Here is a 115343-nt window from a genome sequence, read left to right as displayed (position 1 = left end):
GGCACGTCCAGATTTAATAATGCCTAAAAAAGTAATAATCATTAGTGGAGACATGTGTCCAAATACAATAACAGGTTTTTCTTTGTCAGAGTTTAAAGTGTTTAGTAGAAAAGAGCCGAATGCATCAGATTGCCGTTTTAGTTCTTTATAGGAAAGACGTGTCCCAGCATATTCATAGCAAGGGAAATCCGGTGTTTTTTCTGCCCATGCATCAATTCTTTCTATGATACTCGTTGTCATAATTGATATTCCCATTTTTTAACAGTCCTTTCTTTTTTTAGAATTCATTGTAAATAAATTTCGCGCCTTCAGGGTTTTTGAAACCATAAAACCATAGCAACCCAAGCAAAACAGTTAAGTAAAAAATAGTTTTCATAGTAAAAATAGTTGCTGGATGGTGCAAAAATAGTTTTACTTTATTCATAAATCCACCTCTTTATTATTTCAATTGTGTTACAAATATTAAAATTAAACTCTCAATACTTACTTACTGTAATACATTTGTCTTTAAATGTCTAATTACATTTTTGTAAGGTTAGAAAAATAAACTTACTTTCAACTTAAAAATAGGTAGCGTATAATGAAAATATTATTATAGTGTTGCTTTATTGCTTAAGTTGGGAGGAAAAAAATGGTTAACCAAAAGAAAATTGCTGGAGAAAAAGCATGTGAATGGGTGGAAGATGGAATGATTGTCGGGCTTGGAACAGGGAGTACTGTTTACTACACGATTGAAAAATTAGGAGAAATGGTGCAAAAAGGCTTAAATATAACTGGAGTTGCTACTTCTTTGGAAACGGAACGACAAGCTAAAACGTTAGGAATTCCGTTAAAACCTTTAAATGAGATTGTAAAAATTGATGTGACCATTGATGGCGCAGATGAGATTAATCAAGATTTTCAAGGAATAAAAGGAGGTGGCGGGGCACTTTTACGAGAAAAGATGGTTGCTCAAGCAAGTGGGAGGAATATTTGGGTTGTTGGGGAAGAGAAGCTTGTGAGAACATTAGGGAAATTTCCTTTGCCACTTGAAGTGATTCCTTTTGGATGGAAGCAAATTAAAAGGGAGTTGGAAAATGATGGAATTGAAACCATTTTGCGTAAACAGTCATCAGGAGAAATATATGAAACAAATAATGGAAATTATATTTTAGATATTGTAAATCAGACCTTTACTGATCCAAAAGCTTGGCACGAAAAATTAATTGAAATTCCTGGGATAATTGAGCATGGATTATTTCTTCATTATGTAGATATAATTATTTGTGGCAAAGCATCCGGAGAGATAGAAGTAATAAAAAAATAGTTATTTCTTCTATTACAAAGAAATAACTACTTTTATTAAGCTTCATAAATTAAGGTTTTTTGCATTTCTTTATGTTTAATTCCTGCATCTAAGAATATGTCAGAACAAGTTTTATAGCCTAATTTTTCATAAAATGGAATAGCTGTTAACTGGGCACCTAATTTTAGTGTTGTTAAACCGCGCGTTTTTGCTTCCAGTTCAATAGCTTCCATGATTCTTCGGCCGCTGCCGGAGCCACGAGCTATTTTTTGAGTGCAAATGCGTTCAACTTTACCGTAACCATCCTTTACGCGAAATCTGCCTGTCGCAAGTGCTGTGCCATCTTCAGCATAATCTACAAACATATCAACGGAAGCCATTTCATCAAATTCATCCCATTCCAATGCAGGATCTACATTTTGTTCGACAACGAAAACGTCATTTCGAATTTTTAATGCTGCTTGTTTACCTAGTTCATCTGTTACCTTTTTTACTGTCAAGTTGTTACCGTCCCTTCTTATGCGCGCATACTTTCTAAATCAAATGTATTTACTGGAAGCATAAATTGTAAGGATTCTTTAATAAAAGGCTGCCAGTACTTCCAACGATGATCGCCACTGAATACGCGGAAATAATAATCAAACCCCCGAGAGGTTAAAATTTGTTCTAAAGATTTATTTGGTGATAGAAAATCGAGTATTTCATCTCCAGTAGTTTCAACCGAAGTTTCTTGGTCACCAATAATATGGTAGATTTTTATTTTGGCAGGATCCGCTTTTTCTGCTAATGTAAGGATTGCATCGTCAACATAAGGAGAATGTAAAATAACATTACCGAATGTAAACGGAAATAGTAGTGCGGCTTTTAATGAGACAGATGCACCAAGGGAGTCACCCATAAGAAATCTACTCGTTGGCATTTGGAAAGAAGGAAAGCGTTCTTCAAGGTAAGGAACAAGTTCGAATGCTAGGAACCGGATGTATGCTTCATTTTGTTCACCATCTGGATGATACTTTTCTCGGCGATCCATAACAGTTTTGTAAGGAATGCCAATGAAAATGGCTTTTTGAATCTGCTCGTTTACCGCTAATTCTTCAGAGTGACGCGCTAGTTTACCAAACTGAAAATAATCTTTGCCATCTTGTACAATAAATAAAGGATATTTATAAAGTGGTGAAAAATCAGGAGGTAAGCAAATAATTAAATCGAGTTCCTCTCCTAACAATTTACTGTAAAATTTCTCATCTAACATTTTATGAGCTGTCATTTTCATTCTCTCCTTTCTTGAAATCCTTCCTTCTAAGATGATTGTTTTTTGAAAAGTTACTCTATTTTAGCATGAATGACGCTAAAAGAAAGAACATTTTGCCTATTTATTAGAAAAAATTTTCTTTTTCATAGGACTTCACTGCAATATTACCGTTTATTGTGCTATACTGAAACATACAATAATTCTGATTTATCGATAGAAAGTGGGGATTTTGAATGAGTAAAGATATTGACTGGAGTAATCTAGGGTTTAGTTATATTAAAACGGATAAACGTTATATTTCACATTGGAAAGACGGAGCATGGGATGAGGGTACTTTAACAGAGGATAATACGCTTCATATTAGTGAAGGCTCTACGGCACTTCATTATGGACAACAATGTTTTGAAGGTTTGAAAGCATATCGTTGTAAGGATGGTTCCATTAACCTTTTTCGTCCGGATCGTAACGCTGCCCGTATTCAAAAAAGTTGTGAACGTTTATTAATGCCTCATATTCCAACAGAAAAATTTATTGATGCTTGTATGCAAGTTGTTCGTGCAAATGAAGAATTTGTTCCACCTTATGGTACTGGTGCAACTCTTTATTTACGACCGTTTGTAATTGGAGTAGGCGATAATATTGGCGTTCATGCAGCTCCAGAATATATTTTCTCTGTTTTCTGTTCCCCAGTTGGACCTTATTTCAAAGGCGGAATGGCACCAACTAACTTTATCGTTTCTGACTTTGACCGTGCCGCTCCAAATGGAACAGGTGCAGCAAAAGTAGGCGGTAACTATGCAGCAAGTTTACTACCAGGCCAAGATGCGAAAAATCGTAATTTTGGGGATTGTATATACTTGGATCCAGCTACACATACAAAAATTGAAGAAGTTGGGTCTGCTAATTTCTTTGGTATTACAAAAGACGATAAATTTATTACACCGTATTCTCCTTCTATTTTGCCAAGTATCACGAAATATTCATTACTTTATTTGGCAGAGCACCGTTTAGGTTTAAAAGCAGAAGAAGGCGATGTATTTATTGATAAGTTAGATGACTTTAAGGAAGCAGGTGCATGTGGAACCGCCGCAGTTATCACACCAATTGGTGGTATTCAAACAAAAGGTGACTTCCATGTGTTTTACAGTGAAACGGAAGTAGGACCAGTAACGAAACGTCTATTTGATGAATTATGTGGCATTCAATTTGGAGATGTAGAAGCTCCAGAAGGTTGGATTTATAAAGTGAAATAATGACAAACCGTCCGTTTATCGGGCGGTTTTTTTATGCTTAAATTTAGCTAATTTATTATTTAAAAAAGAATATAAGTTTTTTGTTGACAGTACATCAACTAAGTGTTACTATATAGTGGTAATAAGTGATACAGAATACCTGCAATACTAAGTAGTGAAATAAAATAGGAAATTAGAAGGAAGGGTGAGTTCGAATGAACGAATGGATGATTGAAGCTAGAGGGTTAAGAAAGTCTTTCAAAAAAACTGAAGTCTTAAAGGGCGTTGATTTTGGAGTAAGGCGCGGTGAGATTTTTGCTTTACTCGGCTCTAACGGCGCTGGAAAAACAACGACTATTCAAATTTTAACTACACTTTTGAAAGCAGATAATGGAAAAGCGAGTGTTGCTGGATTAGATGTTACAAAGGAACCAGAGAAAGTTAGGGAGCATATTAGTCTTACAGGACAATTTGCCGCAGTAGATGGTTTACTAACTGGTCGTGAGAATATTTTACTCATTGCAAAATTACGAGGAGTAGAAAATCCTAATCAAACTGCTAAAGATTTACTGGCTCGTTTTGGCTTAGAAAAAGCTTCAGACCGGAGAGCAGACACATATTCAGGAGGGATGATGAGACGTCTTGATATTGCTATGAGCTTAGTGGGTTCTCCAGATGTGATTTTTCTTGATGAGCCAACGACTGGTCTTGATCCTGAGGGACGCATTGAAGTATGGAAAACAATTAAAGCACTTTCTGATGGAGGAACTACTATTTTACTGACGACACAGTATTTAGATGAAGCAGAACAACTTGCTAATAGAATTGCAATCCTTCACGGCGGAACAATTATTGCAAATGGTACTTTAGAGGAGCTAAAAAAATTGTTTCCACCAGCTGAAGTTGAATATGTTGAGAAACAACCATCGCTAGAAGAAATTTTCTTAGCAATTATTAATGGTAAGGAGGGAGTAAAATGAAAGCAATTCGAGATACAAGCATCTTATTTGGTCGCTCGATGCGTCACATTTTGCGTAGTCCAGATACAATTATTACTGTCGCAATTATACCAATTATGATTATGTTGATGTTCGTCTATGTATTAGGTGGAGCGATTCAAACCGGAACAGATAACTATGTTGATTACTTGTTACCAGGGATTATTTTAATGGCAATTGCAAGTGGGATAGCTTATACGGCAGTAAGATTATTTACAGATGTGCAAAAAGGTTTATTCCAGCGATTTCATTCTATGCCGATTAGTCGTTCTTCGGTATTATGGGGACATGTTTTAACTTCATTGGTTTCTAATGCAATTTCAGTTATTCTAATTATTCTTGTTGCTTTATTAATTGGATTTAGATCTTCTGCGGGAATTTTAGAATGGCTTGCAGTAGCAGGAATACTACTACTTTTTACGCTGGCATTGACTTGGGTTGCAGTTATTCCGGGATTAACTGCAAAATCGGTTGACGGAGCAAGCGCGTTCTCGTATCCACTGATTTTCTTACCTTTTATAAGTTCTGCTTTTGTTCCTACTGATACAATGCCAACTGCGGTTCGCGTATTTGCAGAAAATCAACCAGTTACTTCTATTGTAGATACAATTCGAGCATTGCTATATTCAGGGTCAGTTGGTAATGAAATCTGGATTGCACTTGCTTGGTGTGTTGGAATTACAGTTGTAGCTTATATATTTGCTGTATTAAAATATAAGAAAACAATTTAAAAAAACAGGATTGGCTCAAAAGAGTCAATCCTGTTTTTTAATTTTCACCAGAAATATGTTTTTTTGGTAAAATGAAATGGATAAAATAACTAACAATACAACAAGCAAACATTACCCAGAAAACCATATGAAGGCCACTATATAAAATATCTCTGAGTGGTTCGATTAGGTCGGGATTAACATTTCCTGAAGTTTGCGGGCTAATTAGCTGATTTAAATTACTACGATTTACTTCGGTTCCAGCTGCTGCACGGAACTGCGTTGTTAATACAGAGTTGAAAATAGTTCCAAAAACAGCGACACCAATTGTTTGGCCAACCGTTCTAAAAAGTGTATTAGAAGCAGTAGCAATACCAGTTTGGAACCTTGGTACTGCATCTTGAACGGTTACGGTTGTAGTAGTAAAAATAATTCCAAAACCAAATCCCATAAAGGCACTATTTAAATAGAAGAAGATGTCATTTGTGGAAGCTGGGAATAAAGCTAAAATAAGTCCACTTGCAGCTGTTATTAATACACCGATTCCGACTGTATGGCGATTTCCAAGTGTCATTAAAAGCTTTCCGCCAATAAATGAACCGATAATCCACGTGACGGAAAGTGGTGCAAGCATAAATCCAGCAATAGTGGCCCCGTGACCAAGCATTCCTTGCGCCCACATTGGAATATAAACATTAATACCAATTAAAAAGGCACTAATTAGAAAACCAATTAAGTTTCCAATTAAAACAACAGGATTTTTAAATAATACAAATGGCATAATCGGATCTTTGGCACGTTTTTCGACAAAATAAAAAGCAACAAATAATAGTATCGAAACGGCAAAAAGAATGACTACGAGCGGTTCTGTCCAGTTGAGTGATTCTCCAGCTCGCTGTAATGCAAATAATAATCCTAAAAGTGCTACTGTAAATAAAGAGGCACCAAGATAATCAATTGGTAATTTGACGCGTTCGACTTCTTCACGTAAATAAAGCAGAATAAGTAAGATAGTTAGAAGTCCGATTGGCACATTAATAAAGAAAATCCAATGCCATGAAAGTTGGTCTACTAAAAAACCACCCACGAGCGGCCCGAAAACACCTGCAATACCCCAGGCTGAACCCATGAAACCAAGTACTTTTGCTCGTTTTTCAAATGGGTAGACGTCTGCAATAATTGTCATTGTAGATGGTAAAATCCCGCCTGCTCCAATACCTTGAATCGCGCGAAAAATAATTAATTGCTCCATATTTTGTGCAAATCCACAAAGTGATGAACCAATGATAAAAATAATTGTCGCAATTACAAAGATATTTTTTCGTCCATACAAATCAGACAGTTTTCCATAAATAGGAACGGTCACTGCTGATGTTAGTAAATAAACAGAAAAAATCCAGTTCATTAACTCTATGCCGTCCAACTGACTTACAATCGTTGGCATCGCAGTACTCACGATGGTACCCTCAATAGCTGCCATAAATGTTGCGACAAATACGGCGATGGTAACGGCTTTTACTTTTGTTTGTTCCAAAAAATTCCCTCCCTTTTCATCTACCGAATTATAGCATAAAAAAGAACGGATTTGGGGAAAATTAATCTTAAGAAATGCGTTAGGTGAAGATAAGCGCTATAATATAATAGAATAAAGCGAACTAAAGGAGGAATTTTTTTGAGTTACGAACCAAATACAACGCAAACAATGAAAAAAATTAAAGAGTTAACTTCTATCCCAAGTCCAACAGGGAATACTGGGAAAATCATCGAAAAATTAGTGAGAGATTTAGAAGCTTCTAACATCCCGTATAAATTAAACAATAAAGGCGGATTAATTGTAACTCTCAAAGGAAAAGATGACTCTAAACATCGTATGCTGACGGCGCATGTTGATACGTTAGGCGCGATGGTAAAAGAAATTAAAGCTGATGGAAGATTACTCTTAACTTTAATTGGTGGCTATCGTTTTAATGCAATTGAAGGGGAATATTGTACGATTGAAACAAGTGAAGGCGATTTATATAGCGGAACAATTCTCATGCATCAAACCTCCGTTCACGTATATAAAGACGCTGGTACGGCTGAACGTAATGATAAAAATATGGAAGTTCGCTTGGACGAAAAAGCGTTAGATGCTGAGAAAGTTCGTGCTCTTGGAATAGAAGTTGGTGATTTTGTTTCTTTTGATTCACGCGTTCAAATTATTAATGATGAATATATTAAATCTCGCCATTTGGATGATAAAGCAAGTGTGGCGATTTTATTACAACTTATTAACCATGTTCATGAAAATAAATTAGAGTTACCACACACAACCCATTTTCTTATCTCTAATAATGAAGAAATTGGCTATGGTGGTAATTCTAACATTCCGACCGAAACAGTGGAATATTTAGCTGTCGACATGGGAGCGCTTGGTGATGGTCAAACGTCAGATGAATATACTGTTTCTATTTGCGCAAAAGACGGAAGTGGCCCATATCACCTTGGCTTACGCAAACATTTAGTGGAGCTTGCCAAAAAGAACAATATTGATTATAAAGTGGATATTTATCCGTTTTATGCATCTGATGCGAGTGCGGCGATTAATGCTGGGAACGATATTATTCACGGTTTGATTGGACCAGGAATTGATGCTAGCCATGCATACGAACGAACACACCGCGACTCCCTTTATCATACAGAAAAATTAGTTTATGCTTATTTATTTTCGAATATATTGAAATAGGAGGAATTCTATATGAATGTCCATGATTTTTCTGAAAAAGCAATGAATGGTAAAGAAATAGCATTAAGTGATTATAAAGGCAAAGTTTTACTCATTGTAAACACTGCAAGCAAATGTGGTTTAACGCCCCAACTTGAAGGTCTTGAGAAAATGTATAAGAAACTTGGAAGCGATAATTTTGAAATTCTCGGTTTCCCGTGCAATCAGTTTTTACGTCAAGATCCTGGTAGTGATGAAGAGATTTTAGAATTTTGTCAAATGAATTACGGCGTGACCTTTCAAATGTTCTCTAAAATTAAAGTCAAAGGTAAAGATGCTAACCCGCTTTATAAATATTTAACCGAACAAACGGGAGGCAAAAAAGTAGAATGGAACTTTGCAAAATTTCTCATTGATGAAAATGGAGACATTGTTGAACGCTTCCCATCAAAAATGAAACCAGAAGATTTTGAGGATAAAGTGGAAGCGCTCGTTACAAAAGTAAAATAAAGAATAAAACTCGGTAGGAAATAATCAACTACCGAGTTTTTTTGCATCTTAGGCAGGTTAAATTGCAAGTTACATAAATCAGCTTGTAGTTTTTGGTATAGTGTTTATAATAAGAAGAAAAAAGGGAGGCAACTAGATGAAATTCCATGTAAAGCAAAATAATAATTTAGCGATTGATGAAGTAGACATATATTGCCACCCAAATAATCTAGAAGAAGTAAATAATATAGTGATGGGGCTGGAAGAGCAAACGGAAAAAATCTCTGTCAAAAAAGACGGGGCCACCTATTTGCTCGCTCAAAAAAAGATTTTATATTTTGAAGCTGTAGAAAGTAAGATTTTTGTATATACAGAAAAAGACGTATATGAAACGACTTGGAAATTATATGAGTTAGAAGAAAAGTTCAAAGATAGCTCCTTTTTCAGATGTTCGAAATCTATGATTTTAAATATCGAATGGATTGAAAGAATTGCGCCTGGCTTCCACGGGAAATTCGAAGCAAAACTTTTTAATAGAGAAAAAGTAATAATTTCTAGACAATATGCCAAAGTCTTAAAACAAAAATTAAACTTGGGAGGGAAGCGTAAATGAGTACAAAATTAATTCAATTTATTCAATCAGCGTGTATTATTTTCACAGCTTCCATTGTCACGATGATTTGTTCATATATTGCAACCGGAGAATCTGAAATAGTAGCAATTCGCGACATTTTTATTATGTTAGGTTTTAGTATTATTACTACTTTAGTTCAACAATTACTTTTTACCCATTCGATAAAAACAAAATTCGCTTTTTATAGCCGTTTAATTGTTTTTTTCTTGTTTATAGGTGTAGCAATTTTAGGTCTTGGTTGGTTGCTTAATTGGTATCATACATTAGCTGGATTTATGATTATTTTTGGCTTTATTTGTGTGACTTTTCTTGTAATGCACATTTTCTTCAGCTTCAGAGATGCGAAATTTAGTAATGAAATTAATCAAAAACTAGCAGAAATGCGAGAAAGGGAGACAAAATGATAAAATTAACAAATGTAGTTAAAACGTTTGGAAAAGTAGAAGCAGTTAAAGGAATTAATTTAGAAGTTGAAAAAGGCTCATTGTTTGCTTTCTTAGGAGAGAACGGGGCAGGGAAATCAACTACGCTTAGCATGATTTGCACAGAAAGCGAGCCAACATCTGGAGAAATTTTTATTGATGATGAAAAATTGACCTTTAAAAACAGAAAAATCTTTAGACAAAAGTTAGGCGTTGTTTTTCAAGAAAATGTTTTGGATGATTTACTGACTGTGCGTGAGAACTTATATAATCGTGCAAGCTTATATGGAAAAACAAAAGCTGAAATTGCTGAGCGTTTAGAACTTGTTTCTTCTATTATGGGAATTGAAGACATATTAAATCGCCGCTTTGAAAAACTTTCTGGAGGACAAAAACGCCGAGCTGAAATTGCGAGAGCCCTTATGCATAATCCGGAAATCTTACTACTAGATGAACCAACTACTGGACTAGATCCTAAAACTCGGGTGAGTGTGTGGAAAATTATTGATTATTTGCGAGAAGAGCTTGGAATGACTGTGTTTTTAACAACGCATTATTTAGAAGAAGCGAAAGATGCGGATCAGCTGGCAGTTATCCACAAGGGGAACATTATTGCTCAAGGGACCCCCGCTAATATTAGAAGCCGCTTTTCGGTAGATAAAATATTCTTTTATGATGCAAATGTTAAAGAACTTCAAGCAATTATTGAAAAAGCGAATCTACCTTATAAAATCTCAAAAGAAACGATGCGTGTTGACGTAATAGATGAAAATATCGAAATTTTGGCTATTTTGAATCAAGCAACAGGGCTTTACGGTTCTTTTGAAGTAATTAAAGGAAATCTTGATGATGCGTTTATTTCAATGATTAAGGAGGATTCAAATGATTAGTCGTAATTTAAAAATCTATTTCCGTGATAGAACAGCTGTGTTTATGTCATTGCTTACTGTTTTAATTATCGTTGGATTATACGCTATTTTTCTAGGAAATAATATGGAAGAAATGTTTAAACAAGCTTCTGGAAAAACTATAGGTATACAAGAATTAGTAAATACTTGGGTGATTGCTGGAATTTTATCTATTACGCCGGTTACGGTTTCTCTAGCAGTTTTTTCATTAAAAGTATACGATGAGGAACGGAGCATTGCCAGAAGTTTTGCAATAACTCCTGCTTCCAGATGGCGTATTGTCGCAAGTTATATTGTTAGTGGTTTAGTTGCTTCTTTTATTCTTTCACTTATTACACTTTTTGTTGGTGAAATGTACATTTGGTTGATGGGCGGGGAGTTTTTACCATTTGAAAGTTGGATTAGTTTAATCGGCATTATTTTAATTAATGTTCTATGTTGTAGTAGCATTATGTTTTTTATTGCAAGTTTAGTGAAAAAAGCGAGTGCATTTAGTTCTGTTTCAACAATTGTGGGAACTGTTATCGGGTTTATTGCTGGGATTTATTTACCAATTGGTTCTCTACCGGCAGCGGTTCAGACTGCAATGAAATGTTTTCCTTTTACCTACGGAGCATCTACTATTCGAGAAATAATGACAAAAGAACCATTACAACAAGTTTTCTCAGGTAATACAAAAGCAATGGATGCAACAAAAGAAATGATTGGTATTACCATTTATTGGGGAGACAAAACAGTTACAACAGGAATTAGTTTACTTATTTTAATTGCCTGTGCAGTCGTGTTTGGAGTGTTAGCAGTTCTTCTAATGAAACGACAAACAAAATAATTTATGAATAAAAAATCAGCCGATATTCTCCTAGTTATGCTATACTAATGGAATGTGAATGAATCTAGGAGGAAAATAACAATGAGTCAAGATTTGCAAAAAGAAGTTGCTTCACGCAAGACGTTTGCGATTATTTCTCACCCAGATGCTGGGAAAACGACGATTACGGAACAATTACTATTATTCGGTGGCGTTATTCGTTCAGCTGGGACTGTAAAGGGAAAGAAATCTGGCAAGTTTGCGACAAGTGACTGGATGGAAATTGAAAAACAACGTGGGATCTCGGTAACGAGTTCTGTGATGCAATTTGATTATAATGGTTCAAGAATTAATATTTTGGATACACCAGGTCACTCGGATTTTAGTGAAGACACGTACCGGACGTTAATGGCGGTTGATAGTGCTGTCATGGTTATTGATGCTGCGAAAGGTATCGAAGCTCAAACACTTAAACTATTCAAAGTTTGTCGAATGCGCGGAATTCCGATTTTTACCTTTATCAATAAAATGGACCGTCAAGGGAAAATGCCACTGGAACTACTTGCTGAATTAGAAGAAGTTCTTGGTATTGAATCATACCCAATGAACTGGCCGATTGGGATGGGAAAAGAGCTTGCTGGACTTTATGACCGTTACCATCGTGTGATTGAGCAGTATCGTTCAGAAGAAGATGAGCGTTTCTTACCACTTGGTGAGGATGGGGATTTGAAGGAAGCGCACGCTATTCAAAAATCACTTTATTACGATCAAGCTTTGGAAGAAATTATGCTACTTGATGAAGCTGGTAATGACTTTAGCCGTGAACGTATTATTGCGGGGGAGCAAACACCAGTATTCTTCGGAAGTGCTTTAACTAACTTTGGTGTAGAAACTTTCTTACGTACTTTTGTTGATTTTGCGCCATCACCTTCAAGCCATGAATCAAATGAAGGTGTTATCGAAGCGGATAATCCAAAGTTTTCTGGTTTTATTTTCAAAATCCAAGCGAACATGAACCCTGCTCACCGGGACCGGATTGCTTTTATTCGAATCTGTTCAGGCGAATTTGAACGCGGCATGAACGTTACGTTAACGCGAACTGGAAAAAGTATGAAGCTTGCGAACTCAACGCAGTTTATGGCGGATGACCGGGAAACCGTAAATCGTGCTGTTGCTGGTGATATTATCGGTTTGTACGACACGGGTAACTACCAAATTGGTGATACGATTACTAATGGCAGTAAAAAGCTTGAATTTGAAAAACTTCCGCAGTTTACACCGGAATTATTTATGCGTGTTTATGCAAAAAATGTCATGAAACAAAAGCATTTCCATAAAGGTGTTGAGCAACTCGTTCAAGAAGGTGCAATTCAATTATTTAAAACTTGGCGTACGGAAGAATATATCATTGGAGCAGTGGGTCAGCTGCAATTTGAAGTATTCGAACATAGAATGCGCGGAGAATATAATTCAGAAATCCGTATGGAACCAATCGGTAAAAAAATCGCTCGTTGGGTGAAAGAAGAAGACGCAGACGAAAAACTTTCCACAGCGAGAAGCATGCTCGTGAAAGACCGTTTTGATCAACCGCTATTCTTATTCGAAAATGAATTTGCAATCAATTGGTTTAATGATAAAAATCCAGATATCGAATTAACTTCATTATTATAAAAGTTGCAACCTATTTGTATTTTCGCAAATAGGTTGTTTTTTCTTGACAATTTTTTGAAACGCGCTATAATTAGTTAGAATTCTAATTAATAAGGAGGAATACTCGTGAGAAGAGAGAAGACGATGGATACGTTAGTTCGTTCGATTATGATTAAATCCAAACGAAAAATGGACGCAAAAGTAGCTCAATTCGGGCTGACCACACAACAAGCTAGAGTTCTAGGATTTTTAAATGATAATGCGGCAAATGAAATTATCCAAAAGGATCTTCAGCGAATCTTTCAAACACGAGGTGCAAGTATTACTAGCCTCATTCAAGGTCTCGAGAAAAAGCAATTAATTTCTCGTAAACCTAGCATTCGAGATGGCAGAGAAAAAGTCGTCACTTTAACCGAAGAAGGGAAACGAATTGTGGACGAATTTAATGAATCCTTCCCGCGTGAAGATGATAAAGCGAAAAAAATTCTTTCCGCTGATGAGTATAAAATCTTTATTAATCTACTTAGTAAAATTGACGACAACACAGAATAAAAAATTTAACTATATAGTTAGAATTCTAACTAATTTTGAGGGGGAAACAAAATGAAACATTCAGATAACTATTATTTAACAAAAGCGAGTATTCCTAAAGCGATAGCGCACTTATCTATTCCGATGATGCTTGGAATGTCTGTAGGGGTCATTTACAATATTATTAATGCGTTCTTTATTGGTTTATTGCATGATACATCGATGTTAACCGCCGTGACACTTGGATTACCAATGTTCACTGTGTTGATGGCGATTGGCAATATGTTTGGAGTCGGTGGTGGAACGTATATTTCACGCTTGCTTGGGAAAGAGGAGGGAATAAAGGCAAAACAAGTATCCGCCTTTGTTTTATATGGAAGTTTAGTGTTAGGCATTATCTGTGCGATTTTGCTGGGCTTTTTGATTAATCCAGTCACTCACTTTCTTGGGGCAGATGTAACGAGTTTTTTACACACGAAAAATTATACGTTGGCGCTTTTAATTTGTAGTCCGTTTATTATTGCGAATTTTGCTTTAGAACAAGTGGTTCGGGCTGAGGGAGCTTCGCGGATTTCTATGAATGGGATGCTGATTGGCACGGTGGTTAATTTAGTATTTGATCCATTGCTTATTTTGTATTTTGATTTTAATGTGGTGGGGGCCGCAGTTTCGGTAGGATTAGCAAGCTTAGTTTCGCTGATTTACTATGCGTGGTATTTAGAGAAGAAAAGTGATTATTTATCCATCCGTTTTAAATGGTTTCAAGCAACAAAAGAAATCGTTCAAAATGTGTTTAAAATTGGTGTTTCAGAGTTGCTTTTATCGTTATTCCTCATTGTGACAACGCTCGTATTAAATCACTATTCGATGATTTACGGGGAAGGGGTGGTTGCAGGTTTTGGTGTAGCACTTCGCGTGGTGCAGCTCCCTGAATTTATTTGTATGGGACTTTACATGGGAATTATTCCGCTGTTAGCTTATAATTACGGTTCGGGTAATATTGTGCGGTTTGAAAAAGCAATACGGGCTACTGCAATTAGTATCGGGCTTATTGTGCTCTTGCTTTCGAGCCTTGTATTCCTCTTCCGTTTCCAAGTGATGCATCTATTTAGCGACAGTCAAAGTGTGATAACGCTTGGTGTGCATATTATGGTTGCGATGCTGATTTCTTCTCTTTTCAGTGGATTTACAGGACTGTTTACAAGTACTTTTCAGGCAATTGGCAAAGCTATTCCGGCTACGATTATGTCAGTTTCACAAGGCATTATTTTTATTCCAGTCATCATTTTAGGACAACATTATTTCGGACTTATGGGCGTGATTTGGTCCTTAACAGCTACTGAAATTCTGACATGTATCATCGGTGTGACACTATTCACAATCCACAATATCAAAATAGCTAGTAGCGCAAAAACGAAAGACTTAGCTGTTTAAAAAGTTTGTGAGAAAAATTAGTTGACGTGAAGTTCTATCTTATGGTATTATTCTCTAGGTAATCATATATCGTTCTTTGACAAATGTCAGAGGGGAGTAGCGCTGATTAGTTTTTAATCAGGATAAAGTCGTCATTACATGATAGAGATATCATCGGTTTTATCACATTTAATCTTAAATGTTAGCGAGACCTTTGCCTTTACGGGCAGGTCTCGCTTTTTTGTTTCTTCAAAATAGGAGATCTTTGACATTTTAATAGAACAAAGGAGGAAAAGAATTAGTGGATACAGCAATGATTTTAGAATACGGATGGGTATTACTTGTCCTAATCGGTCTTGAGGGGATTTTAGCAGCGGATAATGCAGTAGTTATGGCTGTTATGGTAAAACATCTCCCAGATAAACAACAGAAAAAAGCATTATTTTATGGATTGATGGGTGCCTTTGTTTTCCGTTTTGGCGCATTATTCTTAATTTCCTTTTTGGCAAATGTTTGGCAAGTTCAAGCGCTTGGTGCCGCATATTTACTTTATATCGCTATTAGTCATATTTGGAAACATGCGAAAGGAAAAGACGGAGAAAAAGTGAAGAAGGAAAAAGCTGGCTCTGGTTTTTGGATGACAGTTCTGAAAGTAGAGATTGCTGATATTGCGTTTGCGATTGACTCTATGCTTGCTGCAGTTGCGCTTGCAATCACTCTTCCAAAAACAGGATGGGGACATATTGGTGGTATTGATACAGGGCAATTTGCGATTATGTTCTTAGGTGGACTTGTCGGCCTAATTATTATCCGTTTTGCAGCAACTCAATTTGTTAAATTACTAAAAAGTTATCCAAGTCTCGAAACAGCCGCATTTTTAATTGTTGGTTGGGTAGGAGTGAAGCTAGTTATTTATACATTAGCTCATCCTAGTCTTGGCGTAATTCCACATAGCTTCCCCGAGTCAACACTTTGGAAATTAATTTTCTGGGGTGTCATGATTCTGATTATTTTATGGGGATGGTTCGTTTCCTATCGTAGTAAGAAAAAAACAGAAACAAGTAAATAATTTTAACTGGCCAGAAGTGCGAATTTGTACTTCTGGTTTTACATACAACCAGATGCTGAAAACACAATTTTATGATAGAGTAGAAGGATGGTGAATGAGGAATGGATGTTTCTATTTGGGGAGAATACGCATTAGTTTTCCTTGTATTAGTAGTACTTGAAGGAATTCTTTCAGCAGATAATGCTGTAGTTATGGCAGTCATAGTAAAAGGGTTACCGCATGATAAACAACGAAAGGCCTTATTTTATGGATTAGTTGGTGCTTTTGTTTTCCGCTTTGTGGCATTATTTTTAATTTCATTTTTAGTAAAAATATGGGAAATACAGGCAATCGGCGCGGTTTATTTATTGTACTTAGCAATTAAGCACATGTGGCGCCTTAAAAAAGGTAAGCAAGAAGAAGTCAAAGAAACATCAGAAGCCAAAGCAACTTCATTCTGGGGTGTAGTAGCTCGTGTAGAATTGACAGATATTGCTTTTGCGCTTGATTCCATGTTAGCAGCAGCGGCACTAGTTGTTACGTTGCCGGATTTAGGGAATTTTGATATTGGTGGAATGAACGGTGGGCAATTCATCGTAATGTTCCTTGGTGGTATCGCAGGACTTGTCGTTATACGTTTTGCAGCCACACAAGTTGTTAAATTATTAGAGCGTTACCCTACACTTGAAACAGCAGCGTTTTTAATTGTCGGTTGGGTTGGTGTGAAAATGGCGGTTTTAACGCTAGCACATCCATCTGTAGCAATTATTCCAGAAGATTTTCCAGATTCAGCAGTTTGGAAGCTGACATTCTGGTCGGTTATGATAATAATAGGTTTGGGTGGTTATATCATTGCGAGAAAAAAAGAGAAGAAAACCAAAAGAGTTTGAATATGATCAGGAAGTAAAATTACGTAGAAGATTAAAACTGGTATTGGCACGTATGACACCAGTTCAAGTAATTATCGCGTATTATTTTATTGCGGTTACGATTTCTACGATTGTCTTGAGCTTACCGTTCACTTTACAAAAAGGGGTTAAGGTGTCATTTATTGACACGCTATTTACAGCAGCAAGTTCAGTTAGTGTTACCGGACTTGCGACAGTAGATGTTAGCCAGACGTATAGCACTGCCGGAATTTGGGTTTTAATGGCGATTTTCCAAATTGGTGGGTTAGGCGTTATGATGATCAGCACGTTCTTCTATTTGATTTTGAAAAGACGGATTGGGCTCAAACAGCGTCAACTTATTATGACAGATACGAATCAATTTACGATGAGTGGAATGGTTCGGATGTTGCGCGAAATTCTTGTCTTGATTTTTGGAATCGAATTAGTAGGGGCCTTAATTCTAGGGGTTTATTTCATTCCGCTTTATCCTAATATTGGGGAAGCGATGTTCCAAGGGTTATACAACTCAGTTTCGTTAGTTACCAATGCCGGAGTTGATATTACTGGCAAATCGTTAATACCATTTGCGAACGATTATTTTGTCCAATTTATTTCGATATTACTAATTATTGCTGGTGCAATTGGATTTCCGGTTTTACTGGAAACAAGAAGATTTTTATTTGAGAAAAATACACTTATACCGTTTCGATTTTCCTTATTTGTAAAGGTAACTACACTTACCTATTTTGTTCTTTTGATTGTCGGAGGTTTACTTATTTGGTTGTTTGAATACAATCATTTCTTTAGCGGTAAAAGTTGGGATTTTGGGTTCTTTAACTCAATGTTCTTATCGGCAACGTCTAGAAGTGCTGGGCTTCAGACAATGGATAGTGGGGCGCTTTCCGTTTCTACCCTTTTACTTGTGTCGTTCTTAATGTTTATAGGAGCTTCACCAAGTTCAGTTGGGGGCGGGATACGAACGACAACCTTTGCGATTACAATTTTATTTATTTATTCGGTTATACGTGGTCGTAAACATGTTTATATTTTTGGACGAGAATTGCATCAAGAAGATGTACGTAAATCGCTTGCAGTCACACTCGTTGCAGGATTTCTTTGTATTTCTGCGATAGTTATACTCATGCAGACAGAAACGGCCTCACTTATTTCAGTCATATTTGAAGTGTTCTCCGCGTTCGGAACATCAGGTTTGTCCGTTGGTTTGACGCAAGATTTATCAACCCCAGGTAAATTAATTATTATCATCTTGATGTTTATTGGGCGTGTTGGTATTATGTACTCAATGCTTAGCTTAAGAAATAAAAATCAACCTAAAAATGCAATTCGTCTACCAAAAGAAAAAATTATTACTGGTTAAAATAGAAATCCTTTCTGCAAGATGCGGAAAGGATTTTTTTGCATTAAAAATCCCCTAACCTATTTTGATTAGGGGATAATAAATTAATATTTTGATTTTGGAATCGGTCTTCTGAAAATTCCCATTAAACCAGTTAATGTAATTAAGATACCTGAAACAATCCAAGCTGTACCAATAACAAAGAATAAAATGATACCGATAACTACTAAGATTACGCCCCAGCCACGAGGAGCTGATTTGATAAGGAGAGAAGCAATTAATGCAACGATGGAGGCGATTAACGTAATCCACCCTAAGTTCGCTAACTCATTCCCTAATTCCCCTGGTAAATAAGTAAATGTCTGTATATAATCTGTGACTGAATCTCCATAATTAATAATCCAAAAACCAACTACAATCCCAATGATGGAGCCAATTAATCCGATAATAATTTCTGGCTTTCTTGAGCCCATAATAAAACCTCCTTTTTCTATCTATATGTTTAATAACTTTCCCGCTTTATTAATCGGCTAAACACGTTATACAGCATTGAGGCTCGAAGCTCAATCACTGGCTGAACAACTGTTTTTACCAATCGGCTGGATAATAACACCGTTAGTCCAAAAGTAATTCCAAATAATAGTAAAAACGTAGACGGGCTATATTGAAAGTCAGTTTGGCCCCCTTCACGAAAGAACTTAATAAAGAAGCCATGTAACAAATAAACATATAACGTATTTTTACCCCATTTAGTAAAAAATAACCTTTTTTGTGGGATAAAACTGAAAAAAGCAGCGATAGAGCAAAAACTAATCAAGTAGACGAGCGCGCGGATGAAAAGGCCAAGCGACTTCACTTCGACAAAGTTAGCATATGGTTTTGATCCTAAAAACCATTTATCGTTTAGATTCGGATGCATGGTAATAAAAATCAGTAATAATACAACGAAAATCCCCCCAATAATAGAAGCTATATGCGTTTTAAGAAAGTAAAAATGTTCCTTTTTTAAAAAATAGCCTACTAAGAAGAATGGGAAGAAGACAAGGGTTCTAGATAAACTTAAATAACCACCAATAATATCAAAGTATCCAGCAACCAGTCCTAGTAAAAGCGCAATACTCACAGACTTCCAAGGTTTGATTTTTGAAAAAATGAGCAACATTAAATTCCAGAAAAATAAGCTAAGTAAAAACCAAAGCGACCATTCTGGATCTAAAAATTTAATAGAAAGATTCTCCTTATTTAAAAGAAAGTAATAAAAGATACTGTAAATAAGTTGAAAAAAAACATATGGTAAAATTAATTTTTTCATTGTCTTTTTTAAATATCCAGGTTTCCCAAAACTTTTAGCAAAAAAACCAGAGATTAATATAAAGGCAGGCATATGAAAAGTATAAATATAAATGTAAAGGACACGAACTCCAGCATATTCTGCAATAAATGTTTGAAGAAAATGTCCAAATACCACTAAGAAAATTAGGATGAACTTAGCATTGTCAAAGTAACTTTCTCGTTTAATCCCGGTTTGTTCCATAAAAAACATTCCTTTCTATTCTAAGTTGGAAGTATCTTTTTTATTTTACCCCAGAATCTGTAACGAATATCCAACAGTTCGATAACAAAAAGTATCAAATATTAATGAGTGATGACATCCGTTTGCGCATTATTAAAAGAAGTGCTATCTTTATAGCATTATCATATGCGGAAGGAAGTATGGAAATGTTAAAACAAACAAGCTATTCACCGGTGGGTACATTGTTTATTATTATAGAGAATGCGCATATTACAAAGATTTCATACGATGAGCCGGTTAATTGGGAGATTTTAGCAGGAGAGGAGGGCGAGATAGAAATATATCAGCAGCTTCTAGAACAATTAGCGGGTTATTTTGTCGGGGAGCGGGAAGTATTTGATTTACCAATTTTCTTACAAGGGACTGCTTTCCAACAACGTGTCTGGCAAGCACTTAGTGAAATTCCATATGGGGTAGTTGTTAGTTATAAAGATATAGCAATAGCCGCTGGGAGTCCAAAAGCAGTGCAAGCGGTGGGACAAGCTAATCGTGCTAATCCTATTCCTCTACTTATTCCATGTCATAGGTGTGTAAAAAGTGATGGGACGCTCGGTGGGTACAACGGAGCGGACATCGATAAGAAACAATATTTACTTGCATTAGAAAAAGGCTTGCGTTTCAGTTAACGCAAGCCTTTTTTATTAAACTGTTACTTGTTCAGTTATAACAATATTTTTATCTTCATTTAGTGTGGCATTTAAGTTCTTCGCTTCTGGTTGATCGATTAAACTATCGGCAATCGCATCTTCTAAATGTTCTTGGATTGTGCGGCGAAGTGGTCTAGCACCAAATTTAGGGTCATATCCAAGCTCAATTAAATGTTCTTTGACTTCTTTAGATACTTCTATAGTTACACCTTCTTGTGCTAGCATTGCATTTAAATCAACGAGCATTAAGTCGATAATTTGTACTAAATCGTCTTTTTCGAGAGATTTAAATTCAATAACGCTATCTAAACGGTTTAAGAATTCTGGTTTAAAGTATGCACCTAGTTTTGCAAGAATATCTGAGCCTTTTTCAAGTTTATTATCAGTCGCTGTATTAAAGCCAACAGAAGCTTCTGTATCTGTCGTTCCAGCATTACTCGTCATGATAATCACTGTATCTTTAAAACTTACTGTACGTCCTTGTGAATCAGTTAGACGGCCATCTTCTAAAATTTGTAAAAACATATGCTGAACATCTGGATGTGCTTTTTCAATTTCGTCTAAAAGGATGATGCTATAAGGATTGCGACGAACTTTTTCCGTTAATTGCCCAGCTTCTTCGTGACCAACATATCCTGGAGGAGAACCGATTAATTTAGAGACGCTGTGTTTTTCCATGAATTCACTCATGTCTAAACGAATCATCGCTTCAGTAGTACCAAACAATTCACGAGCTAGCGTACGACCAAGTTCTGTTTTTCCGACACCAGTTGGTCCAACAAATAGGAAGGAACCAATTGGGCGATTTTTAGCTTTTAACCCAACACGGCTACGACGGATTGCTTTCGCTACTTTTTTCACGGCATCTTCTTGACCAATGACTTTTCCAGTTAAGTTACTTTCTAAGTTTTTCATTTTGGATTGTTCATCTTCTTGTAAACGTCCCACTGGAATACCTGTTTTTTCTTCAATAATTGCTTGAATATCTGATGCTTGGATAACTGGGCGTTCTGAGAAAGAATTGCTTGTTTTATTCTCTTCTAAACGAGTAATTTCGTCACGAACTTTGGCTGCTTTTTCGTAGTTTTCCATTTGAAGAGCTTGATTTTTTTCTTCTTCTAGACGAGCAACACGTTCACTAACGGTATTTTCATCCAGTTTTTCAATAGAAAGATTATATTTGGAACCTACTTCATCCATTAAATCAATTGCTTTATCTGGTAAATGACGGTCTTGAATGTAGCGGGAACTTAATTCAACTGCCGCTGCTAAAGATTCCGGAGAGTAGACAACTTCATGAAAATCCTCATATTTGGGTTTCAAGCCGTTTAAAATAGTAAGCGTTTCTTTTGTGGATGGTTCGTTTACTGTTACTGGTTGGAAACGACGTTCAAGAGCAGCATCTTTCTCAATTGTGCGATATTCTTTTAGTGTAGTTGCGCCAATCATTTGTAAGTCGCCTCGTGCTAGAGCTGGTTTTAATATGTTTCCTGCGTCCATCGAGCCCTCTGCGGAACCTGCGCCAACAATAGTATGCACTTCATCAATAAATAAAATCGTGTTTTTACGCTCTTGAAGTTCTTTAATTAGTTGTTTCATGCGTTCTTCAAATTGACCGCGGATACCTGTTCCAGAAACAAGGGAAGCGACATCGAGTAAGATAACTTCTTTGTTCATTAATTTGTTTGGGACTTCTTCTGCGACAATCGCATTTGCAAGTCCTTCTACTACGGCAGTTTTACCAACACCTGGTTCACCAATTAAGACTGGATTGTTTTTATTACGTCGGTTCAATATTTCAATGACACGTTTAATTTCTTTATCCCGGCCAATGACAGGGTCTAATTGATCATTTTTTGCCATATCTGTTAAGTTAGTTCCAAATTCATCAAGTAAACCATTACCGCCGCCAGCAGTTTGTGTCTGCACTTGTGCTTGGTTTCTTTGTTCGCGGTTTGCTTGATTTGCAGCACCACTTAGTTGACGGAAAATATCGTCGAACGGGGAACCACTTGCTCCGGAGAACTCATTCGCTCCAAAGTTTGCTTGGTTTCTAACTTCTGCATAACAAGAGGCACAAAGCGGCATTTCTACACGCTTGCCATTAATATTCATATATAATTGGATTGTTGCTGGATTTTGATTGCATTTTTCACAGTTCATAGTTAATTTCCTCCTTTTAAAAATGAGAAATGAAAGGTCTTGACTTTGACTATCTTTGACCTTACAAATATATTATATACTGACCTATTTTGACTTTCAAGTATTTTGCTTTAAATTTTTCATAAAAAAACATCCCTATAAAAAAAGGAATGTTTCTAAGTTTTTAATAAATTGGTAATGCTGCGAGTAGTAAAAAAGCAAAAGTTAAATGCGACAGATAAACCATGAGGAGACTTGGCCTGTAAGAGTACATTACATTCCATACAAGAGATGCGACAAAAATACCAATTATGGCTGCAAAATTACCACTAGGTAACATCATGACCATACAAAGTAAGGCTGCAAAAATATTAGAGAACCAATGATTAAAATAGTGGTTCAAACGTTTTAATACAAAGCCACGCCAGAAAATTTCTTCGCCTGGAATAATCGCAACAATTAAGAGCAACCATATTACTAAAGAATGGGTGGAATATTTATTAAATGCAGCTTCTACTGAATGTTCTAGACCGCCTGGCATAACTTTAATAATAAAGGCGCCTATGTAAAAAATAATATAAAGAACAATCCCAGAAAAAATTCCAGGTAAAATGCCTTTAACAAACGAAAATTCCTTTTTTAAATCATCATTAAATATCACAAAACTAAGTAAAAATAACATCCCAGCCCCATATAAATACCAAAAAACACGAGGGAACTGATATGTTAATATAACAAGTAGGGCACATAAAATAAGTCCCAGTACAAGTTTATAATCAATCTTGATGCTCTTCAAATACTTTACACCTCTTCTTAACAAATACTTCTCATACTACTTTAAAACAAATGAAATCGTTTGGCAACAATTAAACAAAAGTTAAGATAAAAGTTGTGCAATTTAATAAATCCTATATAATTAAAAAATAGGAGTGGTTCATAGATGTTAGAAAAAAACTACAAATTTTTACTTTGGGTATATATATTCTGGTTTTTAGGTAGTGTATTGCTAGTTTCTTTACACATTATCCCGCCGCGTTTAACAACCATTCAATCACTATTTTTAGTGTTTACTGGTATTTTTGCAGCAGTTTTCTTTATTATGCAATATGGCAAATGGCTGGGTTCTGCTATTACATTACTTATTTTTGTTGTTAGTACTTGTATTGAATGGATGCAACTAAGTTATACGGATGAATATATTGGCTCTACGCTCGGCGGGAGTTTGTACGGGATTCCCATTACTATGGGATTTATTTGGGTCGGAATGATTGCTGGAACCCATATTATTGCTCGCGAAATCACACTTAAAATCAATATTGATTGGATTCGCGGTGGAATTTATTCTTTTATTGCAGCTACGATGGTGATGATTTTTGAAGTCTTAATTGAACCAATCACGATGCAATCTAAACAATTGTATATTACTCAAAATGGTTTTACAATATTGCAGCTATCTGATTTTATAAATTGGTGGCTTTTAGGTTTAATTTTACATTTAATGATTTATTTTATTTTAAGTTTAACGGATAGTTGGGAACGACTTAAATATCCAGATTTAAAATCAGAAATTGTTATTGTTTATTGGATTATTATCGCTTTCTTTGTCTTTTTGTCGTTTTATCTTGATTTATGGACATCGATTGCTATTATTATTATTTCGAATATCATTTTTACAGCTTGTTATTTCTTTAGCCTGGAAAAAGAAACGCAACCTAAAAAGAAATCCAAGTAACTAATTAGTTACTTGGATTTCTTTTCTTTTTGTAAAAACTTTCTGGTAGCTATTTGGGCATTTTCAATAATGAAAGGAAGAGAACTACTAGCCATAGCTCCGGCTCCGATTACAAACAAGTTCTTAAACTTAGGCGCCTTTTTTGTCGGGTGTAAGAAACCTTGTTGATTCCATAAATGTTGTAAACCGAATATTGCCCCGTATTTTACATGATACTTTTCTTCCCAATCAGTGGGAGTAATAATATATTCTTCTTCAATATAATTCTCTAAATCAGGAACCTCTAACCGCTCTTTCACTGTATCTAGAATTAATTGACGAAAATCAGGGGTTTGTTCTTTCCAATCAATATTACTTGTATTGTTAGGAACTGAAACCATAATCCGTATACTTGAATGATTAATGGGTGCCATTGTGTTATCTGTTGCTGAAGGGTTAGTTATATGAATAGCTAAGTCTTTAGAAAGGTTTTTTTTATGGATGGTATTGTTAGCAAATTCACGGTAATTATCAGGAAAAATAATGGATTGATGTGAAAAAGGTAGAACTGTTTTCAGTCCAAGATACAGCATAAAAGCAGAAGCAGAATATTCCTTTTCTTTCTCTTTTACTGTCGTTTTATTGGTTAACGAATACATAAAATCTAAATTAGTAAAGTAATAATCAGCTTTAATTGATTGGCCACTAGCGAGCATTGCCCCTGTAATTTCATTTCCATTCGTTTCAAAGGAAGTTACTTCAGAATTAAAGTAGAATTTCCCTTTATTTTCCATAACCACTTGTTGCATTGCTTCAACAATTTTATTTTGACCACCGATTGGATGAAAAGTACCAAAATAATATTCAGAGAAAGGGATAATGCTATAAGCTGCTGGGATATCCCATGGAGACATGCCTAAATAACGCATTTGTAAGGAAAAAGCGATACGAAGATATTTACTATTAAAATATCTGGCTAAATCATCCATTAAAGAACGTCCGAGAGATAAGCTTGGAAGTGCGCGTATGGTAGTTGGACGGAAGAAATCAAATAATGAACTGTAATTAAATTGATTAAGTGGCGAAATATAGAGCATTTTTTTCGTATTTTCTTTCATAAAACGATCAAAACCATCTTCTTCGCCAGGAAAGTAGGTTTTAATAACCGTTTTCGTCGCAGAGTAATCGCTATAAAGTGGAAAAGTAATATCTTTAAAATAAAGCGTGTGTATTGGGTTGATTGGTAAAAGGGCAACATAATCCAAAATATTACGGTTACAATCCATAAAAAGAGAAGTCAAAACATGCGTCATGGTTAATGCAGAAGGGCCGACATCAAATGAATATTTACCCATTTTATGAAGAGCAGTTCTACCGCCAATACGGTCATTTTTTTCGTAAATATTTACTTGATAACCAAGTTGGCTTAAAAGCATACCAGCAGCTAAACCGCCTGGACCAGCTCCAATAATGGCAATTTTCTTTTTATTTTCCACATTAAAACGCTCCTTTTCCCGTTTTCAAACATATAAAAAACGCAAAAACATAAAGCATTATCCAAAAGAAAATGCTTTATTTTTGCGCAAGTAGAAATACATTTTTATTCTTCTGTTTCTTCTTCGTCGTCTTCTTCCACAGAATGGATAATTTGATAATTTTTGTGATTTACCACTGTTTTTTCTTCAATTCCTAAATCTTTAAAATTTTCCATATAAGTTAAGTCGACAATAACAGAATTTTCGTTGAGTTTTTCAACAATTCCTGTTAAGCCATCCTTAAATTCAATAATGTCTCCAACATGTGCCTTTGCCATTGTTATCACTCCTTCGATTTTCGGTGTTGCCTCTATCTTGATGAAAAAGAATGTATGCATTTTTGAACCTTCCTTAAATTTTGCACTAAAAACCTATTAAAATCAACTATAAGCCTTCCAAAAGTGTATTTTAAATTAAAAATAAAACAAATTAGTGACAAATTTTTTGAAAAGCGCTCTCTTTATTATAAATAAAAAGATGGAAACAAGGTGCTCTTCAAAAAAACATTCTAAAAAATTTTTAATCAAATAGTTGTAACAATAGGTAAAACATGGTACTCTTTTTAATTGAGGGATAGTCTTTTTTGCTGAAAATTTTTCGGCTTAAAAGGTTACAACAAATTTCTTTACAAAGGAGAATGTAAATTATGGAACAAGCAAGTTTTGTAGTAATCGATGAAACAGGAATTCACGCACGCCCAGCAACTCTATTGGTGCAGGCTGCAAGTAAATACAGCTCTGATGTTCAAATTGAATACACTGGCAAAAAAGTAAACCTTAAATCAATCATGGGTGTTATGTCCCTTGGTATTGGTAAAGGCGCTGACATCACTATCTATACTGAAGGTAGCGACGAAAAAGAAGCAATTGAAGGACTAACTGAAGTTCTTAAGAAAGAAGGATTGGCTGAATAATGGCTAAAGAGTTGAAAGGTATCGCAGCATCTGATGGGATTGCCATTGCGAAAGCTTATCTGCTCGTTGAACCTGATCTTTCCTATGAAAAAACAGAAGTTACGGATGTTGAAAGTGAAGTAAAACGTTTTGAAAGCGCGTTAGAAGTTTCTAGAACAGAACTTTCAACGATTCGTGAAAAAGCAGCTAAAGACTTAGGCGAAGATAAGGCTCAAATTTTTGATGCACATCTTCTAGTTTTAAATGATCCTGAACTAACAGGACCAATTGAAGAAAGCATCAAAAATGCAAAAACGAATGCAGAAACAGCTTTACAAGAAACGACAGATATGTTTATTGGTATGTTTGAATCGATGGACAACGAATATATGCGTGAACGTGCAGCGGATATTAAAGATGTACGTAAACGTGTTCTTTCTCACTTACTAGGAGTGACAATTCCTAATCCAGCTTTAATTGATGAGGAAGTAGTAGTTGTTGCAGCTGATTTAACACCTTCTGATACCGCACAACTTAACCGTAATTTTGTTAAAGGTTTTGTGACGGATATTGGTGGTCGTACTTCACATTCTGCTATTATGGCACGTTCTCTTGAAATTCCAGCAGTAGTTGGGACGAAAGAAGTTACTGCTAGCGTAGCAAAAAACGATATTGTTATTATTGATGGTTTGGAAGGTAATGTTATCATCCATCCAACAGAAGAACAAATCGCTCACTATGAAAAAATTAAATCTGATTTTGCTTTACAACAAGCAGAATGGGAAAAACTTAAAAATGAAAAAACCGTTTCTAAAGATGGTGTTCACGTGGAGCTTGCAGCAAACATCGGAACTCCGAATGATTTAGAAGGTGTTATTTCTAACGGCGGGGAAGCAGTGGGACTTTATCGTACAGAATTCTTGTACATGGGTCGAGACAATTTCCCAACTGAAGAAGAGCAATTTGAAGCGTATAAAGCAGTAGTTTCTGGTATGGATGGAAAATCTGTGGTAGTTCGTACATTAGATATTGGTGGCGATAAAACGTTACCATACCTAGAACTTCCAGAAGAAATGAACCCATTCCTAGGATTCCGTGCTATTCGTCTTTGTTTTGCGAATGAAGAATTATTCCGTACACAACTTCGCGCATTACTTCGCGCAAGTGTATATGGTAACTTAAAAATTATGTTCCCGATGATTGCAACAGTAAATGAATTCCGCCAAGCGCGTGATATTTTACTAGATGAAAAAGCGAAACTAAAAGCTGCTGGGACTGAAGTTTCTGATTCCATCGAACTTGGAATCATGATTGAAATTCCTGCTGCTGCAGTTCTAGCTGATCAATTTGCTAAAGAAGTTGATTTCTTCTCAATCGGAACAAATGACTTAATTCAGTATACGATGGCTGCTGACCGTATGAACGAACGTGTTTCTTACCTATATCAACCATACAATCCATCTATTTTACGTTTAGTAAAAATGGTGATTGATGCTTCCCATAAAGAAGGCAAATGGACTGGTATGTGCGGGGAAATGGCTGGAGATCAAACGGCTGTACCACTTCTTTTAGGCTTAGGTTTAGATGAATTTTCAATGAGTGCTTCAAGCATTCTTAAATCTCGTTCGTTAATTAAACGTTTAGATCAATCTGAAATGGTTAAATTAGCGGAAGAAGCTTTAAATAAATCTACAGCTGAAGAAGTTGTAGATTTAGTTGAGAAATATACTGCAGAGTAAACTCTGATGAAAACCTAGACAAATTTCTTTGTCTAGGTTTTTTTGTGTTGTGAAAAAGATGGAGCACAAGTATAATTAATAGACAGTTAGTTAAAAGGGGGCAACATGAGTGGTTATCTATTTACTAGCAGGTTTTTTTCTGCTACTTTTTATTATTTTGTCAATTATAGATAGACGACGAATTAGCAATGGAATAGTCTTGACAATGGCATTATTTTTTTCTGTGCTCTCAGTAGTTTACGTAACCTTTTCAAAAGGCAATGAACTTCTTGTTTCAATTATGGGGACAGTGTTACTTTTATTACTATTACTCATTCCATTCTTTATAGTGGGAATTGCAACAATGCTTATCGTTAATGGGCGATTGATGCTAAAACGGGAAGGCCGCAAATTAGCTAATATGCTCCCATTAATTATTGGTTTCGGTATATTAGCACTAATTATTACTTGGTTTGGAAGTATCTTAAAAACAGGAAGTCCTATTTTAGGAGTTATGGTGGTATTTTTCATGGCTTTAGTAGGGTACTTTTCTTTCTTGTTCTTAGCTTTTCTTTTGTCAACATTTCTTTATCAGTTTAATTTCCCAAGGTATAACCAGGACTTTTTAATTGTATTAGGAAGTGGGCTAATAAATGGTGATAGAGTTCCACCATTACTTGCTAGCAGATTAGACCGGGCTATCAAGTTCTATAAGAAGCAGTATACAAAAAATGGGAAGCGAGCTACTTTTATTGTTTCGGGCGGACAGGGAGCAAATGAAACTGTTTCTGAAGCAGAAGCAATGTGTGATTATTTAATTAGTCAAGGAATAAACAAAAATTTTATTATTTTGGAAGATGAATCCGTTAATACGCTACAAAACATGAAATTTTCCAAAAAGAAGATGGAAGAAATTATGCCAACATATAATAGTTTGTTTGCAACGAATAATTTTCATTTATTTCGAGCAGGACTATATGCGAGACAAGCTGGACTAAAAAGCCAAGGTATTGGTGCAAAAACAGCTTTATATTATATGCCTAATGCACTAATTAGAGAATTTATTGCAATTACGGTAATGTATAAAAAAGTACATATGATTTTACTTGGATTGCTTGTTTTATTCTTTGTGTTTTTAGCAATTATTGGTATTACTTTTAGATAGGAGGGCTTTATATGAGTAAAATTGGATTTGTAGGTACTGGTGTAATGGGTGCAAGTATGGCTTGTCATTTAATTGATGCTGGTTATGAAGTTTCTGTTTATACACGTACAAAAGCGAAGGCAGAGGTTTTACTAAAAAAAGGAGCATTATGGGAAGAAACGCCAGCTGAACTTGCGAGTAAAGTGGATGTGCTAATTTCCATGGTTGGTTACCCAAAAGATGTGGAAGAGCTATATTTAGGTGAAAATGGTTTTTTAGAAAACTTGGCATTTGGAACAGTAGCAATTGATATGACAACTTCTTCTCCAGCTTTAGCTAAAAAGATTGCTGAAAATGGCCGTGAAAAAGGAATAGGTATATTGGACGCTCCTGTTTCAGGTGGAGATATAGGCGCAAAAAATGGGACGCTTGCAATTATGATTGGTGGTGCAGAAGATATATTTATAAAAGTGAAACCAATTCTTGAAATTCTTGGAAGTAGTGTAATATTACAAGGGGATGCGGGTGCTGGTCAACATACAAAAATGGTGAACCAAATTGCGATTGCTTCTAATATGATTGGCGTGACTGAAGCAATTATTTACGCAGAGGCAGCTGGACTTAATCCAACACGTGTTTTAGATTCAATTTCGGGTGGAGCAGCTGGCAGTTGGTCGCTTACAAATTTGATTCCACGTGTACTCAAGGATGATTTTTCCCCAGGATTCTTCATTAAACATTTTATCAAAGATATGGGTATTGCTATTTCGGAAGCAAAGCAAATGGGACTAGAACTTCCAGGGCTATCATTAGCTGAAAAAATGTACCAAACGCTAGCAGAACAAGGTTTGAGTGAGGAAGGCACACAAGCACTCATTAAATATTATCGCTAAACGAAGAAATACCCTCTAACCAAAGTTAGGGGGTATTTTTTATTTTGCTATAAATAGAGCCATTCGATCTAGAGCTTTAACTAAATTATTAAAGGAAGTAGCATAAGAAAGACGGAAGTAACGATCGCCTTTTTCTGAAAAAGCACTTCCAGGAACGACTGCTACCTTGGCTTCTTCCGCAAGTTTTACGGCCCAATCGAAAGAGTTTTCGGTGATTTCATCAGGAAGTTTGACGAAGAAATAAAATGCACCATCTGGCGGAATAACAGTAAAGCCCATTTTTTCTAGGCGCTCTTGGGTGAAACTAGCGCGTGTTTTGTATTCAGTCCGCATTTGAAAAGCATCATCTTTACCGTTTGTAATGGCTTCTAGTGCTGCTTTTTGGGAAATCGAACTTGCACAGGTAACGGAATACTGATGAATTTTTAGCATTTCTTGTGTCAAAATTTCTGGGGCAAGTAAAAAACCAATTCTCCAACCAATCATCGCGTGAGACTTAGATAAACCATTGATAACTATTGTTTGATCTCTTAACATAGGAGCAATGCTCACATGCTCTTCGTGATAAGTTAATTCACTGTAAATCTCATCTGCTATGACAAAAATACCTGTTTCTTTTAACACTTCTGCTAAAGAAGTGAGTTCTTTTTTAGAAAGTGTGACTCCGGTTGGATTAGAAGGATAGGGAATGATAAGTGCTTTTGTTTTGGGTGTGATATGTGCTTTTAATTGTTCAGGTGTTAATTTGAAATTAGTCCCAGTTGTATCTACTTTAACAGGATGGGCTTTATTTAACGAGATTAAAGGCTCGTAACCAGGATAAATTGGGTCAGGTAAGATAACTTCATCCCCAGGCTCCAAAATCGTTTGTAACGCAACAGAAATCGCTTCTGTAGCCCCTACGGTAACGATGATTTCTTTGTTAGTATAGGACAGATCATATTTTTCTTGAAAATAAGTAGAAGCTGCTTCGAGTAGTTCAGGCATACCCGCGTTCGGTGTATAATTGGTGAAATTTTCTTGTATGGCTGAAATGGCAGCTTGTTTTACATGGTCAGGAGTCGGGAAGTCAGGTTCACCAAGTGTTAAGCGGATCATGTCTGGAATGCCGGTAACTCGTGTATTAAAAGTTCTGATACCACTTACTTGAATATCGTGTAATTCTGGTCGAATAGATTTTGTCATTTTCGTCACCTTTCTTTATAAGAAAATCCCGTGAAAATAAGATGGGAGTAAGCTTCGTAATTTCATTCCATTATAGCTTAAAAAGAAAGAAAAGCAAAATATCTGAAAATATTACTAAAAAGCCTTGCACTTTTATTGGGAATGCTATAAGATAGTTTTAATAATGATAATCATTTTCAGTTAGAAATGATTGGTTGAATGTGGAAGGGGCCACCGGATATGACTAAACCAGGTAAATACGAAGCTCTCTTTTTTCCAACGAAAGATGGCTTGTTAAAAATACATGCATATGGCTTCAATCCTTGTGGTTCATGGGGCGAAGTATTTGCTACGATTGGCGACCAAACGATTTGTGTTAAAGGATTTAATCGCCATAAAACAATTGTTCGAGCAACAAAAATGATTATAAGTGCTACGGCAAATCGAAAAAATGAATTTTAATTATCAAAGACTGTAAAAAAGGTAAATACTTTTTTATAGTCTTTTTTTGAGATAAAATAAGTGCGAAAACAGAACAAATCGTGTCATTCTAGTTAATTTAAAATAATTTCTTTTTCTGAATATTTCCAGAACCCTTGCGTTATACGTGCGGTTTGCGATAAAATTTGGTAGTATAGTGAAAGAAATAAGATATGGCGAAAAAACCAGATATGAGGAAATATGTAAAAAAGCATTGCCACGCGCGTATTATAATTACTGCAAGCTAGCAAATTTTTTGCACGTCAGATGGTGGATTTGAGAGGAGAGTATAAGATGTCTCAGTTACTGGGAATTATTCAACGTTTACATGCAATGCAAGAAGATGAGTCTGCTGAAACACAAGCACGACGTTTTGAAAAAAATGGTACGCCTGTGTGCGAAGTGAAGTTTTTCCAAGCTTCTAATTCATTTGAAGTAGAAATCTATGGCGACAATAGTAAATATCAATTTGATGATATTGATATGACTGCTATCGAAATTTTTGAAACGTTACAAGAAAACGAATAACAAGCTAAAAATTGGCTAATCCGGTTATTTACTTGAAGCTGTGAATATTTATTCACAGCTTTTTTTATATAAAAATATCATTTTCAAGCACTAAATGTAAGAAATCAGACTAAATAGTATGGTAGAATAGGAGATGGAAAAGTTTCGTTTTATTTTTTTAAGTTGAAAGAAACTTCGTAGAACTTAAAAATACAAGGAAGAGGAAGATTCTAAATGATCTCTAATAGATTTGGACAATTTATTGACAATGAGCTAGCTGATTCAATGATTTCCGCTGAAAAGGTGGCACACGTGCAACTTGGTAATAATCTCGAACATGCGCTACTTGTATTAACGAAATGCGGTTATTCCGTTATTCCAGTACTAGACTTTGAATTTAAACTCCATGGATTAATTAGCGCTGCAATGATTACGGATGCAATACTTGGCCTTGAACGTATTGAATTTGAAAGACTAGAAGATTTAAAAGTAGAAGATGTTATGCAAACGGATTTTCCGGTGATTAAAGATTTTAATAATAACGAGCGAATTGTACGCTTACTTGTAGATCATCCTTTTGTTTGTGTTGTAGATGAAGACCACCATTTTGAAGGAATTGTGACAAGGCGCGTTATTTTAAAACAAGTCAATCGATATATTCATTTACAGGTGGAGGAAAATAGATGATTGTAACGGAATATGAACTTCTTGTTTGTTTGGCAGAAGAACTAAATATGCGTAAAAGTGCAGAGAAATTATTTTTAAGTCAGCCTGCGTTGTCTCAGCGATTGCAAACGATTGAAAGTAGATGGAATACAAAAATATTTATTCGAACGCAAAAAGGCTTACTTCTAACACCTGAAGGAGAAGCCATTGTCCGTCATGCATCAAGTGTGATTGAGCGAGAACATACCATTCAAGAAAAACTAGAAGCAATGGAAGGCGTCGTTCGCGGGACACTACGCATTGCTTGCGCGAGCGTTGTTGCTCAAATGTGGTTGCCACGGGTATTAAAGACATTTGCAAGTGCTTACCCTAACGTCCAGATTTCCCTCGTTACTGGCTGGAGCAGTGAAGTAACCCAGCAATTAGCCGCTGGAAATGTCCATATAGGTATTGTACGCGGAAACTCGACATGGAAAAGTGTTCAAAAGCCCTTATTTGATGATAAACTCGTTTTAGTTGATACAGAAATCACTAAAATTGAAGAAGTTTTTCATACGAATCGTCCATTTATCCAATTCCGTAGTGATTCGAATTATTATCAAGTGATTCAAGATTACTGGCAAAGAAATTTCGGGAAGATGCCGCGCCAAGCTATGTTGATGGATCAAATGGAAACCTCTAGACAAATGGCTTTAAACGGTATTGGTTTTGCGATTTTGCCAGAAGTGACGATGCTCGGCTATACGGACAAAATCAACAAAATACCTCTAAGAGAAAAAGATGGCTCGATTTTAAGCCGAGAAACCAACTTATTAACCTATGAACAGTCACTTGGTCTACCACAAGTGAAGGCGTTTTTAGAAATAACAGATAAATTCCTTGAACAAGTGAAATAGCTATGGCAAAATAGAAAGCAGAACATATCGGAAGGAGACAAAAATTCATGGAACAAATGGATGCGCACCAAATTATTTCTTTTATTCAAAATAGCAAGAAAGCAACACCAGTAAAGGTTTACCTAAAAGGGGACCTAGAAAAAATTAATTTTCCTAGTGATGTAAAAACATTTATCACTGGAAATGCGGGAACTATTTTTGGAGAATGGGCTGTTGTTGAGCCACTATTAGAAGCAAATAAAGCGAATATTGAAGATTACGTTATCGAAAATGATCGTCGTAATTCTGCTATTCCTTTGTTAGATATGAAAAATATTAACGCTCGTATTGAGCCTGGCGCAGTTATTCGCGACCAAGTTACAATTGGCGATAATGCTGTAATTATGATGGGAGCAAGCATTAATATCGGTTCTGTAATCGGTGATGGTACTATGATTGATATGAATGTTGTTCTTGGAGGCCGCGCAACAGTTGGTAAAAACTGCCACATTGGTGCTGGTTCCGTCCTTGCAGGCGTTGTAGAACCACCATCCGCTCAACCAGTTATTGTGGAAGACAATGTTGTAGTGGGCGCAAATGTTGTTGTTTTAGAAGGCGTACGTATTGGAGAAGGCGCAGTTGTAGCAGCGGGCGCGATTGTTACTAAAGACGTAGCTCCTGGAACAGTTGTGGCTGGAATTCCTGCACGTGAACTTAAAAAATTGGATGCAAAAACAGCTTCTAAAACAGAAATCATGCAAGAACTTCGTCAACTTTAAAAAATCAATGGGAACTGTTTCGTCTTTTGGCGAAGCAGTCCTTTTTTAGAAGGAGAGAATCGCCATGTTAAATGAATTTATTGCCATTCGACGTGATTTACATCAAATTCCTGAAACAGGTTATAAAGAGCTAAAAACACAAGCCTATTTACTCGATTATATTAGCAAATTACCGAACGAACATTTAGAAGTGAAAAAATGGCGTACAGGGATTTTAGTATTAGTGAAAGGAACTAAGCCTGAAAAAACGATTGGTTATCGTACCGATATTGATGCACTACCGATTACAGAAGAAACGGGTCTTCCTTTTGAATCAAAACATGCTGGTAATATGCATGCTTGTGGTCACGATATACACATGAGTATTGCGCTTGGAGTATTGACACATTTCGCGAGTAAACCACTCAAAGATAACTTGCTCTTCGTGTTCCAACCTGCTGAAGAAGGTCCTGGGGGGGCAAAACCTATCATGGAAAGCGCTGAATTTACCGAGTGGCGACCAGATAGTATTTACGGACTTCATATCGCGCCAGAATATAAAGTTGGAGAAATTGCGGTTAAGCCTGGTTTACTATTTGCCAATACCTCAGAACTCTTTATCTCCTTTAAGGGAAAAGGTGGGCACGCGGCATATCCGCATTTGGCGAATGATATGGTAGTTGCAGCAAGCGCGTTTGTTGGGCAAATGCAAACAATTATAAGCCGGAATATTGATCCAATGGATAGCGCGGTTATAACAATCGGACGCATTCACGGCGGAGAAATCCAAAATGTTATTGCAGAAACTGCTTATTTAGATGGAACCATTCGGACGCTCTCCCCGGAAACAATGGGAATCGTTTGGACTCGTTTGAAACAACTGGCAAAAGGGTGGGAAGAAGCCTACCAATGCGAAGTTGAATTTCTTCCTGGTTCGGATTATTACCAAGTAGACAATGATCCAGCTGAAACGGAAGAATTTATTCACTTTTTGGAAGAACATTATCCTGAAAGCTATGTGCCAGCCCGCTCAGCGATGACGGGGGAAGATTTTGGTTACTTTTTATCTGAAATTAAAGGATTTATGTTTTGGTTGGGAGTAGATTCAGAATACAGTTTGCATCATGCGAAACTAAATCCAAAAGAAGAAGCGATCCCTTTTGCAATTGATGTATTAATCCAATTTTTGGAAAGTAAATAAAAAGACGTAAATTCACTCATTGAAGTAGTGAATTTACGTCTTTTTAATTATTATTCGGTCCAAATGTGCTGACAAAATTAAGTGGCAATTCGATTTCATTTTCTGCAAGTGCTTCACGAATATCTTTTAGTAAGTCACGTTGAACAGAATACTGCTCACCGTTCACTGCTTTACCTACTACACGAATAATCATGTTTGTTGCATCAATGTTTTGTACGCCTAATACAACAGGAGGCTCTACAATATTTTTGTTTTCTTTCGCAGCAACGTCACAAACTTCACCAATAATTTTGATTGCTTTTTCTGGATCTTCATGTGGACTAATTTGAATGTCCACCATCACTCGCATATTACCGCGTGAATGATTACTAACAATCATAATCTGTCTGTTAGGAATGAAGTGAAGCGTGCCATCAAAATCACGTACCTGTGTTGTTCTAAGTCCAAGTGCTTCAACCGTTCCATTGACTAGTCCAATAGTAATCGTATCACCAACATCCAGTTGTCGTTCAAGTAAAATAAAGAATCCAGTTACAACATCACTAACAAGTCCTTGTGCGCCAAATGCAATTGCTAAACTCGCCACCCCAGCACTTGCAATAATCGCTGTAACATCCATAAAGTTCTGTAATAATAAAATCGCAAAAGTGAAGAATAAAACATAGCCGTAAAAATTAGAAATTAAGCTTTCTAATGTATCCGCGCGCCCAACAGAAACTGCTTGTTGTTGCCGATATTTGCGGAAGAAACTACGGATAATTTTATTACCAACCACGCGGAAAATAAAATAAAGAGCAATTAAAATGGCAATTTTTATTCCAACTGAAATAATATGATTCCAAAATTGGTCCCAGTCAATAGAACTGAACCACTTTTTGAGTAAATTCATCTTCTGGTCCACATCCTTTGAAAGTTCTCCATCCATTTCATCTCCCCCTTCCTAATGAAATGTCCTTTTCTATTCTAACAAAAATTTCACAAAAATGCTGTTATAAGAAATAAATTTTCACTGAAAAAGATTCGTTTTTAGCAAAAAAAGTTAATTTTATTAAAAAAATTTAAAAAAACCGCTAGCCATTCTTGTAGTAAGATGGAGGCGCTTTCTCAAATGTGCAAAATAGCGCAAATCAAACTGTATGATGTGAAACTAATGTGAAACTTGTGTACAATGATAAATGTTATTGCTTTTTTTTAAAGCGATATGGGCCGAATTTTTGCCTAGTAAATAATTCAATTTAAAAAAGAAAGGGGATTTTATTTTGAGCAAGATTAAAGTGGAAGAACTAACGAAGATTTTTGGAAAAAAGGCTTCTAAAGCATCTTCTTTACTTTCTCAAGGGAAATCGAAAACAGAAATTTTGAAAGAAACAGGGGCGACTATTGGTGTTAATAAAGCATCTTTTAGCGTAGAAGAAGGAGAAATTTTCGTTATAATGGGGCTTTCTGGTAGTGGGAAGTCAACTTTGGTACGACTTTTAAACCGTCTAATTGAGCCTACGAGCGGAAAAATTTGGCTGGACGGAAAAGAACTCTCTAGTTTAAATAAAAAAGAACTTTTGGAAGTTAGAAGGAAAAGCATGAGCATGGTCTTCCAAAATTTTGGTTTATTTCCAAATAGAACGATTAACCGTAATGTTGAATACGGGCTTGAAATTCAAGGAATGAACAAAGAAGAACGTGAGAAAAATGCAGCAGAATCGCTTGCACTTGTTGGTTTAGCTGGTTACGGCGAACAATATCCTTCCCAACTTTCTGGTGGGATGCAGCAGCGTGTAGGGCTTGCGAGAGCACTTGCTAACAATCCAGATATTTTGTTAATGGATGAGGCTTTCTCTGCACTTGACCCACTTAACAGAAAAGATATGCAAGATCAATTACTAGATTTACAAGATAAAATGAAGAAAACGATTATCTTTATTACGCATGACTTGGATGAGGCGCTTCGTATTGGCGATCACATTATGATTATGCGTGATGGTTCTGTTGTTCAAACAGGTTCCCCAGAAGAAATTCTGGCACATCCAGCAAATGAATATGTAGAAAAATTCATTGAAGATGTAGACCGTTCCAAAGTTTATACAGCGAGCAACGTAATGATACGCCCAGAAATCGTTAATTTTGAAAAAGATGGCCCTCGTGTTGCTTTAAAACGGATGCGTGAAGCTGGCACATCTAGTGTATTTGTCGTAAAACGTAACCGTGAGCTCGTTGGAATTGTCCATGCAGCAGAAGTATCTAAACTTGTAAAAGAAAATATTACTTCGCTTGAAAGTGCTTTACACAGCGATGTACCGACAACTGGTCCGGATACACCACTTGCAGAGATAATGGATACGATATCAACTACAACGATTCCAATTGCTGTAACCGAAGATGGAAAATTAAAAGGAATTATTATTCGCGGGTCTGTTCTGGCCGCACTTTCTGGAAACGAGGTGAACGTTAATGCCTAATATTCCAACGATTCCATTAGCTAGTTGGATTGACAAATTAGTTGATGGCTTAACGCAATTTGAAGGATTTTTTAATGTAATTACTAATATCATTGGCGGAATTGTGGATGCATTCCAATGGGTATTCGACTTAGTTCCACCATGGTTATTTATTATTTTACTAGTATTTGGGACTTTCTGGGTTAATCGTAAAGGGAAAAAATGGGGATTAATTATTTTTGAAGTGGTCGGCTTACTATTAATTTGGAACTTAGATTTCTGGCGTGATATGACTCAAACGCTGACTCTTGTCCTTACAAGTAGTTTAATTGCACTTGTTATTGGGGTTCCACTTGGTATTTGGATGGCGAAAAGCGGTATCGTCGAAAGCATCTTTAAACCGGTGCTTGACTTTATGCAAACAATGCCTGCCTTTGTATATTTAATTCCAGCCGTAGCATTTTTCGGAATTGGGATGGTTCCAGGGGTAGTCGCTTCTGTTATTTTCGCAATGCCCCCAACTGTTCGTATGACTAATTTAGGTATTCGCCAAGTTTCGACAGAGCTTGTTGAAGCGGCAGATTCTTTTGGTTCGACACCTTGGCAAAAACTTTGGAAAGTGCAGCTACCAATGGCGAAATCGACCATGATGGCTGGGATTAACCAAAGTATCATGTTAGCACTTTCCATGGTCGTAATTGCTTCGATGATTGGTGCAATGGGACTTGGAACACGTGTTTACTTTGCAGTAGGACGAAATGACGCTGGTGGCGGATTTGTAGCTGGGATTGCGATTGTTATCGTAGCAATCATCCTAGACCGTCTGACACAAGCTTTCAATAAAAAAGCGAAATCAGAATAAGGAGGAGAGTAGATTGCTAAAAAAATTAATCACCACTGCAGTTTTGGCTATGCTTATTTTCACTTTAGCAGCCTGCGGGACAACCCTTGCTCCTTATGACGCGAAAAAAGATTTAGGCGAACAAATCAATTATACAATCACAGGAATTGATGCTGGAGCAGGAATTATGCTTGCAACACAAAATGCGATTAAAGATTATCATTTAGATGATGATAATTGGCAGTTACAAACAAGTTCGACTGCTGCTATGACTAGTACACTACAAAAAGCGATGAAAGATAAGCGCCCGATTGTTGTGACTGGATGGACACCTCACTGGATGTTCACAAAATTCGACTTGAAATTTTTAGATGACCCTAAAAATGTTTTTGGAAACGCTGAAAATATCCACACAATTGTCCGCAAAGGGTTGAAAGAAGAAAAGCCTTCTGCCTACAAAGTGCTAGATAATTTCTTCTGGACTGCTGAAGATATGTCTGAAGTAATGCTAGAAGTTAATGACGGCGTAGACCCAGAAGAAGCTGCTAAAAAATGGATTAAAAACAATCCGGAAAAAGTAGCAAAATGGACCGATGGCGTAGAAAAAGTAGATGGCGATGAAATCAAACTTACTTATGTAGCTTGGGATTCAGAAATTGCCTCTACTAATGTTGTTGCAGAAGCTTTAAAACAAGTTGGCTATGAACCAACCATTCAAGCAATGGAAATTCAACCAATGTGGGCATCTGTCGCAACCGATGCGGCAGACGGAATGGTCGCTGCATGGCTACCAAACACTTCTGGAATCTACTACAAAGATTACAAAGGAAAGTTTGAAGATTTAGGACCGAACTTAAAAGGTGCGAAAATCGGCTTAGCAGTGCCAAAATACATGGAAAATATTAACTCCATTGAAGATTTAAAAACAAGTAAATAAACTTTGAAAAAGGCATGAAGAAGTTCAATCTATACTTGATACTTTCTCCGTGCCTTTTTTTCATTAAAAAGGTAAAATAATAGTTAATTGATGAATTTGCTAGGAGGAAGATGGATGTTTAAAAAATTCTTGAAAAAAAGTAAAAATGAAACTGTATTTGCTCATGTGACTGGACAATTTATTGCATTAGAGGATGTTCCAGATCCAGTTTTTAATCAAAAGATGATGGGTGAAGGTATTGCGATTAAACCAGAAAGCGGCACTATCGTTGCACCAGTTGATGGGAAAATCATTCAACTTGCAGAAACGAAACATGCTTTTGGTATCCGTACTGATATGGGACAAGAAATCCTCGTTCATATCGGTTTGGAAACGGTAGCACTAAACGGAGAAGGTTTTAACGTGTTAGTAAATGTTGGTGATAAAGTAAAAGTAGGAGATCCAATCGTGGAAGCAGACTTTGATTTTATCAAGAAAAATGCCGCGAGCACAGTGGTTCCTATGGTTGTAACTAATAGTTCAGAGGGCAAATACGATTTTGATTTTAAGGCAGTTAGGGACACGATTGCTGGGAAAACAGAAGTATTTACTACAAGCTTAAAATAATAAGTAAAAAATCCATGAGAAGCTAATTTTCTTTTCATGGATTTTTTAGTATTCATTTGCGTGTTAAAAGGGTAGAATGAAGGTAATTAGTATTAAAAGGAGCGAAAATGAATGTTAGAAGTGATAGTTCAAAATCCTAGAGATGCATATTTAGCGGAAAAATACGGCGCAAATAGAATGGAAGTGGTCTCTGCTATAAGTGAAGGTGGCTTAACGCCTAGTTACGGTGCTATTAAAGAAATAGTGCGTGCTTCAAAACTTCCAGCGATGATGATGATTCGCCCTCACAGTTTTTCGTTTGTATATGATGAGCCTGCTAGAATTGTAATGGAACGAGATATTGAACTTGCAAAAGAAGTTGGAGTCAAAGGCATCGTTTATGGTGGAATCACTGAAGACGGAAACATCGATCAGGAACTTCTAGAAAAAGTGATCGGTTGGAAAGGCGATTTAGACCTTACTTTTCATCGTGCCCTAGAAGCAACAAAAGATATTGAAGCAAGCTACCAAGTTTTACGTACATATGGCCAAGAGATTAATCAATTATTAACTTCAGGTGGAACGTCTAGTGCACTTGATTCCTTGCCACGCCTTAAAAGGTGGATAAATGACAGTAAAGAGACCCCAGATTCATTTAAAATTCTAGTTGGAAGTGGCGTTAAACCGGAAAACATTGCTACTTTTCAAGGAACACTAAATCATACAGAGTATCATGTAGGAAGTGCTGCTAGAGAAAAGAATGATTTCGCAAAAGATATTTTAAAAGAAAAAATAGATACTTTAAATCATTATATTAACCAAGATTGATGCTACAAAGCAGGTAGCCTTACGAGCTTAGATACGTTATAATGAAACAAGACTATTCTTAAAATAAAGGTGGAAAAAAATGAATAACTATATTGGCAAAAGCCAAGTAATGACAGTAAAAGAAATCAAAGAAACAGGTTGGCTCCTAGAAAAAAATGAAGTAACTGTTTTTTTATCTAAATCAAATACACATGAAACAGACCTTGCTGTTGGAGATGAAGTAACAGCATTTATTTTTGTTGACTATGACCGAGAAATCCGCGCAACAACAATTATTCCAAAAATTCAAGTTGGACACTACGGCTGGGGAACAGTAACCGAAGTACGTAAACATCTAGGTGTATTTGTGGACATCGGTATTGAAAAAGATGTCGTTGTATCATTAGATGATTTGCCTGCATTACCCCACTTATGGCCCAAAAAAGAAGGTAGGGTGATGATTGCACTTCGAGTAGACGAAGAAAATCGGGTGTGGGGAGTACTTGCTGAAGAAGAACAATTCCGTGCAATTGCTGTTCGAGCAGAACAAACGCTTTTTAACCAAAATGTGGAAGGGATCATTTATCGTTTACTGAAAGTAGGTTCCTTTGTCTTTACGGATGATTTCCATATTGGCTTTATTCATGAAAGTGAACGGACTGCTGAACCTAGGATGGGGGAACGCGTCAAAGCGCGCGTTATTGCTGTGAAACCAGATGGCTCACTTAATTTATCACTACGTGGGAGAGCGCATGAAGTATTAAATGATGATGCGGAAATGATTTTAACTTATTTACGAAGTGTTGGCGGGGAGATGCCGTTTGGGGATAAATCTGATCCAGATGCTATCCGCGCTAAATTCGGAATTAGTAAGGCGCAATTTAAACGCGCAATTGGCACACTTTTAAAAGCAAGACGAATTACACAAGAAAATGGAATAATTACTAAGTTAACAGAAGAGACATCCGACTAAAGTAGTAGAGATTGTTCCAACTAGCGCGGTTTGTTTCTACTAGCAAATCCTGGCTATAATATACACAGCTGTACAAAGTAGCGAAAAATCGAGAAATAACTTTGTCTAAAGAATGACTTAAGGAGGTGTGTCAGCTTGAAAAAAATGGAAAGCTCGGTTGTTTTTATATTTTTAATTGCGATTATTGTTGGTGTTGGACTTGAGATGTTATTCCAGTGGGAGCTACTCATTTTATTTGCACTCGGAATATTCTTCATTTTCACATCAAGAAAAGCAAGCGCCACGAAAAAAAGCGCAAAAAACTCACTGTTTATCGGTATCGTATTTATCATTATTGCAGTACTGCTTACAACTACTTTTAAAGTAGGACTTGTTGTTGCAGGTATTTATGCGATTATTCACTATATAAGCCGAAAGCGGGCACCCCAACTATTAATGCTTAAGACGAGAGAGCCGGATAGCAAAATTGATTGCACAGATAAATTTATCCGTAATCAGTGGTTTGGTAATCAGCGAATATTAGATGTTGTTTACGAATGGGATGATATTAATATTCAAACAGGTATAGGTGATACGATTCTGGATTTGGGAAATACAGTTCTTCCAACTGGCGAAAGTATTATCATGATACGGAGTGTATCCGGAAAAATCCGCATACTTGTTCCATTTGACATTGGTATTTGCATTGAACATTCAGCAATTTTCGGAAATATCCAATATGATAAAGAAAGTACTACTATACAAAATAATAGTATCAAGGTCTACTCAGATAATTACGAAAGTTCCGCACGAAAAGTGAAAATCATGACGTCTGTTATCTTCGGAGATTTAGAGGTGATCAGGTTATGAGTTTTTCGAAGCTAATGATGGCAGTCTGCTCAGGGTTGCTACTTATTGCAACAACTATTGGTACGGTTGGATACTATTTTTTTAGTGAAGGTTCATGGTACAAAATCTTAATTGAACAAAAAATATTTTACATTCCTTTTGTCGTCTTTGTACCACTGACAGCTATTTCGATTGGTTTAATCATTGGTGGCATACTTGGCTATTTTGTTAAACAAAAGTTTGAGTCAATTGACTTCTCTATTCGGCTTCTAAGTCAAGGTGATTTAGAAAAAAAGATTACGAGCGAAGAAGATGAAACTTTTTTAGAAGTACAGCAAGTCTATAAGCAAATTGACCGTTTGCGTGATAAGATGAAAGCACAAACGATTCTGACCCAGAAGCTCGCAAGTGATCGCGCTGAATCAAGTGGTCAAACGAAAGAAGCTATTTTGTCAGAAGAGCGTCACCGGATTGCGCGCGAGTTACATGATTCTGTGAGTCAACAACTGTTCGCTGCGATGATGTTATTATCTGCCTTAAATGAACAAAGCGAAAAAAGCGCAACTAAAGCCATGCAAAAGCAATTAAAAATGGTAGAGTCTATCGTAAATGAATCTCAATCTGAGATGCGTGCACTATTACTTCATCTGCGACCAACGCAGCTTGAAGGAAAGTCATTAAAAACGGGTATAGAACAATTATTAAAAGAACTAACAACCAAATTACCTATCGAAGTCGAATGGCAAATTGAAGATATTAATTTGCAAAAAGGCATTGAAGATCATTTATTCCGGATTGTTCAAGAATTGCTATCGAATACTTTACGTCACTCTAAGGCTAAATTATTAGAAGTACGTTTAGTAACGATGGATAATTTAGCGGTAATGAAAGTAGTCGATGACGGGGTAGGATTCGATATGGATAATGTACGTCAAGGTTCATACGGTTTACAAAATATGCGTGAACGAGTCGCTGAATTTGGTGGTACTATTAAAATAATTAGCTTTAAAGGACGAGGAACTAGCGTAGAAATAAAAATCCCACTTGTTGCGAAAAAGGACGTGGAAAACGAATGATAAAAGTTTTACTAGTAGATGATCATGAAATGGTACGAATAGGCGTGTCAGCATATCTTTCTGTTCAAGATGACATGGAAGTAGTTGGTGAGGCAGAAAATGGCCGAGAAGGTGCTGATATGGCTTTAGAATTGCGTCCGGATATTATCTTAATGGATTTAGTCATGGATGAGATGGACGGTATTGAAGCAACAAAAGAAATTATGAAAAATTGGAAAGAAGCAAAAATTATTATCGTCACAAGTTTTATTGATGACGAAAAAGTATATCCGGCACTTGAAGCTGGAGCGAGTAGTTATATGTTAAAAACCTCCACAGCGAGTGAAATTGCAGATGCGATTCGAGCTACATACGGTGGGGATTCTGTACTAGAACCAGAAGTAACTGGTAAAATGATGCAAAGACTAACCGCTAAACCAGAAAAAAACTTACATGATGATTTAACAAATCGCGAAAATGAAATCTTACTTCTTATTGCAGAAGGAAAATCAAATCAAGAAATCGCGGATGAACTTTTCATCACTTTAAAAACAGTAAAAACACATGTGAGTAATATTTTATCCAAATTAGATGTACAAGACCGCACGCAAGCTGCCATCTATGCATTTAAACATGATTTAGTAGAAAAAAAGTAATAGGGAGGTAAGCTGTACATGAAAGAGGGATTTGCAGTCATCGGACTTGGGCGTTTTGGTGGAAGTATTTGTCGTTCACTTGTTGAGCAAGGAATGGAAGTACTTGCCATTGATTCAGATGAAGAACGGGTAAATGAATATATGTCAATTGCTACCCATGCAGTTATTGCCAATTCAACCGATGAAAACGCGCTTCGACAATTAGGTATTCGAAATTTTGAGCACGTTATTGTCGCAATTGGTGAAGATATTCAGTCAAGTATTTTAACGACGCTGATTTTAAAAGAAATGGGCGTAAAATATGTTACTGCAAAAGCAACAAATGATAAACATGCCAAATTACTAGATAAAATCGGAGCTGACCGAGTTGTCCATCCAGAGCGGGATATGGGACGACGAATAGCACATTATATCGTATCGAAAAATATGCTTGATTACCTAGAACTTTCTGATGAATATAGCTTAGTGGAGATTTCAGTATCTGACCCGCGTTTTCTTGGTAAAAGCCTTGTTGATTTAGATTTTCGTAACTCATTTGGCGTTAATATTGTGGGCATAAAAAAAGATAAACAAATGATTATTACTCCTGAAGCAAATGATGTTCTTCATGAAGGGGATATTTTAATCGTTATTGGTTCAGATGACGATATTGAACGTTTACAAGAAAAAATCCAATAAAAATAAAACCTTTGCAATATATGAAGATGTGAATAATGTCTATTATATGCTTAGGTTTTTTTATTGTTTGCTTGCTAAATAACTATTTATTTTCTATTATAGTTACAGAGCTTAAGTAAACCAAATAGAAGAGAGGGGAACTGATGAAAAAATTTTTGCTGGATAAAATTGGGGCTCGAGGATTAATTCAAATGTTGCAAGCATTTGTTTATACAAGTATTTGTGTTATTTTTCATACTGTTATTTTTCCTGATTTAGCTGGAGTCTTGCCTATTGTTGTTTTAATAGGAATTATTTCAATGCAACCTACATATGGGATTACTCGAAAAGTCATTCCTCAAATTGCGATAGCTTTTACATTAGCGTGCGCTTTCGTTATTATAAGCACTTACTTTTTTCCGATTAATGTATATATTTATTATTTTGTGATGTTAATTGTTATTTTAGTAGTGAATTTTACGATGCCTCAAAAATACATGGTGATGACACTAGCAATTGGGACAGCTCTTTATTTTCTTGGGACAGAAGATTTACCAATGCCATTATACGTTATGGTAATAGTATCACTCATTGATGTATTTGTGTTTTTTATTTTAGTAAGACTTGTTGTAAGGTACGTCCATTTACCACTTGAGAAAACGGTACAAACTATCATGAAGCAATTAATGGGACTATTTGATAAAGAAATGGAAAGCGTCTTTAAAAATAACGGGGAATTTGTATCAAAACCGCTATATAGCATTTTCGTACAGTCGCAAATGTTTATTAAAGAATACAGTGCTAGTAAAAACAAAAATCCTCGCCATGTGGAACTCTACCAAGCTTTACTACCGAATTATTTACAGCTTTTTTTTCATATGCAAACACTTGAAGACATTGGTAGAGCGGGTTTATCTGATGAAGCAAGAATGGCACTATCCTCAATAAACATCGAAGTTTCAGCGGAGATTAACGCCAAAGAAACGGATCCAGTTGCTTCTTTTCACGTAAAAAAATTCGTTGAAAACTTTCTAGCTATTAAAAAAGGAATGGCTGAATTAGCTGAAGGAGGGGATAAGAAATGAAAAAAATTTCGATGAAGGAGCGCCTTGCTCTGGATCCTCGCGTAGCTAAAGTCTTAATTAGTATAACGATAGCTATTTTGCTTTTTCCAGTATTAGGTGATTGGATTGTTTATCCAACCTATGTTTTTAACGCAATTTATATTACTGCTCAGATGACAAAAGGGGCGACATATAAATCGAGTATTGAGCGTATTGTAGGAACGATAGTTGGAGGGGTGCTTGCGGCAATCGTGTATCTTTTAGTACCAAATCATCATTATATCATGATACCAATTGGTGCGGCTCTTGCTGTAATGCTGAGCTATCTTTTTACCAAAAAATTCACGATGGTTATTGTTGTTATTACGGTGATGGTGCTAGTTGGTAAGGGAGACGGGGAACCAGTTGTCTTTTTAAGAGATCGTTTATTTGATACAATGATTGGGCTGGCAATTGGTTTTCTTGTTTATGCGCTTTATCCACGGAAAAAAACAAAAAAATTAAATCAAGTTTTTATCGCTCAAGAAAAAGCTTTACTTGCGAACATTAAAGCGCTAGAGATTAATTCTGCAAATGCTAAAACGTTAGCTCCAAAGATTAAAGGCTTATGGAAGCAATTAATCGATTTACGAAAAACGCGAGAACAAATTATTACTGATAGTAGTTTTGTTGCTAATGTCGCATCAGATGATCCTATGCTTCATTTCAACATATTAGTAGAACAAGCGATAAATAATATTGAAATACTTTATCATGTGACTTTGGATAAAGAGATAGAGCCCGATTATGAAATTGTATTTGCTTATCATCAACAAGCCTGCACAAAGGTGATTAATGAAATGGAAGCCTTGATTGTGAAACATCAATAAAAAGATGACTGAAGCTTAATTGGCCTCAGTCATCTTTTACTTTTATTCTGTAATATCTAAACTCTTCTTGAACATATTAATGACCCGTTCTAAATCTGTTTCATCTGGTACAAAATAATATAAATCAAATCCGTAAGACTCACTATAAATCATTTGGCCTTCACCTTTAAGCTCTTGCGAATCAACGTTTTTAAGAACGGAAGAATAATTCGTAGCCATAGAGGTAATATCTGTAAGCGTCATATTAGTTTGGAAATTATCTCCAACAGCTTTCATGATGCTTTCAAAATTGGAGACACCGGATGAACTTACAACTTTATTAGCAATACCAATAATAACGTCGCGCTGTCTATCTTGGCGTCCAAAGTCACCTCGTGGATCTTCGTGACGAATTCGGACATACTGCAAAGCATCTGTTCCATTTAAAGTAATATTTCCTTTTACAAATTTACTATTTACATCTGTTAAATCAATATCATTATATACTGTAATGCCTCCAACTGCGTCAACGAGGTCTTTAAAACCTTCCATATTGATAGAAATAAAATAATCTACTGGAACACCTGGCATCAGTTTTTCTACAGCTGAAACAGTTCCTGAGGGGCCTCCGTTAGAATAGGAAGCGTTGATTTTTCCAATATCACCATTTCCGTAATCTACTTTTGTATCTCGAGGGATACTGACCATTTCGACTGTGTTTTGTTGTTTATTGGCTGTTGCAAGAATTATTGTATCTGCACGACCATTTGTTTCACCAGGACGAGCATCAGAACCCATGAGCAATACGGAAAAAGGCTTTTTCTTCTCTAAATCACTGGCTGTTTTATTACTTGTTTCTAAAGGAACATTAATTTTTGTGAAAGTATTTTGAACGGTGATGTAATACTTCGCTGCCAAACCTGTAATGGAGAAAAAGAGAATTCCTAAAAGTGTCACGCTAGCAATTTTCATAACTTTAGTAAAAGTGGACGGTTTCTTTCGCTTCGTTTCTGTCCTAGTATCTGTCATAAAATTTTCCTCGTCTTTCTTATTTAGTTTGTTTAAACATACCATCGTCTTTCTGAGAAATCAACAAAAAACGATAAATGATTTTAAAACCATTTATCGTCTTTAAAACTATACTTCCATGATTATAGGTAGTATCATAGGACGTCGTTTTGTTTTTTCATACAAGAATGGTTGCAAAGTATCTGTAATTTCATTCTTGATTTCAGACCATTGTGTTGTTTTTTGCTCCATTACTTTATTTAAATGACGTGTTAGAAGACCTTGAGCTTCTCCGATTAAATTACCGGATTCACGCATATAAATGAAGCCGCGTGAAATAATATCAGGTCCTGCCATCACACGAGAATTTTTCATATCAATGGATACAACAACAATTACGAGACCTTCTTCAGAAAGAATGCGACGATCGCGAAGGACAATATTACCGATATCTCCAATACCACTACCATCAATATAGACGCTTGCAGCATGGATTTTACCAGCGATATGAGCTGTTTCACTCGTTAGTGCGAGTACATCTCCATTTGCCATAATAAAGCTATTTTCTTCTGGAACACCACATTCCTCAGCAGACTCCGCATGGATTTTTTGCATTCTAAATTCACCATGAATCGGCATAAAGAATTTAGGTTTCATAAGACGAAGCATTAGTTTTTGTTCTTGTTGACCACCGTGACCAGAAGTATGGATATTATTTACTTTACCATGGATCACTTCTGCACCAGCTTGATAGAGTAAATTGATTGTGCGGTTTACACTCGTTGTATTACCAGGAATAGGGGAAGACGAGAAGACTACCGTGTCACCTGGTTGAATTTGGATTTGGCGGTGCGTACCATTAGCAATTCTAGAAAGAGCAGCCATTGGTTCACCTTGACTCCCTGTACAAAGGATAGTCACATTTCCAGCGGGTGTTTTATTAAGTTGATGCACATCAATAAAGGTATCTTTTGGTGCTTGAATATAGCCTAATTGTTTACCGATTTCCATAGCAGATTCCATACTACGACCGAAAACAGCGATTTTCCGACCAGTTTCGATAGAGGATTCAACTACTTGTTGTAAACGGTAGATATTAGATGCGAAGGTAGCGAAAATAATTCGTCCTTCTACATCGCGGAAAATATTTTTAATACTTTCGCCAACGACACGTTCACTCATGGTGAAATTTGGTACTTCCGCATTTGTACTATCAGATAGTAAACAAAGCACGCCTTCTTTACCAATTTCAGCCATTTTTGTCAGGTTTGCTGGTTCGCCAACTGGAGTAAAATCAAACTTGAAGTCGCCAGTATGAACGATGTTACCAGATGGAGTTTTGACAACAATACCATACGTATCAGGGATACTATGTGTTGTCCGGAAGAAAGAGATGCTTGTTTTTCTAAATTTAAAAACGTCATCTTCTTCATATTCATAAATTTTGGTTTGACGAAGCAAGCCATGTTCTTCTAATTTGTTGCGGATAAGTGCACTCGCAAGTTTCCCAGCATAAATTGGGATATTAAGATCGCGAAGTAGGTAAGGAACGCCACCGATGTGATCTTCATGACCATGGGTAATAAAAAGTCCTTTAATCTTATCTTTGTTTTTAACTAGGTAACTATAGTCAGGAATAACATAGTCAATCCCAAGAAGTTCATCTTCTGGGAACTTGATTCCTGCATCAATTAAAATAATTTCATCTTGAAATTGTACGCCATATGTGTTTTTACCGATTTCGCCTAGTCCACCAAGGGCGAAAACAGCTGTCTCATTATTTTTAACAAATTTCATATAGGCTTATTTTTCCCAGAGCGCGAAGTCTGGGTTTTCCTTTTCATAAGCTAAGTGCGCGTCACTAATTTTTTCAACAAATTCGATGTGGAAAGGTTCATCTTTTAAAAGTTGGCGTACTTTTACTTCGCTTTCCGCTTCAACGTATAGTGATTGTGTTTTTTCACGTACGGGTGTTTCTGTGAGTGTTTCTTGATAAAATACTTTAAAAATCATGTTTTTCTCTCCTTAAAATTTAAGTTTTGTTTTTTAAAAATAGATTTTCAAGCTGAAAATCTAATATTTATTTAGTATTCATTGGCTTGCTTTCAGTTGTGGACTTAGTAGCAAGCGGATATGGGTGCACGAGACACTAACAATTCGGCATAAAAAAGACAAAGAAAAATTACCACAGACTAATGTATAAAAATAGCTGTGCACGTATGTTAAATTTCTTATCCGTTATAATTGCATACCTTTATTTTGGGAATTTGAAACAAATTTCCGAGTAAAAGATGTAATTATAAGTTTTTTTTCACGTTCCATTGTCGTCCTACAAATGTTCATCCGATCTATATCCTTCATTCTAATATACCATAAATCCAGATAATTGCTACTAGAAAGTATAATTAATTTTGTCAACCCTGTTATCATGAAGATTTTCTGCTATAATTTAAACATAATGATTTAAAAATGGATAGAGGATTGAGGCGTTTAATTGATGAGTAAAATTGTATTTTTTGATGTAGATGGCACACTTGTAGGAGAAACCAAAGAAATTCCAGCATCAGCAAAACAAGCGATTGCTAAATTAAAAGAAAATGGCGTTTATGTAGCGATTGCAACAGGACGTGGTCCATTTATGTTAGACGAAATTAGAAAAGAGTTAGATATTAATTCTTATATTTGCTATAACGGACAATATGTTATTTTTGAAGGCAAAGAAATATACGCTAAACCATTACCAACCGAGTCTTTAGAACGTTTAATCACGGTTGCATCGGAGCATGAGCATCCCATTGTTTTTTCAGGAAAAGATTCTATGCGTGCGAATTTGCCTGATCACGACCGGGTGACAATAGGTATGAATTCTATTAAAAGAGATTATCCCAAAGTGGATGCTAATTATTACAAAGGCAGAGATATCTATCAGTGTTTACTTTTCTGTGATGAGTCGTATGATGCTTATTACCGAGAAGAATTTAAGCAGTATGGTTTCTTGCGCTGGCATGATGTTTCCGTGGATGTTTGTCCAGCTGATGGTTCGAAAGCGGAAGGTATTAAGCAGATGATCAAAAAACTTGGCTTCTCGATGGAAGATACTTACGCATTTGGCGATGGTTTGAACGATATTGCAATGCTTCAAGCTGTTGGAACAGGTGTAGCAATGGGCAATGGTCGTGATGAGGTAAAAGCAGTGGCGGATTATGTTACTAGCCATGTTGATGATGATGGGGTTTATAATGCTTTAAAACAGCTAAAATTAATTTGAATCAAGAGCGAGGGCACTATTTCAGCGTGGCCTCGCTTTTGGCTTTTACAGAAGTTTGTTCTAATTTTTGCTTAACGAATTTAAGTTGTGCGACGATTATAATACTAATAATAACAAGTAAATACCAACTCGTGATTTTTGAAACGTGCACTGGACGCCATGCAACCAGCTGGTCTGGATAAGACCAAGCTCCGTAAAAACTAGCAATGTTCTCCGCAAGATAAATGAAAAAGGCGATACATAAAAAGGAAAAAGATAAAGGCATTTTGAGTTGAGTCGAACTAACTTTGAAATAAACATATGTTTTTCGGAATAAAACGAGAACTAAAACAATCAAAATCCACCGAAAATCCATTATAAAATGATGCGTGAAAAAATTAGCGTAAATCGCTATGCAAAGGCTACTTACTAACCAAAAATTTGGCCAATTTGTCATTTTAAGATCAAATCTTTTCCAAGCCTGGCAAATATAACTCGCCACACTTGAATACATAAAACCGCTATAAAGGGGCACTCCGAAAAGTTTCATTAAACCATCTTCTGGATAACTCCATGACCCCATATGTACCTTATAGATTTCAAGTCCAAATCCAATAAGATGGAAAACCATAATTACCTTAAGCTCATCCCATGTTTCTAGGCCAAATTTTATGAGTAGCATTTGCGTTACAAGACAAATAATCAAAAGTAAGTCATAGCGCGCAATAAAAGGAATATGAATCAGCTTTGTAAGAGCAAGCGATATAAAGATAATAGCGGGAAAAATACAACAAAGTGCTTGCTTCCAAGTAAACACCCAAAGTAAGCGAAAAAATTGCATAAAAAAACCTCTTCTCATGATTTTCTCTAGTTTACCAAAAAAAACTAAAGAAAAGGACAAGAAAAGGTTAAAAAAGTTCATTTTGATGATTGATATTTCTAAATGGGGCATCTTCTTCAAATACTAAAGGTTTGGTATGGAGTTTTTCGAATAAAGCTCTGACACGATGTTGCTCGTCTTGTAGTAAGTGATGTAGCGTTTCTCGTGAGTAGGGGATATTGGTAACCAAATAGTGATTTGCTTGCGCTGTTTTAGCAAAATGATTAGGATAATTAGCCAGCCGTCCAATTTCTTTTAAAGTCAAAAAAGGCATATCAACAGGAAGCACTAGGAAATTAGCTTTCTGATAAGCCGCTGCTTCTACCATCACCGCATAAATTCCTCCAAGTGGTCCAAATTCACTGAATGCGGTTTGATCTGGAATGATTTCAATGCTTGGTTCTGCATCGAAAAGGGCAACAAGTTTTGGATAATTTTCATGATTTGCCGATACAAATACCTTATCGCAAAGCGGCAGTAACTTACTAACCGTTAGCTCGACCCACGTTTTTCCAGTTGCCTCATCCTGAAAAAACGTTTTTGGTTCCCCGAAACGGCTAGATTTCCCACCAGCTAATACAATCCCTACATTACTTTTTTCGTTTTTCAAGACGTCCCTCTCGCATAACTAAAATTTCTTCGGTCATCATTTCTGCTTCGGAGGCATAATGCGTGACAAAAATAACTGGTATATGGAAATCTTTGGCCATCTGACCAACTAATTTCATGCAAATTAAACGTGTTTCTTCATCTAGCCCGTTAAAAGGTTCATCCAGTAAAAGTAATTTTGGCTCCGTAATCATTGCTCGAGCCATCGCAACACGTTGCTTCTCGCCACCAGATAATTTCTGAACGGAAGAATAAAGAAGGTGAGAAATTTGTAGATAATCACTCATTTTTCGTACTTGTTGCTGAATTTCCGCTTGTTCTTTTTTCTTCTTTTTCTGCACTTTTAAGCCAAAAGCGATATTTTCATATACATTCATATTTGGAAATAAAGCTAGATTTTGAAATAAATAACCTACTTTGCGCTCTGTCACAGGAAGATGTAACGAAATATTGGAATCATCCCACGGAGTCCCGTCAAATTCAATAATGCCGCCGTCGATACTTTTCAAGCCACTAACGCACTGAAATAGAGTTGACTTACCAGAACCACTTGCACCCATCATCGCAGTTACTGGTTTTTCAAACGTATAATTAATATTTAAATCATGAAAAGGAAGTTTTTTATGAAATTGTAAGCGTAGCATCGTTACATCCCCCTCGTTAAATTACTTTGGCGTACAGTTAAAACATGAATAACAAGTAAAGCAAATACACCGATAATGACATTAATTAACCCGAGATAAATCGCAGTTCGCATGTCTCCTTGTTGTACCATAAAATAAATGCTCGAGGCTATTGTATCGGTTTTTCCTTCTATGTATCCGGCCACCATCAAACTTGCGCCAAATTCACCCATCGCTCGACAAAAACTAAGCAGAACACCTGCTAAAATTGGTTGCCAGCAATTCGGTAAAATAATTTTTGTGAAAATCTGTTTTTTATTCGCTGAAAGAGTCTCTGCTGCCCATACAAGTTCGTGATCAATTGATAAAAATGCTGATTTCAAACCTTGATACATAATTGGTAAAATAATAATCGTCGTTGCAACGATAGCACCACTAAGGGAAAAAATAAAACTAAAATCAAAAGTATCCCAAAGCACACCGCCAATAAAATCATTGCGTCCAAGCACATTCAGTAACACTAAACCAACCACAGTTGGCGGTAAAACAAGCGGAAGTAAAATTAAAATCTCCACAAGTAACTGAAAACGTGATTTTCGACCAGCAAAATAATAACTCAGTGGTAACATCGTCATAAATGCGAGAAACGTAGAAATTGTGGCTACAAGTAATGTATGCCAAACAGATGTAAACATAAATCTCCTCCTGAATAACCCTCTAGTACTTCTATTATTATCGTTCTCTCTGGTATAAAATGTCAAACTTAAGTACAATGTAACTAAAATAAAAAAGGGGGATGAATGGTGAAAAAAATAACACTTATTATAAGTTGTGGATTATTATTACTTCTCGGAGCTTGCGGGGATACGCCTGAAAAAGCAAAAAAAACAACTATACATATTTCAGTAGCAGCAAGTTTAAAAGATACGATAGATGACGTAAAGCCACTTTTTGAAAAAGCCAATCCAACGATTAAACTATCTTTTGATTTTGGTGGTTCTGGACAAATTCGCGAACGTGTTGAAAGCGGTGCACCAATTGATGGCGTCCTTTTAGCGAGTAAAAAAGATGCGGTTACACTAAGCAAGAAAAATTTAGCAGAAGACATGAAAGAATTTGCGGGAAATGAACTTGTTCTAATTACACCTAAAAACGTGAATCAAAAGTCAGAGCTAAACTTAGAACAATTACTAAATGACGCATCCAAAATCGCCATCGGAGACCCGGAATCAGTCCCAGCAGGCGCCTATGCCAAACAAACGCTCGAAAACTTAAATCTATATAATGCAGAAAAAGCAAAACTCGTTCTTGCAACCGATGTTCGTCAAGTCTTATCCTATGTGGAAGCCGGAAATGCAGATGCAGGCTTCGTTTACCAGACAGATGCTCTATTAAGCAAAAAAGTACAAGTGAAGGCAACAATTGATGAGAAACTCCATGATCCAATTGCTTACTATAGCGCACAAGTCAGTGACTCGGATAAAAAAGAAGAAACCGCAACATTCCTTGATTTTATGAATAAATCAGAAGCGCAAAAAATACTGGAAAAATACGGATTCAAAGCAGCAAACTAAGGAGAAGTCGCTTTACTTTTTAAAACGGGAAAACTCCTGTATATTGGTACTAAAGAAAACGCATACATGATTTATAGAAGGGAAGTGCGCCCAGATGATTGAAAGAAGAAACACCATTAGAATGGAACAAGCGAGAGAAGTATTATGTAACCAAATAACGCATCTTCCAGTAGAAAAGAAACATGTGACAGAGGCGTTAAATCAAGTATTACAAGAACCTATTTTCGCGCCGTTTCCTGCTCCATATTTTAGGCGTTCTGGTTATGATGGCTTTGCGATTACTGAGGCGGATGACGGGAATTATCCTATCACTTTGCGCGTTGTAGCAGAAGTTCCATGCGGGGAAACATACGATAAACCGCTAAATCCAGGTGAAACCGTCCGAATAATGACTGGGGCAAAAGTGCCAGATAATGCATCGAAAATTATTATGCTTGAACAATCAAGAGAAGCGGATAACGAGAATGAAATAGTACTTATAAATACACAAAAATCTAGTAACATTACAGAAATCGGTACGGAGTTTGCCAAAGGAGATTTGCTGTTAGATCGTGGACACATTTTAAATGCCGGTTCGATAAGTTTACTGTCATCCTTTGGGATTCAAGAAGTACAAGTCATCAGAAAGCCAAAAGTAGCTATTTTATCCACAGGTAGTGAACTTGTTCCTACTGGAAATTCGCTTCCAGATGGCAAAATTTTTAATAGTAATCAACCATTACTGGAGAATTTGCTAAAAGTACATCATGCCGAGATTTGCGCGGCCGAACAATTACCTGATAATTATGAGGACACGAAAAACCGTTTACTAGAATTGACCAAGATAGCGGACTTAATAGTTACTACGGGAGGTGTTTCTGTAGGTGATTTTGACTACATGGCTGATATTGCAAAACAAGAAGCAGAATTACTTTTTAATAAAATTCAAATGCGACCAGGTAGCCCGACAACAGGGATGTGGTTGAACAAAACGCTTATCATCGCGCTTTCTGGCAATCCAGGGGCATGCTTTACAGGTTTTTACTTATTAGTAGAACCGGTATTAGCTACCTTAATGGGGAGAGATATAACCGCGACAACTCAAGTTCGCGCCAAAATGGCGAGTGATTACACCAAAAATAATGGCTATGACCGTTTCTTACGGGGAACCTATCGTTTATCTGGGGAAGGGGAATATTTGGTGGAGCTGATAGGAAGCGATATGTCTAGTGCGCTAGGCAATCTTCACTTAACCACCTGTTTATTCAAAATCCCTCGCGGTCAAGTTGGAAAATTAAAAGGAGAAGAGGTCGAAGCATGGCTACTATCCTCCAAGTAATTGGGTTTAAAAATAGTGGGAAAACAACTTTACTAAATGCATTAATTCGCGCTAGTCGGAAGGAAAACTACACGGTTTCTGCTATCAAACATGATGCACATGACTTTTCTGTAGATCACGTGGGAACGGATTCTTACTCTTTTCAAGAAAGTGGTGCAGAAGCTGTTGTTATAGCGAATTCGAGACAATATGCTGTGATGGAACAAACCGGTATCGATTTAAAAACAGCCATCCAAAAACTACCAGAATCAGATATTGTTCTTATAGAAGGCTATAAAGCAGGACCATTTCCTAAAATCATTTTAATTCGCGAACAGGCGGAAATCGAGCTTTTAAAAAATAGTAAGGCAGTCCATAAAATCGCGACGCACAATCCAGCGTTAAAGGAAGATGCGATTTTTATTGGAGAGGAAAAAGCTTTAAACGCATTTGCAGAAACATTAATCAAGGAGTTTTTACAATGAAATATGTAGCCTTACAACATGAAACAATTGAAATTGGTCTGCTTTCTGAAAAACTAATTAATAAAAATCATGGTGGTATTAACTTGTTTGTTGGTACGATTCGAGAATGGACAGGAGATATTCAAACCGAAGAAATTCGTTATACATCCTACGAAGAAATGGCGCTCAAAGAACTAAACAAATTAGCTGCAGAAGTAGAAGCACAGTGGGGCGCAGATGTAGTCATCGTACACCGATTAGGACTCTTAGAAATAACTGATATAGCAGTGTTTATCGGCGTATCAACACCACACCGTGCTGCTTGCTTTGAGGGATCCAGATATATAATTGAACGATTAAAAGAACGGGTACCTATATGGAAAGAAGAAAAAGATGTCGATAAAATAAGGTGGGGTGGCATAAATGCTGACAACAATTAAATTTTTCGCTTTTTTAGCTGAAAAAACACATAAAACCGAAGTGAAATTGAACTTGCAGCAATGTCAAACAGTCGGCGAGGTTCGAGAAGTTATTAGTAGTGAATTTCCTGAAATAGCTGTGGATTTGGCAACCTGTATGCTAGCCGTGAACATGGAATTTCAGCAAGATCAAGATATTTTACCAAAAGAAATATCCGAAATAGCTGTAATTCCACCAGTAAGTGGTGGATAAGGAGGGAACCAGATGGAAAAAGATGATTTGACGCATTTTAATGATGAAAAACGCGCAAAAATGGTGGATGTTACAAGCAAATCGGAAACAAAACGCCGTGCAATCGCTAGAGCTACGATACATATGAATGAAGAAACGTTAGCGCGTATCCATACTGGTAAAATTGCTAAAGGAGATGTTTTAGCAGTTGCACAAGTGGCAGGAATTATGGCAGCGAAAAAGACAAGCGAACTAATTCCAATGTGCCACCCTATTATGACAACGAAAGCTGATATTTCTTTTGAAGATGATGGTGAGACTGCGCTAACTATCACATCCGAAGTTGTAACTGTTGGAAAGACTGGCGTAGAAATGGAAGCACTCACAGCAGTAACCGTCGCTGCATTAACTATTTATGACATGTGTAAAGCAATGGATAAAGGGATGCGCATCGAAAAAACGTATTTAGTTGAAAAAACCGGCGGGAAAAGCGGGACATTTAAAGCAGAAGCGTAACTATTTTGTAGGATAGGAGTTTTGTTTTATGCAATTATTAAAGGATAAATTTGGGCGGGTACACGATTATATTCGTATTTCAGTAACAGATCGGTGTAATTTAAGGTGTGTGTATTGTATGCCCGAAGAAGGCCTGACATTTTTGCCCCATGAAAAAGTACTATCCAAAGATGAAATTGTCAGTTTTATGGAATTAATGGTGAAATTTGGTATAAAAAAAGTGCGCATCACCGGCGGAGAGCCATTACTCAGAACTGATATTGTGGAAATTGTTCGCGGACTTGGAGCAATCCCTGAAATAGAAGATATTTCGATTACAACAAATGCAATGTATTTGGCAAAAAAAGCAGAAGCGCTTAAGGAGGCTGGACTGACGCGTGTGAACATCAGCTTGGATTCCCTTCATGCAGACCGCTTTCAAGCAATTACTCGTGGTGGGCGTTTGCAAAAAGTCCTCGATGGTATTCAAAAAGCAGAAGAAGTGGGGTTATTTCCCATTAAGCTTAACGTCGTCCTAATTAAAGGGCAAAACGATGACGAAATAACCGATTTCCTTCGATTTACAAAAGATAAAGACATTAATATTCGCTTTATTGAATACATGCCAATTGGTCATGCTGGTACGAGTTGGAAAGAAAAGTATCTGCCGCTGGATACAATTTTTGAGGCTTGTAATGAAGCTGGTTATGAGTATGAACCAGTGGACTCAATTCGTGGAAATGGCCCCTCCGAAAATTTCCGTATTAAAGGAGCGAAAGGGACGTTTGGTGTGATTCACCCAGTTAGCGCTCATTTTTGTGATAGTTGCAACCGACTCAGACTTACCGCAGATGGTTATATTAAAGCGTGTTTATACTGGGATGAAGAAATGAATATTCGACCATTTATCCAAGACCCAGTCAAACTAATGCAACTTGTGCAAAAGGCAATTGATAACAAACCTGAAAATCACGAAATGGCATTGAAATTACAAGATGAAGTTCAATCTAATAAACCAACTTGGCGTCGTATGAGTCAAATTGGAGGATAAATAAAACATCCGGTCACATGTGTGACCGGATGTTTTATTTTTGTCGTTCTGCTATTAAATGAGGTAATTCAGGGACAATCAATTTTTGCATCGCGAGCTGACAGGCGTTACTTGATCCAGGTAATGCAAAAAGCAGTAAGCCGTTTTCTGAAAAACCGGCGAACGCACGTGATACTATAGCACGACTGCCAACTTCTTCGTAACTGAGCATTCGAAAAATCTCCCCAAATCCGGGAATTTCTTGCTGAATAGTCGCAAATAAGGCTTCATAAGTGACATCGCGTCTAGCGATACCTGTACCACCATTTGTGATGAGGCAGAAAGAGCCATTAACAGCTAGCTCGTTTATTTTCTGTTTAATGAGCGAAACATCATCAGGAACGACAATCCGCGATATCACCTCATGCCCAGCGTTTTCTAAGGCAGATTGAATCAGTTGACCACTAGTGTCCGTATCCGAATTTCTTGTGTCACTAATCGTCAAAATACTACAAGTCACCTTAATAAATGTCTTTTGTTCCATAACTGCCTCCTTTAGTTAAAAAATAAGTGATATGTTTTTTTTGCTTCTGTTATATTTTCTGTCCCATGAAGTAACACACGTCCATTTTTGAAAATAACAAATTGAAATTTTTCGTAATTAAAACTAAGTAAAGCGGGATTTTCTTTGTAAGTAATTTTCTGTTCTGCCAGTAGTTGTTTAATTTCGAGGTAATTGCTTTTATTAGGCAAGCGAAATTGTACCGTATCTCTTCCGCAAAGAGTAACCGTTTGTTCGGAAAAAGGAACTTCTGAAACCATTTTTCCAGTTGTGCAACCAGAGCAATCGGGGCGTTTCTTGACTTCAAGAGATCGGAAAGAAAAGTGCCAATTATCTAGTTGATAGTAGGTATTTGTTTTGAAATCAGGATTGATAATCATCTGTGTAAGTAAGGAAACTTGCATGCCGGCGACGATTGGAATCAGCGCACCATCAACGCCAATAATATCGCAACTTGCTGCGTTGGTTTGGGGAATATCACCAAGTAAACAGTGTAAACAAGCAGAGTCAGGTGGAATAATTGGCATGAGATTCGCATAATTTCCAGCACACGAGGTGAAAATCCACGGAATTTGATGGGTGAAACAAAACTGGTTTAAAAAGTCGCGCGTCATAAAATTATCGGTACAATCAAGTATGTAATCAATTGCTCCGGCATAAGGCGTTAAACTTGTCACGTTCGCATCATCAACTATATATTCAATTTCAATATCGCTATTAATTAATTGTAACGCTTTGGATGCCGCATACGCTTTTGCTTGTTTGTCTAACGCGTCTTGTTCTGTGAAAAGCGATTGGCGCTGTAGGTTACTTAGTTCCACATAGTCACGATCAATTAAAATTAACTTTCCAAAACCCATTCGTGCACAAATTTCTGCGGCATATGAGCCAATCGCACCAACGCCAACAATCAAAATTGTTTTTGTGAGTAATTTTTTTTGACCAACTTTTCCAATGTTTTTAACGCGCATCTGTCTATCATAACGTTCCAAGTTTCCACCTTCTTTCCAATCTTATTTTACCAGAAAAATACATAAAGCGCTTACTTATAGGGTTTTAATTTATTCTTGAAATCCTGATATGACCTCTTTATAATAAAAGAAAAAACTAGAGGTGCTAACTATGAAACAGCGCGTAGAAACAGAAAAATTTTATCCTGCTTATCCCATTTTTGTATTAACGTATTTGAATGAGACTGGAGAACCGCAAATGTCAACGGGGTCATCATCGTATACATTAGGAAACAGTATGGTTATTGGTGTGTCAGCAGAAAGTAATGCTAGCAAACACCTATATGCTGGCCAAAAATTTGCTGTAAATTTTCCGAACACTGAGCAATTAGGGTTAATTGAACAAGGGGGATTCTCGTCAGGAAAGCGTAACGATAAAATAAAAGTTCATCAAATCGAATTAACCAAAAGTGATAGTGGGGGAGTAGCCTATATTGATGCATGTCCGATTGTTTTCGAGTGCACCATATCGCAAACAATTTCAGATGTAGACTACCATACAATCTTTGCTAATATTGATACACGTTTATTTGAAAAAAATCTGGTGGATTCAGATGGTCATTTTATTCACGAAGAGCTTGATTTAGTTCTTTTCTCAGGCGATGCTAATGAGCGCAAATTCAGGATACTGGATACAATAATAGAAACGGTTGGTGGCCATTCATAAAGATAAAAATCCCCGCAGGATATTGATTCCTGCGGGGATTTATTCATTTTAACCAAATACGTCCACATCGGGTGACAAGTATGATGGATTTTCTTTATTAATATGATCATAAAACATAACACCATTCAAGTGATCAATTTCATGTTGCACAACAATTGCTGGGTAGCCTTTAAATCGTAGTTTAAGTGGAGTTCCATTTTCATCAAAGGCATCAATTGTTACCCGTTCGCTACGTACAACATAACCTGGCACTTCACGGTCAACAGAAAGGCAACCTTCACCACCAGAAAGACAAGCTTGTTGTACAGAATGGCTCCGAATTTTTGGATTATAAAGCACATAACTATAAAGACGATCTTTTTCATCGTGTACATGGATAGCTAAGAAACGTTTTGTAACAGCTAGTTGTGGAGCTGCAATTCCAACACCACCACGTAAACCGTATTTTTCTGCTAACTCTTCATCTTGACTATTAATTAGAAACTCGAGCATATCGTGCCCTAATTTTTTTTCTTCATCTGAAAGCGGGAAAGTCACTTCTGTTGCAACTTCTCTAAGTGCTGGATGACCTTCTCGTACAATATCGTCCATGTTAAGCATGATTTGATTCTCTCCTGTTCTTTAATAACTTATCTTTATTTTAACAAAAGAACGAAAAAAAAGGAATGAAAGATTACTTTCTCAGAAAAAACCATGTTTTCATAGGACTAAAGGCATATTTGTTAAAAATAGCAAAGTTTAAATAACGAACATTTACAAGATATAACAAAATATTGTTCGTATAAATGAAATGATAAAAAAATTTATTAGTTTGTGAATTCACAAACTATCTATATTTTATAAATCAAATGCCGGAATAGGTGTGATAATCCGAGAGTTACAATATTATATAACAGTTTGCATCTGTTTTATCTTTTTTTAATACAGAACTGGAAAGCGAATGATTTAAGTTATAATGCCATTGTAAGCGATAAAATAATTAGAGATTAACTTATTGACTTCATAATCTTGGTAGTGTAAATTAAGAGAGAAGATTAGTGTATTAATAAAATTCATGTTTTTAAGTAAAACAGAATTAACTTTTAACTAAAAGGAAAGTTCCTATTTTTTTATGAAAAATTGTGAGAGAATGAATATTTTTTCACAATCTCTTCTAAAACCCATGTTTTCAATGAGAATTTTGTGGTAATAACTGGAGAGGCTACGTAATTAGTTGATAGGAAATTAGAAAAAAGCTTCCGGAATCCGCTTCTTTCTCTAGAATAACTTTTCTTTTTACAACGCTATTATAATTAATACACAATCAGGATGGCAGTTTTAAAAGAATTCATTTAGATGGGTAAATGACCGGACGAGCGTTACATAAAACGCATACCTAACTAATGAAGAATTTGAAACTGTACAATGTGAATGACGAAAGGGTGGATACGAAATGGCTTCTAAAACAAAGAAGGCTATTATCGACGTAAAGAAACAATTTGAGGCTGTTCATAAACAATTTGAATTAGTTCAAATTCTGAATGAAAAAGGAGAAATCGTAAATCCAGATTTAATGCCGGATTTAACTGATGACGAGTTAGTAGAATTAATGACTCGCATGGTTTGGACTCGTGTACTTGACCAACGTTCTATTTCACTTAACCGTCAAGGACGTCTAGGTTTCTATGCTCCAACTGCTGGACAAGAAGCTTCCCAACTTGCAAGTCACTATGCACTTGAAAAACATGACTATATTCTTCCAGGTTACCGTGATGTGCCACAACTTATCTGGCACGGACTTCCACTTACAAAAGCGTTCTTGTTCTCTCGTGGACACTTTGTAGGTAATCAATTCCCTGAAGATTTAAATGTATTATCACCACAAATCATCATCGGTGCACAAATCGTGCAAGCTGCCGGTGTTGCTCTAGGTCTTAAAAAACGTAAAAAAGACGCTGTTGTAATCACTTATACAGGTGACGGTGGTTCTTCCCAAGGTGACTTCTATGAAGGAATGAACTTTGCGGGTGCTTACCATGCTCCAGCAATCTTCGTAGTACAAAATAACAAATTCGCGATTTCTACACCTCGTGAAAAACAATCAGCTGCTGAAACATTAGCTCAAAAAGCAGTTGCAGCCGGAATCCCAGGTGTACAAGTAGACGGAATGGATCCACTTGCAGTATATGCTGTAACGAAATTCGCTCGTGAACGTGCAGTTGCTGGTGAAGGCCCAACATTAATTGAAACGATGACTTACCGTTATGGTCCACATACACTTTCTGGTGATGATCCAACTCGTTACCGTACAAAAGAACTTGACGGAGAATGGGAACTTAAAGATCCAATCGTTCGCTTCCGTACTTTCTTAGAAGGTAAAGGTCTTTGGAACGAAGAAAAAGAAAATGCTGTTATCGATCAAGCAAAAGAAGAAATCAAAGTAGCAATTAAAGAAGCAGATGCTACACCAAAACAAACTGTAACTGATCTTCTTAAAAATATGTACGAAACACCAACTGCTCCTATCAAAGAGCAACTGGCAATCTATGAAGCGAAGGAGTCGAAATAATCATGGCGCAAAAAACAATGATTCAAGCGATTACAGATGCGCTTGCAGTAGAACTTGAAAAAGACGAAAACGTATTAGTTTTTGGGGAAGACGTTGGTAAAAATGGCGGCGTATTCCGTGCAACAGAAGGATTACAAGATAAATTTGGTGAAGATCGTGTATTCGATACTCCTCTAGCAGAATCTGGTATCGGTGGTCTTGCTATCGGTCTTGCACTTGAAGGTTTCCGTCCTGTTCCAGAAATTCAATTCTTCGGTTTCGTATTTGAAGTAATGGATTCCGTTGCTGGTCAAATGGCTCGTATGCGTTATCGTACAGGTGGAACTCGTACTGCTCCAATTACCATTCGCGCCCCTTTTGGTGGTGGGGTTCATACTCCAGAAATGCACGCTGATAACTTAGAAGGGTTAATGGCTCAATCACCTGGTTTAAAAGTGGTAATTCCATCCACTCCATATGATGCAAAAGGTCTTTTAATCTCAGCAATTCGTGATAACGATCCTGTTATTTTCTTAGAACATATGAAATTATACCGTTCTTTCCGTGAAGAAGTTCCAGAAGGCGAATACACAGTAGAAATTGGTAAAGCAGCTGTTCGTCGTGAAGGTACGGATGTTTCTATCATCACTTACGGTGCAATGGTACAAGAATCAATGAAAGCAGCAGAAGCTCTTGAAAAAGATGGTGTATCTGTAGAAGTTATCGATTTACGTACAATTAGCCCAATTGATGTGGAAACAATCATTGCTTCCGTTAAGAAAACAAACCGTGCTGTAGTAGTTCAAGAAGCACAAAAACAAGCAGGTATTGCTGCTAATGTCGTTGCAGAAATTAACGACCATGCAATCCTTTCTCTAGAAGCTCCAGTTATGCGTGTTGCTGCTCCAGATAGCGTATTCCCGTTCTCTCAAGCAGAAACAGTTTGGTTACCAAATCATAACGATATTATCGAACGTGTAAAAGAAGTTATTGCATTTTAATTCATAATGACCATTTTAAAACTTATGGGGAGTTTTAGAAGGGAAACGAAATATTTTTATACTAAGGTTCAGTTTATCTGAACCTTAGAAATTACAGGAGGCTTAATAAAATGGCATATTCATTTAAATTACCGGATATCGGTGAAGGTATCCATGAAGGTGAAATCGTTAAATGGTTTGTACAACCAGGCGATAAGATTGAAGAAGATGAGTCCCTATTTGAAGTGCAAAACGACAAATCAGTGGAAGAAATCACTTCTCCAGTTTCAGGAACAATTAAAGAAATCAAAGTTGCTGAAGGTACAGTTGCTACAGTTGGACAAGTATTAGTAACATTTGATGGCGTAGAAGGTCACGAAGACGACGCCGAAGAAGAAAGCGCAGCACCAAAAGCAGAATCCACAGAATCAACTCCAGCACCCGCACAAGCTAGCGGAAAAGGAATTTTTGAGTTTAAATTACCAGATATTGGTGAAGGAATTCATGAAGGCGAAATTGTTAAATGGTTTATTCAACCGGGCGATAAAGTAGAAGAAGATCAGTCCATTTTTGAAGTACAAAACGACAAATCTGTCGAAGAAATTACTTCTCCAGTAGATGGAACTGTTAAAGATATTTTAGTTAGTGAAGGTACAGTAGCAACAGTTGGTCAAGTACTAGTAACATTTGAAGGTGATTTTGAAGGAGAAGCAAGTCATGAATCTACACCAGAATCTCCAGCAGAAGACGCTGCACTTGCAAACAATGATGCAACTTCCGCTCCAGCTACAGGTGGAAACGGAACGCCATCATCTAAAAAAGATCCTAATGGTCTTGTAATTGCAATGCCTTCTGTACGTAAATATGCTCGTGAAAAAGGCGTTAATATTGCTGAAGTAGCAGGCTCTGGAAAAAATAACCGCGTAGTTAAAGCTGATATCGATGCTTTCCTAAACGGTGAACAACCAGCTACAGCAACAACTACTACTCAAACAGAAGAAAAAGCAACAGCACCAAAAGCAGAAAAAGCTACTGCAAAACAACCAGTTGCAAGCTCCGATGCTTACCCAGAAACACGCGAAAAATTAACACCAACTCGTCGTGCGATTGCAAAAGCAATGGTAAACTCGAAACATACAGCTCCACACGTTACTTTAATGGACGAAATCGAAGTAACTGCACTTATGGCTCACCGCAAACGTTTCAAAGAAGTGGCTGCCGAAAAAGGTATCAAACTTACTTTCTTACCTTATATGGTAAAAGCTCTTGTTGCAACGCTTCGTGACTTCCCAGTGCTTAACACAACTTTAGACGATGCGACAGAAGAACTTGTTTACAAACATTACTTCAACGTTGGTATCGCAGCAGATACAGATCACGGTTTATACGTGCCAGTAATTAAAAATGCTGATAAAAAATCCGTCTTCCAAATTTCTGATGAAATCAACGAACTAGCTGGAAAAGCACGTGATGGTAAATTAACAGCTGACGAAATGCGCCACGGTTCTGCAACTATTTCTAATATCGGTTCTGCCGGTGGACAATGGTTCACTCCAGTAATTAATTACCCAGAAGTTGCTATCCTAGGTGTAGGTCGTATTGCTCAAAAACCTATCGTAAAAGATGGCGAAATTGTAGCAGCACCAGTACTAGCTCTTTCCTTAAGCTTTGACCACCGTGTCATTGACGGCGCAACAGCTCAAAAAGCAATGAACAATATTAAACGTTTATTAAACGATCCAGAATTATTACTAATGGAGGTGTAACAAAATGGTAGTAGGCGATTTTCCAGAAGAAAGAGACACCATAGTCATCGGTGCAGGCCCAGGTGGGTATGTAGCCGCAATCCGAGCTGCACAACTCGGACAAAAAGTTACTATTATTGAAAAAGAATATTACGGTGGTGTGTGCTTAAACGTTGGATGTATTCCTTCTAAAGCACTTATCACAATCGGTCACCGTTTTAAAGAAGCTGGACACTCTGATAACATGGGTATTACAGCGGACAACGTGAACTTAGATTTCACAAAAGCACAAGAATGGAAAGGCGGCGTAGTTAACAAGCTTACATCAGGTGTTAAAGGCCTCCTTAAGAAAAATAAAGTAGAAATGTTAGAAGGAGAAGCGTTCTTCGTGGATGATCATTCCCTGCGTGTGATCCATCCTGACTCCGCTCAAACTTATACATTCAACAATGTCATCATTGCAACAGGATCTCGTCCAATCGAAATCCCAGGTTTCAAATATGGAAAACGTGTATTAAGCTCAACTGGTGCACTTGCACTAACAGAAGTTCCGAAAAAATTAGTCGTAATTGGCGGCGGTTATATCGGAACAGAATTAGGTGGAGCATTCGCTAACCTTGGTACAGAACTAACTATCCTTGAAGGTGGTCCAGAAATCTTACCAACATACGAAAAAGACATGGTTTCCCTAGTTAAACGTAATCTGAAAAGCAAAAACGTTGAAATGGTTACTAAAGCACTTGCAAAATCTGCTGAAGAAACTGAAAACGGCGTTAAAGTAACGTATGAAGCTAACGGTGAAACAAAAACTATCGAAGCTGATTATGTTTTAGTAACAGTAGGTCGTCGTCCTAATACAGACGAAATCGGTTTAGAACAAGCTGGCGTTAAAGTAACAGAACGCGGTTTAGTAGAAGTCGACAAACAAGGTCGCTCTAACGTTTCTAACATTTTCGCAATTGGTGACATCGTTCCTGGTGTTCCTCTAGCTCACAAAGCTAGCTATGAAGCAAAAATCGCTGCTGAAGCAATTGCTGGCGAAAAAGCAGAAAACGATTATACAGCACTTCCAGCTGTTGTTTTCAGTGACCCAGAACTTGCAACAGTTGGTTTAACAGAAAAAGAAGCAAAAGAAAAAGGCTTTGATGTAAAAGCTGCTAAATTCCCATTCGGCGGTAACGGTCGTGCGCTTTCTTTGGATGCACCTGAAGGATTTGTTCGTCTAGTTACTCGTAAAGAAGATGGCCTAGTTATCGGTGCACAAGTTGCCGGAATGAACGCTTCTGATATTATTTCAGAAATCGGCTTAGCAATCGAATCAGGTATTACAGCTGAAGACATCGCGCTTACTATCCATGCTCACCCATCCCTTGGAGAGCTTACAATGGAAGCAGCGGAACTTGCTTTAGGTCGTCCAATTCACATGTAATCAACTTAAAGCGGAGGTATCCTTTATGGGTATTTCCGCTTTTTATCTATATAAATAAGTGCGCGATTTCACAAAAACTCTTTTAGTTCATTTTTTGAAATATTTAAAGTATCCGTTTTAGAAAAAAAGGAGTATAATGTAACAAGTGAATGTAACAAGTCAAATCTAATTGAATCAGGTGAAAAAATGGAGAAACAAACAGCAACTTGGAAGAAAGCTCTATTTTGGTTTGCGTATGTAGTAGCAGGAATTTGTTTTTTATTAACGATTGCGGCCTTTATCGTAGGGTTTATTCATCATATGCATGATACGGGTGGATGGCGTTCCGTTATTCAAATTCTCGAAACCCCAATCACAGGCTTTATTAAAATGACTGGTGGCTATATCGGTAAAGGGATTTTAGAAGTAATTATTCTTATTATCGTTAGTTATGTACTACCAATCTTCTTCTGTTTTGCAACGCATTATTTAAAAGTGAAACGACGTGAAATGACTTGAAATAAGATTATTTTGTAAAAAGCAAAGCAAATAGCGATGCTTTTTATTTATGCGGTCAAGTTATTTTATTTTTGCCTCCTAAGCATGCTAAAATAATAATAAGAGACTTGATGAGGAGGAGACACATATGCCATCCAAGAAGAAAAAGATTGTCGTTATCGGCAGAAGTAATCTACAAAATCTCTACATTCATACAGTTCTTTTAAAAAAACTACCAGTCGAGATTTACTTAATAAATGAACAAGCTAAAACAAGCGAACAAGATTTCGACTACGCAAGTTATTACCACGCAGATGCAACTATTCACTCAGGAACATTTAATGAGTGCAGAAACGCTGATATAGTTGTCTTTTTTCAAGAAGAAATGTCAAATGAGTCTTTCTCAAATGAAGATAATTTAGCATTAATCAAAGAAAAAGTGAAAAAGATGATGGCGACTGGATTCCAAGGAATAGTGTTAGTGGCGACTGCCGAAAGCAATATTGTGGCCTCATTAATTAAACATTTTTCTGGCTTGCCGGCAAATCAAATTATCACACTTGGCACCATGCTAGCAACTTCTTATTTTCAAGTGGAAATTGCTAAGTTATTTAAAATCAGTCCTAAAAATGTGCATGGATATATTATTGGAGAAAGTGGTCAGGATGTCATTCCAGTTTGGAGTCGAGCCTTCCTTGGTGGCAAACCGATTTTAAGTTATTTAGCCGAAGAACAAAAAAGAATCACATCTGATGATTTACAAAATTTAACAAACATGATTACAAAAATTCCTGATTTTCCTGTTGAAACTAAAGATGGCTGTACTTTCAGCTTTAGTACTGTAACTGTGCTCGCTGAATTAACAGAAGTCATTTTACGAGATGAAGCAAGGGTGCTTACAGTAGGTGCGGAAGTGAAGGAAGCATATGGCTTAGAAAGTCCGGTTTTCGTTAGCATACCAGCTGTTGTGGGCGCTGAGGGAGTCAGAGAATTACTTGCGTTAAATTTATCCGATGACGAACAGAAAGAATTAAAGCGAATTACAACAAAAACCACCAAGAAATTAGGACTATTGCATAATAAGGGAGGGATTAGTTAATGGAATATAGTTATCCACTAAATCCAGACTGGACAACCGAAGAAATGACGATTGTTGTACAATTTTTAGAAGCTATCGAACGAGCATATGAAAAAGGCATTGATACACTTGAGCTCAAAGAAAAATACCGGGCATTTAAACAAGTAGTACCTGCAAAGGGTGAAGAAAAACGTATAGGTATAGACTTTGAAAAAGCAAGTGGATATTCAGCCTATAAAGTCATGCAACTCGTAAAAAACGCAACAACAAGCAAAATAAAAATGCAACCATAAATAAGAGGAGGAAATTTTTTCATGGATATTAGTCAAATTAAAGCAGAAGTAGTAACACCAGAAACAGGAATACACGTAGGTGAAAAGGGAGCTCCGGTTAAAGTAATGTCATTCATTAACTTACGTTGCCCATTTTGTCGTGAGTGGAATGAAAAATCTAAAGACGTTCTAACGGAATATATTCAAGCAGGAAAAATCGAATTAATTATTAAACCATTTGATAAAGAAAAAGAATCTTTACAACGTGGAAATGTGACGCATCGTTACTTGGATTATTCTAAACCAGAAAAAACACGTGAAACAATCAATAAAATCTATAGCACGCAAGATGAATGGGGTAGCCTTTCTCTTGATGAAGTAGCTACTTATATGGAATCCAAATTAGGCTTAACAGAGCAAGACAATAAAGCTGCATCAGAAAAAATCGTCACTGAAGCAAACGCTGCAAATGTCGTTTTTGTACCGACTGTTATTGTGGGTGAACATATTTTTGATGAGCATATTAGTCCGGAAGAATTACGTGACTTACTTGATGGCGAATTAGCTAAATAAAAAAAACGAATGTATTGCCTATAAATTTAGACAATACATTCGTTTTTTATTTTAAAAGAATTTCCTCCGCCAGAATACAATCGCAAGCGCTCCGGCAATTCCAAAAGCAAAACCAAGCGTTAATATCCAAGCTAAAGGTGTTTCCATAAACGGTAATTTTACGTTCATTCCATAAAAACTAAAAACCATCGTTGGAATCGTCAAAATGATAGTAAATGAAGTTAGGAATTTCATCACGATATTCATATTGTTGGAGATAATCGAAGCATAAGCATCCATCATTCCGCTTAAAATATTCGAATGAACTTCCGCCATTTCGATTCCTTGACGATTTTCAATAATAACGTCTTCTAGTAAATCTTGATCTTCCTCGTACATTTTAACGATATTTTGGCGCATCATTTTATCAAGTACGACTTTATTCGATTTAAGGGCAGTGACAAAGTAAACTAAACTTTTTTCAATTCCCATTAAATCATAAAGCTGTTTATTTTTCATGGATTCATGTAGCTCTTTTTCGATTTCATCTGTTTGACGATTCAAGCGTTTTAAGTGACGCAAGAAAGTAGTAGAAATCATATATAAAATTTGTAAGGCAAACCGTGTTTTCATGTGCGTATAAAAGCCTTTAATACGGTTTCTAATAAAGGATTGTACAATAGAAGAATCAATCGTACAAATCGTAATAAAGTAGTCTTTTGTAATAATAATCCCCATCGGAATAGTTTCAAATGAAGCGTAATGAATATCATCTTCATCGACTACCGGAAAGTCACACACGATTAAAACAGAATCCGAGTCGTCATCGCGTTCAATCCGGGCACTTTCATCTTTATCTAGTGGGTCTTCTAAGAACTCAAGTGGAATTTCATAGTTATCGGCGATTTTATTAATTTCTTCAGAAGTAGGGGCAACGATATTAATCCAACAATTGCGTGTTACTTCTTCTAATTCAATTAACTTGCCGTTTTCATCTGATTTGAAAATTTGATGCATGCTTTTTACCTCCTTTTTTAACAGGTAAATTTCACGCGGCTAGAGTATCGTTCCCGTGAAAAATCACCTGTATGAATACTTCGATGTGGACCAGGGTCACTTGCTGTTTGCTGCTCCTTTTTCACGTTCCTCAACTCCTTCAAACCATAGTAATTCACAACTCTACCATTATACCTAGATTATAGTCATTTGTACATCTTTTATTGAAGAGCAGCCTTATAAAGCGGAATAAGCTCATCAAGTACCATTTCTGCCTCTTTGATGAAGTCTTTTCCAGGGGATAAATGGCTATCATCTGGTAGATAAATTTTTCCTATCAAAAATTCTCCTTTTTTAACATCACGGAATCGTTTAAGCGTTGCATCAAGTTGACCACCATGCACCGGGTATGTTTTCTCTTCCGTGTGATCTGGCGAAATCGCAAATGTATCAGGTAACTCCGCAAGTAGTTTCTTTTCTCTCAAAAAGCGATTGGCGATTTTTGCACTTTCTTCATTTTCATAAATAAAAGCGAGCCAGATGAATAAATAATTATCAAATAGACCTACTTGAAAATGAGGATGTTTTTTATAACCGCGTTTATCGTGGCAAATCGCAAGCCATGTGCTTTCAGGTGGGTTAACCGAACGTCTTTGGTGACGAGCAATATGTAAAAACATTTCATCGCCAAGTTTGGCACTTAAATAAGTAGTTAATTCTTCTCCAATAGCTTTAAATTTCGGCTGAATATCATTTTGTATTCCCGTCATACGTGCGTCAAGACCAGGGATTTGCATTGTTTTAAAATCTTTCTTACTAAAGCCTTTAAAAGTCATCTGTTTTCCTCCTAATTTTGCATATAGTTTCATTATACGGAAGTTAAGTTCTAAGTGAAAGAATCTTGTTCTATTCAGATAATTCATTTTTGTGATAAAATAAACAAAACGAGTCTAAAAGAGGTGTTAGCATGGACAGTGAAAAAATAGATTATTTAGCAAAGTTATGGATTATGGAAGCAGCAGCAAAAATTAAGCAGTCTTTTAAAGAAACATTAGATATTGATGTAAAAAGCGGCCGAAATGATTTAGTAACCAATATGGATAAAGAAACAGAAGCTTTTTTTGCGAAACAAATTAAAGCACATTTCCCAAATCATCGCTTATTTGGAGAAGAGGGCATGTCGGATGATGTCACTGATTTAAATGGTATAGTTTGGATTCTTGATCCGATAGACGGGACGCTTAATTTTGTGGAGCAACAACGAGATTTTGCCATTTCCCTTGCGATTTATCAAGATGGCATTGGGCAATTAGCTTATATTTATGATGTGGAGCGTGATGAACTATACTTCGCTGAAAAAGGAAAAGGTGCGACAGTCAATGGCAAACCGATTCCTAAAATAAATAAAACAATGGATTTAGCAGATGCCTTACTAATAGCTAACTTAAGTGTTACCAGAAAATTCCCGAATATGTGGGAAGCAGTGAAAGTTTCAAGAGGGTTAAGACTTCACGGTGCAGCATCACTTGAATATATGGATGTTGCAACCGGACGAGCAGGGGCATACCTTTCTGCTAATTTAGCGCCGTGGGATATAGCTGCTGGGAAAATTATTGTGGAAGAATTAGGGGGAATTGTTACCCGAATTGATGGAACAAAAATCAATATGTTAGAAAAAGGAAGTTCCATTGTAGCAGCACCGAAAATTCATCAAACCTTATTAGATAACTACCTGCCTTAAAGAAAGCGCTCAACATAAAAAAATGCGTTTTCAGAAAATAAAAATCGTGCCAAATCCGCTTAGCTATGCTATAATAGGTAAGTTGATTTAAACGAGACGATAGCGACGGAGGAAAATAAATCTATTTTCCTCTTTCTTTTGGCTAATCTTCACGATAAATGTTTGGATTTTTAATTTAGGAGGAAACAAGATTGAATTTAAGAAATGATATTCGTAATGTAGCAATTATAGCCCACGTTGACCATGGTAAAACGACTCTAGTAGACCAATTACTACGCCAATCAGGTACTTTCCGCGACAATGAAACAGTTGCTGAACGTGCAATGGACAACAATGATTTAGAAAGAGAACGCGGTATTACAATTTTAGCGAAAAATACAGCAATTAAGTATGAAGATACACGCGTAAACATCATGGATACACCTGGACACGCCGATTTCGGTGGAGAAGTAGAACGTATCATGAAAATGGTTGACGGTGTTCTTTTAGTAGTGGACGCGTATGAAGGTACTATGCCTCAAACACGTTTTGTACTAAAAAAAGCACTAGAACAAGACCTTACACCGATTGTTGTAGTAAACAAAATTGACCGTGACTTTGCTCGTCCAGAAGAAGTTGTTGATGAAGTATTAGAACTTTTCATCGAACTAGGTGCGAATGACGATCAATTAGAATTCCCAGTTGTTTATGCTTCTGCCATCAACGGAACTTCAAGTTATGATTCCGATCCAGCAGAACAAAAAGAAACAATGAAACCACTTTTAGACACTATTATCGAACATATTCCTGCTCCAGTTGATAATAGCGACGAACCTTTACAATTCCAAGTATCATTACTTGATTACAACGACTATGTAGGCCGTATTGGTATTGGCCGTGTATTCCGCGGAACAATGCACGTAGGACAAACAGTTGCTTTAATTAAACTTGATGGCACAGTAAAACAATTCCGTGTAACGAAAATGTTCGGTTTCTTCGGACTAAAACGTGACGAAATTAAAGAAGCAAAAGCGGGTGATTTAGTAGCACTTGCAGGAATGGAAGACATCTTCGTTGGTGAAACAGTAACACCATTCGACCACCAAGAAGCACTTCCATTATTACGTATCGACGAACCAACTTTGCAAATGACTTTTGTAACAAATAATAGTCCTTTCGCGGGTCGTGAAGGTAAACATGTGACAAGCCGTAAAATTGAAGAACGCTTACTTGCAGAACTTCAAACGGATGTATCTTTACGCGTTGAACCAACAGCTTCCCCAGACGCTTGGGTAGTTTCAGGCCGTGGTGAGCTTCATTTATCCATTCTGATTGAAACAATGCGCCGCGAAGGTTATGAATTACAAGTTTCTAAACCAGAAGTAATCATCCGTGAAATTGATGGCGTGAAATGTGAACCAGTAGAAGACGTTCAAATTGATACTCCAGAAGAATTCATGGGTTCTGTAATTGAATCTATCAGCCAACGTAAAGGCGAAATGAAAAACATGATTAACGACGGCAACGGTCAAGTTCGTTTACAATTCATGGTTCCAGCTCGTGGATTAATCGGTTATACAACGGATTTCCTTTCCATGACTCGTGGTTATGGTATTATCAACCATACCTTCGATAGCTACCAACCAATCCAAAAAGGTCGCGTTGGTGGACGTAGCCGTGGTGTTCTTGTATCCATGGAAACTGGTAAATCTACTACTTACGGAACAATGCAAGTAGAAGACCGTGGTACTATTTTTGTAGAGCCAGGTACTGATATTTACGAAGGTATGATTGTTGGAGAAAACAACCGTGAAGGCGATATCGCTGTAAACATTGTAAAAGCAAAACAAATGACTAACATTCGTTCTGCTAACAAAGACCAAACAAACGTAATTAAAAAACCTCGTCACTTATCACTAGAAGAATCATTAGAATTCCTAAACGAAGATGAATATTGTGAAGTAACACCAGAATCCATCCGTTTACGTAAAAAAATTCTAAACAAAAACGAACGTGAAAAAGCAGCAAAACGTTCAAAAACTGCTGAATAATTTTTTAATGTCTGGTTGATAATATTAAATTATCAACCAGTTTTTTTATGAATAAATATAATAAAAAATAGCTATAACCAATTAGTTGGTTATAGCTACTTTTTATTTAATACTTATTTTACAAAATACCCGCGTTTCATCCAACCCGTTTTACCATTATACGTGATTTGATAGAAATCATTCGTAAGAGTCGTATTATTTAGGAACACTTTTGCTCCTTTAGGTATATTCACAACAACGGCACTATCCCAAGAAGGACTTTGACGTAAGTTTATTGCGTCTGCTGCATAAAGTGTTTCTAAAACAGAAGTAGTAGAGAAATAGTTTCGTTTCATCCAGCCAACTTTTCCATTTGCAGTGACTTGGTAGAATCCGTTAGTTAATGTTGTGTTATTAAGTTTAACTTGGGTATTTACAGGAAGCGTTGCAGAAACTGAACTGTCCCAATCTGGTTTTGAACGTAAATTAAGTTCAGAAGCAGCATAAAGTGTTTCAAGTACAGGTTGACTAGCGAAATACTCTCGTTTCATCCAACCAACTTTTCCGTTTACTGTAACTTGATAAAAGCCATTTTTACCAGTTGTATTATTTAGAGTACCTTTATCGCCTTCATTAATAGTGAAAGCGATAGGGCTGTCCCAGCTAGCTTCTGTTCTTAAATTAATGGCTGATTTTGCGTAAACATCTTCTAATGTAGGTTTACTTGCAAAGTAAGATAATTTCATCCAGCCAATCATTCCATTGTAATTAACTTTATAAAAACCATCTGTGTTTGTAGAAGTGTTAATGATAACTTTTGCATTTGTTGGAAGTGTTCCTTTAATTGAACTATTCCATGATGGTGAACTTCTTAAGTTTATTTGAGAAGCGGAATAATAAGTTTGAAGTACAGGATCTTTTGAAAAATATCCTAGTTTCATCCAACCTGTTTTGCCACCATAATTAACTTTATAAAATCCATCTTGAGTAACGGAATTTTCATCAATAGTTACTTTTTCACCTTCAGGGATGTTAATTAATATACTACTTCCCCAATCTGCAGTTGTTCGAAGACTAATAGCAGATTTTGCATAATACGTTTTTAAAGCTGGAACAGTAAGTTCATTGTATTTGTAATTAACTAAGTCAAAAAATTCATTAAAACTATATCCCCATTTGGCAAAATAAGAAACTGGATCACCATGATCTGTTCCACCCAAATAGCGGCTTACAGCATCGTGGGACCAAACAGTTCCAATGCCAGTATTGTGGGCATTTACAGGTTTCAAACCGTATTGTTTTAAATTATAAGCCACATAATATGCATCATTGTTTACTGATTTATAAAATTTTTCTTTTGTTTTTTCACGAACTAACTCTGATTGAATAAAATAAGGATTAGCTTTTGCGCCCGCTCCCCAAACAGCATATTCGGTGGGATGGATTTGTATGATACGACTGCTATCGACAAATGTATGAACAAATGCATTGCGCCAATTGTTGGTCATATAATTAATTTCACCAGTGATTGTCGAATTATCATTTGCAGTTTCGTGTACTACAAATCCTCTCGGCTTGCCATAACCATCTTTATAAACAAATCTGTCAAAGTTCTTTATCTGCTGCTCAATTACTGGATTAGTATACTTTTGATTAATAATATATTGATTAGCAGAAGAAAGGGCTTGTACACTAGAAAAAAGACGAGCACTTGTTTTAGCTTCTCCTCCTGAATTCACTTCTTCAGATGGTTTTGTTTTTGCCTCTTCTTTATCTGCTTCACTCTGTTCTTTTGGAGTATAAATGGATTCATTTGTATCATCATTTAGAATTGTTTCAGCATCTATAGGAGCGTTGGTAGTAGAATCCTCAGCTGATGCGGTTGTAGGTAGTGAAAAAGTTGTCAAAAGTGTCAAACCTAAAATAATAGTGATACATGTTCTTTTAATATTCAATACAAAAATCCCTTCTAAAATTTAATTATACATTAAAGAATATCTGATTTTATTACAAAAGTATAGTCTATATAATAAACTGTAAACAAAACGATATAAAATTAAGTCGTTTATCCTAGACAAGACCGCCAAAAGTAATAGATAATAGTAGTAGGAATAAAATAATGAGTTGTTAGGAGTGATTCAGGTGAAAAAGCTAAGTCTTGTTTTTCTTATTTTTGGAATAAGTTTGTTAACGGCTTGTGGAAGCGGAGATAATGATAACCCTGATAAAGAAGCACAAAAAGAAACATCCAAAAATACAGAAGTAGAAAAAAATAAATCAAAAGAACCTAAGCGTAAAGAAGCAGCGGATAAAAGTGCTGAAAAAGCACAAGAACAAACAGAAGGGACACCTGAAAAGAATAAGGCATCTATTAAGAATGAACAGCCTAAAAAAGAAGAAGCAACACAAAAATCAGAAAAAAGTACAGAAACAAAAGCAGTACCAGCAGAAAGCTCTATCTCTTTAGCTACATTTAATAAATCAGCTACTCTTCCAATTACTGGCGGTAATGTAACAACAGTTTATACCAATACAAGTCCTAAAATGCTCTTTTTTGGACCGCTTAATATAACTATTAGCAAGTATAAAGTAGAGAGTGTTACTGGATCTGATAAACAAATTGATGCTTATTCACCAGAATCTTATTTAGGTAGACGCGATGGATATGTGATTACGTTAGACATCATCATACAAAATACAACTAATTCCACTATAAATTATAAAGCGGATCATATTTCGTTAAATGCAACAGGTATTTCAAAAGGTGGTAGTCTAGAGAATTTTATACCAATAGATAAGCAATTAAACCATACTAGAGAAGCATTTTCTGGAATGACAAAACAAGAAGGCTATATAACATACATGTTAAATGAGGAAGATTATGAAAAATTAAAACAGGATACAACATTAATTGCTAACAATCCAAATGATTTTAATTCGCCAGCTATTAAAGTAACAACTAAAGGGAACATGTCATTAAAATTTCCTATTAGTAAATAATATATAAATTATAAAAAGCTTGCTTATTATATGTTGATTTCAGCAAAATTGAAAAATACACCTCTAAAAATAGAGGTGTATTTTGTTTAGTTCCAAGAAGGGCTAAAGCTATTAGTTTTTTATTTATCAGTACTTTCAATTAAATTCTTTAACTCACTATTCGACATTACAATTGGTTTATGAAAATTAAAATGACCAGAATTAACACGACTAATAGTATTAACAGCTACGCGATGTTCACATTCAGGGCACAAATACATTTTAATAGGTTTATTACGCAATTGTTTTGTTTTAAATTCACGATTGTCTAGTTCGTCTACACGTTCGCATAAGATACATTTTGCATTCAATTTATCTTCACCTCACACAAGTATTATAGCATTATTATCTAAAAAGGTGAATAAAAGCTAATTTTTCAAAAAAATTTACTTTATTCGTGCTTGCGTGGCTTTCAAATTATGCTATACTGTTATTATCTAGTATAAAATTTTCTTAAGGAAATTTGCCTTAAGCTGAAAATAAAGCGCTCTTTAGCGTATGAATAGGGGGTTCTGTGATGGCAAACAAAAAGAAAGATCACAGAGAAGAGGCTGTGGAGCTTCTGAAACAAGATGCAAAACGAATCTTACAATTGATTAAAGTCCAAATGGATAATCTAACATTACCACAATGTCCAGCATACGAAGAAGTACTTGACACGCAAATGTATGGTTTATCACGGGAAATTAACTTTGCAACCCGACTAGGTTTAATTGAGCCAGAGGAAGGAAAGAACTTGATTTCCACTCTGGAGAAAGAATTATCCACTTTGCACGAATTATCAATGAGCAAAAAATAATCTATTCATTGAAAAGATGACTGATTTTTTCAGGCATCTTTTTTATTTCTAGAAAAAATGAGCCAAAAGATGGAGGTGATTCCCCTTTTCATTTTCTAGTCTTTTCCTTTATAATAGAAAGAATAGAAAACAAGATGGGATATTAACTTCTCAGGGATTGGACGATGCTAATGTTAAAACGAATTTTAAAATCTTATGATTATACATTTATAGTTGCATTTGTAGTTCTATGTTTATTTGGAATTATTATGATTTATAGCGCTAGTTGGTCTCTTGCAATTGGTAAAGATTTACCTGCAGATTATTTTTATGCACGACAAGTAAAAAACTTTATTATTAGTTTTATTTTTTTCCTGCTATTTGCCTTAGTACCTTTTAAGTTTTATCAAAATAATAAGGTGTTAATGTTAATTGTATTTGGTACAATTGGCGTCCTATTATTAATTTTTCTCGTAGGTAAAACTGTCAATAACGCAAATAGTTGGTTTGTTGTAGGTCCTCGTTCACTTCAACCTGGTGAATTTGCAAAACTAGCAGTAATTATTTATATGTCAGCAATTTACGCAAAGAAACAAAGCTATATAGATGATTTTAATCGTGGTGTATTACCCCCCATTTTCTTTCTAGCATTTGTCTGCTTTTTAATTGCTATTCAACCAGATACTGGAACTGCATTTATTATTTTCTTAGTAGGTTGTTGCATAATTATTACTTCTGGTATGCGTCTTCGAACGATTATGAAATTAATCGGAATTGGCATGGGTGTCATTGTTCTTCTTACACTCATTTTATTTGCACTACCCAAAGAAATTAGAAATGATATCGTTTCACCAACTAAAGTAGCACGTATCACTACTTTTATGAATCCGTTTGAATATGCGGATAAAGAAGGACATCAATTAATTAATTCATTTTACGCTATCGGTTCTGGTGGAGTTTCAGGGCAAGGGCTTGGAGAAAGTGTTCAAAAACTAGGGTATTTACCAGAAGCACATACCGATTTTATTATAGCGGTTGTTGCAGAAGAGCTAGGCGTTTTTGGCGTTATGTTTATCATTTTAGCGCTATTCTTTCTCATTTTTAAAACGATTAGTACCGGACTTAGGGCGAAAGATCCTTTTGCTTCCTTGATGTGCTATGGGATTGCGAGTTTGATTGCAATTCAAGCATTTATTAATTTAGGCGGGGCAAGCGGACTTATCCCTCTTACTGGGGTAACACTTCCATTTATTAGTTACGGTGGTTCTTCATTGATGGTACTTTCTATGATGCTAGGAATTGTGGCTAATATTTCGATGTTTAATAAATACCACCGTTTGTATAGTGCAGATGGTTCAAAAAAAGAGATGCAAAAAAGCCGATAAATCTTGATTGAAAAAGTCATTTAATTGGCTTTTTCTTTTTTAGTTTTACCGCATGTTATTGGCGTTTTATAGCCAGTTTATTCGTGTTTTCGATATTGTTTTAAATATTTAGAAAGAAAATAATTTACATCTGATGGTATTTAATACTATAATTGAAGTTATATACCGTTTTACAGCCTAAAAAAGGGAGAGCTTAAAAGTGTACATAATCATTTTGTCCATTTAGGCAACGTATCAAGTATAGAACAGATCAGTGTTGGTTAGGAGGAAAAAAATGAATCGAATTAAAAAAGTATTAGTAGCAAACCGTGGAGAAATTGCTATCCGCGTTATGCGTGCATGTACTGAACTCAAAATCAAAACAGTGGCTATTTATTCACAAGAAGATACCGGAAGTTTTCACCGGTATAAATCAGATGAAGCCTATCTGGTTGGAGCAGGGAAAAAGCCTATTGATGCGTATCTAGATATCGAAAACATCATTGAAATTGCTAAAGAATCTGGTGCAGACGCGATTCATCCGGGATATGGTTTCTTGTCCGAAAACATTGAATTTGCTCGTCGTTGTGAGCAAGAAGGCATTATTTTCGTTGGTCCTAAATCAAAACACCTAGATATGTTTGGCGATAAAATAAAAGCAAAAGAACAAGCTCTATTAGCTGATATTCCAGTAATTCCAGGCAGTGATGGCCCAGTAGCTGGCATTAAAGAAGTAGAAGAGTTCGGTGAAAAGAACGGCTATCCATTAATGATTAAAGCTTCTCTTGGAGGCGGCGGTCGTGGCATGCGTGTCGTTGAATCGAAAGAACATGTGAAAGAAAGTTTTGAGCGTGCGTCTTCTGAAGCAAAAGCCGCTTTCGGAAACGATGAAGTATACGTAGAAAAATGTGTGATGAATCCAAAACATATTGAAGTACAAATCCTTGGTGACACTCACGGTAATATCGTTCACTTATTTGAACGTGATTGTTCCATTCAACGTCGTCATCAAAAAGTAGTAGAAGTTGCTCCGTGTAATGCGATTACTTCTGAACTTCGTAATCGTATTTGTGACGCAGCAGTTAAATTAATGAAGAATGTTGATTATATCAATGCAGGAACAGTAGAATTTCTAGTTGAAGGCGATAATTTTTACTTTATTGAAGTAAATCCTCGTGTACAAGTAGAGCATACAATTACGGAAATGATTACTGGGATTGATATAGTTCAATCGCAATTATTCATTGCAGACGGATATGCGCTTCATGATCAACTAGTGGCTATTCCTAAACAAGAAGACATCCATATTCACGGCTCTGCAATTCAAAGCCGTATCACAACAGAAGATCCGCTTAATAATTTTATGCCAGATACGGGCCGAGTAGACACATATCGTTCTACGGGTGGATTTGGTGTTCGTTTGGATGCCGGTAATGGTTTCCAAGGAACAGTTGTAACACCGTTTTATGATTCTTTACTTGTAAAACTATGTACTTGGGGCATGACTTTTGAGCAAGCTACCCGCAAAATGCGCCGCAACTTGATTGAATTCCGTATCCGCGGTGTGAAAACAAATATTCCTTTCTTATTAAATGTTGTTCGTCATCCGGATTTTGCAAGTGGTAATTATAATACAAGCTTTATTGATACGACGCCTGAACTATTTAAATTTCCACATATTCGCGACCGTGGTACGAAAACATTACGCTATATTGGTAATGTAACGGTAAATGGCTTCCCAGGAATTAAGCATCGTGACAAACCTGTGTACACAGAGCCGCGTTTACCTAAAATTCCTTATGGCTCACAAATTGCACCAGGAACGAAACAAATTCTGGATGCAAAAGGTCCTGAAGGCGTTGTAGACTGGGTGAAAAAACAAGAAGAGGTACTTTTAACAGACACTACACTTCGGGATGCACACCAATCTTTACTTGCGACACGTGTTCGATCAAAAGATATTTTCCAAATAGCAGATGCGATGGCTCACTTATTACCGAATATGTTCTCATTTGAAATGTGGGGTGGGGCAACTTTTGATGTAGCATATCGCTTCTTAAATGAAGATCCTTGGGTGCGCTTGGAAACACTTAGAAAACAAATTCCAAATGTGATGTTCCAAATGCTACTTCGCGGAGCTAATGCTGTTGGATATAAAAACTATCCAGACAATGTTATTCGCGAATTCGTTAAGCAGTCAGCGCAATCTGGTGTGGATGTATTCAGGGTGTTTGATAGCTTAAACTGGATTAAAGGTATGGAAGTGTCAATTGATGCTGTTCGTGAAGCAGGGAAAGTCGTAGAGGCTACAATCTGCTATACAGGAGATATTGATGATGACTCAAGAACGAAATATACAATTGATTACTATAAAGATATGGCGAAAGAGCTAGTTGCTCAAGGTACGCATATTTTAGGAATTAAAGATATGGCTGGGCTTTTAAAACCACAAGCGGCTTATCGTTTAATTAGTGAACTAAAAGATACAGTAGATGTGCCAATCCATCTTCATACGCATGACACAAGCGGTAATGGTATTTATACGTATGCAGCGGCAGTCAGTGCAGGAGTCGACATTGTTGATGTAGCATCAAGTGCGATGAGTGGGGCGACAAGCCAACCAAGTATGACAGGTCTTTATTATGGATTAGTTAATGGTAATCGCCAAACTAACCTAGATGCACAAAACTCCCAAATTCTTAATCATTACTGGGAAGATGTTCGTCATTATTATAAAGACTTTGACAACGCACTTAATTCGCCTCAAACAGAAGTATATATTCATGAAATGCCAGGTGGTCAATATACTAACCTTCAACAACAAGCAATTGCTGTCGGACTTGGCGATCGTTGGGATGAAGTAAAAGAAATGTATACTGTTGTAAACCAAATGTTTGGAGACATCGTTAAAGTGACACCATCTTCTAAAGTTGTTGGAGACTTAGCACTATTTATGGTTCAAAACGAACTTTCAGAAGAAGATGTCTACGAAAAAGGCGATACTATTGATTTCCCAGATTCCGTTATCGAATTCTTTATGGGAGAAATTGGTCAACCATATGGCGGCTTCCCAGAAAAACTTCAAAAACTAGTACTCAAAGGACGCACACCTCTTGCGGATCGTCCCGGAGCTTTAATGGAACCAGTTAACTTTGCAGAAGTCAAAGTGGAACTTAAAGAAAAAATGGGCTATGAACCATCTGAAAAAGATGTTATTTCCTATATTTTATATCCAAAAGTATTCCTAGATTATCAAGAGATGATAAGTAAATATGGTGATGTAACAGTCCTTGATACACCAACATTTTACAAAGGTATGCGCTTAGGTGAAACGATTGAAGTAGAACTTGAAAAAGGAAAAATCCTTCTTATCAAGCTTAATTCTATCGGTGAACCAATTGCGGATGGAACACGTGTCATTTATTTCGAACTAAATGGTCAACCACGTGAAATCAACATCCAAGATATGAATGTTCAATCAACAGTTATTGCCCGCCGTAAAATTGATACAACAAACCCTGAACATGTTGGAGCTACAATGACAGGTTCCGTTATCCAAGTTGTTGTGAAAAAAGGCGATTCTGTGAAAAAAGGTGATCCATTATTAATCACAGAAGCAATGAAAATGGAAACAACCATTCAAGCGCCATTCGATGGAGAAGTTAGTAGCATTTATGTTTCTGACGGTGATACAATCGAATCTGGTGATTTATTAATTGAAGTAAACAGAATTTAAAAAACATAAATGACTAACGGGTGGGAATATAGCGCTAATTTAAAGTAACAACTTTAAATATCGAGATTTTAAACGTAGTAAACAGACGTTTTTTCGAATCCATAGCGCTATATTTCACACCCGTTTTTTCTAAAAAAGGAGAACATACATATGAAATGGTTCAAAGGAATTGCCGTAGTTTTATTACTTGCGATTTTAACTGCATGCGGGAATACGGAAACAAAAGCACCTACAGAAAAAACAGAAAAAATTGAAGTAACAGATGCTACTAAAGAAAAAATCACTTTAAAAGAAACTCCAGAAAAAATCGTTTCATTGATACCAAGCAACACAGAAATTTTGTTTGCTTTAGACTTGGGAGATAAAGTAAAAGGTGTTTCTGCGTACGATGATTATCCGAAAGAAGCCCAAAAAATTGAGAAAGTTACTTCAACTACTGTAGACACAGAAAAAATCATCGCACTTAAACCAGATTTAGTGCTCGGTCATGAATCTATGCTTGCTACTGAGAAAGATGCTTACCAATTATTAAAAGAAGCAGGTATTAATGTATTTGTTGTTCCAGATGCGACTAATCTAAAAGAAGTCGAAAATTCCATTCAAACAATTGGTAAGTTAACTGGGAAAGAGAAACAAGCTAAAAGTGTAACAGCATCTATGGAAAAACAAAAAGCAACTATTGAAAAAAAAGCCAAAGAACTAAAAACATCTCCAAAAGTGTGGATTGAAATTAGCCCAGACTTATACACGGCAGGTAAAGGAACATTTATGAATGAAATGCTTGAACTCGCTGGTGGGAAAAATATTGTTACCGAATCAGGCTTTATTCCATATAATGAAGAGAAAGTTGTCGAATTAAAACCAGATATGATTTTATCAGTTTATCCAGATGCAAAAGCAACTATTTTAAAACGTGATGCTTGGAAAGATCTTCCAGCTGTAAAAAATGAGCAAATTTTTGAAATGGATGCGAATAAATTAAGTCGTCCTGGACCAAGGTTATTAGAAGGTGCAGCAGATATTCAGGCAGTTTTGGAAAACTAATTCTTTGATAATGACAGAAGAAGCTTTACAAAAAACGACTTTTAAGGTAATTTAACATAGGGTGGATTTTTTACTAATGCTTATGAGTAAAGTGATTCACCTAATAAAGAAAGCAATTTACACTTAGAAGATCATGCATAAACCGCAAGAATACGGCAACTTAGACGACAAATAATACAAGCAAAGTGTACTTGGTTTTAAGTGGAGGAGTTGCCTATAAGTAAATAGTGAGCTGAATCTGGTTTTTAAAACCATATTATTTTTCGGGAAGAAGTGTTTTTGTGAAACAAGTTATGGAAGTCATTAAAGAACAAATTAAAAATTTACCAATGATATTTCGCATTGCGCGCTATGAAGATAAGGCTACATACCAAAGCCACTATCTAGGACTAGCTTGGCAAATTTTAAATCCATTAATCCAAATCGCTATTTATTATTTTGTGTTTGGGTTCGCAATGAATGCAAAATCTGGTTCTGGAGCAAGTTACATTGAATGGATGCTTGCTGGTATCATTCCGTGGTTCTTCATTAGCGCAGTAATTTTACAAGGTGCGAATAGTATTTACAATAAAATAAATATGGTTTCAAAAATGAATTTTCCAATGAGTATCCTACCGAATATAACGATTGTTTCTAATTTAACAAGTTATTTTACGATGATGCTGATTTTATTAGGATTGTTTGCAATTAACGGAACACCTATTACCATTTTTTGGGGACAATATTTGTATTATTTTGTAGCGATGATTGCTTTTCTGTATAGTGTTACATTATTTAATGCAACAATCAGTGTATTGGTAAGAGACTATTATATTATGTTGCAATCCGTTATGCGTGTACTTTTTTACATGTCTGGTATTGTTTGGAATTTAGAGACAATGTTACCGCAGTGGTTGGTAAATGTCTTAAAACTAAATCCAATTTATTATGTTGTTAACGGATTTAGAGAAACATTCTTAATGCACCGTGGATTTTGGGAATCACCGTCATACACGATGTATTTTTGGTTAATCACTCTGACATTACTATTTGTCGGTGCGACACTACACATGAAATTCCGCGAGCGCTTCGTGGATTATTTATAGGAGGTTAGACAGATGGATAAAAAAATTAAAGTTGCATTTAAACATGTGTCGAAAGAATATGACCTCTATCAAAATAAATCAGATAAGATTAAAGGCTTGTTTATGCCGAAAAGTCAAAAAATGCAATCCTTTTGGGCGTTACGAGATGTTTCTTTTGATATTCATGATGGTGAAACAGTTGGTTTAATCGGGATTAATGGTTCTGGTAAATCAACAATATCTAGTATTATGTCAGGTGTTATCCCTCCAACACAAGGTGAAGTCGTTATTAATGGAGAAACTTCTTTAATTGCCATTGCGGTAGGGCTAAAAGGTCCCTTGACAGGCTATGAGAACATCCGCTTAAAATTACTTATGCATGGCATGAAAAGTTCCCAAATTAACAAGCTAATGCCTAGTATTATTGAATTTGCTGATATTGGTGATTTCATTAATCAACCAATCAAAAATTATTCAAGTGGTATGCGGTCACGTTTAGGTTTTGCAATATCCGTGCATACAAATCCTGATATTTTGGTTATTGATGAAGCTTTATCAGTAGGGGACCAAACTTTTTATGAAAAATGTGTTAATAAAATAAATGAATTTAAAGCACGTGGAAAAACTATCGTATTTGTCAGTCACTCGCTTGGACAAGTTAAAAGTTTGTGTGACAGAATCATCTGGATGCATCACGGTGAAATTCGTGAAATGGGTGAAGCGAAAGAAGTTGCTCAGAAATATGATGAATTTGTAAAATGGTTTAACAAACAACCAAATGACTACAAGAAAAAATATCAAAAAGAACATAAAGAGCATCAAAAAGCTCCTCAGAAAAAGGTTTACCCAAATCCAAACGCAGATAAATATCGTTTAACACTATTTGATAAATGCTTTTTAACAGTATTAATAGTACTTACTGTGTTATTTGCTTCACTCGTTGCAACTGGTAAATCCTTTAAAGGACTGATTAGCGAAGGTTCTAATCATCAAGAAGAACAAGTGGTTTATATAGATAAGAACCATATAGAAAGCAAATTATAATGAAAATCCCCGCTTACGGTACTTCGTAGGCGGGGATTTTCATTTAATTATTTGATTTTCTTTTTTCTCGTTCAGTAATATAAATCATTTCTCGCATGAAATCTTTGTAGTAACCAGATTCATAGTGAGAGAATGAATGCCCAAATGGATAATAGTAATCTCCTATATATGGTTTTTTAGTAAAGTCAATAACTTGTGCTGTAGGTACTTTAGATAGGAAGTAGTTATTTAAACGATCCCAGAAATAATTGTTGCGTTCGATACGCATTTTAATTTTGTATTCTTGAACCGCACCGTTCTTATCATAATACTTACTTGTAAATCCGCCTTTATTTAAAATAATTCTTTCAGCTGGAAGTACAGTTAATAGTTTTTCAATAAACGCATCTGCATAGCTTGTCCATTCTTGGAAGAAGGCGTCATTATCAGAGTGATCAAGTAGTCGTTTAATTGGTAAATCATTAAGAATACCTGTCTGCTCGCTTATATATGATAAGCTAAGAATTTCCCCACTTTCTAACCAAATTGGGCCACGTAAAACATCTGCATACAAATCTATTAGTAGATAATCAGACTTAGAATTCTCTAGATTTTCAAAGAAGCCTTTATCAAAATCTGCTTGAAGCGTTCTTCGCTCGTTATCTGTCATATTGCCGTAGTCATCAATATTTATTCCTGTATAAGGTTTCGATAAAACACTAAAAAGGGATGTGTGGGACTGTGTAAATGTGACTTCAAAAAAGCGTTTGTAATCCGGATTGAAGAAAGGTTTGGAATTAAAAGCATTTCTACTAAAACAAGAGCCCATCACAGCTATTTTTAGTGGATTAGCATTTGATTCAGGAGCAGGATTGGTATTAATAGAAAGATTTTTTGCTCCGTTTTTAATAATTTTAGCTAGAAAAGGCTGGTTAGATACATTATGGAATTTATTTTTCGATAAATCAACTGTATCGGGAATGAAAATCGGTAAATCGGGTTGATCAGTGGACCGGATAAAGAAGTCCCAAATACCATTTTCTTTATTAACATTGCCTGATAAAAATTCATGTCTTGAAATAGTTGTAGCTGATTTTAGTAATCCTTTCTTTATAGGAAATTCTTGTTCTATATAATATTCAAATAACTTTGCCTTATTATCTCTTCGTTTAATGACTAATTTGCTATCAATGAAGTTTTTAGGGATCGAGAACTGAAGATCAATTTTATTAGCATCTTCTTGAAAAGCAGTAAGGCTAACTATTTCTTGATAATTCTTTTTAAAGTAGAAAGATAAACGATTAGATCCGGTAACATAAGTGTTTATTTTGCTATACTTCGGATGACTAAGCTCTACCTCTCTTGGAATAATGTTTTTGATAGAATTATCAATATTCAAGTAGAAATCATGTTGTTTATTTATAGAGAGCGAATTTAGTCGAATAAAAGTATCCACAACATTATTTGAATCAACGAGTAGATTTGATGAAAGTGCTTGCAATTTTACTTGAAAATTTATTTTGTCCGTTTTTATAGTACCGATTTGGAAAGCTTCTTCTTGTTCATGAAACAGATAAAGAGCTGAATAGGGACGACGTTTTATTACTATTTCAGCTGAATATGTATCTGGTTCAATAGGTATATTTAATTTAATTGCTCCAGATAAAGTATCGGGTGTTATGGCAAAATCTATAAGTGTAGCAGTAATGTCTTTTGGTTTACTAAACAAGGTAACTAGGCCTTCTGGAAATTCAAATACATATTGATAGAAAGCATTTTTAGGGGTAACTTCTTTATTTGTTACTGGTCCATCAGATTCAAGTGGATACTTTTTACCACCACTAATTATCCGGAAATTCCATGGAGTTTTATTGTTTGTAATAGAATTTTCTGCTATTTCGGACATTGGGATAGTTGCAGTAAAGTTTTTACCATTTGTTTCAAAAGATAGATTTATTTTCTTTTCAGGGCGAAGGAATTCGAACATTTCGGTATAGTGCGCTTGCACTTCTTCAATTTTAACTGCGCACGTTCCGGAAATAGTCCATGTTTGAGTCTCTTGTTGGAATTCAATATTATTTAAATAGGGTTTCATATAGTTCCATTCTCCTTGCAAGTATTTAGTTTCATATTATTATATTTTAGCATAAAAATTTAATTACCACCAAAAAATCAAATGAAAATTTTTGTAGTTGAGCTTTAAATAAAAAACACATTGAGGTACGTTTATATTTTAAGTGACAAAATCAATGGGATCTTGTTAAAGAACTTTTCTCTTAATGGAAATTGTTTACTTTTTAAGTAAAATCTTCCTTTTTTTGCGTGTCAATAGGCACATAGACCTTTTGGCTTGAATTTAATTGATTTTTGTAACAAATATGTAACGCATAGAGGCTTAAAATTTGGTAGAATATAGACTAGTATTAAATTGTAAGGGAGGGTAAAGAAACTGGGGGTTATTTAAAAAAGGACAATTTTTAAGGAGCCACTGAAAAAGTTGTCTGAATTTAAAATCCAGCTTGATGTATGCATTATCTAAAGCAAGTCTACTATAAATAGATTGGTTTTAAAGATATTAAATAATTTATACTATCTAAAAAAATAGTATACGAAAGAGTGGTTGATTAGAATAAAAATAAAAAAGTTAATTTGTAAGTTGTTACTTATTATGCTTTTAGGGACAGTACTATTTCCCACTGTAAAAGCATACGCAGCCTCAGAATCCTTATATTATTATGCAATTAATGATATAAACTTACGCTCTCAAAGGGACTTTTCAAGTAGTGTGGTTACAACCATACCTAAAAATGAAGAAGTGAAAGTAAAGCCTCGCTCTGAAGACAATAATGGATGGGTTGAAATTTCTTATAAAAGTTATACTGGCTACATGAAAATTAATTATTTAACCATGTTAAATCCATTACGTAGCTACGGAGAATATTATGCACCAAGTATGATAAACCTCCGTGTAGACCGGAGTTTTGATTCTGCAACCTTACTTGTAATTCCTACGAATGAAAAGTTTTATGTGGAAGATAATTCTAAAGATAGCGATGGTTGGGTGCGAATTGTTTATGAAGGAAACGTTGGTTATATGAAAGAAGGTTATCTTTCTGTAACTAATCCAACATTGGACTATATTAAGTATTATGCCCCGGGCGCAATCAACGTGAGAGAATCACGCACATTTGATTCTTCGGTCGTAACGACAATACCAGTAAATCAACAGTTTTATATGGAACAAGGCTCCGTTGATTCAAGTGGTTGGGCAAAAATTTTGTATCAAGGTAAAGTTGGATATATGAAGACGAATTATTTTTCTCTGACAGATCCAACAAAAACATATGGTACTTACTATGCACCGAATCTTGTAAACCTTCGTGCAGGTAGAAGCTTTGATACGGCTATAGTAACTTCCATTCCGCAGAACCAAGAAATGTATGTAGAAGATGGTTCGATGGATAATAACGGTTGGGTAAAAATAATCACAAATACTGGTGAAACTGGATTTATGAGAGAGTCATATTTATCTACTTATGATCCGACAAAAATCTATTTTGAAAACTATGCTATTAGTGATTTAAATATCCGTAGTAGCCGTAGTTACGATTCTGAGATAATTGTTCAAGCGCCTAAAAATGCTAAAGTTTATGTAGAACAGAATTCGACTGATGCAAACGGTTGGATGAAAGTAGCATATAATGGTAGAGTGGGCTATATGAAATCTGCCTATATTACTGCTAAAACGCCCAATGCTAAATATAGTGTTAAATATGCTACTGGAAATATAAACTTAAGACAAGCACGTACTTATGATAGTACAACTGTTACCGTAATTCCAGAAAGCGCTAAAGTAGAGATGGAAGTAGGTAGTATTGATAACAATAATTGGGCTAAATTTGTTTATGGTAACTCTGTTGGGTACATGAACATTGGGTACTTTAGCGATACGCCATATCAACCAATTAAGAAGACATACAAACAAACGAACTATCCTATTACATTTGCAACTGCTTTATCAAAAATTATGGCAGACGTTCCACAAACGGATAAAAAGCCGGCTAACTCTTATATTAATGTAGAAGCAATTAAAAAAACTACAGGCACAAATAAAGGTGTTGCTATCGATGCTACTGGACAAGTTAGAAGTACTGCTAGTAAAACTGGTTTTGTGCAAGGAAAGCTGAAAAGTGGAGAAGAAATTACTATTTTAAGTACTGTAACAGCAGCAGATGGAAGTAAATGGTATAAGTTTACATTTAACCGTCAATGGTTTAATGCAACACAAGTTGATACTTCCTATTATTTAAATCCAAGTAATTTTGAAAAGAATACAGCAGCATATTTACAATTTTTAGTGCTGTCTAAACCAGCGAACGTCGATATAAATGAAGTAAATAAAAATATTCTCGCTGGAAAGGGAATATTGGCAAATAAAGCAAGTAGCTTCAATAAAGCAGCACAAACTTCCAATATTAATGAGATTTATTTAATATCCCACTCTATTTTGGAAACTGGTAATGGTTCATCTAAGCTTGCTAATGGAATTACTGTTAGTGTAGTAGGTGGTAAGCCAGTTACACCGAAAAAAGTTTATAACATGTATGGGATTGGAGCTATCGATAGTGATCCTTTACGAGGTGGGTCTGAATACGCTTATAAACAAGGATGGGATACTCCTGAAAAAGCTATCATTGGCGGTGCTGATTTTGTCGCAAAAAATTATATTGCCAAAGGTCAAGATACACTGTATAAAATGAGATACAATCCTGCTAATCCAGGAAGTCACATGTATGCAACAGATATTGGATGGGCTTATAAACAAACATCAGGTATGCAAAAACTATACAACCAGTTGTCGAGTTACAATCAAGAGTTTGATATTCCGAAATATAAATAAATAAATTTAAAGCGAGTCTTTACGTCTTTTGCGTAGGGACTCGCTTTAAATTGTCATTGCGTAACTATCTTTTTTTTGCTATATTTAACAATAGTAATGTTTTATATAGGGAGTGGAGAAGAAGCGTGTTAAATAAAAAAAGAGTTGTAGTTGGAGTCTTGTTATTACTACTCAGTTTGCTTACTATTAGCTACTACTCAGAATCTTTTAAACTAACTTTAACTTGGTTATTGTTCGTAGTAGTATTAACAGTTCTTTATTTTAGACAAGTAAGGAATATTCACCTTCAATGGTCAATATTGATTACATCATTAGTAGTTAGTTTGTTTTGGATGGCTTCATCATATAATGGTGGACCATACGGCGGGAATTTTATTTTTAATAGTATTATTTTGTTAGGAACATTTTTTGTGATTGCTGCATTTGTTTTCCTTTTACTACTTGAAATGAAAACAGAATACAAAGTAAGACAAGAACGGAAACCAAAATGGACACTATTTGTCCTGTTCTCAAGTATTCCTTTTGTAGTCTGGATGATGTCATTCCTAGCTTATTATCCAGCAAAAATGACTTTTGATTCTTATTTCCAATGGGGGATGGCTCATGGAATTCGGCAATATAGTCAGTGGCATCCGCTTTTACATACCTTGTGGATAGAAACAACAAGTGCTATTTATAATTCGCCAGCCAGTTATATTTTCTCTCAAATCATCGTTGGTTCATTAATTGTAGGTTTTGCAATTTATACACTTGTAAAAATGGGGGCAAATATTTGGATCGGTGTTTGTATTTCTATCGGTTATGCTTTATATCCTGTAGCAATGATTTATTCTGCTACAGCATGGAAAGATTTCCCATTTGCTGCTTTTATTCTGCTTTTCACGGTGCTGATACTCAAAATAGTGCAGTCTAACGGTTTATGGTTAAAAAATTGGTGGCATTTTGCTGCTTTCGTTTTAGTTGCTTTTGTTTGCATAAACTTACGAAACAATGGAATTATGATAATAATTGTCTCGTTATTATGCTTACTTATTTTTATGAAGAATTATCGTCTAATTATAACCGGAGTAATTGTTGGTACTCTGGGATTGAACTTTTTATTTGGTCTTGTTATGACAAATGTCCTTCATGCCCAGCCCAATCCTTTAAACCAAGCATTAGCTATTCCTTCACAGCAAATTGGAGCTACTTTTTATAACAATGGTAATTTTACACCAGAATTAAAAGAGTATTTTACTTCCATCTTGCCCGAAGAAAACTGGAAAAAAGATTACAACCCATATACGGTAGATCCAATTAAACATGATGCTGAGTATAATTCATCTGTTATTGAGGATGATTTTGGACTATATATTAAGAACTGGTTTAAACTTTTGACATCTAATTTTGGAACTTACGTCGAAGCTTATTTAAATCAAGTCGCAGTTATTTGGCAGTTTTATTCTCCAGAAGATTATAAAGTATACTTTGATACACCAGCAGATATTCAAGAAATGAGATACGATGTCAAAGCTTTCGCGAAATTTTTCCCAGACGGTTTATCGGAAGAAGAGATAAACAAATTAGGTTATCAGGGCTATCAAGTAGAATATAAGAACGCGACCGGAAAAGAAGCTGTAAGTTACAGTGAATACAAGGAAAGAATTAAGGATTCTACAAATCCACTAATTTCCATATCTAAAGCACCTGGTATAAAGAAAATGACTGATAACATTTTTGTGAAAACAACAGAAGAATGGCAAAATTATCTATTAAAGGGAGCAATTCCATTAGTCTTACTTGTTATTGCGATTGCAGCTGTATGTATGCAGCGTCCGAAAAAGAAATTGCTTATATTTGCTCCGGTAGTGATGGCTATTATAACAATAGCGATTGCTATGCCGGCGACGGATTTTAGATATTGTTATAGCTTCGTCTTTACTGTACCGATAGTCTTTTTCGCAACTAAATTAAAAAATTATAAAGAAAATCAAATTTAAGGAGAGAATCATGGGAATTCTAAATGAAAAAGTAGCTGTACTCTTACCTTGCTATAACGAGGAGCTTACAATAGGCAAGGTAATTGATGATTTTAAGAAAGAGTTACCAAATGCAGATATTTACGTGTATGATAACAATTCTAAAGATAAAACTTTTGAAATAGCAAAAGAGCATGGCGCAATCGTTCGTAAAGAAATGCGCCAAGGTAAAGGAAATGTAGTTCGTTCGATGTTTGCGGATATTGATGCGGATTATTATCTAATGGTGGACGGGGATGATACGTATCCTGCAGAGTACTGCCATGAAATTCTAGAGGTTCTTCGTAACAAAGAAGCGAATATGGTCATTGGTGACCGTTTAAGTAATGGGACTTATACAGAAGAAAATAAAAGAAATTTCCATGACTTTGGTAATTCACTAGTGCGTAATACAATTAATCGTATTTTTAAAAGTAATTTAAGAGATATAATGACAGGTTATCGTGGGTTTGATCGTTATTTTGTTAAGACAATGCCTGTTTTAAGTCCTGGTTTTGAAATTGAAACTGAAATGAGTATCCACGCGCTAGAAAATCGTTTTCTAGTGAAAGAAATTGAAATTGATTATCGTGATCGTCCAGAAGGTAGTGAATCTAAATTAAATACTTTTTCAGATGGTTTCAAAGTAATTATGACTATTGTAAGATTATTTAAAAATAGTCGTCCATTCTTATTTTTCAATTTGCTAGCGTCTTTATTTGTTCTTGTAGGAATTCTTGTTGGCTTGCCAGTTATAATACAATTCGCTCAAATTGGCTTAGTTCTTAAATTCCCAAGTGCATTACTTGCAACAGGTTTAATTTTAATGGGAATATTGTTCTTCATTTGCGGTTTGATTCTTGATACGATAGCGCATAGAAACAGACAAGTCTACTTTTTAGAGCTTGTTAAATATCGTGAAAGAAATCCGTTAAACTAATATAATTAGATAAAAAACGCATGGCTTTTACAGAAGCCATGCGTTTTTATTATTTATTTTTATCTTTTGCGTGAAGTTTAAGATAAAGCTCATCTACTAAATTAGCAACATCATCTTTTATTTCAGGATGTTTTAAAGCAAATTGCATTGTGGTTTTGATAAAACCAAATTTATCTCCAACATCATAACGCTCTCCTTCAAAATCATAAGCAAAAACTCGTTGGATTTCATTTAGGCTATTAATAGCATCAGTAAGTTGAACTTCACCACCAGCTCCAGGTTTTTGTGTTTCAAGGAAATCAAAAATTTGTGGAGTTAATAAATATCTTCCTAAAATAGCAAGATTAGATGGTGCTTCTTTAGGATTAGGTTTTTCTACGAAACCATTAACATTATATAGGTTTTTGCTGTATTCATCAATTGGATCAATAATACCATAACGGTAAGTTTCTTCGTGAGGTACAGTCTGAACGCCAATAATGGAACTATGTGTTTTTTCATATTGTTGGATTAATTGTTTAGCACATGGTGTTTTAGCTTGAACAATATCATCACCTAGCATGACGATAAACGGTTCATTACCAACAAATCCTCTTGCTTGAAGAATAGCATCTCCAAGACCTTTAGGCTTAGACTGACGGATAAAGTGAAGATTGATATTTGTTGTTTCTTCAATTAGATGAAGTAATTCTAATTTATTTTTCTCACGTAAATTAAGCTCAAGTTCAGGGACAGAATCGAAGTGGTCTTCAATAGCTCTTTTTCCTTTCCCTGTTACGATTAAAATGTCTTCAATACCAGATTCAACCGCTTCTTCTACTATATATTGAATAGTTGGCTTATCCACGATTGGTAATATTTCTTTAGGCATAGCTTTTGTGGCAGGAAGAAACCTAGTACCTAACCCCGCTGCTGGAATGACTGCTTTTTTTACTTTCATATGTACGCTCCTTTAAAATATATTGCTATAATAATGTTCATTATACGCCATTCATTGATCTTAATTCAAGCTGGACATTAAAAGGGGAGATTTTACTGTGTAATCTTGACATTTATGAGCAATTGTAATAGATTGAAGAAAGTAAATAAATAAAAAGTATAAAGGGAGATTAAGAATGCTCTATGAGATTATAAGAGAATCAAAATTAGCAGAACCTAAAGTATCTGCTATCGTTCCAGTCTACAATGTAATTAATTATATTGATGAAACTATTGAATCGTTATTAAACCAGACACTAAAAGACATTGAAATTATTTTAGTAGATGATGGGTCTTCAGATGGAAGCTTCGAAAAAATTGTGGATTACGGTGACCGTTTTGATAACATTTGCGTAGCTAAAGAACCTAATGCTGGTCCAGGCATGGCACGTAACAATGGTTTAAGCATTGCTAAAGGCAAATATATTAGTTTTGTGGACTCTGATGACATCCTCCCAGAAAGAGCGTTAGAAATCATGTACGAGGCTGCTGAGAAAGAGCAAGTAGGAGTAGTCACGGGGATTTCTGTTAGTTTTAATAGTAATCGTTCATGGTTTATTGGCGGGCACTATAACAAAGGCGTTTTTAAAAGCGGACGTAAAACACTTATTCAAAATCCGGAAATGCTTTATACATTAGGACCTTGTAATAAACTGTATCTTCGTGAAGTAGTACAAGATATTCGTTTTCCAGATTCAATCAAGGTGGCAGAAGATCATCCTTTTGTAATTGAAGCTTATTTAAAAGCTAAAAGTATTTATACCGTAGATGAAATTATTTATAACTATCGTGCGCGAGAAGATGAAGGAGATATTTCTTTATCACAAATAGTTACTTCGAATCCATATGTAAGTTTTAAAGATATTATTGCAAGTATAAAACTATCTGATGCTCTTTTGAAAGAGTATGTGACTAACCCAGTTGCACTTCAAAAAATCAGAGTGGACTACCATGACCGAATTATTGCAACGGATATTTGGCCTGCATATAAAGGTATTCTTTTGAACGGGGATGCGGAAACACAAATCAAAATGTTTGATGCTTTCCGTGCATTAATAGATTCAATGGATTTCCATTTGTTTAATAATCTAGGTGTTTTCCAAAGACTATTAACATTTGAAACTATTAATCGTTATACATTCATTAAAGAAAAAGCACGTCCCAGTTACTTAAGAGCGTTGAGATTAGCTTATGAAAAATTGGATCCAGGTTCGTTCAATAAATTATTGTCCTCCGATTTTCCAAAAGAAGTTCGTGCTGGTGAAAAAGCAGCCAAACGAAATTCAGTAAAACCTATTTATAATCGTCTTGTAGCACGTAAGCTAAAATCTACTATTTCGACTGGATTTGAAAAAGTAGTTGTTGGAAACTGGAAAAAACTAGTTGGATTATCTCGCAATTTTTATGCACGGAGAATTGCTTTTCCATTTTATAAATTAGCGAAAAAAGAACGTAAAATAATCTTTTTAACGAATAAGCATGATGTGTTGGCTGATTCATTTAAAGCAGTTTATGATGAAATTATTTTACAAAAGCCAGATTATAAAGTAGTAGGTTATTTGAAGCAACCGCAAAGAACTATTTTAGAACTTTTAAAAATGTATAAGGATATTGCAACTGCTGAGTATATCTTTTTAGATGATTATTATCGCCAAATTTATGGCTTAACTCTTCGTAAAGATTCTGAAGTTATTCAACTTTGGCATGCAGCTGGAGCATTTAAAAAGTTCGGTTTTAGTTCAATCGGTTATGCAGATAGTAATACAGAGAGCTTTGAACGAGATGCACATAAAAACTATTCAAAAGTAGTAGTTTCTTCCAGTGAAATTGTGCCATTTTATGCAGAAGCGTTTGATGTGGATGAAAAAAATGTATTGCCACTTGGCGTACCGCGTACTGATCGCTTTTTCAATGATGAATACAAAGCTTATATTAAAAACGTTTTTGAAGGAAAATATCCTGCTTTAAAAAATAAAAAAGTCATTACTTATGCGCCTACTTTCCGCGGGGGTCCTGGTGAACGCCAACAATTTGTTATGAATTTAAATATTCGTCGTTTAGCAGAACAACTAGGGGATGAGTATGTACTTGTTTTGAAAATGCATCCTTCTGTAGTTCGAGGCGTTGGTATTCCATTTGATTTACAAGAGTTTGCATTTAACATGAGTAATGAAGATATTAATGATGTCTTGATTAATACCGACATTTTAATTACTGATTATTCTTCAGTAGTGTTTGATTTCTCTATTATGGAAAAACCAGTGCTCTTTTATGCATACGATTTGGAGGGGTATTTAGGAGAACGTAATTTCTATTATAATTATGAAGAATTTGTTCCTGGTCCAATAGTACGTACAAATGAAGAAGTTATTGGAGCAATCAAAGCAAACGATTTTGACTTAGAAAAAGTCCGTGTGTTTAAAGAAAGATTTTTCGACGATTTAGACGGCAACTCTGCTAAACGAATTGTGAAAGAACTTATTAAGTAAGATTTACTTTTTGAAATATGATATAATTAACAATGTCAAAAAAACAGTTAAAGGAGATTAGAGGATGATATACGCTCAAATTTTAGCTGGAGGAAAAGGTACGCGAATGGGTAACGTTAGCATGCCGAAACAATTTCTACCTCTAAATGGTAAACCAATCATTGTTCATACAGTAGAAAAATTTATTTTAAATACAAGATTTGATAAAATTCTTATTTCCTCACCAAAAGAATGGATGAACCATGCTGAGGATAATATTAAAAAGTATATTTCAGATGATCGAATTGTCGTCATTGAAGGCGGAGAAGACCGTAATGAAACAATTATGAACGGAATTCGTTATGTCGAAAAAACATTCGGTTTAAACGATAAAGATATTATCGTAACACATGATGCTGTACGTCCATTTTTAACGCACCGAATTATTGAAGAAAACATTGATGCTGCGATTGAAACCGGCGCTGTAGATACTGTTATTGAAGCACTTGATACAATCGTTGAATCAAGTAATCATGAGTTTATTACAGATATTCCTGTCAGAGATCAAATGTATCAAGGGCAAACACCACAAAGTTTCAATATGAAAAAAGTGTATAATCATTATCAAAACTTAAGCGCAGAGAAAAAACAAATTTTAACAGACGCATGTAAAATTTGTTTGCTTGCTGGCGATCAGGTGAAGCTTGTTAAAGGCGAGATATTCAATATAAAAATTACAACTCCATATGATTTGAAAGTAGCGAATGCGATTATTCAGGAGCGGATAGCCAATGATTAATCAAGTATATAGACTTGTGTCAGAGAGACAGTTTGAAGTTGCCAATGTGGACGAATCTTTAGCTGGTGATGTGGTCGTTGTTAGACCTACTCATTTATCTATTTGTGCGGCAGACCAACGCTACTATACAGGTTCTAGAGGAAAAGAAATGCTTTCTAAAAAACTTCCAATGGCACTTATTCACGAAGGTGTTGGAGAAGTCGTTTATGATGCAACAAAAGAGTTTAAACCGGGAACAAAAGTTGTCATGATTCCGAATACACCATTTGAAAATGATCCAGTCATTGCGGAGAACTATTTACGTTCAAGTAAATTCCGTTCTAGTGGTTATGATGGTTTAATGCAAGATTATGTTTTTATGCGTCGTGACCGGGTGGTTGCGCTACCTGATGACATCAATATGAAAGTAGCGGCGTTTTCTGAGCTTATTTCTGTTGCTGTACATGCGATTTTACGCTTTGAAGGAAAAAGTAATGCTAACCGCGCAAGCTTTGGCGTATGGGGTGATGGAAACTTAGGCTTTATCACTTCCTTATTATTAAAAAATTGGTATCCAGAAAGTAAAGTTTACATTTTTGGAAAAACACCATATAAATTAGACTTCTTTTCTTTTGTAGATGGTGCATATACGATTGATGATGTGCCAGCTGATTTAGTTATTGATCAAGCTTTTGAATGTGCTGGTGGCATGGGAAGCCAGTATGCAGTCAGTCAGATTATTGATGTAATTAAACCAGAAGGAACTATCTCATTACTAGGTGTTTCTGAGTATCCTATTGAATTTAATTCACGTATGGTACTTGAAAAAGGGCTTACAGTTTACGGAAGTAGCCGTAGCGGCCGGATTGACTTTGAAAAAACAGTAGAATTTCTATCTACGAATAAACGCGGAGTAGAATATTTACAAAATCTTGTTGGTGAAGTGCACACGGTACATTCGATTCAAGATGTTATTGAAGTATTTGAAGCTGACTTACGTAGTCCATGGGGCAAAAGCGTTATGGAGTGGAAGATATAATAAAACATTGGGGAGTTTAGGCTATACGCTTATGAATTTGTTTACTAAAGTATATTTAGGAAGCAAGGCAGTCGAGATGAAATTCGGCATTCATAGGCGCGAGGCCTTTACTTCCCAGTTTTATATGGAGAGGGAAAAAGAATGAAATTTGCGATTATAATTCCTTTTTACAATGCTGAAAAAAGGTTGGCTTTATCGATAGATAGTATAATTAAGCAGACTTACAGCTTTTTGGAGCATGTGGAAGTGCTGCTTATTAATGATGGAAGCACGGACCGTAGTAGTGCGATTGCTCATAGCTATGCCGAAAAATATCCGAGTAATATTCGCGTTTTTGATGTCCCGAATGGTGGACCTTCTAAGGCGAGAAATATTGGAATACATAATGTACAAGAAAACACTGACTTTGTAGGATTTTTAGATGCAGATGATCTGTTATCGCCAAATTTGCTTTTTAGTATGGTGAACTTTCTAGAAAATTCAGCTGTTAATATGCTTGTCCCAGCTTTTTATTATTTAGATGATTTTGGAAAAAAACAAAAAATTTCTCCACATAAATTAAATGACCGTTTCACAAATGGAAATCGAGTTGTAGCGATTGAAAACGAACCGCAAGCAATTCATTTTTACATTGGCGGTACTTTTTTTCGTTTTGAAAGTTTGCAGGGGTTTGCCTTTGATGAAACGCTTAAATTTGCGGAAGATCAGCTTTTAATTACAAAATTTTTGCTTAAAAATAGAAGTTATGGATTAATTGCCGATGCCGGTTACTATTACTATCGTGATTTAAAGCAAAAAGGTTCTTTAGTAAGTTCAGCTTGGAAACAACTGGAAAGATATACGCCATTCTTACAAAAGGTGTACCAAACTTATTTAACAAACTCTAAAGAAATTTTTGGCGAAGTGATTCCATATGTGCAGTATCTAATCGCGTATCATGCCAAGTTGTTTTTTTATAAAGAGAACATTTATTTTAAAGAAGTATTAAATGAGCAGGAACAAGAAATCTTTGTGCGCGAACTACAGAAAATATTACAAGAAGTTGGTCCGGAGATGATTTTAGCTCTGGATACACCGCTTGTCGTAAAAGAAATGATGCTTTCTATTTTGCACAATGGCTGGCCAGTACGGTTTAAGACGGCCGAACTAGAAGAAATTCCGCTTATCACAGTAAAAGAAAATTACTGTCCTGGAAAAGCTGTAACGGTGGAGCTATTGCTAGAAGAGGCGCGGGAAACGTTACCAGAGGGCGGAAAATTCATTGCTAGTACATCTGTAGGTACGGCACAAACAAAAGTGATAAAACGAAAAACGGCCCAAATGATTTGGGATATTGTTGTTCGCGAAAAAGGCACACTTGAAAAAGTGGTGACACGGTTAAAACCTTATCAATTGAAAGTCCAAGTGTTTTACCAAGATAAAAACCAAAAAATAACAATGACAGATTTAAATGTCATCAGTAGTGTGTTAGGAAAAATAAAAAGAAATAAAGCTTTAAAGCGAAAGTTTAAACAGGGGGGAGTATCCTGATGAAGTTTGTACAAAAAATATATTATTTCCTATTTAAGCTAGTAGGATTTTTACCTCGAAGAAAAGAGTTAGTGATGTTTGAAAGCTTTTCAGGGAAGCAATATAGTTGTAATCCACGTGCTATTTTTGAATATATGGAAGAGCATAATCCAGAATACGAGTTGTTGTGGAGTGTAAATCCGAAGTATGTTGATTTATTTGAAGCGCACGGAGTACCGTATGTTAAGCGTTTTTCTGTTAATTGGTTGTTTAAAATGGGCTTAGCTAAATATTGGATTTCTAATAGTAGACTGCCGCTTGAGCTACCAAAACCAAAAGAAACTATTTATGTACAAACATGGCACGGAACGCCTTTGAAAAAACTAGGTGTCGACATCGATGAAGTACATATGCCTGGTCAAACAACCGAACAATACAAGGCTGATTTTGTGAAAGAGGCGCAGAAGTGGGATTATTTAATTTCACCTAATGCGTATTCTAGTACGATTTTTAGACGCGCATTTGGTTTCACTGGAGAAATGATTGAGTCTGGCTATCCGCGAAATGATATTTTATTTAGCGCGGATAAAGAGTTGAAAATAGCTAATATCAAAATGGCGTTAAATATTCCAGAAGACAAGAAGGTTATTTTATATGCTCCAACTTGGCGTGATAATGATTTTTACGAAATCGGAAAATATAAGTTTGATTTAAAGATTGATATTGCCAAAATGCAAGAAAAATTCGGTGATGAAGTCGTTCTGTTAGTTCGCATGCATTATCTCGTAGCCGAGCATTTTGATTTCACGCAGTATGGTGATTTTGTACGAGATGCTTCAAAACACGAAGATATTAGAGATTTGTATTTAGTGAGCGATTTATTAATTACCGATTATTCGTCTGTATTTTTTGATTATGCTAATTTAAAAAGACCAATGTTGTTCTATACGTATGATTTGGCTGAATATCGCGATACACTTAGAGGCTTTTACTTTGACTTTGAACAAAATGCCCCAGGACCACTTGTTGAAACGAATGAAGCTTTAATGGCAGAAATAGAAATCATGCTTGAAAATCCTCCTCAAATTGCAGATAGCTTTTTAGAACAATTCTGCACTTGGGAAGACGGACACGCAGCAGAGAAAACAGTGAAAAAAGTTTTTGCTGAAAAATAGGCGGTGGGAATATTGAAAAAAATAGCAATTTATATATTTATGCTTGCTGTTAAAATAACTGGATTCTTGGCGAGCCTTTTACCAGTTCAGCAAAAAGTTGTTTTTCTTATAAGCTTTGAAGAAAATCCCATTGCGATTATTAAGCAAATGAAACTGGCCAATGTCACCCCAAAGACAATCGTTTTCTATGATCCTAGAGTAGATGTATCCAAGTTATCTTTAGACTTTATAAAAGTTAAACCGAAAACATTGCAACAATTTATTCCATTAATGTTTCACCTCAATACGGCTAAAGTGGTTGTCACAGATAATTATTTTGTGGAATTAGCTGGCTTGAAACTTCGAAATGGCGTAAATTGTATCCAAGTTTGGCACGCAAACGGTGCGCTTAAGAAATTTGGATGGGAAGATAAAGCAGCGCAAAAAAGACCAGATGGAGATAAGAAAAGATTTCAAGAAGTATATAAACGTTTTACAAAGGTACTTGTTGGTTCTGATGAAATGGCAACCATTTTCCAAAAATCATTTTTGTTAGATGAATCGAACATATTGAAGCTTGGTGTTCCGCGTACAGATTATTTCTTCAAAGAAGCGCAGTTGCAAGAAAATTATCAGTGGTCATACGAGCATTTACATTTAACAAACAGAATAAAATTACTATATGCGCCGACTTTTCGGGATAATGAGTTAGGAAAGGCAAACTTACATTTAGACATTGCGGAAATGAAACAAGCCTTAGGAAATGAATATCAATTGATTTTGAAATTACATCCTTCTATTAGTAATGATTTAGAGAAATTAGACGATGATTTTGTTATTTATGTGGATAAAGAAACGCCGATTGAAACGTTACTACCAGTTGTGGATATTTTAATTACTGATTATTCTTCCATTCCGTTTGAGTTTGCTTTACTTCAAAAACCAATGATTTTCTTTACGTATGATTTAACGGAATATGATAATGCTAGAGGGCTCTCAGATGGATTTTTAGAAACCATTCCTGGGCCGCATGTTTTTACAACGACAGAGCTAATTGAAGTAATACAAACTAATACGTTTGATTTGGAAAAAGTTCGATTTTTTGCTGAGAAATGGAATAAATATTCGGATGGATTTTCAAGTGAGCGTTTTGTAGCTTTTTTAAAAGAACAGCTTGAAAAGTAGCACTGCTAACAAGTAGAGAAATTTTTGTTTTCTTGATATACTACTAAAGAAAGTAGGTGGGCTGATGAAGAAAGTAATTACATATGGCACATTTGATTTAATTCACTGGGGGCATATTCGTTTATTAGAACGAGCAAAGGCTTTAGGTGATTACCTTATTGTAGCCATTTCAACCGATGAATTTAATCGAATCAAACACAAAGAAGCATACCATAACTTTGAACATCGCAAATTAATTTTAGAGGCAATCAGATATGTCGATGAAGTGATTCCAGAAAGTAACTGGGAGCAAAAATTAGAAGATGTAAAAAATCGTGATATTGATATTTTTGTGATGGGTGATGATTGGGAAGGCGAATTTGACTTCTTAAAACCTTATTGTGAAGTCGTTTATTTACCACGGACAGACGGTATTTCTACTTCCAAGATTAAAGATGATTTAAAATAGTCGTAGCACAAAACAGGCAAACCGGTAATGTTCAATTATTAGGTGGTAGGCTTGTTTTGTGCTATTATTATGTATAAATAATAACGCAAGGAACTAGTTATGATAGGAGCAGAAGAAATGACAAATTTATTTCAAGATGATAGTCTAACGCTGCATACAGACTTATATCAACTAAATATGATGAAAGCGTATTTTGACGATGGACTTCATGAGCGTAGATCGGTATTTGAAGTGTTTTTCCGAGATATGCCATTTGATTCGGGTTTTGTTGTGTTTGCTGGGCTAGAACGAATTATTCATTATATGCAAAATTTACGTTTTACAGAAACGGATATTGCTTATTTACACGATGAACTTGGTTTTGACGGACCTTTCCTCGAATATTTACGTAACTTTAAATTTAAAGGAAATATTCTTGCTGCAAAAGAAGGGGAGTTTGTTTTTAAAACCGAGCCAATCCTTCAAGTAGAAGCAAGCTTAGCAGAGGCACAATTAATCGAAACGGCTTTGCTTAATATTGTGAATTTCCAAACGCTAATCGCTACAAAAGCTGCGCGAATTCGTTCTGTTATAGACGACGAAACATTTGCCGAATTTGGTACAAGGCGCGCTCAAGAAATGGATGCGGCTATTTGGGGCACACGAGCGGCTTATATCGGCGGTTGTGATTCGACAAGTAATGTTCGCGCTGGGAAGATTTTCGGTATTCCTGTGTCTGGTACGATGGCACATGCGATGGTTCAAGCTTACCGTGACGAACTAGAAGCATTTAGAAGTTACGCAAAAACGCATTTTGATTCGATTTTCTTAGTAGATACATACGATACGCTAAAATCTGGTGTACCAAATGCGATTAAAGTGGCGAAAGAAATGGGCGACAAAATCAACTTTATTGGTATTCGCCTAGATAGTGGTGATATGGCTTTCCTATCTAAAAAAGCGCGCCAAATGTTGGATGAGGCTGGCTTTACAGAAGCGAAAATTTTCGCTTCAAGTGACTTAGACGAACATACTATTTTGTCCTTAAAAGCGCAAAAAGCGAAAATTGATTCTTGGGGTGTTGGCACAAAGCTAATCACGGCTTACGACCAACCAGCTCTTGGGGCCGTATACAAAATGGCTGCCATTGCTGATGAAAATGATATTTTACAAGATTCGATTAAACTTTCTAGTAACACCGAAAAAGTTTCAACTCCTGGTAAAAAGAAAGTCTACCGAATTATTACAAATGAAGATGGGTTGAAAGCAGAAGGTGATTATATTGCTTTAGCGGACGAATCACTTGATAATGTCGCGAAACTAACGATGTTCCACCCAGTTCATACGTATATTATGAAAACAGTCGAGAATTTCACCGCCCGTGAGCTACTTGTACCGATTTTCCAAAACGGAGAACTTGTATATGATATGCCTTCACTAGATGAAATTAAAGCATATAAAGAAGAAAACCTGGCGCTGCTTTGGGACGAGTATAAACGAACAGTTCGTCCGGAGCAATACCCAGTTGATTTAAGCGTTAAATGTTGGAAAAATAAGATGCGTAATATCGAAAAAGTACGTAAAAGTGTCCAGCTGCATTCACCAGTTGAACTAGATATGCCGTTTTAGGAGGAATTATAATGGAAATCAGAGAAAGAATTTTAGCAGATATGCAGGTGGCAGAAACGATTGATGCACACGAAGAAATCCGGAAAAGTGTCGAGTTTTTAAAAGCATATTTAAAAAAGAATACGTTCTTAAAAAGCTTTGTTCTTGGGATTTCTGGTGGGCAAGATTCGACTTTAACAGGAAAACTAGCACAGATGGCGATAAGCGAATTACGAGCGGAAACGGGAGACGATGAGTATCAATTTTTCGCGGTGAGCTTACCATACGGAACACAACTAGATGAATCGGACCGTCAAGATGCACTTGATTTTATGGAACCAGATAATCGTTTAACCGTGAACATTAAAGCTTCGGTCGATGCGAGTGTTGCGGCGCTTGCGGAAGCTGGAGTTGAACTATCCGATTTCGCGAAAGGTAATGAAAAAGCGCGCGAACGGATGAAAGTACAATATGCGATTGCAGCGATGCATAAAGGTGTAGTTGTTGGAACCGATCACTCCGCGGAAGCAGTTACTGGCTTTTATACGAAATACGGCGACGGTGGAACGGATATAAATCCACTGTTCCGTTTGAATAAAAGACAAGGCAAGGCACTTCTTAAAGAGCTTGGCTGCCCAGAACATTTATATTTGAAAAAACCGACAGCGGATTTAGAAGATAATAAACCGGCACTTCCTGATGAAGTCGCGCTTGGTGTGACTTATGACCAAATTGACGATTACTTGGAAGGTAAAGAAGTTCCAGCAGATGCTGCAGCAAAAATTGAAAATTGGTTTATTAAAACCGAACATAAACGCCATATGGCAATTACTATATTTGACGATTTCTGGAAATAGGAGGCTGTTTAAATGAAAGTTGGTTATGGTTTATTAACTGCATTTTATACACACCCAGGAGAAAAAGATAATTTAGTTAAAATTTTACTTGAAGCGGCTGAAGGATTGGATGATTACAACACGTGTATTCAGTATATTGTCAGCGAATCTGAAACCGAGCCAGACACGGTGTTTGTTTCTGAAATTTGGGTTGATAAAGGGCACCACGCAGCATCTCTTGATAACCCAGCTGTAAAAGAAATGATTACACGCGCCAAACCGATGATAAAAGAAATAAAACGAATACAAGAATTAGACATACTTGGTGGAAAAGGCATATAGATGATAAAACATGAATGATTCTAGGACTCTCCTGGAATCATTTTTTTGGAGGGATGAAAAATGCAAACGTTGATGATTGTTTGTGCTGGCGGCGCAACGTCGAGTTTAATGGCACAAAATGTCGTGAAAAGTGCGACGTCAGAAGGAATGGACGCTGTGTTACTATTTCCAGATGATGTGAAATACAAAGATAGTTTTCGCGAAAAATACAGCGAGCGGGATTTGGTTGTTGTGATGGGTCCAGTCGGCGCGATTACAGCCGGGAAATTTCGTGATTATAAAGAGCAAGTCGATGCCGTTTTAGTAGCACCACAAGTGAAATATATGTACAAAACAGTGGAGGAAGTATTAGGTGAACTAAATATTCCTTGCGCTAATATTGATTCACTTGATTTCGGTCGGATGCGCGGGGATAAGATTCTCACACAAGGTCTAGCCTTAATGAACGCGAAAAATTCCAAATAAGGTGTTGCAACTTTAGAGGGGAAACGTTAAAATGAAAGAAGATGAAAAGGACAAGTGATTTGTCCTTTTCTTATATTATTGTGAAGTAACCGCGATTTTGCGGTTTCATTTTATAGATAAGGGTGGTTTTGTTTAAAATTATGAAAGACTTTACCGAGCAAGAGAAAATTATCGTTCTAGATTTTGGTAGTCAGTACAATCAACTAATTACGCGCCGCATTCGTGAATTCGGTGTGTACAGTGAATTACATCCGCATACTATTACAGTTGAAGAAATGAAAGCACTAAATCCAACGGGGATTATTTTTTCAGGAGGACCTAACAGTGTGTATGACGAAGATGCCTTCCGCGCTGACGAGAGAATCTTTGACATGGGAATTCCAATTTTAGGAATTTGTTACGGCATGCAATTAATGACAACGCACTTCGGTGGCAAAGTAGAACGTGCGAAAGACCGCGAATACGGGAAAGCGGACATTCACGTTGAAAACCCAAGCCGTTTATTTGCTAGCCTACCAACAGATCAAGTTGTTTGGATGAGTCATGGAGATTTAGTTGTTGAGGAACCAGCTGGATTTGAAGTAACAGCTACTAGTAAGTCTTGCCCAATTGCAGGTATTGCGGACGAAGATCGCTTGCTTTACGGCGTGCAATTCCACCCAGAAGTACGTCACTCAGCTTACGGTAACGAATTACTGAAGAATTTTGCATTAAACGTTTGTGGCTGTAAAGGCGACTGGACAATGGAAAACTTTAGTGAAGTTGAAATCGCTAAAATCCAAGAAATCGTAGGCGACAAAAAAGTCTTGCTTGCACTTTCTGGCGGCGTAGATTCCTCTGTTGTTGGTGTGTTAATTCATAAAGCAATTGGCGACCAATTAACATGTATTTTCGTTGATCACGGCCTTCTTCGCAAAGGGGAAGCTGACCAAGTAATGGCAACATTACAAGGCGAGTTCAACATGAACATCATCAAAGTAGATGCGAAAAAACGCTTCATGGACAAACTTGCAGGCGTTTCCGACCCAGAACAAAAACGTAAAATCATCGGTAACGAATTCATTTACGTATTCGACGATGAAGCCAACAAACTAGACGGCGTAGAATTCCTTGCACAAGGAACACTTTACACAGACATCATCGAAAGTGGTACAGCAACCGCCCAAACAATCAAGTCTCACCACAATGTAGGCGGCTTACCAGAAGATATGCAATTTAAACTAATCGAACCATTAAATACACTTTTCAAAGATGAAGTTCGCGCACTAGGAACAGAACTTGGCATGCCTGACGCAATCGTTTGGCGCCAACCATTCCCAGGCCCAGGCTTAGGAATCCGCGTTCTTGGCGAAATTACGGAAGAGAAATTAGAGATTGTTCGTGATTCTGATTATATCTTGCGCGAAGAAATCAAAAACGCAGGTCTAGAACGCGAAATCTGGCAATACTTTACAGCTCTTCCAAATATCCGTAGCGTTGGTGTTATGGGTGATGGCAGAACGTATGACCATACAGTGGTTGTCCGTGCGGTGACGAGTATTGATGGTATGACAGCCGATTGGGCACGTATTCCGTGGGATGTACTGGAGAAAATTTCGGTACGGATTGTGAATGAAGTGGATCACGTGAATCGTGTTGTTTATGATATTACGAGTAAACCACCAGCTACGGTTGAGTGGGAATAATTAAAGAAACCGTGAAACTTTTGATACTAAAGGGTTTCACGGTTCTTTTTTGTTTTTTTGGAACCAACCTTAACAATACCAAGGATAAAAATGAGGAATTGTATCATTTGGTACACTTATCTCTTTTAAATACTGGTGCATTTCAGAGTTTCTATTAGCTACTATAAAATCAAATAGTTCTTTTTCTGTAGCAAAATTTTTGCCTTCATATATAAATAATGGTGGTATCAAGTGGTTATTTGTTTCCAAAAATATTTCTAAATTAATCAACCCATCCTGATAACCTAAATCGTAATACATTTGCAAATAATTTTTATTCTTTTCATGTTGATCTATTAAAATGTGATATGAAACTACTATTTTACTTAAATAGCCCGGAATCAAGTAATCACCTTTTTGTCTATTTGCATAACATCTTTGGTACGCATGTATCACTCCATCTTGATACGCTATTGATAATAGTATCTCTGGAAAAGAAGTAAGTTTTTCATTAAAATTATCAATTTCATTAAGCCAATCTGTATGAAAATCTGAAGCAACTTGGCTTGCGTATCTTGCAAAATCATATATGTCCTCTTCTACAAGGTGTCCTTCTTCTATGAGTATATTTTGTAGAGAATGGATAAAAAACTGGCCATCAGTTATTATTGGAATAATTCGAGAGTCTCTATTATTTTCCCATGATCTGTCAACTGTTACTAAATAAAACTGATTAGCAAAATCATCTAATCTTTCAGAAAGTATATCAATAATTTTATTCAAGTCTTCATCACCAAAAGAAAAACCTATAAAAACTACACAATTACTTCCAAGTAGAGTTTTTAAACGATCGCCTATTGGCTCATTAGACAATTTTTCGTAGCATTTATCATAGTCATTAGTTGTAGCCACGATTGATCCAATATTATTTATTGATCCATGAACCTTAAATACTCTTCGGTCGAAAGTATTCCATAATGCTACATCTTTATTATCTACAATAGAAGTGGCCAAGCATTCTTTTTCAAAGTAATCATCCCAATTAGTAGTTACAATAGTTTTGATCTGAGGGATTTTTGAAACCTCTTTGTGAAATCTGGTAGCAGAATTATATAGTTCTGGAAATGACTGAACCCTATCAAAACGTTCATTTATTTTTCTTATTAACTGTTTTCTTCCGTTAGGAACGGTACTACAAAATTTACTCATCAATTCTGAGAAAGCAATATCTGTATCTAAATTTAAGCTATATTCGCTATTTAAGAAAGTCAATATATCCATGTAAAAAGATGTAGGCAAAACCGTTTTTGATTCTGTACTTATTCCTGCTCCGCAAAATAACACTAATTCATTTTTTTTAACTGATTCAATAATTTCATTAGGCATGTCAAAACTATTATTATTTTTGCACATAAAACATCCACAATTAACTGTACCTATTATTTTTTTCATAATTATCAGCTCCTTTAGTTTGGAAATTTCTCTTTTTAAACAATATATCATAGAAAAAGTATTATGACTGTAGATTTTTCATTTTCTTTATATGTACTATAGTAAAACTGTTTCACTTCGAACACTTAGCTATCTTATCATATAAAAAAGCTTATCCCATATTTATCTGAGATAAGCCATATAATAGAAAATCAGCTCTTTCTGGAAAGCTAATTTCACTAAAAAATCAGTATTCCCATAGTGATTTTTTACATTTTTATTTTTTCATTTGCTTCTAAATTTGAAGCCTTTTCTTCCAAAGTATCCATACTCAACAAAAAATTCAAATAAAATATATTAAACACTTTAGCTTGCGCATGAAATTCCCTCATAATTTTCTTTTTATTTAGAAGAATTGCTTGATTTTCAAAAAATTCATTAACTAATTTTAAAGGTTCTTTTCAAGAAGCTAATTGCTCTAAATAATTCTTTAAATTATCAATATCTTGTTTAGTAATTGATTTTATTGGCTGTTTATTTTCTGTCAACAAGTAACTCTCATTCTTTATTTCTTTCCCTTCCATTTTCTTCTCCTTACTTTTATGCGAAAATTGCATACTCTAAAATAACCCTGAGTTGATTTTATGTACTATCGTATTCGTAATTTGCGTGAAGATGCTGATTTAAGCCAAGAACAATTTGCAAAGCTTTTAAACATCAGTCAAACAACTTATTCACGCTATGAAACTGGAATATATAGACATTCCTAGTCAATCGCTGGTAAATCTAGCTCAGTACTATTTCCAAGTATTGATTACTTAGTAGGGCTGGCTAATCAAAAAAAGCTTATCCTAGAAAATAAGTTTGATTCTTATATCTGTTTTATGCACTTAACGCATAAAAGCCAATATGCAAAAAACGCATAACGTAGAATAAATATGAGGTGATTTCATGTATTATCGTATTCGTAATTTACGTGAGGATAAAGATTTAAGTCAAGAACAACTTGCAAAGCTTTTAAATGTTAGCCAAACAACTTATTCACGTTATGAAACTGGACATATAGATATTCCCAGTCAGTCATTAATAAAGCTGGCTCAATACTATTCAACAAGTGTAGACTATCTATTAAATCTTACAGACATAAAAGTACCTTATGGGAAAAATAAATAAAAGTAGAATGATATCCACTATGAAGGGAAACATGAATCCTACCAGTGAAGAGGTCTATCTTGAATATGAACTTTTTAATGAACTAGAAAGTATTTTTGTTGCTTTTGGAAATAGAAAAAAACAGGCATTAGCTTTTGTTTATGCCGACAGAGAGAATGAAATATTCCACTTTGCTCCAACGCCATTTTCAGATATGAGTCATTCTAGATTTTATGTCTTTTTGCCAAAACCTGAATTAGAACATTATATAGTGAATGAGTTAGCTGATTTTGAAATGGGCGATTACCCAATAATTGTAGTTTATGATTTAGAACAAACTGAAAATAAAATTCGAGTAGCTCATTTTGAGTATAACCAGATGGACAAAAGATATGAGCCTATTGTTGATATAGATAAGATAAAAAAATTGGTGTTTATTCTCCGTTTGTGTTGGAATTGAAAAAAGGAAGGGTATAGACACTCTTAAATTAATGATAAAAAGAATACTATATAGAAGGGTAATGATTAAATGTTCAACTATAATGATTTAAGTGATTTTGAATTTGAAGAGTTGTGTAAGGACATTATGGAACGAAAACTTTCAATGAATTTGAGAATATATACTTCTGGAAGAGATCGAGGAATAGATTTAAGTGATTATGAAATTCCACACCAGATAATTGTTCAAATAAAACATTATATGAACTCAACATACTCTAGTTTAAAAACTTCATTAGGTAACGAAATTAAAAAAGTAGAAAAACTTAATCCTAGAAGCTATTATATTTGCGTTAGCAAATCCTTAACAGAAGCAAATACTGAAGAGATATATGAAATGTTTGCTAATTACATGGATTCAACGAACAACATCGTGGATTTGAAAGAAATAGATGCTTTTTTAGCAGATAAAAGCAATTCAGATGTATTAAGAAAGCACTATAAACTTTGGTTGCATTCAACTGGTATTTTATCAGAAATATATAACCAAAACATTTTTATAGATTGCGAAGCATTACTATCAAATATTGATATAGAAAAGAACTATTTTATCCAAACTAACATTTATGATACCTGTTTTAAACATCTAATGAGAGATAGAATTATATTCATGACAGGAGCCCCAGGTGTAGGGAAAACTATAACTTCAAAAATGCTTTTATTAGAATGTGCCTCGAAAGGGTATAAAGTAAAATATACTACCAATGCCAATTTAACGGATATTAAACGTTCACTTTCAGGAGATAAAAATACAAAAGAGATAATTCTGCTGGATGATTGTTTAGGACAGCATTATTTTAAAATGAACGAAAACAAGGAGAGTGAACTTCTGTCATTAATTAAATATGTACAAATGAATAAAAAAAAGAAACTGATTATGAACTCCCGTATTGCTATTTTTAATGAAGCTAGAGGTAGGTCAATAGAGTTCAACAAGTTTTTTAACAGAGAAATTATTTTGAATTATCTTATTGATATGAATAAGATGTCTTCAATTGATAAAGCAAAAATTTTCTATTCACATCTTTATTTTAATAAAGTTCCTGCACCCCATTTTAAAGAATTACGAAAAGAAAAACGATATAAAAATATTGTAAATCATAAAAACTACACTCCCAGAATTATTGAATTTATAGCTGAACCACAAGTTTTTAAAGAAATTAATGAAGTTGATTATTATCTTTATGTAATAAAGTCTTTAAATACTCCTGACAATCTATGGAAAGATGAATTTGACTATAAGTTGAACTCAGTTGATAGAATTTTTATGTATATTCTATATTCCTTAACAGAAACAATTATTTCAATCAAAGTCCTAAAAGAGTGTTTTGAAGAACGACTATTATTAGAGCCAACTTTAGATACAACTGTTAATAATTTCGATAGCGTTGTATCTAGATTAAACAATTCTATGATTATCCTATTTGATGTGCATGGTGAAAAAAATGTGGGCGTGAGCAACCCATCCGTTAACGACTTCTTAAAACCTCGATTTGAAAATAATAATAATGAACAGCACAAAATCCGAAATTCTTTAGTTTATTTTGAACAACTACAAAGATGTTATAAAAAAGAAAAGTATACAGGCGAATTAGTAAAAATGACAAAAGATCATTCTATAACGAAGTTGAAATCAACACATAAAGGGCTAGTTCAATCATTAATAGTATCTACAATATCTAAAGAAAGTATTTTAGAATCATTTTATATTGACGAAATACATGATTATTTGCTACATTGTCCATACAAATTATTTTCAATATCAGGGACATCGGATATCAGTTCAGTTTTATATTTTTTTACAGATGAAGAAGTATTTAATCTATACAAGATTAAAGATATTCTATGTTCAACCGACAAAATCAGTTTACTATTAGAAGATATTTTGGATTTCGAAACAATAACAAGGACAATTACTGCCCTTCATGATTTAATTGACTTGTATGAAATACAAATTGCTGAACAACAACTTGTTGAAGTGATTGAAAGAGCACTTCAAAATACAATTAAGCACCTAGCTTTAAATATAGACATAAATGAATTTGATGATCAAATTAATCATACTATAGAATATTCAATAG

Annotated in this window: 116 protein-coding genes and 1 riboswitch (1 of these 117 running past the window's edge); of the genes, 85 read left to right on the top strand and 31 right to left on the bottom strand. The window is 35.8% G+C overall.

Going from position 1 to position 115343, the window contains the following annotated elements; translation table 11 throughout:
* Positions 1 to 240, bottom strand: partial view of a D-alanine--poly(phosphoribitol) ligase subunit DltA gene (gene dltA, locus HCB45_RS04935; protein ID WP_185619159.1) — the beginning only. Its footprint begins 1293 nt before the window's first position; only the first 240 of its 1533 coding nucleotides appear in the window; the start codon lies at positions 238 to 240; its stop codon lies off the left edge, out of view.
* Between the two features lie 37 nt (positions 241 to 277).
* Positions 278 to 424, bottom strand: a complete 147-nt coding sequence (locus HCB45_RS04930; protein ID WP_003761469.1) for a teichoic acid D-Ala incorporation-associated protein DltX — start codon at positions 422 to 424, stop codon at positions 278 to 280.
* A 207-nt stretch (positions 425 to 631) separates the two neighbouring features.
* Here HCB45_RS04930 and rpiA point away from each other — a divergent pair, with 207 nt between their 5' ends.
* Positions 632 to 1306, top strand: coding sequence for a ribose-5-phosphate isomerase RpiA (rpiA, locus tag HCB45_RS04925; protein WP_185318393.1), 675 nt, complete (start codon positions 632 to 634; stop codon positions 1304 to 1306).
* Between the two features lie 35 nt (positions 1307 to 1341).
* Here rpiA and HCB45_RS04920 read toward each other — a convergent pair whose 3' ends face one another.
* A complete protein-coding gene (locus tag HCB45_RS04920) occupies positions 1342 to 1785 on the bottom strand; it encodes a GNAT family N-acetyltransferase (protein ID WP_185318394.1) in 444 nt (147 codons plus the stop codon).
* 17 nt (positions 1786 to 1802) lie between these two features.
* Positions 1803 to 2552, bottom strand: coding sequence for an alpha/beta hydrolase (locus HCB45_RS04915; protein WP_185607646.1), 750 nt, complete (start codon positions 2550 to 2552; stop codon positions 1803 to 1805).
* Positions 2553 to 2770: 218 nt separating this feature from the next.
* Here HCB45_RS04915 and HCB45_RS04910 point away from each other — a divergent pair, with 218 nt between their 5' ends.
* The 3 genes from HCB45_RS04910 to HCB45_RS04900 all read left to right on the top strand — a co-directional run bounded on the left by HCB45_RS04910 (position 2771) and on the right by HCB45_RS04900 (position 5498).
* On the top strand, positions 2771 to 3790 hold the full coding sequence (locus tag HCB45_RS04910) for a branched-chain amino acid aminotransferase (RefSeq protein ID WP_185607647.1): 1020 nt from the start codon (positions 2771 to 2773) through the stop codon (positions 3788 to 3790).
* A gap of 194 nt (positions 3791 to 3984) precedes the next feature.
* On the top strand, positions 3985 to 4749 hold the full coding sequence (locus tag HCB45_RS04905) for an ABC transporter ATP-binding protein (RefSeq protein WP_185619069.1): 765 nt from the start codon (positions 3985 to 3987) through the stop codon (positions 4747 to 4749).
* Positions 4746 to 5498: an ABC transporter permease gene (locus HCB45_RS04900; protein ID WP_185318398.1), complete on the top strand. Its 753-nt coding sequence runs from the start codon at positions 4746 to 4748 to the stop codon at positions 5496 to 5498. The genes HCB45_RS04905 and HCB45_RS04900 overlap by 4 nt, the downstream gene beginning before the upstream one ends.
* Positions 5499 to 5535: 37 nt before the next feature.
* Here HCB45_RS04900 and HCB45_RS04895 read toward each other — a convergent pair whose 3' ends face one another.
* Positions 5536 to 7011, bottom strand: a complete 1476-nt coding sequence (locus HCB45_RS04895) for an LM6179_1298 family efflux MFS transporter (RefSeq protein WP_185318399.1) — start codon at positions 7009 to 7011, stop codon at positions 5536 to 5538.
* A 138-nt stretch (positions 7012 to 7149) separates the two neighbouring features.
* On the opposite strand from HCB45_RS04895, the gene HCB45_RS04890 reads away from it, so the two are divergent.
* From HCB45_RS04890 to HCB45_RS04835, 12 genes are all read left to right on the top strand, one after another.
* On the top strand, positions 7150 to 8202 hold the full coding sequence (locus HCB45_RS04890; protein ID WP_185619067.1) for a M42 family metallopeptidase: 1053 nt from the start codon (positions 7150 to 7152) through the stop codon (positions 8200 to 8202).
* Between the two features lie 12 nt (positions 8203 to 8214).
* Positions 8215 to 8691 (top strand): glutathione peroxidase, encoded by a 477-nt coding sequence (locus tag HCB45_RS04885; RefSeq protein WP_185318401.1) that lies wholly within the window; start codon positions 8215 to 8217, stop codon positions 8689 to 8691.
* Between the two features lie 136 nt (positions 8692 to 8827).
* Positions 8828 to 9283, top strand: coding sequence for a LytTR family DNA-binding domain-containing protein (locus tag HCB45_RS04880; RefSeq protein WP_185318402.1), 456 nt, complete (start codon positions 8828 to 8830; stop codon positions 9281 to 9283).
* On the top strand, positions 9280 to 9708 hold the full coding sequence (locus HCB45_RS04875) for a DUF3021 domain-containing protein (protein ID WP_185318403.1): 429 nt from the start codon (positions 9280 to 9282) through the stop codon (positions 9706 to 9708). Before HCB45_RS04880 ends, HCB45_RS04875 begins: the two co-directional genes overlap by 4 nt.
* Positions 9705 to 10616, top strand: a complete 912-nt coding sequence (locus HCB45_RS04870) for an ABC transporter ATP-binding protein (protein ID WP_185318404.1) — start codon at positions 9705 to 9707, stop codon at positions 10614 to 10616. The genes HCB45_RS04875 and HCB45_RS04870 overlap by 4 nt, the downstream gene beginning before the upstream one ends.
* Complete coding sequence (locus HCB45_RS04865; protein ID WP_185607649.1) at positions 10609 to 11463, top strand: ABC transporter permease; 855 nt, start codon at positions 10609 to 10611, stop codon at positions 11461 to 11463. Before HCB45_RS04870 ends, HCB45_RS04865 begins: the two co-directional genes overlap by 8 nt.
* Before the next feature lie 81 nt (positions 11464 to 11544).
* Positions 11545 to 13113 carry a peptide chain release factor 3 gene (locus HCB45_RS04860; protein ID WP_003727054.1) on the top strand — a complete coding sequence of 523 codons (1569 nt, stop codon included), beginning with the start codon at positions 11545 to 11547 and terminating at the stop codon, positions 13111 to 13113.
* A 105-nt stretch (positions 13114 to 13218) separates the two neighbouring features.
* A complete protein-coding gene (locus HCB45_RS04855; RefSeq protein ID WP_185619064.1) occupies positions 13219 to 13644 on the top strand; it encodes a MarR family winged helix-turn-helix transcriptional regulator in 426 nt (141 codons plus the stop codon).
* A gap of 51 nt (positions 13645 to 13695) precedes the next feature.
* Positions 13696 to 15057: an MATE family efflux transporter gene (locus HCB45_RS04850; protein WP_185318407.1), complete on the top strand. Its 1362-nt coding sequence runs from the start codon at positions 13696 to 13698 to the stop codon at positions 15055 to 15057.
* Between the two features lie 79 nt (positions 15058 to 15136).
* Positions 15137 to 15240, top strand: a riboswitch (yybP-ykoY riboswitch).
* Between the two features lie 97 nt (positions 15241 to 15337).
* A complete protein-coding gene (locus HCB45_RS04845) occupies positions 15338 to 16105 on the top strand; it encodes a MeeY/MeeF family manganese export membrane protein (protein WP_185318408.1) in 768 nt (255 codons plus the stop codon).
* A 101-nt stretch (positions 16106 to 16206) separates the two neighbouring features.
* On the top strand, positions 16207 to 16974 hold the full coding sequence (locus HCB45_RS04840; RefSeq protein WP_185318409.1) for a MeeY/MeeF family manganese export membrane protein: 768 nt from the start codon (positions 16207 to 16209) through the stop codon (positions 16972 to 16974).
* Between the two features lie 43 nt (positions 16975 to 17017).
* The gene (locus tag HCB45_RS04835; protein ID WP_185319005.1) at positions 17018 to 18352 is read left to right on the top strand and encodes a TrkH family potassium uptake protein; all 1335 of its coding nucleotides are present in this window, start codon (positions 17018 to 17020) and stop codon (positions 18350 to 18352) included.
* Positions 18353 to 18435: 83 nt separating this feature from the next.
* On the opposite strand, the gene HCB45_RS04830 is transcribed toward HCB45_RS04835, so the two are convergent.
* Both HCB45_RS04830 and HCB45_RS04825 read right to left on the bottom strand, forming a co-directional pair.
* A complete protein-coding gene (locus tag HCB45_RS04830; protein ID WP_185318410.1) occupies positions 18436 to 18804 on the bottom strand; it encodes a DUF4064 domain-containing protein in 369 nt (122 codons plus the stop codon).
* A 29-nt stretch (positions 18805 to 18833) separates the two neighbouring features.
* Positions 18834 to 19865, bottom strand: coding sequence for an acyltransferase family protein (locus HCB45_RS04825; RefSeq protein WP_185619062.1), 1032 nt, complete (start codon positions 19863 to 19865; stop codon positions 18834 to 18836).
* A 185-nt stretch (positions 19866 to 20050) separates the two neighbouring features.
* On the opposite strand from HCB45_RS04825, the gene HCB45_RS04820 reads away from it, so the two are divergent.
* Entirely contained in the window at positions 20051 to 20530 is a 480-nt protein-coding gene (locus HCB45_RS04820; RefSeq protein ID WP_185619060.1) for a methylated-DNA--[protein]-cysteine S-methyltransferase, read from the top strand.
* A 15-nt stretch (positions 20531 to 20545) separates the two neighbouring features.
* Here the strand turns inward: HCB45_RS04820 and HCB45_RS04815 are convergent, their stop codons facing one another.
* Both HCB45_RS04815 and HCB45_RS04810 read right to left on the bottom strand, forming a co-directional pair.
* Positions 20546 to 22714: an ATP-dependent Clp protease ATP-binding subunit gene (locus tag HCB45_RS04815; RefSeq protein ID WP_185318413.1), complete on the bottom strand. Its 2169-nt coding sequence runs from the start codon at positions 22712 to 22714 to the stop codon at positions 20546 to 20548.
* A 163-nt stretch (positions 22715 to 22877) separates the two neighbouring features.
* Entirely contained in the window at positions 22878 to 23489 is a 612-nt protein-coding gene (locus tag HCB45_RS04810; RefSeq protein WP_003761525.1) for a CPBP family intramembrane glutamic endopeptidase, read from the bottom strand.
* Positions 23490 to 23633: 144 nt separating this feature from the next.
* Here HCB45_RS04810 and HCB45_RS04805 point away from each other — a divergent pair, with 144 nt between their 5' ends.
* Positions 23634 to 24425: a carotenoid biosynthesis protein gene (locus HCB45_RS04805; protein WP_185318414.1), complete on the top strand. Its 792-nt coding sequence runs from the start codon at positions 23634 to 23636 to the stop codon at positions 24423 to 24425.
* A gap of 8 nt (positions 24426 to 24433) precedes the next feature.
* On the opposite strand, the gene HCB45_RS04800 is transcribed toward HCB45_RS04805, so the two are convergent.
* Both HCB45_RS04800 and HCB45_RS04795 read right to left on the bottom strand, forming a co-directional pair.
* Positions 24434 to 25900, bottom strand: a complete 1467-nt coding sequence (locus HCB45_RS04800; RefSeq protein ID WP_185318415.1) for a phytoene desaturase family protein — start codon at positions 25898 to 25900, stop codon at positions 24434 to 24436.
* Between the two features lie 104 nt (positions 25901 to 26004).
* Positions 26005 to 26277: a YkvS family protein gene (locus HCB45_RS04795; RefSeq protein WP_185619058.1), complete on the bottom strand. Its 273-nt coding sequence runs from the start codon at positions 26275 to 26277 to the stop codon at positions 26005 to 26007.
* A gap of 308 nt (positions 26278 to 26585) precedes the next feature.
* Here HCB45_RS04795 and HCB45_RS04790 point away from each other — a divergent pair, with 308 nt between their 5' ends.
* The 4 genes from HCB45_RS04790 (at position 26586) to HCB45_RS04775 (ending at position 30586) form a co-directional block, all read left to right on the top strand.
* Entirely contained in the window at positions 26586 to 26852 is a 267-nt protein-coding gene (locus HCB45_RS04790) for a phosphocarrier protein HPr (RefSeq protein WP_003719221.1), read from the top strand.
* A complete protein-coding gene (gene ptsP / locus HCB45_RS04785; RefSeq protein ID WP_185619056.1) occupies positions 26852 to 28570 on the top strand; it encodes a phosphoenolpyruvate--protein phosphotransferase in 1719 nt (572 codons plus the stop codon). The genes HCB45_RS04790 and ptsP overlap by 1 nt, the downstream gene beginning before the upstream one ends.
* A 109-nt stretch (positions 28571 to 28679) precedes the next feature.
* Complete coding sequence (locus tag HCB45_RS04780; RefSeq protein WP_185318417.1) at positions 28680 to 29714, top strand: YdcF family protein; 1035 nt, start codon at positions 28680 to 28682, stop codon at positions 29712 to 29714.
* 11 nt (positions 29715 to 29725) lie between these two features.
* The gene (locus HCB45_RS04775) at positions 29726 to 30586 is read left to right on the top strand and encodes an NAD(P)-dependent oxidoreductase (protein WP_185318418.1); all 861 of its coding nucleotides are present in this window, start codon (positions 29726 to 29728) and stop codon (positions 30584 to 30586) included.
* Positions 30587 to 30625: 39 nt separating this feature from the next.
* On the opposite strand, the gene HCB45_RS04770 is transcribed toward HCB45_RS04775, so the two are convergent.
* Positions 30626 to 31771, bottom strand: a complete 1146-nt coding sequence (locus HCB45_RS04770) for an aminotransferase class I/II-fold pyridoxal phosphate-dependent enzyme (RefSeq protein WP_185619054.1) — start codon at positions 31769 to 31771, stop codon at positions 30626 to 30628.
* A gap of 219 nt (positions 31772 to 31990) precedes the next feature.
* Between HCB45_RS04770 and HCB45_RS04765 the strand changes: the two genes are divergently transcribed.
* The 6 genes from HCB45_RS04765 to HCB45_RS04740 all read left to right on the top strand — a co-directional run bounded on the left by HCB45_RS04765 (position 31991) and on the right by HCB45_RS04740 (position 36237).
* On the top strand, positions 31991 to 32212 hold the full coding sequence (locus HCB45_RS04765) for a hypothetical protein (RefSeq protein WP_003726553.1): 222 nt from the start codon (positions 31991 to 31993) through the stop codon (positions 32210 to 32212).
* A 312-nt stretch (positions 32213 to 32524) separates the two neighbouring features.
* Positions 32525 to 32758 (top strand): YkuJ family protein, encoded by a 234-nt coding sequence (locus HCB45_RS04760; RefSeq protein ID WP_003719227.1) that lies wholly within the window; start codon positions 32525 to 32527, stop codon positions 32756 to 32758.
* A 213-nt stretch (positions 32759 to 32971) separates the two neighbouring features.
* Positions 32972 to 33424, top strand: a complete 453-nt coding sequence (cbpB, locus tag HCB45_RS04755; protein WP_185318420.1) for a cyclic-di-AMP-binding protein CbpB — start codon at positions 32972 to 32974, stop codon at positions 33422 to 33424.
* Positions 33421 to 34299 (top strand): transcriptional regulator CcpC, encoded by an 879-nt coding sequence (ccpC, locus tag HCB45_RS04750; RefSeq protein WP_185619052.1) that lies wholly within the window; start codon positions 33421 to 33423, stop codon positions 34297 to 34299. Before cbpB ends, ccpC begins: the two co-directional genes overlap by 4 nt.
* A 47-nt stretch (positions 34300 to 34346) precedes the next feature.
* Complete coding sequence (gene dapD, locus HCB45_RS04745; protein ID WP_185318422.1) at positions 34347 to 35057, top strand: 2,3,4,5-tetrahydropyridine-2,6-dicarboxylate N-acetyltransferase; 711 nt, start codon at positions 34347 to 34349, stop codon at positions 35055 to 35057.
* A 64-nt stretch (positions 35058 to 35121) separates the two neighbouring features.
* On the top strand, positions 35122 to 36237 hold the full coding sequence (locus tag HCB45_RS04740) for an N-acetyldiaminopimelate deacetylase (protein ID WP_185619050.1): 1116 nt from the start codon (positions 35122 to 35124) through the stop codon (positions 36235 to 36237).
* Positions 36238 to 36280: 43 nt separating this feature from the next.
* Here the strand turns inward: HCB45_RS04740 and HCB45_RS04735 are convergent, their stop codons facing one another.
* Positions 36281 to 37126: a mechanosensitive ion channel family protein gene (locus tag HCB45_RS04735; protein ID WP_185619157.1), complete on the bottom strand. Its 846-nt coding sequence runs from the start codon at positions 37124 to 37126 to the stop codon at positions 36281 to 36283.
* A 370-nt stretch (positions 37127 to 37496) separates the two neighbouring features.
* Here HCB45_RS04735 and HCB45_RS04730 point away from each other — a divergent pair, with 370 nt between their 5' ends.
* The 12 genes from HCB45_RS04730 to HCB45_RS04675 all read left to right on the top strand — a co-directional run bounded on the left by HCB45_RS04730 (position 37497) and on the right by HCB45_RS04675 (position 47941).
* Positions 37497 to 38690 (top strand): quaternary amine ABC transporter ATP-binding protein, encoded by a 1194-nt coding sequence (locus tag HCB45_RS04730; RefSeq protein ID WP_185318424.1) that lies wholly within the window; start codon positions 37497 to 37499, stop codon positions 38688 to 38690.
* Positions 38683 to 39531 carry an ABC transporter permease gene (locus tag HCB45_RS04725; protein WP_003771275.1) on the top strand — a complete coding sequence of 283 codons (849 nt, stop codon included), beginning with the start codon at positions 38683 to 38685 and terminating at the stop codon, positions 39529 to 39531. The genes HCB45_RS04730 and HCB45_RS04725 overlap by 8 nt, the downstream gene beginning before the upstream one ends.
* A 13-nt stretch (positions 39532 to 39544) precedes the next feature.
* The gene (locus HCB45_RS04720; RefSeq protein ID WP_185619048.1) at positions 39545 to 40447 is read left to right on the top strand and encodes a glycine betaine ABC transporter substrate-binding protein; all 903 of its coding nucleotides are present in this window, start codon (positions 39545 to 39547) and stop codon (positions 40445 to 40447) included.
* A 114-nt stretch (positions 40448 to 40561) separates the two neighbouring features.
* Positions 40562 to 41053, top strand: coding sequence for a PTS sugar transporter subunit IIA (locus HCB45_RS04715; RefSeq protein ID WP_185318426.1), 492 nt, complete (start codon positions 40562 to 40564; stop codon positions 41051 to 41053).
* 111 nt (positions 41054 to 41164) lie between these two features.
* Complete coding sequence (locus HCB45_RS04710; RefSeq protein ID WP_185619046.1) at positions 41165 to 41860, top strand: copper homeostasis protein CutC; 696 nt, start codon at positions 41165 to 41167, stop codon at positions 41858 to 41860.
* A 79-nt stretch (positions 41861 to 41939) separates the two neighbouring features.
* Positions 41940 to 42812: a CvfB family protein gene (locus tag HCB45_RS04705; RefSeq protein WP_185619044.1), complete on the top strand. Its 873-nt coding sequence runs from the start codon at positions 41940 to 41942 to the stop codon at positions 42810 to 42812.
* A 135-nt stretch (positions 42813 to 42947) separates the two neighbouring features.
* Positions 42948 to 43661, top strand: a complete 714-nt coding sequence (gene liaF, locus HCB45_RS04700) for a cell wall-active antibiotics response protein LiaF (RefSeq protein ID WP_185619042.1) — start codon at positions 42948 to 42950, stop codon at positions 43659 to 43661.
* On the top strand, positions 43658 to 44716 hold the full coding sequence (locus HCB45_RS04695) for a sensor histidine kinase (protein WP_185318430.1): 1059 nt from the start codon (positions 43658 to 43660) through the stop codon (positions 44714 to 44716). The genes liaF and HCB45_RS04695 overlap by 4 nt, the downstream gene beginning before the upstream one ends.
* On the top strand, positions 44713 to 45351 hold the full coding sequence (locus HCB45_RS04690; protein WP_003736192.1) for a response regulator: 639 nt from the start codon (positions 44713 to 44715) through the stop codon (positions 45349 to 45351). The genes HCB45_RS04695 and HCB45_RS04690 overlap by 4 nt, the downstream gene beginning before the upstream one ends.
* 18 nt (positions 45352 to 45369) lie before the next feature.
* Positions 45370 to 46029, top strand: a complete 660-nt coding sequence (locus HCB45_RS04685; protein WP_003719245.1) for a potassium channel family protein — start codon at positions 45370 to 45372, stop codon at positions 46027 to 46029.
* 143 nt (positions 46030 to 46172) lie between these two features.
* Positions 46173 to 47093, top strand: a complete 921-nt coding sequence (locus HCB45_RS04680) for a hypothetical protein (protein ID WP_185619040.1) — start codon at positions 46173 to 46175, stop codon at positions 47091 to 47093.
* On the top strand, positions 47090 to 47941 hold the full coding sequence (locus HCB45_RS04675) for an FUSC family protein (RefSeq protein WP_185619038.1): 852 nt from the start codon (positions 47090 to 47092) through the stop codon (positions 47939 to 47941). The genes HCB45_RS04680 and HCB45_RS04675 overlap by 4 nt, the downstream gene beginning before the upstream one ends.
* 42 nt (positions 47942 to 47983) lie before the next feature.
* Here HCB45_RS04675 and HCB45_RS04670 read toward each other — a convergent pair whose 3' ends face one another.
* The 3 genes from HCB45_RS04670 to rpoY all read right to left on the bottom strand — a co-directional run bounded on the left by HCB45_RS04670 (position 47984) and on the right by rpoY (position 50941).
* Positions 47984 to 48949 carry an LCP family glycopolymer transferase gene (locus HCB45_RS04670; RefSeq protein WP_185318433.1) on the bottom strand — a complete coding sequence of 322 codons (966 nt, stop codon included), beginning with the start codon at positions 48947 to 48949 and terminating at the stop codon, positions 47984 to 47986.
* A 108-nt stretch (positions 48950 to 49057) separates the two neighbouring features.
* Positions 49058 to 50725: a ribonuclease J1 gene (gene rnjA, locus HCB45_RS04665; protein ID WP_185318434.1), complete on the bottom strand. Its 1668-nt coding sequence runs from the start codon at positions 50723 to 50725 to the stop codon at positions 49058 to 49060.
* Positions 50726 to 50731: 6 nt separating this feature from the next.
* Positions 50732 to 50941, bottom strand: a complete 210-nt coding sequence (gene rpoY / locus HCB45_RS04660; protein ID WP_003722652.1) for a DNA-directed RNA polymerase subunit epsilon — start codon at positions 50939 to 50941, stop codon at positions 50732 to 50734.
* A 484-nt stretch (positions 50942 to 51425) separates the two neighbouring features.
* Here rpoY and HCB45_RS04655 point away from each other — a divergent pair, with 484 nt between their 5' ends.
* On the top strand, positions 51426 to 52196 hold the full coding sequence (locus HCB45_RS04655) for a Cof-type HAD-IIB family hydrolase (RefSeq protein WP_185318435.1): 771 nt from the start codon (positions 51426 to 51428) through the stop codon (positions 52194 to 52196).
* A gap of 16 nt (positions 52197 to 52212) precedes the next feature.
* Here the strand turns inward: HCB45_RS04655 and HCB45_RS04650 are convergent, their stop codons facing one another.
* The 4 genes from HCB45_RS04650 to HCB45_RS04635 all read right to left on the bottom strand — a co-directional run bounded on the left by HCB45_RS04650 (position 52213) and on the right by HCB45_RS04635 (position 54982).
* Positions 52213 to 53016, bottom strand: a complete 804-nt coding sequence (locus HCB45_RS04650) for a DUF817 domain-containing protein (protein ID WP_185619036.1) — start codon at positions 53014 to 53016, stop codon at positions 52213 to 52215.
* Positions 53017 to 53083: 67 nt separating this feature from the next.
* Positions 53084 to 53665, bottom strand: a complete 582-nt coding sequence (locus HCB45_RS04645) for a molybdenum cofactor guanylyltransferase (protein ID WP_185619034.1) — start codon at positions 53663 to 53665, stop codon at positions 53084 to 53086.
* Entirely contained in the window at positions 53646 to 54308 is a 663-nt protein-coding gene (locus HCB45_RS04640; RefSeq protein WP_185619032.1) for an ATP-binding cassette domain-containing protein, read from the bottom strand. Before HCB45_RS04640 ends, HCB45_RS04645 begins: the two co-directional genes overlap by 20 nt.
* A 2-nt stretch (positions 54309 to 54310) precedes the next feature.
* Positions 54311 to 54982 (bottom strand): molybdate ABC transporter permease subunit, encoded by a 672-nt coding sequence (locus HCB45_RS04635; protein WP_003761575.1) that lies wholly within the window; start codon positions 54980 to 54982, stop codon positions 54311 to 54313.
* 108 nt (positions 54983 to 55090) lie between these two features.
* Here HCB45_RS04635 and modA point away from each other — a divergent pair, with 108 nt between their 5' ends.
* The 7 genes from modA to moaA all read left to right on the top strand — a co-directional run bounded on the left by modA (position 55091) and on the right by moaA (position 59819).
* Positions 55091 to 55861, top strand: a complete 771-nt coding sequence (gene modA / locus HCB45_RS04630) for a molybdate ABC transporter substrate-binding protein (protein ID WP_185619030.1) — start codon at positions 55091 to 55093, stop codon at positions 55859 to 55861.
* Positions 55862 to 55955: 94 nt separating this feature from the next.
* On the top strand, positions 55956 to 57179 hold the full coding sequence (locus tag HCB45_RS04625) for a molybdopterin molybdotransferase MoeA (RefSeq protein ID WP_185607655.1): 1224 nt from the start codon (positions 55956 to 55958) through the stop codon (positions 57177 to 57179).
* Positions 57158 to 57643 carry a molybdopterin-guanine dinucleotide biosynthesis protein B gene (mobB, locus tag HCB45_RS04620; protein WP_185619028.1) on the top strand — a complete coding sequence of 162 codons (486 nt, stop codon included), beginning with the start codon at positions 57158 to 57160 and terminating at the stop codon, positions 57641 to 57643. The genes HCB45_RS04625 and mobB overlap by 22 nt, the downstream gene beginning before the upstream one ends.
* The gene (locus HCB45_RS04615) at positions 57640 to 58062 is read left to right on the top strand and encodes a molybdenum cofactor biosynthesis protein MoaE (RefSeq protein WP_185318442.1); all 423 of its coding nucleotides are present in this window, start codon (positions 57640 to 57642) and stop codon (positions 58060 to 58062) included. The genes mobB and HCB45_RS04615 overlap by 4 nt, the downstream gene beginning before the upstream one ends.
* A complete protein-coding gene (gene moaD / locus HCB45_RS04610) occupies positions 58046 to 58294 on the top strand; it encodes a molybdopterin converting factor subunit 1 (RefSeq protein ID WP_185318443.1) in 249 nt (82 codons plus the stop codon). The genes HCB45_RS04615 and moaD overlap by 17 nt, the downstream gene beginning before the upstream one ends.
* A gap of 12 nt (positions 58295 to 58306) precedes the next feature.
* Positions 58307 to 58789 carry a cyclic pyranopterin monophosphate synthase MoaC gene (gene moaC, locus HCB45_RS04605; RefSeq protein WP_185619026.1) on the top strand — a complete coding sequence of 161 codons (483 nt, stop codon included), beginning with the start codon at positions 58307 to 58309 and terminating at the stop codon, positions 58787 to 58789.
* A gap of 28 nt (positions 58790 to 58817) precedes the next feature.
* On the top strand, positions 58818 to 59819 hold the full coding sequence (gene moaA, locus HCB45_RS04600) for a GTP 3',8-cyclase MoaA (protein WP_185318445.1): 1002 nt from the start codon (positions 58818 to 58820) through the stop codon (positions 59817 to 59819).
* A gap of 34 nt (positions 59820 to 59853) precedes the next feature.
* Here moaA and HCB45_RS04595 read toward each other — a convergent pair whose 3' ends face one another.
* The gene (locus HCB45_RS04595) at positions 59854 to 60342 is read right to left on the bottom strand and encodes a MogA/MoaB family molybdenum cofactor biosynthesis protein (RefSeq protein ID WP_185619024.1); all 489 of its coding nucleotides are present in this window, start codon (positions 60340 to 60342) and stop codon (positions 59854 to 59856) included.
* Positions 60343 to 60353: 11 nt separating this feature from the next.
* On the bottom strand, positions 60354 to 61352 hold the full coding sequence (locus tag HCB45_RS04590) for a ThiF family adenylyltransferase (protein WP_185619022.1): 999 nt from the start codon (positions 61350 to 61352) through the stop codon (positions 60354 to 60356).
* A 130-nt stretch (positions 61353 to 61482) separates the two neighbouring features.
* On the opposite strand from HCB45_RS04590, the gene HCB45_RS04585 reads away from it, so the two are divergent.
* Complete coding sequence (locus HCB45_RS04585; protein WP_185619019.1) at positions 61483 to 62037, top strand: flavin reductase family protein; 555 nt, start codon at positions 61483 to 61485, stop codon at positions 62035 to 62037.
* Between the two features lie 48 nt (positions 62038 to 62085).
* On the opposite strand, the gene def is transcribed toward HCB45_RS04585, so the two are convergent.
* Positions 62086 to 62637, bottom strand: a complete 552-nt coding sequence (gene def, locus HCB45_RS04580) for a peptide deformylase (protein WP_185619017.1) — start codon at positions 62635 to 62637, stop codon at positions 62086 to 62088.
* Between the two features lie 832 nt (positions 62638 to 63469).
* Between def and pdhA the strand changes: the two genes are divergently transcribed.
* From pdhA to HCB45_RS04540, 8 genes are all read left to right on the top strand, one after another.
* Complete coding sequence (pdhA, locus tag HCB45_RS04575; RefSeq protein WP_003727023.1) at positions 63470 to 64585, top strand: pyruvate dehydrogenase (acetyl-transferring) E1 component subunit alpha; 1116 nt, start codon at positions 63470 to 63472, stop codon at positions 64583 to 64585.
* A gap of 2 nt (positions 64586 to 64587) precedes the next feature.
* Complete coding sequence (locus HCB45_RS04570; RefSeq protein ID WP_185318450.1) at positions 64588 to 65565, top strand: alpha-ketoacid dehydrogenase subunit beta; 978 nt, start codon at positions 64588 to 64590, stop codon at positions 65563 to 65565.
* A 110-nt stretch (positions 65566 to 65675) separates the two neighbouring features.
* Positions 65676 to 67310 carry a dihydrolipoyllysine-residue acetyltransferase gene (locus HCB45_RS04565; RefSeq protein ID WP_185318451.1) on the top strand — a complete coding sequence of 545 codons (1635 nt, stop codon included), beginning with the start codon at positions 65676 to 65678 and terminating at the stop codon, positions 67308 to 67310.
* A gap of 4 nt (positions 67311 to 67314) precedes the next feature.
* Positions 67315 to 68718, top strand: a complete 1404-nt coding sequence (gene lpdA / locus HCB45_RS04560) for a dihydrolipoyl dehydrogenase (protein WP_003727021.1) — start codon at positions 67315 to 67317, stop codon at positions 68716 to 68718.
* Positions 68719 to 68904: 186 nt separating this feature from the next.
* On the top strand, positions 68905 to 69216 hold the full coding sequence (locus HCB45_RS04555; protein ID WP_185318452.1) for a hypothetical protein: 312 nt from the start codon (positions 68905 to 68907) through the stop codon (positions 69214 to 69216).
* 127 nt (positions 69217 to 69343) lie between these two features.
* On the top strand, positions 69344 to 70294 hold the full coding sequence (locus HCB45_RS04550; RefSeq protein ID WP_185318453.1) for a Rossmann-fold NAD(P)-binding domain-containing protein: 951 nt from the start codon (positions 69344 to 69346) through the stop codon (positions 70292 to 70294).
* Positions 70294 to 70566: a UPF0223 family protein gene (locus tag HCB45_RS04545; RefSeq protein WP_003722685.1), complete on the top strand. Its 273-nt coding sequence runs from the start codon at positions 70294 to 70296 to the stop codon at positions 70564 to 70566. The genes HCB45_RS04550 and HCB45_RS04545 overlap by 1 nt, the downstream gene beginning before the upstream one ends.
* 21 nt (positions 70567 to 70587) lie before the next feature.
* Positions 70588 to 71118, top strand: coding sequence for a DsbA family protein (locus HCB45_RS04540; protein ID WP_185318454.1), 531 nt, complete (start codon positions 70588 to 70590; stop codon positions 71116 to 71118).
* Positions 71119 to 71169: 51 nt separating this feature from the next.
* Here the strand turns inward: HCB45_RS04540 and HCB45_RS04535 are convergent, their stop codons facing one another.
* A complete protein-coding gene (locus tag HCB45_RS04535; protein ID WP_003736222.1) occupies positions 71170 to 72114 on the bottom strand; it encodes a magnesium transporter CorA family protein in 945 nt (314 codons plus the stop codon).
* 200 nt (positions 72115 to 72314) lie between these two features.
* Positions 72315 to 72929: a YktB family protein gene (locus HCB45_RS04530; protein WP_185619015.1), complete on the bottom strand. Its 615-nt coding sequence runs from the start codon at positions 72927 to 72929 to the stop codon at positions 72315 to 72317.
* A gap of 131 nt (positions 72930 to 73060) precedes the next feature.
* Here HCB45_RS04530 and HCB45_RS04525 point away from each other — a divergent pair, with 131 nt between their 5' ends.
* Together HCB45_RS04525 and typA are read left to right on the top strand one after the other, a co-directional pair.
* A complete protein-coding gene (locus tag HCB45_RS04525; protein ID WP_185619013.1) occupies positions 73061 to 73834 on the top strand; it encodes an inositol monophosphatase family protein in 774 nt (257 codons plus the stop codon).
* Between the two features lie 191 nt (positions 73835 to 74025).
* Positions 74026 to 75864: a translational GTPase TypA gene (gene typA, locus HCB45_RS04520; protein ID WP_003730092.1), complete on the top strand. Its 1839-nt coding sequence runs from the start codon at positions 74026 to 74028 to the stop codon at positions 75862 to 75864.
* 113 nt (positions 75865 to 75977) lie between these two features.
* On the opposite strand, the gene HCB45_RS04515 is transcribed toward typA, so the two are convergent.
* Positions 75978 to 77798 (bottom strand): N-acetylmuramoyl-L-alanine amidase, encoded by a 1821-nt coding sequence (locus HCB45_RS04515; protein WP_185318457.1) that lies wholly within the window; start codon positions 77796 to 77798, stop codon positions 75978 to 75980.
* Between the two features lie 187 nt (positions 77799 to 77985).
* Here HCB45_RS04515 and HCB45_RS04510 point away from each other — a divergent pair, with 187 nt between their 5' ends.
* Complete coding sequence (locus HCB45_RS04510; protein ID WP_185318458.1) at positions 77986 to 78843, top strand: DUF5068 domain-containing protein; 858 nt, start codon at positions 77986 to 77988, stop codon at positions 78841 to 78843.
* Positions 78844 to 78962: 119 nt separating this feature from the next.
* Here the strand turns inward: HCB45_RS04510 and HCB45_RS04505 are convergent, their stop codons facing one another.
* Positions 78963 to 79193, bottom strand: a complete 231-nt coding sequence (locus HCB45_RS04505; protein ID WP_185318459.1) for a YlaI family protein — start codon at positions 79191 to 79193, stop codon at positions 78963 to 78965.
* 206 nt (positions 79194 to 79399) lie between these two features.
* On the opposite strand from HCB45_RS04505, the gene HCB45_RS04500 reads away from it, so the two are divergent.
* The 6 genes from HCB45_RS04500 to tagH all read left to right on the top strand — a co-directional run bounded on the left by HCB45_RS04500 (position 79400) and on the right by tagH (position 87912).
* Positions 79400 to 79681: an Fpa/YlaN family protein gene (locus tag HCB45_RS04500; RefSeq protein WP_185318460.1), complete on the top strand. Its 282-nt coding sequence runs from the start codon at positions 79400 to 79402 to the stop codon at positions 79679 to 79681.
* A gap of 170 nt (positions 79682 to 79851) precedes the next feature.
* Complete coding sequence (locus tag HCB45_RS04495) at positions 79852 to 81045, top strand: FtsW/RodA/SpoVE family cell cycle protein (RefSeq protein WP_185619011.1); 1194 nt, start codon at positions 79852 to 79854, stop codon at positions 81043 to 81045.
* A 274-nt stretch (positions 81046 to 81319) separates the two neighbouring features.
* The gene (locus HCB45_RS04490) at positions 81320 to 84760 is read left to right on the top strand and encodes a pyruvate carboxylase (protein ID WP_185318462.1); all 3441 of its coding nucleotides are present in this window, start codon (positions 81320 to 81322) and stop codon (positions 84758 to 84760) included.
* A 150-nt stretch (positions 84761 to 84910) separates the two neighbouring features.
* On the top strand, positions 84911 to 85804 hold the full coding sequence (locus tag HCB45_RS04485) for an ABC transporter substrate-binding protein (protein WP_185318463.1): 894 nt from the start codon (positions 84911 to 84913) through the stop codon (positions 85802 to 85804).
* A gap of 281 nt (positions 85805 to 86085) precedes the next feature.
* Positions 86086 to 86889, top strand: a complete 804-nt coding sequence (locus HCB45_RS04480) for an ABC transporter permease (protein WP_003766380.1) — start codon at positions 86086 to 86088, stop codon at positions 86887 to 86889.
* A gap of 12 nt (positions 86890 to 86901) precedes the next feature.
* Positions 86902 to 87912 (top strand): teichoic acids export ABC transporter ATP-binding subunit TagH, encoded by a 1011-nt coding sequence (gene tagH, locus HCB45_RS04475; RefSeq protein WP_185318465.1) that lies wholly within the window; start codon positions 86902 to 86904, stop codon positions 87910 to 87912.
* Positions 87913 to 87955: 43 nt separating this feature from the next.
* On the opposite strand, the gene HCB45_RS04470 is transcribed toward tagH, so the two are convergent.
* On the bottom strand, positions 87956 to 89986 hold the full coding sequence (locus HCB45_RS04470; RefSeq protein WP_185619008.1) for a DUF6270 domain-containing protein: 2031 nt from the start codon (positions 89984 to 89986) through the stop codon (positions 87956 to 87958).
* Positions 89987 to 90559: 573 nt separating this feature from the next.
* On the opposite strand from HCB45_RS04470, the gene HCB45_RS04465 reads away from it, so the two are divergent.
* The 3 genes from HCB45_RS04465 to HCB45_RS04455 all read left to right on the top strand — a co-directional run bounded on the left by HCB45_RS04465 (position 90560) and on the right by HCB45_RS04455 (position 95728).
* Positions 90560 to 92791 carry an SH3 domain-containing protein gene (locus tag HCB45_RS04465; RefSeq protein ID WP_185318467.1) on the top strand — a complete coding sequence of 744 codons (2232 nt, stop codon included), beginning with the start codon at positions 90560 to 90562 and terminating at the stop codon, positions 92789 to 92791.
* A 125-nt stretch (positions 92792 to 92916) separates the two neighbouring features.
* Complete coding sequence (locus HCB45_RS04460; protein WP_185318468.1) at positions 92917 to 94770, top strand: DUF6020 family protein; 1854 nt, start codon at positions 92917 to 92919, stop codon at positions 94768 to 94770.
* 10 nt (positions 94771 to 94780) lie between these two features.
* Positions 94781 to 95728, top strand: coding sequence for a glycosyltransferase family 2 protein (locus HCB45_RS04455; protein ID WP_003771326.1), 948 nt, complete (start codon positions 94781 to 94783; stop codon positions 95726 to 95728).
* 49 nt (positions 95729 to 95777) lie between these two features.
* Here HCB45_RS04455 and galU read toward each other — a convergent pair whose 3' ends face one another.
* Positions 95778 to 96668, bottom strand: coding sequence for a UTP--glucose-1-phosphate uridylyltransferase GalU (gene galU, locus HCB45_RS04450; protein ID WP_185318469.1), 891 nt, complete (start codon positions 96666 to 96668; stop codon positions 95778 to 95780).
* A gap of 175 nt (positions 96669 to 96843) precedes the next feature.
* Between galU and HCB45_RS04445 the strand changes: the two genes are divergently transcribed.
* The 12 genes from HCB45_RS04445 to guaA all read left to right on the top strand — a co-directional run bounded on the left by HCB45_RS04445 (position 96844) and on the right by guaA (position 110202).
* A complete protein-coding gene (locus tag HCB45_RS04445; protein WP_185619006.1) occupies positions 96844 to 99195 on the top strand; it encodes a bifunctional glycosyltransferase/CDP-glycerol:glycerophosphate glycerophosphotransferase in 2352 nt (783 codons plus the stop codon).
* Between the two features lie 64 nt (positions 99196 to 99259).
* Positions 99260 to 99973 carry an IspD/TarI family cytidylyltransferase gene (locus HCB45_RS04440; RefSeq protein ID WP_185619004.1) on the top strand — a complete coding sequence of 238 codons (714 nt, stop codon included), beginning with the start codon at positions 99260 to 99262 and terminating at the stop codon, positions 99971 to 99973.
* Positions 99966 to 100991, top strand: coding sequence for a ribitol-5-phosphate dehydrogenase (locus HCB45_RS04435; protein ID WP_185318471.1), 1026 nt, complete (start codon positions 99966 to 99968; stop codon positions 100989 to 100991). Before HCB45_RS04440 ends, HCB45_RS04435 begins: the two co-directional genes overlap by 8 nt.
* 141 nt (positions 100992 to 101132) lie before the next feature.
* The gene (locus HCB45_RS04430) at positions 101133 to 102521 is read left to right on the top strand and encodes a glycosyltransferase family 2 protein (RefSeq protein ID WP_185619002.1); all 1389 of its coding nucleotides are present in this window, start codon (positions 101133 to 101135) and stop codon (positions 102519 to 102521) included.
* A complete protein-coding gene (locus HCB45_RS04425; RefSeq protein WP_185619000.1) occupies positions 102521 to 103675 on the top strand; it encodes a CDP-glycerol glycerophosphotransferase family protein in 1155 nt (384 codons plus the stop codon). The genes HCB45_RS04430 and HCB45_RS04425 overlap by 1 nt, the downstream gene beginning before the upstream one ends.
* A gap of 12 nt (positions 103676 to 103687) precedes the next feature.
* Positions 103688 to 104839: a CDP-glycerol glycerophosphotransferase family protein gene (locus tag HCB45_RS04420; RefSeq protein ID WP_185618998.1), complete on the top strand. Its 1152-nt coding sequence runs from the start codon at positions 103688 to 103690 to the stop codon at positions 104837 to 104839.
* Positions 104840 to 104903: 64 nt separating this feature from the next.
* Entirely contained in the window at positions 104904 to 105287 is a 384-nt protein-coding gene (gene tagD, locus HCB45_RS04415) for a glycerol-3-phosphate cytidylyltransferase (RefSeq protein ID WP_003724631.1), read from the top strand.
* Positions 105288 to 105404: 117 nt separating this feature from the next.
* On the top strand, positions 105405 to 106895 hold the full coding sequence (locus tag HCB45_RS04410; protein WP_185618996.1) for a nicotinate phosphoribosyltransferase: 1491 nt from the start codon (positions 105405 to 105407) through the stop codon (positions 106893 to 106895).
* 11 nt (positions 106896 to 106906) lie between these two features.
* Entirely contained in the window at positions 106907 to 107731 is an 825-nt protein-coding gene (gene nadE / locus HCB45_RS04405; RefSeq protein WP_185318476.1) for an NAD(+) synthase, read from the top strand.
* Positions 107732 to 107743: 12 nt separating this feature from the next.
* Positions 107744 to 108052, top strand: coding sequence for a putative quinol monooxygenase (locus tag HCB45_RS04400; RefSeq protein WP_185618994.1), 309 nt, complete (start codon positions 107744 to 107746; stop codon positions 108050 to 108052).
* Positions 108053 to 108112: 60 nt separating this feature from the next.
* Positions 108113 to 108517 carry a PTS sugar transporter subunit IIB gene (locus HCB45_RS04395; protein ID WP_045553399.1) on the top strand — a complete coding sequence of 135 codons (405 nt, stop codon included), beginning with the start codon at positions 108113 to 108115 and terminating at the stop codon, positions 108515 to 108517.
* A 128-nt stretch (positions 108518 to 108645) separates the two neighbouring features.
* Complete coding sequence (guaA, locus tag HCB45_RS04390) at positions 108646 to 110202, top strand: glutamine-hydrolyzing GMP synthase (protein WP_185318478.1); 1557 nt, start codon at positions 108646 to 108648, stop codon at positions 110200 to 110202.
* A gap of 69 nt (positions 110203 to 110271) precedes the next feature.
* Here the strand turns inward: guaA and HCB45_RS04385 are convergent, their stop codons facing one another.
* Together HCB45_RS04385 and HCB45_RS15245 are read right to left on the bottom strand one after the other, a co-directional pair.
* A complete protein-coding gene (locus HCB45_RS04385) occupies positions 110272 to 111633 on the bottom strand; it encodes an SIR2 family protein (RefSeq protein ID WP_206604823.1) in 1362 nt (453 codons plus the stop codon).
* Positions 111634 to 112073: 440 nt separating this feature from the next.
* On the bottom strand, positions 112074 to 112196 hold the full coding sequence (locus tag HCB45_RS15245; RefSeq protein ID WP_260508437.1) for a hypothetical protein: 123 nt from the start codon (positions 112194 to 112196) through the stop codon (positions 112074 to 112076).
* 60 nt (positions 112197 to 112256) lie between these two features.
* Here HCB45_RS15245 and HCB45_RS04375 point away from each other — a divergent pair, with 60 nt between their 5' ends.
* The 4 genes from HCB45_RS04375 to HCB45_RS04360 form a co-directional block, all read left to right on the top strand.
* Positions 112257 to 112382 (top strand): helix-turn-helix transcriptional regulator, encoded by a 126-nt coding sequence (locus HCB45_RS04375; RefSeq protein ID WP_171424253.1) that lies wholly within the window; start codon positions 112257 to 112259, stop codon positions 112380 to 112382.
* Between the two features lie 181 nt (positions 112383 to 112563).
* Complete coding sequence (locus HCB45_RS04370; protein WP_115905013.1) at positions 112564 to 112785, top strand: helix-turn-helix domain-containing protein; 222 nt, start codon at positions 112564 to 112566, stop codon at positions 112783 to 112785.
* Positions 112786 to 112816: 31 nt separating this feature from the next.
* A complete protein-coding gene (locus tag HCB45_RS04365; protein ID WP_185618992.1) occupies positions 112817 to 113224 on the top strand; it encodes a hypothetical protein in 408 nt (135 codons plus the stop codon).
* A gap of 69 nt (positions 113225 to 113293) precedes the next feature.
* A partial coding sequence (locus tag HCB45_RS04360; protein ID WP_185618990.1) for an nSTAND3 domain-containing NTPase occupies positions 113294 to 115343 on the top strand: 2050 nt, incomplete at its 3' end.

This window comes from Listeria farberi (assembly GCF_014229245.1).
GTDB lineage: Bacteria > Bacillota > Bacilli > Lactobacillales > Listeriaceae > Listeria > Listeria farberi.
This window is presented reverse-complemented; position numbering and strand designations above follow the sequence as displayed.

What these genes read in the sequence shown, in the direction of transcription:
- HCB45_RS04865 (WP_185607649.1), top strand. Translation starts at nt 10,609, where the DNA reads ATGATTAGTCGTAATTTAAAAATCTATTTCCGTGATAGAACAGCTGTG.
- pdhA (WP_003727023.1), top strand. Translation starts at nt 63,470, where the DNA reads ATGGCTTCTAAAACAAAGAAGGCTATTATCGACGTAAAGAAACAATTT.
- dapD (WP_185318422.1), top strand. Translation starts at nt 34,347, where the DNA reads ATGGAACAAATGGATGCGCACCAAATTATTTCTTTTATTCAAAATAGC.
- galU (WP_185318469.1), bottom strand. Translation starts at nt 96,668, where the DNA reads ATGAAAGTAAAAAAAGCAGTCATTCCAGCAGCGGGGTTAGGTACTAGG.
- moaA (WP_185318445.1), top strand. Translation starts at nt 58,818, where the DNA reads ATGCAATTATTAAAGGATAAATTTGGGCGGGTACACGATTATATTCGT.
- HCB45_RS04910 (WP_185607647.1), top strand. Translation starts at nt 2,771, where the DNA reads ATGAGTAAAGATATTGACTGGAGTAATCTAGGGTTTAGTTATATTAAA.
- HCB45_RS04655 (WP_185318435.1), top strand. Translation starts at nt 51,426, where the DNA reads ATGAGTAAAATTGTATTTTTTGATGTAGATGGCACACTTGTAGGAGAA.
- HCB45_RS04570 (WP_185318450.1), top strand. Translation starts at nt 64,588, where the DNA reads ATGGCGCAAAAAACAATGATTCAAGCGATTACAGATGCGCTTGCAGTA.
- HCB45_RS04905 (WP_185619069.1), top strand. Translation starts at nt 3,985, where the DNA reads ATGAACGAATGGATGATTGAAGCTAGAGGGTTAAGAAAGTCTTTCAAA.
- HCB45_RS04795 (WP_185619058.1), bottom strand. Translation starts at nt 26,277, where the DNA reads ATGCATACATTCTTTTTCATCAAGATAGAGGCAACACCGAAAATCGAA.
- HCB45_RS04595 (WP_185619024.1), bottom strand. Translation starts at nt 60,342, where the DNA reads ATGGAACAAAAGACATTTATTAAGGTGACTTGTAGTATTTTGACGATT.
- HCB45_RS04710 (WP_185619046.1), top strand. Translation starts at nt 41,165, where the DNA reads ATGTTAGAAGTGATAGTTCAAAATCCTAGAGATGCATATTTAGCGGAA.
- HCB45_RS04860 (WP_003727054.1), top strand. Translation starts at nt 11,545, where the DNA reads ATGAGTCAAGATTTGCAAAAAGAAGTTGCTTCACGCAAGACGTTTGCG.
- def (WP_185619017.1), bottom strand. Translation starts at nt 62,637, where the DNA reads ATGCTTAACATGGACGATATTGTACGAGAAGGTCATCCAGCACTTAGA.
- HCB45_RS04400 (WP_185618994.1), top strand. Translation starts at nt 107,744, where the DNA reads ATGAAAGTTGGTTATGGTTTATTAACTGCATTTTATACACACCCAGGA.
- HCB45_RS04685 (WP_003719245.1), top strand. Translation starts at nt 45,370, where the DNA reads ATGAAAGAGGGATTTGCAGTCATCGGACTTGGGCGTTTTGGTGGAAGT.
- mobB (WP_185619028.1), top strand. Translation starts at nt 57,158, where the DNA reads ATGGCTACTATCCTCCAAGTAATTGGGTTTAAAAATAGTGGGAAAACA.
- HCB45_RS04690 (WP_003736192.1), top strand. Translation starts at nt 44,713, where the DNA reads ATGATAAAAGTTTTACTAGTAGATGATCATGAAATGGTACGAATAGGC.
- HCB45_RS04435 (WP_185318471.1), top strand. Translation starts at nt 99,966, where the DNA reads ATGATTAATCAAGTATATAGACTTGTGTCAGAGAGACAGTTTGAAGTT.
- HCB45_RS04530 (WP_185619015.1), bottom strand. Translation starts at nt 72,929, where the DNA reads ATGACTTTTAAAGGCTTTAGTAAGAAAGATTTTAAAACAATGCAAATC.
- HCB45_RS04375 (WP_171424253.1), top strand. Translation starts at nt 112,257, where the DNA reads ATGTACTATCGTATTCGTAATTTGCGTGAAGATGCTGATTTAAGCCAA.
- HCB45_RS04815 (WP_185318413.1), bottom strand. Translation starts at nt 22,714, where the DNA reads ATGAACTGTGAAAAATGCAATCAAAATCCAGCAACAATCCAATTATAT.
- HCB45_RS04760 (WP_003719227.1), top strand. Translation starts at nt 32,525, where the DNA reads ATGTCTCAGTTACTGGGAATTATTCAACGTTTACATGCAATGCAAGAA.
- HCB45_RS04385 (WP_206604823.1), bottom strand. Translation starts at nt 111,633, where the DNA reads ATGAAAAAAATAATAGGTACAGTTAATTGTGGATGTTTTATGTGCAAA.
- HCB45_RS04525 (WP_185619013.1), top strand. Translation starts at nt 73,061, where the DNA reads ATGGACAGTGAAAAAATAGATTATTTAGCAAAGTTATGGATTATGGAA.
- HCB45_RS04805 (WP_185318414.1), top strand. Translation starts at nt 23,634, where the DNA reads ATGTTAGAAAAAAACTACAAATTTTTACTTTGGGTATATATATTCTGG.
- lpdA (WP_003727021.1), top strand. Translation starts at nt 67,315, where the DNA reads ATGGTAGTAGGCGATTTTCCAGAAGAAAGAGACACCATAGTCATCGGT.
- HCB45_RS04695 (WP_185318430.1), top strand. Translation starts at nt 43,658, where the DNA reads ATGAGTTTTTCGAAGCTAATGATGGCAGTCTGCTCAGGGTTGCTACTT.
- HCB45_RS04650 (WP_185619036.1), bottom strand. Translation starts at nt 53,016, where the DNA reads ATGCAATTTTTTCGCTTACTTTGGGTGTTTACTTGGAAGCAAGCACTT.
- HCB45_RS04455 (WP_003771326.1), top strand. Translation starts at nt 94,781, where the DNA reads ATGGGAATTCTAAATGAAAAAGTAGCTGTACTCTTACCTTGCTATAAC.
- HCB45_RS04825 (WP_185619062.1), bottom strand. Translation starts at nt 19,865, where the DNA reads ATGGAACAAACCGGGATTAAACGAGAAAGTTACTTTGACAATGCTAAG.
- HCB45_RS04915 (WP_185607646.1), bottom strand. Translation starts at nt 2,552, where the DNA reads ATGACAGCTCATAAAATGTTAGATGAGAAATTTTACAGTAAATTGTTA.
- HCB45_RS04555 (WP_185318452.1), top strand. Translation starts at nt 68,905, where the DNA reads ATGGAGAAACAAACAGCAACTTGGAAGAAAGCTCTATTTTGGTTTGCG.
- HCB45_RS04765 (WP_003726553.1), top strand. Translation starts at nt 31,991, where the DNA reads ATGACTAAACCAGGTAAATACGAAGCTCTCTTTTTTCCAACGAAAGAT.
- HCB45_RS04565 (WP_185318451.1), top strand. Translation starts at nt 65,676, where the DNA reads ATGGCATATTCATTTAAATTACCGGATATCGGTGAAGGTATCCATGAA.
- HCB45_RS04840 (WP_185318409.1), top strand. Translation starts at nt 16,207, where the DNA reads ATGGATGTTTCTATTTGGGGAGAATACGCATTAGTTTTCCTTGTATTA.
- HCB45_RS04715 (WP_185318426.1), top strand. Translation starts at nt 40,562, where the DNA reads ATGTTTAAAAAATTCTTGAAAAAAAGTAAAAATGAAACTGTATTTGCT.
- HCB45_RS04725 (WP_003771275.1), top strand. Translation starts at nt 38,683, where the DNA reads ATGCCTAATATTCCAACGATTCCATTAGCTAGTTGGATTGACAAATTA.
- HCB45_RS04470 (WP_185619008.1), bottom strand. Translation starts at nt 89,986, where the DNA reads ATGAAACCCTATTTAAATAATATTGAATTCCAACAAGAGACTCAAACA.
- HCB45_RS04430 (WP_185619002.1), top strand. Translation starts at nt 101,133, where the DNA reads ATGAAATTTGCGATTATAATTCCTTTTTACAATGCTGAAAAAAGGTTG.
- HCB45_RS04425 (WP_185619000.1), top strand. Translation starts at nt 102,521, where the DNA reads ATGAAGTTTGTACAAAAAATATATTATTTCCTATTTAAGCTAGTAGGA.
- HCB45_RS04875 (WP_185318403.1), top strand. Translation starts at nt 9,280, where the DNA reads ATGAGTACAAAATTAATTCAATTTATTCAATCAGCGTGTATTATTTTC.
- tagD (WP_003724631.1), top strand. Translation starts at nt 104,904, where the DNA reads ATGAAGAAAGTAATTACATATGGCACATTTGATTTAATTCACTGGGGG.
- HCB45_RS04880 (WP_185318402.1), top strand. Translation starts at nt 8,828, where the DNA reads ATGAAATTCCATGTAAAGCAAAATAATAATTTAGCGATTGATGAAGTA.
- HCB45_RS04850 (WP_185318407.1), top strand. Translation starts at nt 13,696, where the DNA reads ATGAAACATTCAGATAACTATTATTTAACAAAAGCGAGTATTCCTAAA.
- HCB45_RS04370 (WP_115905013.1), top strand. Translation starts at nt 112,564, where the DNA reads ATGTATTATCGTATTCGTAATTTACGTGAGGATAAAGATTTAAGTCAA.
- rpoY (WP_003722652.1), bottom strand. Translation starts at nt 50,941, where the DNA reads ATGATTTTTAAAGTATTTTATCAAGAAACACTCACAGAAACACCCGTA.
- tagH (WP_185318465.1), top strand. Translation starts at nt 86,902, where the DNA reads ATGGATAAAAAAATTAAAGTTGCATTTAAACATGTGTCGAAAGAATAT.
- nadE (WP_185318476.1), top strand. Translation starts at nt 106,907, where the DNA reads ATGGAAATCAGAGAAAGAATTTTAGCAGATATGCAGGTGGCAGAAACG.
- HCB45_RS04445 (WP_185619006.1), top strand. Translation starts at nt 96,844, where the DNA reads ATGCTCTATGAGATTATAAGAGAATCAAAATTAGCAGAACCTAAAGTA.
- cbpB (WP_185318420.1), top strand. Translation starts at nt 32,972, where the DNA reads ATGATCTCTAATAGATTTGGACAATTTATTGACAATGAGCTAGCTGAT.
- HCB45_RS04790 (WP_003719221.1), top strand. Translation starts at nt 26,586, where the DNA reads ATGGAACAAGCAAGTTTTGTAGTAATCGATGAAACAGGAATTCACGCA.
- HCB45_RS04735 (WP_185619157.1), bottom strand. Translation starts at nt 37,126, where the DNA reads ATGAATTTACTCAAAAAGTGGTTCAGTTCTATTGACTGGGACCAATTT.
- moaC (WP_185619026.1), top strand. Translation starts at nt 58,307, where the DNA reads ATGGAAAAAGATGATTTGACGCATTTTAATGATGAAAAACGCGCAAAA.
- HCB45_RS04395 (WP_045553399.1), top strand. Translation starts at nt 108,113, where the DNA reads ATGCAAACGTTGATGATTGTTTGTGCTGGCGGCGCAACGTCGAGTTTA.
- HCB45_RS04440 (WP_185619004.1), top strand. Translation starts at nt 99,260, where the DNA reads ATGATATACGCTCAAATTTTAGCTGGAGGAAAAGGTACGCGAATGGGT.
- HCB45_RS04680 (WP_185619040.1), top strand. Translation starts at nt 46,173, where the DNA reads ATGAAAAAATTTTTGCTGGATAAAATTGGGGCTCGAGGATTAATTCAA.
- HCB45_RS04770 (WP_185619054.1), bottom strand. Translation starts at nt 31,771, where the DNA reads ATGACAAAATCTATTCGACCAGAATTACACGATATTCAAGTAAGTGGT.
- HCB45_RS04410 (WP_185618996.1), top strand. Translation starts at nt 105,405, where the DNA reads ATGACAAATTTATTTCAAGATGATAGTCTAACGCTGCATACAGACTTA.
- HCB45_RS04675 (WP_185619038.1), top strand. Translation starts at nt 47,090, where the DNA reads ATGAAAAAAATTTCGATGAAGGAGCGCCTTGCTCTGGATCCTCGCGTA.
- moaD (WP_185318443.1), top strand. Translation starts at nt 58,046, where the DNA reads ATGCTGACAACAATTAAATTTTTCGCTTTTTTAGCTGAAAAAACACAT.
- HCB45_RS04740 (WP_185619050.1), top strand. Translation starts at nt 35,122, where the DNA reads ATGTTAAATGAATTTATTGCCATTCGACGTGATTTACATCAAATTCCT.
- HCB45_RS15245 (WP_260508437.1), bottom strand. Translation starts at nt 112,196, where the DNA reads ATGGAAGGGAAAGAAATAAAGAATGAGAGTTACTTGTTGACAGAAAAT.
- HCB45_RS04535 (WP_003736222.1), bottom strand. Translation starts at nt 72,114, where the DNA reads ATGCATCAAATTTTCAAATCAGATGAAAACGGCAAGTTAATTGAATTA.
- HCB45_RS04830 (WP_185318410.1), bottom strand. Translation starts at nt 18,804, where the DNA reads ATGGGCTCAAGAAAGCCAGAAATTATTATCGGATTAATTGGCTCCATC.
- HCB45_RS04540 (WP_185318454.1), top strand. Translation starts at nt 70,588, where the DNA reads ATGGATATTAGTCAAATTAAAGCAGAAGTAGTAACACCAGAAACAGGA.
- HCB45_RS04870 (WP_185318404.1), top strand. Translation starts at nt 9,705, where the DNA reads ATGATAAAATTAACAAATGTAGTTAAAACGTTTGGAAAAGTAGAAGCA.
- HCB45_RS04495 (WP_185619011.1), top strand. Translation starts at nt 79,852, where the DNA reads ATGTTAAAACGAATTTTAAAATCTTATGATTATACATTTATAGTTGCA.
- HCB45_RS04550 (WP_185318453.1), top strand. Translation starts at nt 69,344, where the DNA reads ATGCCATCCAAGAAGAAAAAGATTGTCGTTATCGGCAGAAGTAATCTA.
- HCB45_RS04365 (WP_185618992.1), top strand. Translation starts at nt 112,817, where the DNA reads ATGAATCCTACCAGTGAAGAGGTCTATCTTGAATATGAACTTTTTAAT.
- HCB45_RS04585 (WP_185619019.1), top strand. Translation starts at nt 61,483, where the DNA reads ATGAAACAGCGCGTAGAAACAGAAAAATTTTATCCTGCTTATCCCATT.
- ccpC (WP_185619052.1), top strand. Translation starts at nt 33,421, where the DNA reads ATGATTGTAACGGAATATGAACTTCTTGTTTGTTTGGCAGAAGAACTA.
- HCB45_RS04885 (WP_185318401.1), top strand. Translation starts at nt 8,215, where the DNA reads ATGAATGTCCATGATTTTTCTGAAAAAGCAATGAATGGTAAAGAAATA.
- HCB45_RS04705 (WP_185619044.1), top strand. Translation starts at nt 41,940, where the DNA reads ATGAATAACTATATTGGCAAAAGCCAAGTAATGACAGTAAAAGAAATC.
- HCB45_RS04635 (WP_003761575.1), bottom strand. Translation starts at nt 54,982, where the DNA reads ATGTTTACATCTGTTTGGCATACATTACTTGTAGCCACAATTTCTACG.
- HCB45_RS04500 (WP_185318460.1), top strand. Translation starts at nt 79,400, where the DNA reads ATGGCAAACAAAAAGAAAGATCACAGAGAAGAGGCTGTGGAGCTTCTG.
- rnjA (WP_185318434.1), bottom strand. Translation starts at nt 50,725, where the DNA reads ATGAAATTTGTTAAAAATAATGAGACAGCTGTTTTCGCCCTTGGTGGA.
- HCB45_RS04640 (WP_185619032.1), bottom strand. Translation starts at nt 54,308, where the DNA reads ATGCTACGCTTACAATTTCATAAAAAACTTCCTTTTCATGATTTAAAT.
- ptsP (WP_185619056.1), top strand. Translation starts at nt 26,852, where the DNA reads ATGGCTAAAGAGTTGAAAGGTATCGCAGCATCTGATGGGATTGCCATT.
- HCB45_RS04615 (WP_185318442.1), top strand. Translation starts at nt 57,640, where the DNA reads ATGAAATATGTAGCCTTACAACATGAAACAATTGAAATTGGTCTGCTT.
- HCB45_RS04670 (WP_185318433.1), bottom strand. Translation starts at nt 48,949, where the DNA reads ATGACAGATACTAGGACAGAAACGAAGCGAAAGAAACCGTCCACTTTT.
- HCB45_RS04930 (WP_003761469.1), bottom strand. Translation starts at nt 424, where the DNA reads ATGAATAAAGTAAAACTATTTTTGCACCATCCAGCAACTATTTTTACT.
- HCB45_RS04900 (WP_185318398.1), top strand. Translation starts at nt 4,746, where the DNA reads ATGAAAGCAATTCGAGATACAAGCATCTTATTTGGTCGCTCGATGCGT.
- HCB45_RS04775 (WP_185318418.1), top strand. Translation starts at nt 29,726, where the DNA reads ATGAGTAAAATTGGATTTGTAGGTACTGGTGTAATGGGTGCAAGTATG.
- HCB45_RS04490 (WP_185318462.1), top strand. Translation starts at nt 81,320, where the DNA reads ATGAATCGAATTAAAAAAGTATTAGTAGCAAACCGTGGAGAAATTGCT.
- HCB45_RS04485 (WP_185318463.1), top strand. Translation starts at nt 84,911, where the DNA reads ATGAAATGGTTCAAAGGAATTGCCGTAGTTTTATTACTTGCGATTTTA.
- HCB45_RS04545 (WP_003722685.1), top strand. Translation starts at nt 70,294, where the DNA reads ATGGAATATAGTTATCCACTAAATCCAGACTGGACAACCGAAGAAATG.
- rpiA (WP_185318393.1), top strand. Translation starts at nt 632, where the DNA reads ATGGTTAACCAAAAGAAAATTGCTGGAGAAAAAGCATGTGAATGGGTG.
- HCB45_RS04465 (WP_185318467.1), top strand. Translation starts at nt 90,560, where the DNA reads ATGCTTTTAGGGACAGTACTATTTCCCACTGTAAAAGCATACGCAGCC.
- HCB45_RS04625 (WP_185607655.1), top strand. Translation starts at nt 55,956, where the DNA reads ATGATTGAAAGAAGAAACACCATTAGAATGGAACAAGCGAGAGAAGTA.
- HCB45_RS04820 (WP_185619060.1), top strand. Translation starts at nt 20,051, where the DNA reads ATGTTAAAACAAACAAGCTATTCACCGGTGGGTACATTGTTTATTATT.